Source organism: Arthrobacter sp. Soil_C_49 (genome assembly GCF_057656635.1).
The window spans coordinates 1,951-114,813 of the sequence record NZ_JBDGJZ010000002.1 but is presented as its reverse complement, the minus strand read 5'-3'; the positions used below and the strand labels follow the sequence as shown (position 1 = coordinate 114,813).

The 112,863-nt window shown below is 64.2% G+C and carries 104 protein-coding genes (1 of these 104 only partly in view); 46 read left to right on the top strand and 58 right to left on the bottom strand.

The annotated features are described in order from the left end of the window. Window positions 1-128, bottom strand: the beginning of a protein-coding gene (locus AC3A4Z_RS03850; protein WP_498710216.1) for a magnesium and cobalt transport protein CorA. It extends 889 nt beyond the left edge of the window; the window shows 128 of its 1,017 coding nt (coding positions 1-128); its start codon is at window positions 126-128; its stop codon lies beyond the left edge, outside the window. 190 nt (window positions 129-318) lie between these two features. Here AC3A4Z_RS03850 and AC3A4Z_RS03845 point away from each other — a divergent pair, with 190 nt between their 5' ends. The 3 genes from AC3A4Z_RS03845 to AC3A4Z_RS03835 are packed head-to-tail and all read left to right on the top strand — an operon-like array spanning window position 319 to window position 2,134. After that, window positions 319-660 carry an ArsR/SmtB family transcription factor gene (locus AC3A4Z_RS03845; RefSeq protein ID WP_498710214.1) on the top strand — a complete coding sequence of 114 codons (342 nt, stop codon included), beginning with the start codon at window positions 319-321 and terminating at the stop codon, window positions 658-660. Between the two features lie 11 nt (window positions 661-671). Continuing rightward, the gene (locus AC3A4Z_RS03840; protein ID WP_498710212.1) at window positions 672-1,172 is read left to right on the top strand and encodes an SRPBCC family protein; all 501 of its coding nucleotides are present in this window, start codon (window positions 672-674) and stop codon (window positions 1,170-1,172) included. Between the two features lie 56 nt (window positions 1,173-1,228). Then, window positions 1,229-2,134, top strand: a complete 906-nt coding sequence (locus AC3A4Z_RS03835) for a phosphatase PAP2 family protein (protein ID WP_498710210.1) — start codon at window positions 1,229-1,231, stop codon at window positions 2,132-2,134. A 19-nt stretch (window positions 2,135-2,153) separates the two neighbouring features. Here AC3A4Z_RS03835 and AC3A4Z_RS03830 read toward each other — a convergent pair whose 3' ends face one another. Further along, complete coding sequence (locus AC3A4Z_RS03830; protein ID WP_498710209.1) at window positions 2,154-2,954, bottom strand: carbon-nitrogen hydrolase family protein; 801 nt, start codon at window positions 2,952-2,954, stop codon at window positions 2,154-2,156. A gap of 251 nt (window positions 2,955-3,205) precedes the next feature. On the opposite strand from AC3A4Z_RS03830, the gene AC3A4Z_RS03825 reads away from it, so the two are divergent. The 3 genes from AC3A4Z_RS03825 to AC3A4Z_RS03815 all read left to right on the top strand — a co-directional run bounded on the left by AC3A4Z_RS03825 (window position 3,206) and on the right by AC3A4Z_RS03815 (window position 5,681). Next, the gene (locus AC3A4Z_RS03825; protein WP_498710208.1) at window positions 3,206-3,676 is read left to right on the top strand and encodes a hypothetical protein; all 471 of its coding nucleotides are present in this window, start codon (window positions 3,206-3,208) and stop codon (window positions 3,674-3,676) included. Between the two features lie 104 nt (window positions 3,677-3,780). Next, window positions 3,781-5,199, top strand: a complete 1,419-nt coding sequence (locus AC3A4Z_RS03820; RefSeq protein ID WP_498710206.1) for a hypothetical protein — start codon at window positions 3,781-3,783, stop codon at window positions 5,197-5,199. 23 nt (window positions 5,200-5,222) lie between these two features. Next, a complete protein-coding gene (locus AC3A4Z_RS03815; protein WP_498710778.1) occupies window positions 5,223-5,681 on the top strand; it encodes a class I SAM-dependent methyltransferase in 459 nt (152 codons plus the stop codon). Between the two features lie 21 nt (window positions 5,682-5,702). On the opposite strand, the gene AC3A4Z_RS03810 is transcribed toward AC3A4Z_RS03815, so the two are convergent. The 3 genes from AC3A4Z_RS03810 to AC3A4Z_RS03800 are packed head-to-tail and all read right to left on the bottom strand — an operon-like array spanning window position 5,703 to window position 8,530. Further along, window positions 5,703-6,593, bottom strand: a complete 891-nt coding sequence (locus AC3A4Z_RS03810) for an LssY C-terminal domain-containing protein (protein ID WP_498710205.1) — start codon at window positions 6,591-6,593, stop codon at window positions 5,703-5,705. Continuing rightward, window positions 6,590-7,291: an esterase/lipase family protein gene (locus AC3A4Z_RS03805; protein ID WP_493970750.1), complete on the bottom strand. Its 702-nt coding sequence runs from the start codon at window positions 7,289-7,291 to the stop codon at window positions 6,590-6,592. Before AC3A4Z_RS03805 ends, AC3A4Z_RS03810 begins: the two co-directional genes overlap by 4 nt. Window positions 7,292-7,312: 21 nt before the next feature. Continuing rightward, on the bottom strand, window positions 7,313-8,530 hold the full coding sequence (locus AC3A4Z_RS03800) for an MFS transporter (protein WP_498710203.1): 1,218 nt from the start codon (window positions 8,528-8,530) through the stop codon (window positions 7,313-7,315). 134 nt (window positions 8,531-8,664) lie between these two features. Between AC3A4Z_RS03800 and AC3A4Z_RS03795 the strand changes: the two genes are divergently transcribed. Further along, window positions 8,665-9,006, top strand: a complete 342-nt coding sequence (locus tag AC3A4Z_RS03795; RefSeq protein WP_050054150.1) for a thioredoxin domain-containing protein — start codon at window positions 8,665-8,667, stop codon at window positions 9,004-9,006. 262 nt (window positions 9,007-9,268) lie between these two features. Then, the gene (locus tag AC3A4Z_RS03790) at window positions 9,269-9,595 is read left to right on the top strand and encodes a hypothetical protein (RefSeq protein ID WP_493970752.1); all 327 of its coding nucleotides are present in this window, start codon (window positions 9,269-9,271) and stop codon (window positions 9,593-9,595) included. A 146-nt stretch (window positions 9,596-9,741) separates the two neighbouring features. Here AC3A4Z_RS03790 and AC3A4Z_RS03785 read toward each other — a convergent pair whose 3' ends face one another. The 4 genes from AC3A4Z_RS03785 to AC3A4Z_RS03770 all read right to left on the bottom strand — a co-directional run bounded on the left by AC3A4Z_RS03785 (window position 9,742) and on the right by AC3A4Z_RS03770 (window position 15,894). After that, entirely contained in the window at window positions 9,742-11,517 is a 1,776-nt protein-coding gene (locus AC3A4Z_RS03785; protein ID WP_498710201.1) for a sensor domain-containing protein, read from the bottom strand. Next, window positions 11,514-12,350 (bottom strand): alpha/beta fold hydrolase, encoded by an 837-nt coding sequence (locus AC3A4Z_RS03780; RefSeq protein ID WP_498710199.1) that lies wholly within the window; start codon window positions 12,348-12,350, stop codon window positions 11,514-11,516. Before AC3A4Z_RS03780 ends, AC3A4Z_RS03785 begins: the two co-directional genes overlap by 4 nt. 104 nt (window positions 12,351-12,454) lie before the next feature. Then, on the bottom strand, window positions 12,455-13,852 hold the full coding sequence (locus AC3A4Z_RS03775; protein ID WP_498710197.1) for a TrkH family potassium uptake protein: 1,398 nt from the start codon (window positions 13,850-13,852) through the stop codon (window positions 12,455-12,457). Window positions 13,853-13,911: 59 nt separating this feature from the next. Next, window positions 13,912-15,894: an APC family permease gene (locus tag AC3A4Z_RS03770; protein WP_498710195.1), complete on the bottom strand. Its 1,983-nt coding sequence runs from the start codon at window positions 15,892-15,894 to the stop codon at window positions 13,912-13,914. Window positions 15,895-16,178: 284 nt separating this feature from the next. Here AC3A4Z_RS03770 and AC3A4Z_RS03765 point away from each other — a divergent pair, with 284 nt between their 5' ends. Next, on the top strand, window positions 16,179-16,652 hold the full coding sequence (locus AC3A4Z_RS03765; protein WP_498710193.1) for an Hpt domain-containing protein: 474 nt from the start codon (window positions 16,179-16,181) through the stop codon (window positions 16,650-16,652). Window positions 16,653-16,669: 17 nt separating this feature from the next. On the opposite strand, the gene AC3A4Z_RS03760 is transcribed toward AC3A4Z_RS03765, so the two are convergent. Continuing rightward, the gene (locus tag AC3A4Z_RS03760; RefSeq protein ID WP_050054145.1) at window positions 16,670-16,876 is read right to left on the bottom strand and encodes a helix-turn-helix domain-containing protein; all 207 of its coding nucleotides are present in this window, start codon (window positions 16,874-16,876) and stop codon (window positions 16,670-16,672) included. Further along, window positions 16,876-17,355 (bottom strand): DUF2975 domain-containing protein, encoded by a 480-nt coding sequence (locus tag AC3A4Z_RS03755; protein WP_498710190.1) that lies wholly within the window; start codon window positions 17,353-17,355, stop codon window positions 16,876-16,878. The genes AC3A4Z_RS03760 and AC3A4Z_RS03755 overlap by 1 nt, the downstream gene beginning before the upstream one ends. Before the next feature lie 202 nt (window positions 17,356-17,557). Between AC3A4Z_RS03755 and AC3A4Z_RS03750 the strand changes: the two genes are divergently transcribed. Beyond that, on the top strand, window positions 17,558-18,388 hold the full coding sequence (locus tag AC3A4Z_RS03750; protein WP_498710188.1) for an oxidoreductase: 831 nt from the start codon (window positions 17,558-17,560) through the stop codon (window positions 18,386-18,388). 77 nt (window positions 18,389-18,465) lie between these two features. On the opposite strand, the gene AC3A4Z_RS03745 is transcribed toward AC3A4Z_RS03750, so the two are convergent. From AC3A4Z_RS03745 to AC3A4Z_RS03730, 4 genes are all read right to left on the bottom strand, one after another. Continuing rightward, window positions 18,466-19,140, bottom strand: a complete 675-nt coding sequence (locus AC3A4Z_RS03745; protein ID WP_498710187.1) for a DUF6766 family protein — start codon at window positions 19,138-19,140, stop codon at window positions 18,466-18,468. Between the two features lie 95 nt (window positions 19,141-19,235). Then, window positions 19,236-19,670: a hypothetical protein gene (locus AC3A4Z_RS03740; protein ID WP_498710185.1), complete on the bottom strand. Its 435-nt coding sequence runs from the start codon at window positions 19,668-19,670 to the stop codon at window positions 19,236-19,238. 12 nt (window positions 19,671-19,682) lie between these two features. Continuing rightward, window positions 19,683-20,144 (bottom strand): hypothetical protein, encoded by a 462-nt coding sequence (locus AC3A4Z_RS03735; RefSeq protein ID WP_498710183.1) that lies wholly within the window; start codon window positions 20,142-20,144, stop codon window positions 19,683-19,685. After that, window positions 20,141-22,630: a molybdopterin oxidoreductase family protein gene (locus AC3A4Z_RS03730; protein WP_498710777.1), complete on the bottom strand. Its 2,490-nt coding sequence runs from the start codon at window positions 22,628-22,630 to the stop codon at window positions 20,141-20,143. The genes AC3A4Z_RS03735 and AC3A4Z_RS03730 overlap by 4 nt, the downstream gene beginning before the upstream one ends. A gap of 312 nt (window positions 22,631-22,942) precedes the next feature. Here AC3A4Z_RS03730 and AC3A4Z_RS03725 point away from each other — a divergent pair, with 312 nt between their 5' ends. Continuing rightward, window positions 22,943-24,544, top strand: a complete 1,602-nt coding sequence (locus tag AC3A4Z_RS03725; RefSeq protein WP_498710182.1) for a sensor histidine kinase — start codon at window positions 22,943-22,945, stop codon at window positions 24,542-24,544. Between the two features lie 372 nt (window positions 24,545-24,916). Then, entirely contained in the window at window positions 24,917-25,714 is a 798-nt protein-coding gene (locus AC3A4Z_RS03720) for an ANTAR domain-containing protein (RefSeq protein WP_498710181.1), read from the top strand. Window positions 25,715-25,731: 17 nt separating this feature from the next. On the opposite strand, the gene AC3A4Z_RS03715 is transcribed toward AC3A4Z_RS03720, so the two are convergent. Then, a complete protein-coding gene (locus tag AC3A4Z_RS03715; protein ID WP_498710179.1) occupies window positions 25,732-27,006 on the bottom strand; it encodes a glycoside hydrolase family 26 protein in 1,275 nt (424 codons plus the stop codon). 226 nt (window positions 27,007-27,232) lie between these two features. On the opposite strand from AC3A4Z_RS03715, the gene AC3A4Z_RS03710 reads away from it, so the two are divergent. Next, window positions 27,233-27,982 carry an ANTAR domain-containing protein gene (locus AC3A4Z_RS03710; protein ID WP_498710178.1) on the top strand — a complete coding sequence of 250 codons (750 nt, stop codon included), beginning with the start codon at window positions 27,233-27,235 and terminating at the stop codon, window positions 27,980-27,982. A 301-nt stretch (window positions 27,983-28,283) separates the two neighbouring features. Next, on the top strand, window positions 28,284-30,581 hold the full coding sequence (locus AC3A4Z_RS03705; RefSeq protein WP_498710177.1) for a chitobiase/beta-hexosaminidase C-terminal domain-containing protein: 2,298 nt from the start codon (window positions 28,284-28,286) through the stop codon (window positions 30,579-30,581). A gap of 378 nt (window positions 30,582-30,959) precedes the next feature. Here the strand turns inward: AC3A4Z_RS03705 and AC3A4Z_RS03700 are convergent, their stop codons facing one another. After that, window positions 30,960-32,393: a sensor histidine kinase gene (locus tag AC3A4Z_RS03700; RefSeq protein WP_498710175.1), complete on the bottom strand. Its 1,434-nt coding sequence runs from the start codon at window positions 32,391-32,393 to the stop codon at window positions 30,960-30,962. 16 nt (window positions 32,394-32,409) lie between these two features. Beyond that, entirely contained in the window at window positions 32,410-33,753 is a 1,344-nt protein-coding gene (locus AC3A4Z_RS03695) for a BTAD domain-containing putative transcriptional regulator (RefSeq protein WP_498710174.1), read from the bottom strand. A 363-nt stretch (window positions 33,754-34,116) separates the two neighbouring features. On the opposite strand from AC3A4Z_RS03695, the gene AC3A4Z_RS03690 reads away from it, so the two are divergent. From AC3A4Z_RS03690 to AC3A4Z_RS03680, 3 genes are all read left to right on the top strand, one after another. After that, the gene (locus tag AC3A4Z_RS03690; RefSeq protein ID WP_498710173.1) at window positions 34,117-34,482 is read left to right on the top strand and encodes a hypothetical protein; all 366 of its coding nucleotides are present in this window, start codon (window positions 34,117-34,119) and stop codon (window positions 34,480-34,482) included. A gap of 105 nt (window positions 34,483-34,587) precedes the next feature. Further along, on the top strand, window positions 34,588-39,735 hold the full coding sequence (locus tag AC3A4Z_RS03685; RefSeq protein WP_498710171.1) for a peroxidase family protein: 5,148 nt from the start codon (window positions 34,588-34,590) through the stop codon (window positions 39,733-39,735). A 154-nt stretch (window positions 39,736-39,889) separates the two neighbouring features. After that, window positions 39,890-40,207: a hypothetical protein gene (locus AC3A4Z_RS03680; protein WP_493970772.1), complete on the top strand. Its 318-nt coding sequence runs from the start codon at window positions 39,890-39,892 to the stop codon at window positions 40,205-40,207. A 238-nt stretch (window positions 40,208-40,445) separates the two neighbouring features. Here AC3A4Z_RS03680 and AC3A4Z_RS03675 read toward each other — a convergent pair whose 3' ends face one another. Together AC3A4Z_RS03675 and AC3A4Z_RS03670 are read right to left on the bottom strand one after the other, a co-directional pair. Next, the gene (locus tag AC3A4Z_RS03675; protein ID WP_498710169.1) at window positions 40,446-41,744 is read right to left on the bottom strand and encodes an Nramp family divalent metal transporter; all 1,299 of its coding nucleotides are present in this window, start codon (window positions 41,742-41,744) and stop codon (window positions 40,446-40,448) included. Between the two features lie 122 nt (window positions 41,745-41,866). Continuing rightward, complete coding sequence (locus AC3A4Z_RS03670; protein WP_498710167.1) at window positions 41,867-42,802, bottom strand: dihydrodipicolinate synthase family protein; 936 nt, start codon at window positions 42,800-42,802, stop codon at window positions 41,867-41,869. A 166-nt stretch (window positions 42,803-42,968) separates the two neighbouring features. Here AC3A4Z_RS03670 and AC3A4Z_RS03665 point away from each other — a divergent pair, with 166 nt between their 5' ends. After that, window positions 42,969-43,997, top strand: coding sequence for a LacI family DNA-binding transcriptional regulator (locus tag AC3A4Z_RS03665; protein ID WP_498710166.1), 1,029 nt, complete (start codon window positions 42,969-42,971; stop codon window positions 43,995-43,997). Window positions 43,998-44,033: 36 nt separating this feature from the next. Here the strand turns inward: AC3A4Z_RS03665 and lepB are convergent, their stop codons facing one another. Next, window positions 44,034-44,636, bottom strand: a complete 603-nt coding sequence (gene lepB / locus AC3A4Z_RS03660) for a signal peptidase I (RefSeq protein WP_498710165.1) — start codon at window positions 44,634-44,636, stop codon at window positions 44,034-44,036. A 512-nt stretch (window positions 44,637-45,148) separates the two neighbouring features. On the opposite strand from lepB, the gene AC3A4Z_RS03655 reads away from it, so the two are divergent. Beyond that, on the top strand, window positions 45,149-45,547 hold the full coding sequence (locus AC3A4Z_RS03655) for an Hpt domain-containing protein (protein ID WP_493970777.1): 399 nt from the start codon (window positions 45,149-45,151) through the stop codon (window positions 45,545-45,547). Here AC3A4Z_RS03655 and AC3A4Z_RS03650 read toward each other — a convergent pair. Further along, window positions 45,544-46,206: a TetR/AcrR family transcriptional regulator C-terminal domain-containing protein gene (locus AC3A4Z_RS03650; protein ID WP_493970778.1), complete on the bottom strand. Its 663-nt coding sequence runs from the start codon at window positions 46,204-46,206 to the stop codon at window positions 45,544-45,546. The genes AC3A4Z_RS03655 and AC3A4Z_RS03650 overlap by 4 nt on opposite strands. 226 nt (window positions 46,207-46,432) lie before the next feature. On the opposite strand from AC3A4Z_RS03650, the gene AC3A4Z_RS03645 reads away from it, so the two are divergent. The 6 genes from AC3A4Z_RS03645 to AC3A4Z_RS03620 all read left to right on the top strand — a co-directional run bounded on the left by AC3A4Z_RS03645 (window position 46,433) and on the right by AC3A4Z_RS03620 (window position 50,786). Further along, entirely contained in the window at window positions 46,433-46,708 is a 276-nt protein-coding gene (locus AC3A4Z_RS03645) for a hypothetical protein (protein ID WP_498710164.1), read from the top strand. A gap of 217 nt (window positions 46,709-46,925) precedes the next feature. Then, window positions 46,926-47,177 (top strand): hypothetical protein, encoded by a 252-nt coding sequence (locus AC3A4Z_RS03640; RefSeq protein ID WP_493970780.1) that lies wholly within the window; start codon window positions 46,926-46,928, stop codon window positions 47,175-47,177. A gap of 281 nt (window positions 47,178-47,458) precedes the next feature. After that, entirely contained in the window at window positions 47,459-47,611 is a 153-nt protein-coding gene (locus AC3A4Z_RS03635; RefSeq protein WP_493970781.1) for a hypothetical protein, read from the top strand. A gap of 15 nt (window positions 47,612-47,626) precedes the next feature. Next, window positions 47,627-48,526: a diacylglycerol/lipid kinase family protein gene (locus AC3A4Z_RS03630; protein WP_498710163.1), complete on the top strand. Its 900-nt coding sequence runs from the start codon at window positions 47,627-47,629 to the stop codon at window positions 48,524-48,526. Window positions 48,527-48,562: 36 nt separating this feature from the next. Continuing rightward, window positions 48,563-49,384 carry an alpha/beta fold hydrolase gene (locus tag AC3A4Z_RS03625; protein ID WP_498710161.1) on the top strand — a complete coding sequence of 274 codons (822 nt, stop codon included), beginning with the start codon at window positions 48,563-48,565 and terminating at the stop codon, window positions 49,382-49,384. Window positions 49,385-49,571: 187 nt separating this feature from the next. Continuing rightward, the gene (locus tag AC3A4Z_RS03620; protein ID WP_498710159.1) at window positions 49,572-50,786 is read left to right on the top strand and encodes a glycosyl hydrolase; all 1,215 of its coding nucleotides are present in this window, start codon (window positions 49,572-49,574) and stop codon (window positions 50,784-50,786) included. A 13-nt stretch (window positions 50,787-50,799) separates the two neighbouring features. Here the strand turns inward: AC3A4Z_RS03620 and AC3A4Z_RS03615 are convergent, their stop codons facing one another. The 3 genes from AC3A4Z_RS03615 to AC3A4Z_RS03605 all read right to left on the bottom strand — a co-directional run bounded on the left by AC3A4Z_RS03615 (window position 50,800) and on the right by AC3A4Z_RS03605 (window position 52,744). After that, window positions 50,800-50,946, bottom strand: a complete 147-nt coding sequence (locus AC3A4Z_RS03615) for a hypothetical protein (RefSeq protein WP_493970785.1) — start codon at window positions 50,944-50,946, stop codon at window positions 50,800-50,802. Between the two features lie 11 nt (window positions 50,947-50,957). After that, complete coding sequence (locus AC3A4Z_RS03610) at window positions 50,958-52,148, bottom strand: glycosyltransferase family 2 protein (protein ID WP_498710157.1); 1,191 nt, start codon at window positions 52,146-52,148, stop codon at window positions 50,958-50,960. A 278-nt stretch (window positions 52,149-52,426) separates the two neighbouring features. After that, window positions 52,427-52,744, bottom strand: coding sequence for a hypothetical protein (locus AC3A4Z_RS03605; protein ID WP_498710156.1), 318 nt, complete (start codon window positions 52,742-52,744; stop codon window positions 52,427-52,429). Between the two features lie 35 nt (window positions 52,745-52,779). Between AC3A4Z_RS03605 and AC3A4Z_RS03600 the strand changes: the two genes are divergently transcribed. Together AC3A4Z_RS03600 and AC3A4Z_RS03595 are read left to right on the top strand one after the other, a co-directional pair. Beyond that, window positions 52,780-53,526 (top strand): SDR family oxidoreductase, encoded by a 747-nt coding sequence (locus tag AC3A4Z_RS03600; protein ID WP_498710154.1) that lies wholly within the window; start codon window positions 52,780-52,782, stop codon window positions 53,524-53,526. A gap of 333 nt (window positions 53,527-53,859) precedes the next feature. Beyond that, the gene (locus AC3A4Z_RS03595; protein ID WP_498710152.1) at window positions 53,860-54,669 is read left to right on the top strand and encodes an ANTAR domain-containing protein; all 810 of its coding nucleotides are present in this window, start codon (window positions 53,860-53,862) and stop codon (window positions 54,667-54,669) included. 66 nt (window positions 54,670-54,735) lie between these two features. On the opposite strand, the gene AC3A4Z_RS03590 is transcribed toward AC3A4Z_RS03595, so the two are convergent. The 3 genes from AC3A4Z_RS03590 to AC3A4Z_RS03580 all read right to left on the bottom strand — a co-directional run bounded on the left by AC3A4Z_RS03590 (window position 54,736) and on the right by AC3A4Z_RS03580 (window position 57,658). Beyond that, the gene (locus AC3A4Z_RS03590) at window positions 54,736-55,566 is read right to left on the bottom strand and encodes an endonuclease/exonuclease/phosphatase family protein (protein ID WP_498710151.1); all 831 of its coding nucleotides are present in this window, start codon (window positions 55,564-55,566) and stop codon (window positions 54,736-54,738) included. 318 nt (window positions 55,567-55,884) lie between these two features. Next, the gene (locus AC3A4Z_RS03585) at window positions 55,885-56,109 is read right to left on the bottom strand and encodes a hypothetical protein (RefSeq protein WP_498710149.1); all 225 of its coding nucleotides are present in this window, start codon (window positions 56,107-56,109) and stop codon (window positions 55,885-55,887) included. Between the two features lie 355 nt (window positions 56,110-56,464). After that, window positions 56,465-57,658 carry an acyltransferase family protein gene (locus tag AC3A4Z_RS03580; RefSeq protein ID WP_498710148.1) on the bottom strand — a complete coding sequence of 398 codons (1,194 nt, stop codon included), beginning with the start codon at window positions 57,656-57,658 and terminating at the stop codon, window positions 56,465-56,467. Window positions 57,659-57,826: 168 nt separating this feature from the next. Here AC3A4Z_RS03580 and AC3A4Z_RS03575 point away from each other — a divergent pair, with 168 nt between their 5' ends. Beyond that, on the top strand, window positions 57,827-58,297 hold the full coding sequence (locus tag AC3A4Z_RS03575; protein WP_498710147.1) for an Hpt domain-containing protein: 471 nt from the start codon (window positions 57,827-57,829) through the stop codon (window positions 58,295-58,297). Between the two features lie 373 nt (window positions 58,298-58,670). On the opposite strand, the gene AC3A4Z_RS03570 is transcribed toward AC3A4Z_RS03575, so the two are convergent. Next, on the bottom strand, window positions 58,671-60,701 hold the full coding sequence (locus AC3A4Z_RS03570) for a multicopper oxidase family protein (protein WP_498710146.1): 2,031 nt from the start codon (window positions 60,699-60,701) through the stop codon (window positions 58,671-58,673). A 341-nt stretch (window positions 60,702-61,042) separates the two neighbouring features. Between AC3A4Z_RS03570 and AC3A4Z_RS03565 the strand changes: the two genes are divergently transcribed. From AC3A4Z_RS03565 to AC3A4Z_RS03555, 3 genes are all read left to right on the top strand, one after another. Continuing rightward, window positions 61,043-62,959: a bifunctional copper resistance protein CopD/cytochrome c oxidase assembly protein gene (locus AC3A4Z_RS03565; protein WP_498710144.1), complete on the top strand. Its 1,917-nt coding sequence runs from the start codon at window positions 61,043-61,045 to the stop codon at window positions 62,957-62,959. Between the two features lie 80 nt (window positions 62,960-63,039). After that, a complete protein-coding gene (locus AC3A4Z_RS03560; protein WP_498710142.1) occupies window positions 63,040-63,765 on the top strand; it encodes a YcnI family copper-binding membrane protein in 726 nt (241 codons plus the stop codon). Between the two features lie 65 nt (window positions 63,766-63,830). Next, complete coding sequence (locus tag AC3A4Z_RS03555) at window positions 63,831-64,235, top strand: nuclear transport factor 2 family protein (protein ID WP_498710140.1); 405 nt, start codon at window positions 63,831-63,833, stop codon at window positions 64,233-64,235. 18 nt (window positions 64,236-64,253) lie between these two features. Here AC3A4Z_RS03555 and AC3A4Z_RS03550 read toward each other — a convergent pair whose 3' ends face one another. After that, window positions 64,254-64,730, bottom strand: coding sequence for a hypothetical protein (locus tag AC3A4Z_RS03550; RefSeq protein ID WP_498710138.1), 477 nt, complete (start codon window positions 64,728-64,730; stop codon window positions 64,254-64,256). 713 nt (window positions 64,731-65,443) lie between these two features. On the opposite strand from AC3A4Z_RS03550, the gene AC3A4Z_RS03545 reads away from it, so the two are divergent. From AC3A4Z_RS03545 to AC3A4Z_RS03535, 3 genes are all read left to right on the top strand, one after another. Next, on the top strand, window positions 65,444-66,295 hold the full coding sequence (locus AC3A4Z_RS03545) for a CAP domain-containing protein (RefSeq protein WP_498710137.1): 852 nt from the start codon (window positions 65,444-65,446) through the stop codon (window positions 66,293-66,295). A 639-nt stretch (window positions 66,296-66,934) separates the two neighbouring features. Beyond that, entirely contained in the window at window positions 66,935-67,069 is a 135-nt protein-coding gene (locus AC3A4Z_RS03540) for a hypothetical protein (RefSeq protein WP_498710135.1), read from the top strand. Between the two features lie 91 nt (window positions 67,070-67,160). Then, window positions 67,161-69,842, top strand: a complete 2,682-nt coding sequence (locus AC3A4Z_RS03535) for an AMP-binding protein (RefSeq protein WP_498710134.1) — start codon at window positions 67,161-67,163, stop codon at window positions 69,840-69,842. Here the strand turns inward: AC3A4Z_RS03535 and AC3A4Z_RS03530 are convergent. The 7 genes from AC3A4Z_RS03530 to AC3A4Z_RS03500 all read right to left on the bottom strand — a co-directional run bounded on the left by AC3A4Z_RS03530 (window position 69,755) and on the right by AC3A4Z_RS03500 (window position 74,550). Next, a complete protein-coding gene (locus AC3A4Z_RS03530) occupies window positions 69,755-70,384 on the bottom strand; it encodes an MBL fold metallo-hydrolase (protein WP_498710133.1) in 630 nt (209 codons plus the stop codon). The two genes, AC3A4Z_RS03535 and AC3A4Z_RS03530, sit on opposite strands and share 88 nt — an antisense overlap. Before the next feature lie 167 nt (window positions 70,385-70,551). Continuing rightward, window positions 70,552-71,049, bottom strand: a complete 498-nt coding sequence (locus tag AC3A4Z_RS03525) for a hypothetical protein (protein WP_498710132.1) — start codon at window positions 71,047-71,049, stop codon at window positions 70,552-70,554. A gap of 20 nt (window positions 71,050-71,069) precedes the next feature. Further along, complete coding sequence (locus tag AC3A4Z_RS03520; protein WP_498710130.1) at window positions 71,070-71,759, bottom strand: hypothetical protein; 690 nt, start codon at window positions 71,757-71,759, stop codon at window positions 71,070-71,072. Continuing rightward, window positions 71,746-72,258: a signal peptidase I gene (locus tag AC3A4Z_RS03515; protein WP_498710129.1), complete on the bottom strand. Its 513-nt coding sequence runs from the start codon at window positions 72,256-72,258 to the stop codon at window positions 71,746-71,748. Before AC3A4Z_RS03515 ends, AC3A4Z_RS03520 begins: the two co-directional genes overlap by 14 nt. Further along, on the bottom strand, window positions 72,255-72,872 hold the full coding sequence (locus tag AC3A4Z_RS03510) for a SipW-dependent-type signal peptide-containing protein (RefSeq protein ID WP_498710128.1): 618 nt from the start codon (window positions 72,870-72,872) through the stop codon (window positions 72,255-72,257). The genes AC3A4Z_RS03515 and AC3A4Z_RS03510 overlap by 4 nt, the downstream gene beginning before the upstream one ends. 45 nt (window positions 72,873-72,917) lie before the next feature. Continuing rightward, window positions 72,918-73,535: a SipW-dependent-type signal peptide-containing protein gene (locus tag AC3A4Z_RS03505; protein ID WP_498710127.1), complete on the bottom strand. Its 618-nt coding sequence runs from the start codon at window positions 73,533-73,535 to the stop codon at window positions 72,918-72,920. 166 nt (window positions 73,536-73,701) lie between these two features. Further along, window positions 73,702-74,550: an SGNH/GDSL hydrolase family protein gene (locus AC3A4Z_RS03500; RefSeq protein WP_498710776.1), complete on the bottom strand. Its 849-nt coding sequence runs from the start codon at window positions 74,548-74,550 to the stop codon at window positions 73,702-73,704. A gap of 108 nt (window positions 74,551-74,658) precedes the next feature. Between AC3A4Z_RS03500 and AC3A4Z_RS03495 the strand changes: the two genes are divergently transcribed. After that, the gene (locus AC3A4Z_RS03495) at window positions 74,659-75,159 is read left to right on the top strand and encodes a hypothetical protein (RefSeq protein WP_498710774.1); all 501 of its coding nucleotides are present in this window, start codon (window positions 74,659-74,661) and stop codon (window positions 75,157-75,159) included. A gap of 467 nt (window positions 75,160-75,626) precedes the next feature. Here the strand turns inward: AC3A4Z_RS03495 and AC3A4Z_RS03490 are convergent, their stop codons facing one another. Further along, window positions 75,627-76,499, bottom strand: coding sequence for an AraC family transcriptional regulator (locus AC3A4Z_RS03490; RefSeq protein WP_498710125.1), 873 nt, complete (start codon window positions 76,497-76,499; stop codon window positions 75,627-75,629). Between the two features lie 317 nt (window positions 76,500-76,816). Between AC3A4Z_RS03490 and AC3A4Z_RS03485 the strand changes: the two genes are divergently transcribed. Further along, window positions 76,817-80,209 (top strand): galactose oxidase family protein, encoded by a 3,393-nt coding sequence (locus AC3A4Z_RS03485; RefSeq protein ID WP_498710123.1) that lies wholly within the window; start codon window positions 76,817-76,819, stop codon window positions 80,207-80,209. A gap of 26 nt (window positions 80,210-80,235) precedes the next feature. Here the strand turns inward: AC3A4Z_RS03485 and AC3A4Z_RS03480 are convergent, their stop codons facing one another. The 3 genes from AC3A4Z_RS03480 to AC3A4Z_RS03470 all read right to left on the bottom strand — a co-directional run bounded on the left by AC3A4Z_RS03480 (window position 80,236) and on the right by AC3A4Z_RS03470 (window position 82,769). Then, window positions 80,236-81,051 (bottom strand): MBL fold metallo-hydrolase, encoded by an 816-nt coding sequence (locus AC3A4Z_RS03480; protein ID WP_498710120.1) that lies wholly within the window; start codon window positions 81,049-81,051, stop codon window positions 80,236-80,238. Window positions 81,052-81,566: 515 nt separating this feature from the next. After that, entirely contained in the window at window positions 81,567-82,082 is a 516-nt protein-coding gene (locus AC3A4Z_RS03475) for a hypothetical protein (protein ID WP_498710119.1), read from the bottom strand. Window positions 82,083-82,514: 432 nt separating this feature from the next. Next, on the bottom strand, window positions 82,515-82,769 hold the full coding sequence (locus tag AC3A4Z_RS03470) for a carboxypeptidase-like regulatory domain-containing protein (protein ID WP_498710117.1): 255 nt from the start codon (window positions 82,767-82,769) through the stop codon (window positions 82,515-82,517). 274 nt (window positions 82,770-83,043) lie between these two features. Between AC3A4Z_RS03470 and AC3A4Z_RS03465 the strand changes: the two genes are divergently transcribed. The 4 genes from AC3A4Z_RS03465 to AC3A4Z_RS03450 all read left to right on the top strand — a co-directional run bounded on the left by AC3A4Z_RS03465 (window position 83,044) and on the right by AC3A4Z_RS03450 (window position 85,484). After that, a complete protein-coding gene (locus AC3A4Z_RS03465) occupies window positions 83,044-83,286 on the top strand; it encodes a hypothetical protein (protein ID WP_498710115.1) in 243 nt (80 codons plus the stop codon). 59 nt (window positions 83,287-83,345) lie between these two features. Continuing rightward, window positions 83,346-83,618 carry a hypothetical protein gene (locus tag AC3A4Z_RS03460; RefSeq protein WP_498710113.1) on the top strand — a complete coding sequence of 91 codons (273 nt, stop codon included), beginning with the start codon at window positions 83,346-83,348 and terminating at the stop codon, window positions 83,616-83,618. Between the two features lie 2 nt (window positions 83,619-83,620). Continuing rightward, complete coding sequence (locus AC3A4Z_RS03455; RefSeq protein WP_498710111.1) at window positions 83,621-84,850, top strand: glycoside hydrolase family 183 protein; 1,230 nt, start codon at window positions 83,621-83,623, stop codon at window positions 84,848-84,850. 286 nt (window positions 84,851-85,136) lie between these two features. Next, entirely contained in the window at window positions 85,137-85,484 is a 348-nt protein-coding gene (locus tag AC3A4Z_RS03450; protein ID WP_498710773.1) for a DUF1036 domain-containing protein, read from the top strand. 213 nt (window positions 85,485-85,697) lie between these two features. On the opposite strand, the gene AC3A4Z_RS03445 is transcribed toward AC3A4Z_RS03450, so the two are convergent. The 11 genes from AC3A4Z_RS03445 to AC3A4Z_RS03395 form a co-directional block, all read right to left on the bottom strand. Further along, complete coding sequence (locus AC3A4Z_RS03445) at window positions 85,698-89,171, bottom strand: P-loop NTPase fold protein (protein ID WP_498710109.1); 3,474 nt, start codon at window positions 89,169-89,171, stop codon at window positions 85,698-85,700. Window positions 89,172-89,791: 620 nt separating this feature from the next. Continuing rightward, window positions 89,792-90,166, bottom strand: coding sequence for a hypothetical protein (locus AC3A4Z_RS03440; protein ID WP_498710107.1), 375 nt, complete (start codon window positions 90,164-90,166; stop codon window positions 89,792-89,794). After that, window positions 90,163-91,011 carry a M35 family metalloendopeptidase gene (locus tag AC3A4Z_RS03435; RefSeq protein WP_498710105.1) on the bottom strand — a complete coding sequence of 283 codons (849 nt, stop codon included), beginning with the start codon at window positions 91,009-91,011 and terminating at the stop codon, window positions 90,163-90,165. Before AC3A4Z_RS03435 ends, AC3A4Z_RS03440 begins: the two co-directional genes overlap by 4 nt. A 35-nt stretch (window positions 91,012-91,046) precedes the next feature. Beyond that, window positions 91,047-91,307 carry a hypothetical protein gene (locus tag AC3A4Z_RS03430; protein WP_498710104.1) on the bottom strand — a complete coding sequence of 87 codons (261 nt, stop codon included), beginning with the start codon at window positions 91,305-91,307 and terminating at the stop codon, window positions 91,047-91,049. A gap of 16 nt (window positions 91,308-91,323) precedes the next feature. Continuing rightward, complete coding sequence (locus AC3A4Z_RS03425) at window positions 91,324-91,932, bottom strand: hypothetical protein (protein ID WP_498710103.1); 609 nt, start codon at window positions 91,930-91,932, stop codon at window positions 91,324-91,326. Further along, window positions 91,929-94,685, bottom strand: coding sequence for an FtsK/SpoIIIE domain-containing protein (locus AC3A4Z_RS03420; protein ID WP_498710101.1), 2,757 nt, complete (start codon window positions 94,683-94,685; stop codon window positions 91,929-91,931). The genes AC3A4Z_RS03425 and AC3A4Z_RS03420 overlap by 4 nt, the downstream gene beginning before the upstream one ends. Next, entirely contained in the window at window positions 94,678-95,163 is a 486-nt protein-coding gene (locus AC3A4Z_RS03415; protein ID WP_498710100.1) for a nucleotide exchange factor GrpE, read from the bottom strand. The genes AC3A4Z_RS03420 and AC3A4Z_RS03415 overlap by 8 nt, the downstream gene beginning before the upstream one ends. A gap of 14 nt (window positions 95,164-95,177) precedes the next feature. Next, a complete protein-coding gene (locus tag AC3A4Z_RS03410; RefSeq protein ID WP_498710099.1) occupies window positions 95,178-96,308 on the bottom strand; it encodes a J domain-containing protein in 1,131 nt (376 codons plus the stop codon). Between the two features lie 27 nt (window positions 96,309-96,335). Next, a complete protein-coding gene (locus AC3A4Z_RS03405; RefSeq protein WP_498710097.1) occupies window positions 96,336-97,865 on the bottom strand; it encodes an Hsp70 family protein in 1,530 nt (509 codons plus the stop codon). A gap of 3 nt (window positions 97,866-97,868) precedes the next feature. Further along, on the bottom strand, window positions 97,869-98,252 hold the full coding sequence (locus tag AC3A4Z_RS03400; RefSeq protein WP_498710095.1) for a hypothetical protein: 384 nt from the start codon (window positions 98,250-98,252) through the stop codon (window positions 97,869-97,871). A gap of 127 nt (window positions 98,253-98,379) precedes the next feature. Beyond that, window positions 98,380-99,360: a site-specific integrase gene (locus AC3A4Z_RS03395; protein ID WP_498710093.1), complete on the bottom strand. Its 981-nt coding sequence runs from the start codon at window positions 99,358-99,360 to the stop codon at window positions 98,380-98,382. 606 nt (window positions 99,361-99,966) lie between these two features. On the opposite strand from AC3A4Z_RS03395, the gene AC3A4Z_RS03390 reads away from it, so the two are divergent. Next, window positions 99,967-100,182: a DUF29 family protein gene (locus AC3A4Z_RS03390; protein WP_498710092.1), complete on the top strand. Its 216-nt coding sequence runs from the start codon at window positions 99,967-99,969 to the stop codon at window positions 100,180-100,182. A 66-nt stretch (window positions 100,183-100,248) separates the two neighbouring features. Beyond that, window positions 100,249-100,440 (top strand): hypothetical protein, encoded by a 192-nt coding sequence (locus AC3A4Z_RS03385; RefSeq protein ID WP_498710090.1) that lies wholly within the window; start codon window positions 100,249-100,251, stop codon window positions 100,438-100,440. A 665-nt stretch (window positions 100,441-101,105) separates the two neighbouring features. Here AC3A4Z_RS03385 and AC3A4Z_RS03380 read toward each other — a convergent pair. Genes AC3A4Z_RS03380 through pdhA form a run of 3 tightly spaced genes read right to left on the bottom strand, consistent with a single transcriptional unit; the run spans window position 101,106 to window position 104,949 of the window. After that, a complete protein-coding gene (locus tag AC3A4Z_RS03380; protein ID WP_498710089.1) occupies window positions 101,106-102,617 on the bottom strand; it encodes a dihydrolipoamide acetyltransferase family protein in 1,512 nt (503 codons plus the stop codon). 2 nt (window positions 102,618-102,619) lie between these two features. Further along, window positions 102,620-103,732 (bottom strand): alpha-ketoacid dehydrogenase subunit beta, encoded by a 1,113-nt coding sequence (locus AC3A4Z_RS03375; protein WP_498710088.1) that lies wholly within the window; start codon window positions 103,730-103,732, stop codon window positions 102,620-102,622. Beyond that, window positions 103,729-104,949 (bottom strand): pyruvate dehydrogenase (acetyl-transferring) E1 component subunit alpha, encoded by a 1,221-nt coding sequence (pdhA, locus tag AC3A4Z_RS03370; protein ID WP_498710086.1) that lies wholly within the window; start codon window positions 104,947-104,949, stop codon window positions 103,729-103,731. Before pdhA ends, AC3A4Z_RS03375 begins: the two co-directional genes overlap by 4 nt. A gap of 553 nt (window positions 104,950-105,502) precedes the next feature. Here pdhA and AC3A4Z_RS03365 point away from each other — a divergent pair. Both AC3A4Z_RS03365 and AC3A4Z_RS03360 read left to right on the top strand, forming a co-directional pair. Then, window positions 105,503-105,664: a hypothetical protein gene (locus AC3A4Z_RS03365; protein WP_498710084.1), complete on the top strand. Its 162-nt coding sequence runs from the start codon at window positions 105,503-105,505 to the stop codon at window positions 105,662-105,664. Window positions 105,665-105,979: 315 nt separating this feature from the next. Beyond that, window positions 105,980-106,444, top strand: a complete 465-nt coding sequence (locus AC3A4Z_RS03360; protein WP_498710083.1) for an Lrp/AsnC family transcriptional regulator — start codon at window positions 105,980-105,982, stop codon at window positions 106,442-106,444. A 229-nt stretch (window positions 106,445-106,673) separates the two neighbouring features. Here the strand turns inward: AC3A4Z_RS03360 and AC3A4Z_RS03355 are convergent, their stop codons facing one another. The 3 genes from AC3A4Z_RS03355 to AC3A4Z_RS03345 form a co-directional block, all read right to left on the bottom strand. Then, on the bottom strand, window positions 106,674-106,841 hold the full coding sequence (locus tag AC3A4Z_RS03355) for a hypothetical protein (RefSeq protein ID WP_498710081.1): 168 nt from the start codon (window positions 106,839-106,841) through the stop codon (window positions 106,674-106,676). A gap of 172 nt (window positions 106,842-107,013) precedes the next feature. After that, window positions 107,014-108,261: a MinD/ParA family ATP-binding protein gene (locus AC3A4Z_RS03350; RefSeq protein WP_498710080.1), complete on the bottom strand. Its 1,248-nt coding sequence runs from the start codon at window positions 108,259-108,261 to the stop codon at window positions 107,014-107,016. Window positions 108,262-108,592: 331 nt separating this feature from the next. Further along, complete coding sequence (locus AC3A4Z_RS03345) at window positions 108,593-108,742, bottom strand: hypothetical protein (protein ID WP_498710078.1); 150 nt, start codon at window positions 108,740-108,742, stop codon at window positions 108,593-108,595. A 1,396-nt stretch (window positions 108,743-110,138) separates the two neighbouring features. Here AC3A4Z_RS03345 and AC3A4Z_RS03340 point away from each other — a divergent pair. Both AC3A4Z_RS03340 and AC3A4Z_RS03335 read left to right on the top strand, forming a co-directional pair. Further along, window positions 110,139-111,578, top strand: a complete 1,440-nt coding sequence (locus AC3A4Z_RS03340; RefSeq protein ID WP_498710077.1) for an IS1380 family transposase — start codon at window positions 110,139-110,141, stop codon at window positions 111,576-111,578. Between the two features lie 500 nt (window positions 111,579-112,078). Further along, a partial coding sequence (locus tag AC3A4Z_RS03335; RefSeq protein WP_498710076.1) for a hypothetical protein occupies window positions 112,079-112,863 on the top strand: 785 nt, incomplete at its 3' end.

Below are 112,863 nucleotides of genomic sequence, written 5' to 3'. Positions count from 1 at the left end.
TCCGGCCGGTACAGCCCGATCCAGGCCATCCCCTCGCGTTGCCGGAGCGCGAAGTAGGTTTCGTCCAGGCTCCCGGGGTCCTGCGTGCGCAGCCCGTCCACGTACACGGCGTTGTCGATGATGGTCACGGCGCACCTCCTGCCTTGAACACGACTTCTCCTTAGTGGGAGGAATCGGTGCCCCTCAAGCCGCGCGCAGGCCCATGGTTCCCCCCTGATCCGCACACTACTCAGCTTCACGGTTTTGGGAAGACTGACGAGCAATTCGCGCGGCCCCAAACACTGACATTCATATCCATATCGATATATAATTAGGACCATGGCACGGGCAGCAACAACGGCAGATGCATTCAACGCGGTGGCCGAGCCCCGGCGTCGGGAAATCCTGGACGCCCTCACCGGAGGCGAGCGGCCGGTCAACGAACTGGTGGACCTGCTGAACCTGGCACAACCGCACGTGTCACGCCACTTGCGGGTCCTGCGCGAGGTGGGTGCCGTGGTCGTCCGTGACGAGGGCAGGCAGCGCGTCTACCGGCTGAATCCCCAAGCCCTCAAGCCCATCCACGACTGGATTTCCAGCTACCAGCACCTCTGGGAGGAACGCTTCGAACTACTGGAGGATGTCCTGGCGGACCTCAAGGACGAAGACACACAAGGCTAAGGAGCAAGGCAATGGCACAAACCAGCACCATGGACGTCAGCTTCCCCAGCGACGAGGAAATCCTGATCACCCGCACCGTCAACGCGCCGCCGCATCTGGTCTACAAAGCCTGGACCACGCCGGACCTCGTCAGGAGATGGTGGCCCGGAAGGCGCGGCGAAATGACCGTGGCGGAGATGGACTTCCGGGTGGGCGGTTCCTGGCGCTACGTGATGGTGGCGCACGGGGAATTCGAGGTTGCCTTTCACGGGACATACCGGGAGATCGTGCCGAACGAGCGGATCGTCCACACCGAAATCATGGAGATGCCGGACACCCCACCCAACAGCGAGGAGGGCGCCGTGATCAACACCGTTACCTTTGAACCGGCCGACGGCGGCGCCACCCTGGTGAGCATCCGCACCAATGCGGGCAGCAAGGAAGTGCGCGACATGATTGCCCAGTCCGGCATGGAAGGCGGGGTCCGCGAGCAGTTCGAGATCATCGAGGAACTGGCGGCTTCACTCTCCTGAGCCTGCACCGTTGTGCTGTGCGGCGGGCTCCCAGCTTTCTGTGACACCCTTAACCGGTGACACTCTCGCGGCATACATCCAGCAGGACTCCCAGCAGGCCCGCTCCGGGCTCAGGCTTCCTGTTCGTGATTGCCACGCTCGCCTGCATCGCCGGCTTGATTGCCACGTACCACTACTTCGTCCAGACCACCACGGGCCAGTTCATCGATGAGTCCGCATTGGTGGAGGCCGTGCAGATCCACGGGCCGGCAGGCAAGGCGAGCACCAAGTTCCTGGACCTGCTGCCCACCATCTCACTGGTGATGGCCGCCGTCGTGGTCCTGTTTGTCACGGTGATCCGCAAACACTGGACCGAAGCCGGCATCGCGGTGGCAGCCTGCGTGAGTGCCAATGTTGCCACGCAGGTACTCAAGGATCTGTTGCCCGCGCGGCCGGACAAGGGAGTGGTGACGCTGGAGCTGAACTCGCTGCCGTCCGGGCACACCACCCTGGCGGCATCGGCGGCGGCAGCAGTGTTCCTGATGGCCTCGCCCCGCTGGCGTCCCATGGCCGGCTTCGTGGGGGGAACCTTCGCCATCGCCTCCGGGGTGTCCACGCTGATCAACCAGTGGCACCGGCCGGCCGACGTGGTGGCGGCGTTCCTGCTGGTGGGCGCGTTCATGATTCCCGCGGGGTGGCTGATCATCCGGCGCGGGACGTGGATCGCTTGGGAGGGTTTCGGCGCGCACCTGGGTTCGGCCAGGATCTGGCTGACGCTGCCGGTGCTGATCGGCCTGGCGTCGGCCGCGGTGGCAGTGTATTCGCTGGTCCGGATCGCGCCGGGTCCCTGGCAGGAAGCCAGCACCACCAACTACTTCTGGGCCGGGATCTCGCTGATCGTCATTGCCGGGTACCTGGCCACCGTCGCCACCACGGCCCTCTTCGCCTTCACTGCCCAACGGCGGGACTCAGCAAGGCGCTGACAGGACACCCGCGGCAGGCTCATTCCTGATCCGCCGGGACCACCTTGAAGCGGCGGTTCCGGAGGGACGGGACGCGCGTCCGGACGGCCGCGATCCTCTCGGGTTCGAGCTGGGCAAAAACGACGCCGGGCGCCTCACCGGCGTTGGCGATCACCACGCCGAAGGGATCCACCGCCATGGAGTAGGCCGTGGCCAGCGGTCCGCACTGGTTGGCCGTGACCACGTATGAGGTGTTCTCGATGGCCCGGGCACGCACCAGGGTGTTGAAATGGTCCTCCTTGCCCGGACCCACGATCCACATGGCTGGGAGCAACAGGACGTTTGCTCCGGCGTCCACCAGGTAGCGTGCGCTCTCGGGGAACCTCGCGTCGTAGCAGGTAAGCATGCCCAGGCGCAGCTGGCCATAGGAGAGCAGGTCCGGCTCCCCGATGGTGCCCTGGCTGATGCCGTCGCTTTCGCGGTAGCCAAAGGCGTCATAGAGGTGGACTTTGCGGTAGGTTCCCTGGATGTCGCCGTCGCCGTCGAGGGCCACCAAGGTGTTGAACGGAAGGCCGCCGGGGTTGGCCTCGGTGGTTCCTACAACCACCGGCAGCCTAAGGGACTTTGCCAGCTCGACGATGCCGCTGATAAAAGGGCCGTCCAGGGGCTCCGCCACGTCCGCGAGGACGATGGAGGGTTCACTGCTCGCGTAGAGGCTGGACTCCGGAAGCACCAGCAGGTCCGCGTTGCCCAACGCTGCTGCCTGCATCAGCTGGGCGATCTGCTGCAGGTTCTTCCGGGGTTCCCGGCCCGCACTGAACTGACCTGAGGCGATCCTCACTACAGTCCTCCTGCCACCGGGAAACGTCCCCTCCAACAAAGACTGGCACACCCGTGTCCGCGGGGACAGTCCCTTCCCGCGGACCCGGGGAAGAACGGCCCTGACCTGCGCAAACGTCGATCAACTTTTGACCCAACCTTGAGTGATTACCCGTGTGTAATTTGAGGCAGCTCCACGAAGCTATTCCTATCGGAGCCGCTAAGGCTCACAAGGTCTCAGCGGAACACCGCACAAACTTTAAAGGGCACATCATGGGCAAGGTTGCAGGACGTAAAAAGCGCATCATCGGCACCACCGTTGCACTGGTAGCTATCGGCGGTGGCGCTGCTTTCGCTTACTGGAGCGCCACCGGTACGCACGACACCACCACCGCAGCAGGCACCGCCACGAACTTCACCATCACCAGCACCATCGCCGGGGATCCCCTCTCCCCGAACGGCCCGGTTAAGACCGCCACCTTCACGGTGACCAACCCGGGCACCGGCGTCCAGAAGCTCAGCAACGTGGCCGTTACTGTGGCTGGCACCAACGGACCCTGGACCGCCGTCACCGGATGCTCCGCAGCCGATTTCGCTGTAGGCGCACCGTCCTTCACCGTCACCGAAATCGAAGCCGGAAAGTCAGTAACCGGCACTGTAACGCTTCAGATGATCGACCGCCCGGGTGTGAACCAGGACGGGTGCAAGGGTGCGGCGGTACCCCTGCACTTCGCGGCCAGCTGAAGAGGGCCCGGGTTCACCTTCCTCCAACAGTCAATCAGCTTCATAGCCCGATGGTGATGAAGTCCGCCTAACTGCTGCAAGCTCGATTTCTTTGGAAGGTCCCCGTGCCCACAGACGCCAGCTCCCCCGAAGCCTCCCCCCGGCTTCGGCGGGAGCTGGTTTCGTTTTCTCCGCTGGACCGTTCAGTGGCCCTGGCCGTTATCGTCATCGTCGTGGCGGCTCTTGTGGGTGCCGCGCCGGCCGCGGCCTACTGGCGCGCCGGCGGAACAGGAAGTACGACGGCGTCAGTCGCCACACTGCTTCCGCCCACCGACGTGCAGGTGCCGGCAAGCAGCAACTCCAGCGTTGCCGTCAGCTGGGCTGCTTCCCTGGGAGCGATCGTTCCCACCGGCTACTACGTCACCCGCCTGACCGGCACCACGGCCATGGCAGCCTGCGGTTCGGGCCCGTCGGCACTTGTCGCATCCACCTCGTGCACGGACACCTCCGTGCCGGAGGGGACACACCGGTACGTGGTCACCGCGGTCTACCGCTCATGGACAGCCGCCGGCACCGCAAGCGGCAGCGTGACGGTGACCAGCCTGCGCGATCTCTCCTACACGTCCCAGCCAGGCGTCACCGTAACTGCCGGCTCGGCCATCACGTCATTCCAGGTCCAGTTGCGCACCCTTTGGGGGCTTGAAGTGTGGGAACAGGGCGTGCCCATCACCGTCAGCATCGGGGCAAACCCCGGCGGCGGAACACTCTCCGGGACAGCAACTGCCTACACCAACTGGTCCGGCACAGCCACGTTCACCGGGCTGTCGATCGACAAAGCCGGCACCGGCTACACGCTCATCGCTGCCAGCCCTGGCTACGCCGGTATCGCCAGCCGCAGCTTCACGGTCACCCCAGCGGCCGCGAACAAGCTGGTCCTCATTGCCGGCAGCACCCTGACCGGCCCCGCTTCCAGCGGAGCCCTGCTCGGCCCGGTGACAGTCCAGCGCCAGGATGCATACGGAAACCCGGTCACCACAGGAGCCACCACCCTCACACTGGCAACGTCAACAGCCACGGGCTTCTTCGCCGCGGCATCAAACGGAGTAAGGACCACCACGGTGGGCATCCCCGCGGCCTCGTCGTCGGCGTCGTTCTTCTACGGCGATACCAAAGCCGGCACGGCAACCATCACCACAGCAGCGCCGGGTCTGGCGGCTCCGGCGGCAGTCACCGCAACCATCTCGGCGGCACCGCCAGGAAAGCTCCTTTTCGACGCCATCAGCACTGAAATCGAGAAGAACAAACTGATCCTCCCTGCGGTAACCGTCCGGATCGTGGATGCCTTCGGCAACCCCACAGACGCCACCGTGCCGGTAACCCTGCAGTCCAACTGCAGCCTCAAAAACAACGTCCCCAAAACCTCCACCGGAGGCGTGGCTTCCTTCCCCGAGCTTGAGGTTCCGGGAAAGGCCACCGGCTGTGTGTTGACTGCCACGAGCGGGACGCTGCCCGCGGCTACCAGCAACACATTCAACGTGAACTGAAGTCCTGATGCCCGCCGTGCGCCATCGAACCCGACGACTACCTCCGGAACCTGGCCATAACGAGTGCGGCGTCGGCACCAGTGGCCGTTACTGTCAGGGCCGCGGCCGCAGGTCGGATTCCCGCCGAGGATGCGGTTGCGGACGCCGTGGTTACCAGCCTTGTCCTGTGCAGTGTCCCTGACCAGGCAGCGGCACTGCGCGAAATCCGGCGCGTCCTGCGCCCCGGCGGAACGCTCGCCTTTTACGAACATGTCCGTTCAGCAAACCCAGTGCTCGCGGCCGCAGAAGACCTCATAACCCCGGCCTGGCGGCGGCTGGCCGGGGGCTGCCATCTGAACCGGGACGCGCCCGCGGCCATTACGGCAGCAGGATTCACCATCCAGTCCTGCCGGCGCTTCGGCTTCTCCCCCGGGCCGCTGGCCCCGGCCCTCACCCACATCCTCGGCACAGCCACCAGCCCCGAGGATCCGGGCAACGGCTGACCCATTCCCCCAGAAGCTGTTCTAGGAAGGCGAGCCCGACCGCCGGAGCCGCTCCGGAGGGTGCAGGTCGATGATGGGGAGGTGCCCGTCCGTACGGATGGCATCGCCGCCGCCGTTGCGGTGGTGGTAGCCGCTGGAGTAGTTGAGGACGATGTGGATCGACTCCACGGCGTTGGCCGAGCGGAGCGTCTCGATGATGAAGTCCCGCTCCTCATCCGTCCGGTCGGCGATCTTATGGGTGATCTGGAACGTGAACAGGGACAGCCCCACGCTGCGGTCGTAGGTGCCGGCGCCCACCCAGTCCACGGCCAGGCCGCCCGGCAGCCGCCACCCGGCCGGGCATTTCCAGAACCGGACGTGGTGCCGCTTCCGCGGGTTCCCGTCGATCTCGCGCTGGAAGGCGAGGTCCTGCCTGTTGCCGAACACGTAGAGCGAACTCACCGGCGCCGCCGGGTAGCTGCGGCCCATGACAGTGGATGTGAGGGTGCGCCAGGCGGAAGCAGGCGTGATGGGATCAGCCTCCACCCAGCCGGACGTCAGCATGGCCTGCCGCAGCTCCTCCCTGGGCCCCACCACGGCGAGGTTCACGGGATCGCCCAGGACGCCGTCGCCCGTCCTGGTCCGGCCGATGAAGTAGTCCGGGATGTACAGGCTGCTGAGGATTTTGTGGACGCGCGGCAGCAGGGCGTAGGCCAGGATCAGCCAGACCGGCAGGAAAACCCATGCCTGCTCCGGACCGCGTGAAAGCCGGGCGAGCAGGAAGTAATAGACGGCCCAGCCCACGGCGATGGTCACCGCCAGGTACAGGAGCCGCTGCAGGACCGCCAGGACCGTGGCCCACCTGCTTTGCCTTCGCACCACCGGGCTGCTTGACGGTGAGTGGTCCGGCTCTTCCACAACAGCGCCCGTCATGCCGGAAGGTTCAGCTGCTCCACGATGATCCGGGCGGTCTCCGGGTCACCCAGGATCCGGAAGTGCCCGGCCGTGGGCAGCTCGATATTAGTGGCGCCGGGCAGGACGCTGCCCTCGGGGATGTGCGGATCGAACGGGCCGTAAACGGAGGTGATCCGGCTGTTGATGGTCTCCTCGCGGGCCAGCTGGAGCGTCAGGGCGTTGTTCGGTGAGAAGATCCGCAGGCTGGGCAGCAGCATGTACCGGGCGTAGCGGGACCCGGAAAACGGCGTGCACACCGCGATCATGCGCTCGATCCGGTGCTCGGGGTCCAGGTTCAGCATGGCGTACTTTCCGATCAGCCCGCCCTTGCTGTGCGCAACGATGGCAGCATCACGCAGCCCTGCTTCCTCCAAATGCTGCGCCACCATCCGCGCGGCGGCGGGAACGTCCAGCTTGTTGCGCTGCAGCACGGTGACCACGTGGACGGGATGTCCGGCGTCGTGGATGGACCGGATGAGCGGCATCATAAACTGCCAGTTTTCGTACACGCCCGGAATAATCAGCACGGGGTTGAGGTGGCCCTTGTGGAAGGAACCTGGCTGCACCCGGGACACCGCGCCCTGGACCTGGCAGCTGGCGGCATAGACGTAGTCCTGCAGCCACCATATGCCCTTCTGCAGCGGACTGATAAGAGCGGGGGTACCCGTTTCACTCATCTGTTGAGGATAACGCCTGCGTCAGTAGTTCCGGCGGTGCTTCATGCGGGGAATCACGACGGCGAACACGGCAGCCGCCGCGAACCCCAGGACGCCCGTGGCTGATATTCCCGCGCCCAGGGAGGCGAGGGCCGTCACCCCGGAGAGGAGTACCGGCCCGCCGGTGGACCCGGCGTCGGCCATGAACCGCCACAGCCCCAGGAACTGGCCGCGGCCTCGGTCCGGCGAGAAGTCCGCCCCCAGCGTCATCACCAGCCCGGAACTGATCCCGTTGCCAAACCCGATCAGCAGCGCCGCCAGCAGCAGCCCGGCGAAGGACCCGGTCAGCGGAATCAGCAGCAGCGCAGCACCCATCAGCAGCGTGGACGGGACGGCCACAAACTGCCGGCCTTTCCGGTCCATCAGCTTCCCGGCGGGGTAGAACACCAGCATGTCGATGGCGCCGGACAACCCGTAAATCAATGACGCGGAGCTGGCGTCCATGCCCAGGTGGTCCGCCCACAGCGGGATGACCACCTGGCGCGAGGACCGCAGCGCGCTCAGCAGCAGGATCCCCACGCCCACACTCAGGAAGACCTTCGCGTGGGACACCGCAACGCTGCGGAGGGTGGGCTCCGGACCCTTGTGGCCGCCGTCGGCCCCGCCCGCAACTTCCAGGTCAGGGATGGTGAGGGACAGCAGTGCGGCCGCGGCCATGGCCACCACGCCCACCCAGTACGCGCCGCCGATGCCGGAGAACTGCATCACCGCCGCGCCCAGGAACGGCCCGATAAACACCCCGATCCGGTTCACGCCGCCCAGCGTGGACAGCGCCCTGGCCCGGAACTCCACCGGCACCGCTTCCGTGAGGTATTTCTGCCGTGCGAGCCCGAAGACCGCCCCGGACATTCCGACGACGGCCATCGCCACCGCGAGCAGCCACAGCCCGGTGGGGATCAGGGAGGACAGCCCCGCCGCGGCAAGCGCCAGGCCGGCGGCCACCGCCGCGCCCACGATGGCCCAGCGTTCACCGAATTTCAACGTCACGAGGGATGCGGGCAGGTTGAAAAACCACGAGCCCAGCCCGATCAGCGTGACGATCAGCGCCGCGAGGGCCACGGAGGCGCCGAGGTCGCGCGCGGTCAGTGCCACTACCGGAAGGATGGCGCCCTGCCCGATCCCAAAAAGCAACGTGGGGCCGAAAGCGGCCACGGCGATACCGCGCAGGGTGAAGGGCTCTGGGGCATCCGGGGAAGTCATCAGATTTATTTTAGGTTGGCCGGCAGCAGCGGCGAGAAAGGCACCTGTTTGGGGGTCACAAAACCCTTGCAAAGGACTAGCGTTTGCCTTATGGGTGCTGATCCGCGCCCACAACCAAAGGGGAGGTTCATTTCATGGGTGAAGTGTGGATCCGTACGCTCGGCAACGGGTTGGTCCGGGCAGACAATGTCACCGAGATTTCATCCACCCGCGGGTCCCTCCATGAGGACCAGGGGTATTCGCTGAAGGTCATCGTGGACGGCAAGGGCCATGTCCTGATTGATGACAGCGACCTGCAGGGCGGGCTGGCCGAGCGGCTCGAATACGCCCGGCACGTTGAAGACGCCCTGCTGCTGGCCATGGACGAAGCGCGTGACATCGACGCCGCCGTGGTGATCTCCTACGAACCAGAGCGTGAGCGCTGGTCTGCGGCCCCGGTCTCAGTATTAACAGGAAGGCTTCCCGAGTCGGTGTGAGCCCGGCGCGGAAACGCTGCGGGAGCGGACGACGGCGGCCGGCGGCTCAGGAGCCGACGGCCGCCGTTGCCAGTGCTTCAGGCAGGGCCCGCGGGAAACAGGGGCGGCCTGCGGCGTCACAACATCAGCATCTCCAAACGGTGTAATAAATCCGTAACTGTTGCGTGGATCACATTCACCCCCTACTCTGATTGAGGCTTAAGAAACAGGCCAATGCAAGAAGCTGCAGCGTCGCAGCCAATGCCGGGGAAGGCTTTACAACGTGAATTCAAAGCTCAACATTGTTGTCCGTGTAGATCTCGACCATGCGAAAGCTCTGGTGATTGCAAAGGGGCATGTCACCGTGCACAGCGTGAATGCGCTTTACGTAGTGGTCAAGCGCGCCAATTCCATCAAGCAGGGACTGGACCTGAAGTTGGACATCTCCCATGCCGTGGTGGATGACGAGGCACTGGAGCAGCTGCAGGCGTGCTCCGATACCCATCAGCTGCCGGCCATGATCGATCCGTCGCAGAGGCCGTGCACTATCAGTGTCCTGGCGCCACGGCGGCAACATACCACCTCGCGGCCGGCTCTGCTCGCCGCATAAAGCATTCAGGCCAAGGCATCCGCAGCGTCCACTGACCGGGCCAGGGTGCCGGCCGCACACTTCTTAGGTTTCAGGCTTTCCACCGACTGGAAGTGCAGTTGTATCCGAATAGACGGGTAGCTGCACTCCCAGTCCGGTGGAAACTTTTATGCGCCGACGGGATCGCCGTCGGCATGGGCGTCCAGCCACTCCCTCAGGTCCGGGGCAGGCAGCGGACGGGCGAAGTGGTAACCCTGGGCGAGGTCGCAACCCATCGCTTTGAGGGTCTGCACCTGTCCGGACGTTTCCACTCCCTCGGCGACTGCCCGGATTCCCACCGCATGGGCCAGGTCAATACAGCTGCCCACGATGGCAGAGTCGCCGGAATCCGATCCGAGGCCGTTGATGAATGACCGGTCGATCTTCAGTTCGTCGATGGGGAACTTCTTCAGGTACGTCAGGCTTGAGTAGCCCGTGCCGAAGTCGTCCACGGCGAGCCCCACACCAAGCTTCTTGAGGGCCGTCAGCGAAACAAGCGCACCATTCGGGTCTGCCATCAGGGCGGTTTCGGTGATTTCCAGCAGCAGGTGCGAAGGCTCGATGTCCCGCAGCCGGAGGGCACCTTCCACCATCGCCACCAGGTCCGGGTCGCTGAGCTGGCGGGCGGACAGGTTGACGGCGAATTCGAGGCCCGCGCCGCGGCGGCCTTCCCGGCGCCAGCTGTCCGCCTGTCGAAGCGTTTCGCCCAGGACCCAGGCCCCGAGCGGACGCACCAGCCCGGATTCTTCGGCCATGGTGATGAATTCCGACGGCGGCAGCAGTCCCCGTGTGGGGTGCATCCACCGCACCAGAGCCTCCACGCCGATGGTGCGCCCGGAACGCAGGTCCACGCGGGGCTGGTAGTGCACCCGGAGGGCGCCTTCGTTGATTCCCCGGCGGAGCTCGCCCAGGGCGCGGAGCCGGTCCACGGTGGGATCGGAGGCGGCAGGCTCATGCAGTTCCCAGCGGCTGCGCCCCAGTTCCTTCGCCCGGTACATAGCGATATCGGCCCGCCGGATCAGGTCTTCAAGGCCTTCCCTTTCGTCCCCTGAAACTGCAACTCCGATGCTGGCGGAGGTGACTATTTCCAGTCCTTCGATCCGGACCGGCGTCTTGATGACCTCCAGCAGTTCCGCGGCAAGGGCAGTGGCTTCCCGGGCACCGGCGGAGGCGGCCACCACAACGAACTCGTCCCCGGACAGCCGGGCAACGGAGCCGCGATCCGGAGCGGCCCTTCCCAGGCGCTCCGCGACGGAGACCAGCAGTTCGTCCCCTGCCGCGTGCCCCAGGCTGTCGTTGACGGCTTTGAAGTGGTCCAGGTCAATGAAGAGGACGGCCAGCCGGTCCCCGCCCGCCGTGCTGTGGTCCGGTACGGCGTCCAGCTTCGCTTTGAGTCCCGCCCTGTTGGGCAGGCCGGTCAGGGCGTCATGGAGGGCGAGGTGCTGCAGTTCCTTTTCAGCCTCGGCGCGGCGGGCTTCAGCTTCCTCTGCAGCCCGGAGTGCCGATACCAGCTCGCGTTCATACATCCGGCGTTCGTGCGCGCTGAAGATGATGACGCGGACGGTGGCAGGCTCCCCTTCTGATCCAGGCGACCGCGACGCGGAGAGCAGCGCCGCGCGGCGTCCGCCGTCCGCGTCAATGATCTCAACGGCAATTTCAGAGATGGCGCCGTTGATGCCCAGCTGCGGAATGCAGTGGGTGGAGTAGAGGATCTGGTCCCCCACCGGCATCAGGGACTGCAGGGTGGACCCCACCAGCCGGGGGCGGCCGTAGCCTGACCAGCGCACAAAGGTATCGTTGACCGCCGTGATGCGGCCGTCGTCGTCCGTTACCAGGTACCCGCACGGGGCCTGCTGGAACAGCGCCTCGAAATGGGCCGGGTCCGGCCCCCCGGGATCTGTCACGGACTGGCCGAAAGGTATTCCAGGATGGCCCGGGCAGTGTCCTCCGGTGCGCTGACATGCGGGCAGTGGCCGGTGGCCTGGAGCTGGACCAGGGTGCTGCGCTCAAGGTGCTGGTGCACATAGGAACCCACTTCCTGCGGCGCAAGCAGGTCATCGGAGCACTGAAGGATCAGGCTGTCATTGTCCACCTTTTCCAGCATGGGCCGGGTATCCGAGAGGAAGGTCACCCGGGCGAAATGCCGGGCGATGGACGGATTGGTCCGGCAGAAGCTGCTCCGGAGTTCCTCGGAAAGCTCCGGCGCCTCCAGGTGGCCCATGGCCATCGGCGCCAGTGCTTCGGCCCAGGCGAAGTAGTTGCTGTCCAGGGAAGCGAGCAGGCCTTCTATGTCCTCCTGCGAGAACCCGCCAAAGTAGCCGTCGGCCGAGTCGTTGATGTAGCGCGGGGACGGAGCCACCAGGACCAGCCGGGAGAACCGCTCCGGTTCCCGGGCAGCGGCGATGACGGCCACCATCGCGCTGACGCTGTGCGCCACCAGGATGACGTCTTCCAGGTCCAGTGCTTCGCAGATTTCCAGCAGGTCCGCCGCGTAGCCGTCCAGCGATCCGTACTTGTCGCGGTCGTAGGCGTTCACGTCGGAGCGGCCCGCGCCGACGTTGTCAAAGAGCACCAGGCGGTACGTGTCGGAGAAGTAGGGCAGGAGCCGCCGCCACATGTCCTGGTCACAGCCGTAACCGTGGGCGAACATCATCACCGGCCCGTCCGCCCGCCCGGACACCGTGACGTTGTTCCGCTTGATGACCGGCGAAACTGCAGAAGTGACTGTCTCAACCATGCCGCACTGGCCCCCGGGTAATAAGTAGGGATACTTGCCTCAGATATTAGCGGCGGGCGCACGGGGAATCCTAGGACCGGCCACCGCTTGATCCAATCTTGCCCCTACCCGATGATGGGGCGTTCCTCCGGGAGGCGGTACAGGCGCGGCCGGGCCGAGAGGGCAAGGGCGGAAGCTACCGTCACCGTGCCGATCCGGCCCGTGAACATCAGTGCCATCAGCACCCACTCGGCGGACGGGGGCAGGTTGTAGGTGATGCCGGTGCTCATCCCCACAGTGCCGAAGGCGGAGATGCATTCGAACAGGACCTTCTCCAGGCTGTAGTCGGTGAAGATGAGTAGCAGCATGGTCCCGATGACGACTGCGGCGACCCCCAGCAATGCCACGGACAGGGCCTGGCGCTGGGAGGAGGAGCTGACAGAGCGGTGGGCGATGGTCACCTGGTCGCGGCCGCGGACTTCGTTCCAGATGGCGAAGCCCAGCACCAGGAATGTGGTGATTTTGATGCCGCCGGCGGTGCCGGCGCTGCCGCCGCCGATGAACATCAGGATGTTGGTGACCATCAGCGTTTCCGGGGCTGCGGCGCCGTAGTCGATACTGTTGAACCCGGCGGTGCGGGGGAAAACACTGCCGGCGAAGGAGCCCAGGATCTTGCCGGTGAAGGAGAGCTGGCCCAGCGTTTCGTTCCGGTTCCACTCAAACGCCGCGAACAGCGCCATCCCTGCGACCAGGAGGACCAGCGTGCCGTAGATGGTCAGGCGCAGGTGGACCGTCCAGTTCCGGGGTCTGGTCTCGCCCCGGCTGAGCTGGATGATCACCGGGAAGCCGAGCCCGCCGGCGATGATGGCCAGGCAGATCGGGGTGATGATCCACGGGTCCTCGGCGAAGCCGATGAGGTTGTTGCTGTAGACCGAGAAGCCGGCATTGTTGAAGGCCGAGATGGCGTGGAAGATCCCGTGCCAGAGGGCGGTTCCGGGGTTCTGGTCGTAGGCGATCCAGAACCGCGCGGTGAGGATCGCGGCCGTGGCGGCCTCGAAGGTCAGCATGATTTTCGCAACCCGCAGCAGCACTGCCCTGACGTCGCCGAGGTTCAGGGTGTGGGTTTCCGTCTGGGCCACGAGCTGGCCGCGCAGGCCGATGCTTTTGCGGACCAGCAGTGCCAGCAGGGTGGCAAGGGTCATGATGCCGAAGCCGCCCACCTGGATGAGCGCCAGGATGACCACGTGCCCGAACGGGGTCCAGAAGGTTGCCGTATCCACGGTGATCAGGCCCGTTACGCAGACCGCCGAGACCGAGGTGAACAAGGCATCCATAAGGGCACCGGCGTCCGGGTCTGTGCGTGAGACGGGGAGCATCAGCAGGGCCGCGCCAAGGATGATGACCATCAGGAAGGCGACCGGAACAGCCCTGACCGGGTGGGTCAGGATCCGGCGGACAATGTTTGCCTTCCTGCCTTCCTTTTCGTTCCGGACGTCCCGCAGCATCTTCTGCACGGCGGCCACACTGGAAGCGTCCGGCCCTGCTGTGGCAGGGCCAGACGGTGGGAGGCTCCTTCGGAGGCTCATCCCACGTGGATGCCCGGGCGCCGCGCCGGGTCCGGTTCGTTTTCGCGGATGATTTCCCGGACCACCGGGGCGGTGTCGCCGCGCCCGAGGAGCAGGTAGCGCATAAGGTGCGCCAAGGGGTTCCCTTCGGACCATTCGAAGTAGGCGTGCGGCTTCACGCCCGTACCGTCCCTCAGCGCCAGCAGGATGGCGGCGATCGCATTGGGTGCGGCCGGGCTCTGCGCGCGCAGGACCCGGTGGCCGTCCACTTCAACTCCGCGGACGTGCAGCGTGTCGCTGAACTCCGAGGGATCCGTGATGTCTATTTCCAGGAAGATGACATCGGCCGAGCCGGGCACGGGATTGCTCTCCCGCTGTTCTGCTTCCTTGTCCGCGTATTTTGCCCCGGTGCGCGCCTGGGGCCGTATGGCGATCAGGTTGATCCGGCCGTCGTAGTCGAGGGTGTCGCTGATGAAGCGGCGGGCGCCGTCGTCGAACTCTATTCTGTCCACGCGCAGCTCCGTGGTGCGGCTGATGCGGGAGACGAGCGAGACCGCCACGATGCCCAGGATGAAGAATCCGGAGATGGCCAGGCCGTCAGGCTTTTCGATGACGTTGGCGGCCAGGGCGTACAGCATCACCAGGGTGAGCACCGTGAAGCCGACGGCGGCGGCCCGCTGTTTGCGCCGGATGGCGGAGATGGTGACGGCGATGGCGCCGGAGACCATCATGGCCAGGATCCCGGTCGCGTAGGCGCCGGCCTGCGCGTTGACGTCGGCATTGAAGCCGATGGTGATCAGGATGCTGATGGCGGTGTAGACGAGCACCACCGGACGGACCGCGCGGGACCAGTCCGGGGCCATGCCGTAGGAAGGCAGGTACCGCGGGACGATGTTGATCAGGCCTGCCATGGCGGAGGCGCCGGCGAACCACAGGATGAGGATGCTGCTCACGTCATAGACGGACCCGAACCCGTTGCCCAGGTGTTCGTGGGCCAGGTAGGCAAGGGCGCGGCCGTTGGCCTCTCCCCCGGTTTGGAATTCTCCGGCTGGGATCAGCACAGTGGTGACGAAGCTGCTGCCCAGCAGGTACACGCTCATGATGAGTGCCGCCGTCGTGAGCAGCTTGCGGGTGTTGCGCACCCGGCTGGCCAGCTTTTCCTCGGCGGTGGCACCCTGCGAGGCAACCAGGGGCATCATGCTGACGCCGGTCTCGAAGCCGGAGAGCCCCAGGACCAGCAGCGGGAAGGCCATCAGGGCGGGACCCACGATTCCCCCCGGCCCACCGCCGGCGGAGGCCAGGGCGCCGGTCCATGTGCTGAGTGCGCCGGGCATTGCGAGGATTTCCGCCACGCCGGCCACGATGATGACGGCGTTCAGCACCAGGAACACGGCCACCAGGGGAATGGCGACGGCGACGGCTTCGGAAAAGCCCATCAGGAACACGGCGCCAAGCACCAGCAGGAAGAAGACGGTGATGCCTACCGCCTGGCCTTCCAGGAACGGCGGCAGGTACGGGTTCTCAAGCAGGTGCACGGTGGCGTCTGCGGCAGAAAGGGTGATGGTGATGATCCAGGAGGTGGCCACGAAGCCCAGCAGGACCAGCACAAAAACCTTGCCCCGCCAGAAGGGCAGGAGCCGTTCCAGCATCGCCACGGATCCCTGCCCGTGCGGGCTTTCCCTGGCCACCCGCCGATACATGGGCAGCATGCCCAGGAGCGTCAAGGCCACGATGAGCAGGGTGGCCAGCGGGGAGAGGGCGCCGGCGGCGAGCGCCGCGATGCCAGGCAGGTAGGAGAGGGTGGAGAAGTAGTCCACGCCGGTCAGGCACATGACCTTCCACCAGCTTTGCTGCCCGCCATGGGTCTCGTTGGCTTCGGGGCCGACGGGCTGGCTGACCCGGTGTTCCAGCAGCCACTTGGCCAGCGCGCTGCGCGGTTCGGTGTCAAGTTCCGGATTGGGAACGGTGGCGGGAAGGGAAGACCGGGCGGGAGCCGTCAAGGACGTGTCTTTCGTTGGTGCCCGTCACGGGCAGCATTTCCCCGTTCCAGGCGCGACGCTGAGCTGATAACCAACGGAGCCTAGCACCGGGCGAACCACCTCCCGCCGGGAATTCCGGGGATCTTAACGCTTTCTTAACGCCTCTGTGCGGGCAGGCACGTGCGGGCCGAACGGAAGTTCGAGTACTGGCTACTCGTGCCTGCCGGCGGGCTGGGAGGTAACGTTCAATGAGGTTCTTCTGGCGGCACAAGCAGCGTCCAATTGGTGGAAGTAATGCGGGGACAATGATGACTCACGGCGACAGTTCCATCCTGCCCTTCCTCGACCGGACGGTGCTGGACAGGCTCCGCGCGGATCTGGAGGACGATGAGGGCGTCTGGAAAGCGCTGGTCCAGAGCTTCATCGAACGCCTCCCCTACCGGGTGGAACGGCTGCGCCTGGCCCTGGCCACGGGTGACTTTGCCGGCGCCGTGGACGCTGTGCGCAGTCTTAAGATCTCCAGCCAGCGGCTCGGCGGGGAACGCCTGGCGGACCTCGCCCATGGCCTGCAAGTGGATCTGCACAACAGCCCGGGCGCCGACCCGGCCCAGGTCCTGCCACGGCTGGCCGAAGCCCATCTGGAGCAGCTGAGCATGTGCGGCCGCCACACCGCCTACCTCCTGCAGGCCCACCTTGAAGGCCGCCGCGCGTCCACTCCCGAGCTTTCGTCTGCCCTTCACCTGTTGGGTTTCCCTACCCAGGGGTACTCCCCCGAGTAGGTTGGCGGGAAGTCCGCTCAGTCCTCCACAAACTCCAGCAGGTCACCCGGCTGGCAGTTCAGGACGCGGCACATCGCTTCGAGGGTGCTGAAGCGGACGGCTTTCGCGCGCCCGTTCTTGAGCACTGCCACGTTGGCAGGCGTGAGGCCAACCCGGTCGGCGAACTCCCCCACGCTCATCTTCTGCTTCGCCAGTTCGACGTCGATGCGCACCACGATGGGCATCAGATCACCGCTTCCATGTCGGAGCGGAGGTCCGCGGCCTGCCGGAGCAGGGCGCGCAGCACCACCACCACCAGGCCGACGGCGGCACCGGCCGCCAGCATCAGGATCAGCAGGAGCGGCACGCCGGGGTCATCGGCGTTGAGGACCACGATGGCCGAGAACACGGCCAGCATGGTCCAGGCTGCCGCGATGGCCCACATGATCGCGTCCACCCACACAAAAGCCCGCCTGCTGAAGATCTGGTCCTGCTTGACCATGGTCAGCAGCTTCCACGTGCTGACGATCACCACCTGCACGCAGGCCACCTCGAGGATGCCAAAGATGGTGAGCGGCCACTGGAGGTAGGCCTGCTCCGGGTTTTCAGCTGCCATGTGGGCAAACTGGCCCGGCAAGGACATGACCTGCAATAGGACCAGGAGGAGGAACGCGCCCACAAGGACGATCCGGAGGGCAATGACAGCCAGGCGATTGATCTTCATGCATCGAGTTTCAATTATTAACTATCGAAAGTCAATCGACGACGAGTTTTGGCAACCCCAGCACCGGTGGGACCAAAACTGATAGGGGAACCTGCGGGTTGTACTGGCAGCACCTGTTTACGGCCCGCATTCTGCGGTTACCTAGTCCTTGGGTCCCGATCTCTTGGGAAGCAACAGAAACAAGCGAAGTGAGGAACGAACCATGGCTACCTGGCTCATCACAGGATGCTCCACCGGACTCGGCCGGGCACTTGCCCGGGCCGTGCTCGCCCACGGGCACAACGCCGTCGTCACTGCCCGGAACCCGGCCACCGTACAGGATGTGGCTGACGCTTTCCCGGATACGGCGCTGGCCCTGCCCCTCGATGTCACGGACCGGACCCAGATCGGCGCGGTGCTGGACCAGGCGAAGGCGCGCTTCGGCGGCGTCGACGTGCTGGTCAACAACGCCGGTTACGGCTACCGGGCTGCTGTGGAGGAAGCGGACGACGCCGATGTGCGGCAGTTGTTCGACACCAACGTTTTCGGCGCTGTGGACATGATCAAGGCAGTCCTTCCGGACATGCGCGCCCGAAGGTCCGGGTCCATCGTGAATATCTCCTCGATCGGAGCGCGCATCACGCCGGCAGGGTCCGGCTACTACGCTGCGACGAAGGCAGCACTGGAAGGCATTTCAGGCTCGCTCCGCCGGGAGGTTGAGCCGTTGGGCATCAACGTCACCGCCATTGAACCGGGCGCGTTCCGCACCGACTTCGCCGGCCGCTCGCTGACCCAGTCGGCCGTGCCGATCGGTGACTATGCGGAGACGGCCGGGAAGCGGCGCAAGGAGAACGACACGATGGACGGCAACCAGCCGGGCGACCCGGCGAAGGCTGCAGAAGCAATCCTGGCCATCGTGGAGAGCCCCAACCCGCCGTCGCTCGCTGTCCTTGGCGAGGACGCTTTCGGCGCCTTTGCCGCAGTGGCCGACGCGCAGCGCGCGGAACTGGAGCAGTGGCGGGACCTCAGCCTCAGCACGGGCCTGGACCAGTAAGACCAAAAATCATAAAAGATTCCGCTCGGGCACAGGGTGGACTGATTCCCCTGCCTACATCTGCGGGCCTGTCCAGGCTAGCCCGTCGAGGCAGTATCGTCGTGGGCAGCCCCGACAGGCTTCGATTCGGGTGAGCCGCGCTGGCGGAGGTAGATGGACAGGACCACCATGGAGCCGACGGCCAGGAACTCTGACTGCCAGTTCTGCAGCGTCCGGTTCCAGAACTCTGCAGACACGATGTACTCCGTCCAGGAAACGGGCTGCTGGAAGTTCTGGATCTGCTCTTCGTTGTATGCGCTGGTACCGGCGAAGGACTGCACCAGCCAGCACAGGACGAAGATCAGTCCCATGGTCATCCCGAGCGAATTCGAGAAGACCGTAAGGCGCCAGCCGGAGGCTTTGGCCCAGGCCGGCGATTTCTGGTTGCTGTATTCGCCGACCAGCTGGTCCTTGTCGGATTCGATTCCGGGCTGGTCCAGTTCCTTTGATTCGGGTGACCCTTTTTGGACCAGCCAGATGGTGGCCATGATGTAGAGCAGGAACTGGAGGTATTCGGACTGCCAGTTCTCCGAGACGTCCACCGCGAAGTGGGAGGAGGTGAGGTACTGGGCCAGGCTGATTTCCTCAAGCCCGTTGGCGAGCTGTTCCTCGTTGAACAGGGCATGGCCGGTCAGCCCCTGCCCCAGCAGGGCCAGGAGGAAGATCAGCCCGAAGAAGAGGCTCAGTCCGTTGTTCCGGATCGCTGTTTTCACGGCGTCCTCCTATCCGTGGACGAGTCCGACAACAGCCATATAGGCCAGTCCGCCGAAAATCAGGATCAGGTACAGGGCAAAGCTCCACCGCATGACTACTTGCCTCCCACTTCGCAGGTGTAGGGCGCATCACCGTTCGGCGTGCAGCCGGCCGCCGTGATCTTCCAGCCGCCCTCGGCGGCGGCCAGGAAGACTGCGTCGTTCTCAAATTCCACGAGGGCGCCGCGGCCGTATATTTCGGTGCGCGTCACTGTTCCGGGTTCCGGGATCCGCAGGTTCCTCAGGTGGTCCTCGCAGCTGCCCTCCTGCTCCCGGGCGGTCTTATCACGGGTATCGGACTGCAGCAGTGCACAGGCTGCGGACCATTCGGACCCGGATAGGGCCTGGTGGAACTCCCGGGCGGCATCAGCAGCCGCCATTCCTTCCGGGGCACAGCCGGTTAGGACCATCAGGGCCGCGATGGCCGCGGCCATAAGGTACGTGCCAGGCTTCACGGGGGGCCCGACGGCGGATCTGGTTCTGGTTCGCATGCCTCTCCTTCCTCACTCCGCGACAATCAGGGCCTGCGGCGCGGCTTGTTTCATCCGCGTGGACAGCCACTCGAGCTGGGTCTTTGTCTCGCCGTCGCAGCGTGTGACCACGGCCAGCAGCTCGGCGTCACGTAAACCCTGGGCGGCCTGTTTGACTGCCGTCCACGTGATATCCACCAGGGATCCCAGCAGGTAGAGGTCCTGCAGGTCGCGGAGCAGTCCCACGGCCCCTGAACGTGTGCTGGAAAGTCCTTCGGCATGCAGCCGCTCCGGCTCGTCGTCCTTCTCCACCTCGCCGTAGCGCTCCACGATGGGCAGCAGGGCCTGCTCATGTTTTTCGCACTGGTCCGCCAGGGAGCGGCAGAGGAAGTACACGTCCGGTTCATCGCCGTGCCCGTCGGCCACCTGCCGGTAGGACTCCGCCAGGGTGTGTTCGGAGCGGTGCAGCAGCCCCAGGTAGATGGGAAGCTTCATGACCTCACCTCGTCTCCGGGCGCCGCCGGCGGTTCTGTCGGCGCGATGGTCTCGGTCACCTCACCGGCCGCCCCGCCCACCGTCGCCATGATGCGGCCGCCACGGGCGGGACGGGATGCGGTGGTGGTGGGCGCGGGGGCGGGACCGGTGGCGTCGGCGACTTTGGTAACCCGCACGGCGGCGGTCTTATAGACGGGCTGCTTGGATACCGGGTCCCACTCAGTCAGGGTCAGCTCGTTGGCCGCCCTCGGGCGCTGGTGCGGATCGGCGTCGTTTGGGTCCGCGGCATCCCAGTAACCGTAATGAAAGGGAGCGAAGACAGTTCCGGTACGGATGTTGGCGATCCGCACCGGGGCGAAGAGGTGCCCGCGGCGGGACTGGACGCGGACCACGTCCCCCTCGCCCAGACCCAGCGCTTCGGCGTCACTCTCCGCCATCTCCACCCACATGGCCGGGGCGGCATCGTGCAGCTGCGGGGAGCGGCCCGTCTTGGTGCGGGTGTGGAAGTGGTAGGCCGTCCTGCCGGTGGTGTAGCGGAAGGGGTAGTCCCCGTCGGGCGTTTCGTGTGCCCCCTGGTATGGCGCCGTTTTGAAGATGGCACGCCCGTTCGGTGCCATCGCCTTGTAGGCCTGCTCCCCCACGGTGGCTCCGGTGGCCAGGTCGTGGCCGTAGTCTTCAGCGGTGTCAGCGTGGGTGGGAAAGACCCCGTCCCCGTACAACCGGTCTGTCCCGTCCGGGTGTTCCCCGTTGACCGGCCAGGGGATGCCGCTTCCGCCCCGCAGCCGCTCGTAACTGAGGCCGGTATAGTCGCACAGGCGCCCCCTGCTGCACTCCCGCCAGGCGTTAAAGCCGTCCTCCGGGCCCTCCCAGTCCAGCAGCGGACGGCCCGAGTTGGTGCGGAAGTCCATCCGCCGGGAGTAGTCCAGGAAAATCTGAAGGTCGCTCCGGGCCTGGCCGGGCGGTTCCACCGCCTGTTCGGACAGGTGGACCGTGCGGTTGACGTTGGTGAACGTCCCGGTCTTTTCGCCCCAGGCAGCGGCCGGCAGGACGACGTCGGCATACTGGGCGGTCTCGGTCAGGTAGAGGTCCTGCACCACCAGGAACAGTCCGGGCTTGGCCAGGATCTCGCGGATGCGGGGCAGCTGCGGCATGGACACCGCGGGGTTGGTGGCCGAGACCCAGAGGAATTTGATGGAACCCTGCTCGGCGTAGCGGAAGATCTGTGCCGCGTGGGTGGGCGGGGCCCAGTGCGGGATGACCAGCTCGTCCACGTCCCACAGTTCGGCAAGCTGCTTTATGTGGTTGGGGTTCTCCCAATTGCGGAAGCCCGGCAGGTCGCCGTCGGCCCCTGCCTCGCGCGTGTTCTGTGCGGTGGGTTGGCCGTTCATCTGCAGGATCCCGCAGCCGGGCCTGCCGATCATGCCGCGCAGCAGGTGCAGGTTGTTGACCTGGCAGGACGAGGTGGTGGCCTGGGCGGACTGGTAGAAACCCTGCAGCACCGTGGACAGCACCCGCCGGGAGGTCCCGAAGATCCGGGCTGCCTCCACCACCGCAGCCGCTTCCACCCCGCATTCGGCCGCCACGGCCTCCGGTGTCCAGGGCGCAATCTTGTCCGCCAGGTCCTCGAAGCGAAGGGTGTGCGCGGCGATGTAGTCCGGGTCGATCCATCCGTTGCGGATCACCTCGCGGACCAGGCCGTGCATGAGTGCCAGGTTGGTGCCCGGCCGCACGGGCAGGTGAACGTCAGCATGCCGGGCCACTTCGGTGGAGCGCGGGTCCACGCACACCACCATCGGCTTGTTGGGCCCGGAGAGACGGTCCAGGACCCGGGCCCACAGCACGGTCTGGGTCTCGGCCATGTTGTGGCCGTAGAGGAAAATTGCATCGCACTCGTCGATGTCCGTGTAGCTGCCGGGCTGCCCGTCCGAGCCGAAGGACTCCTTCATCGCTGCCGCGGCCGTGGCCGTGCACAGCCTGGTGTTGCCGTCCATGTGCGGGGTGCCGAGCCCGGCCTTGCCGATGATGCCCAGGGCGTAGTACTCCTCCAGGAACAGCTGGCCAGAGGTGTAGAAGCCGTGGCTCAGCGGGCCCTTTTCTTTCAAGAGGGCTTTGCTGCGCGCGACGATCCGGTCCATCGCGGTGTCCCAGTCAGTCTCCACCAGTTCGCCGTTTTCGCGGATCAGGGGCTGGGTCAGCCGGTCCTTGTTGCTCACACCCTGCCAGGAGGCGAAAAGACCTTTGGGACCGAGCCGGCCGTGGTTGACGATGTCCATCGCCCGGCCGCGGACGCCCACCATGGCGCCGTCTTTGACGGCAATGTCGACGCCGCAGCCGTTGCTGCACAGCACACATGCAGACTGGACCCACCGGTCCACGTCCTGCGCGGTCAGGCCCCTGGCGAGGACCTGGTCCACCCGGACCGGCCACCGCTCCCCCTGGCCGAATGGCGTTCGGGTCCCCCAGATGTCGGCAATCCGGTCCACCATGGCCGTATTCCTTTCGTCCGGGACAGCCCTGTCCTCAGTTCCGCCGTACTGCTGGATGACGGGTTGAAAGTACTGTTTACGCAGGTCAGCCAAGAGGTCATCCTGAAATAGACAGTAGCCTTACTAATCGGGGGAGTAAAGTGCCGTCATGACTGGCCGCGCAGGAAGGTTACGTCCGCAATCTGTTCCCGGGCGCAGTGCACGCAGTAGGCTTCGGATACTGACCTGATAGGGCGGGGCCGGGGGGAAACGATGTTCTTTGAGTGGGTAGCGCGCTATTTTCGGAGGCTGGGGCCGAGGGGCCGGACGGTTATGTTCCAGCTCCCACTGTCCATCACCATGCTGCTGGTCGTCGTCCTGGCTGCGGTCCTGCATCCGCAGTTCCAGTGGTCCGGTCCGTTCCCTTACACCTTGCTGGGCCATCTCGCCCTGCTGGCCGCCTGCGGCCTGGTGCCGTGGGCACGGCTTCCGGAACGGGCACCGCTTATCATCCCGGTCCTGGATTGCCTTGCCATTGGCCTGTCCCGCGAAGCAGGCGACCAGTACTTGTCCGCGCTGAGCTTCCTGCTGGTGTTTCCGGTGGTCTGGCTGTCTTACGGCCCGGCGCGCAGCGGGGTAACCATCGCGGCACTGGCCGCCACCCTCAGCGTCGCGCTGGCGCCGGCAATCCTCGGCACCGGCTACACCAGCGCCTCGTTCATCCGTATAGTGCTCCTGGCGGTCATCCTGGCAGCCATGGCACTCACCACCTACGGGGTTGCCAATGCCCTCCGTCAGCAGCGGCTCCGGCTCGAAAACCGGGAAGCCGAAGTCCGGCGGCTGCTGGCTGCCAGCGAGGACCGGGAGCAGTTGCTGGGCACCGTAATGGACACCGTCAGCGTCGCAGTGTGCGCCCTCGACCACGAGGGCCGCACCGTTCTCACCAACCAGCATCAAAGCAGCCACTCCGCGGGAGCGATCTGCGCGGAGCCCCGTGCCGGTGACGGTGCAGGCCTTCCGGTCTACGGCATGGACAGGAAACAGCCCCTTCCCCCGGAGCGGCATCCACGCACCCGTGCGGCCCGGGGCGAGGCTTTCACCGATGAACTGGTATGGGTCGGCAGCGGAACCATGCAGCGTGCTTACTCGGCCACCTGCAGGCTGATCAGGACTCCGGACGGCCGGCATTCCGGCGCGGTCCTGTCCCTTACCGATGTCACTGCCCTCGTCGAGGCACTCTCCGCGAAGGACCAGTTTGTGGCAAGCGTCTCCCACGAACTCCGGACGCCGCTGACGTCGATCCTGGGTTACCTCGCCCTGGCGCTGGATGAAAACGGCCTTGATCCCGACGTCGAACATTCCCTCAACGTTGCCAAGCGCAACGCCGAACGCCTGCTGACCCTGGTGGGCGACCTGCTCACCACCGCATCCGGCACAGTGACCGTGGCTCCCCGCCCGGCTGACCTTGCCGAAGTCGCCGCGAGCAGTGTCGAAGCCGCGCAGCCCAGGGCCAAGGCCGGCGGCGTCACGCTGGACCTGCAGGCGGCCGGCCCGGCCACCGGGTGCTTCGACCCGGAACGGATCGGGCAGGCCATCGACAACCTGGTATCCAACGCCATCAAATACACACCGGCCGGCGGTACCGTCACAGTCCGCGTCGGCTCCAGCGGCGAAAACCTCACCTGCGAAGTGTCAGACACCGGCGTCGGGATGACCGAGGAGGACCTGGCCCAGGCCTTCACCCGCTTCTTCCGCACGGCCAAAGCCCACTCCTCCGCCATTCCGGGTGCCGGCCTGGGACTCGCCATCACCAGGGCCATCATCGAAAACCACCGGGGAAGCATCACCCTCACCAGCACCCACGGAAAGGGAACCACCGCGACGGTCACCCTGCCGGATGCTGATGCAGTGGCCCGGCCCCTGGTTTCAGCCTGAACCAGCACCGGGTTTTGAGCCATTCTTGAGCAAGCCTTGATCGTTTCCTCCCCGTCCCTTGAGCATCGCCGGGCACAGTATTCGGTGTAAGGCCTGAAGCGCGAAGCAACTGCAACCGGGATCTGGGCCCGGTAGCGCCAAGGACTTGATTCGGGAACAACCGAAGGTCTTAGCGCTTGGCGGTGTCGAGAAGCCGGCACCGCCAAGCGGATCTTCCACACAGATTTCCCCGCCCGGACTGAGTAGTTCCAGTAGCCGCTTGCCCTAAAACCGAGTAGTCACCACTCGTGTACGCCTCAATAACCCCCCGTAAGGTCTTGACGAGCGCGGCACGTGGTGCCTCCAGTGGTTCTACTGTCAGGGGGACAGGTTATGGGTACGAACCGTCAGCAGACGAGATACCAGGCTGAAGCCGGCGACGAAGGCAGCGGGACGACGGGGTTCAACGGTCAGGCACCGGTCCCGAAAACGCCGGGGAGGCTCCTGAACTTGAGGTCCAACAGCGATCAGGAATCACTGCGGCTGCTGGCCCTCGCAGCAGCATCGGAATTGCCTGAGCCTGGCTGTTCCATGGACTGCGTGGTGTCCCTCCCCCGGCCCGGCAAATCGTTCCTGACGGCCGGAACACATGACCACGCCGTGGACATTGCCCGGGCAGATCAGGAAAACGGCCGAGGGCCGGTGTCCCATGCCCTGGCAGGGCGGCGCTCGAGCGTCGTCAACAGCTCCTCAACAGATTTCCGGTGGCCTGACTCCTCGGGCCACGAGGGCGGGCCTGGCTACCGGTCCCTGCTGTCAGCGCCCCTTGGGCTGGTACCCGGCGGCTTTGCGGCACTGACCATCCTCGCGGACACGGACCAGGCTTTCCCGCCCGCAGTACTCACCAGGCTCACGGCATTCAGCGCTGTGGCAGCCACCAGCTACGCGATGGCGGCCCAGTTCCGCGAGGCAGGGGTGGCGGTCAACAAGTTGCAAGCATCCATGCAGGACCGCACCTCCATCGAGGTGGCGTGCGGGGTCATCATGGGGCGGAACCGTTGTTCCTACGACGAGGCCCTTCAACTCCTCGCGGACGCTTCAAACCACAGGAACGTCCAGGCGCGGGTGGTGGCAGACCGGCTCCTCAATCAAATGCCGGGCGGAGCCCCGGCCCCACACTTCGGCCGGTAACCGACCGGAGCCTGCGTTCAGCCGCGCGGGCTGCAGGACTGGGCGGGGCCGTAACGCAGCCAGTCGGGAAGTGCGGCTTTGAAAGCCTCGCGGATGGCCGGGGTCTTGTTTACGGTCCAGTCCACCCTGGCGCCCACTTCAGTTTCTTCCCTGTCCCACTCGAACCAGTTGATCATCTTCAATTGCGGGAACTGTGCGGCCGTGGCGGGGTCGAATACCTGGCTCCACCAGGCCTGCTTGATCGCCAGCTCCCCTTCACCAGCGGCGTTGGGAGCGAACATCGCCGCGGTTTCCGGAACCGCCACCGGCTTGCCGTGGGCCACGCCGTAGACGTGGTAGAAGTCCGGAACCGGGCTGTCATCACCGTTAATGCCGATGTAGTTACCTGTCAGCTGGGCTGCGAACTTGCCTGCCTCCGGGACCTCGTTTTCACCCCACGGAATGGCGTTGCCCCAGTGGAAGATGGCCAATCCCACCCAATCCACTACATCGTCACCCGGGTAGTAGGGAGCGTAGGAGTCATCGTTCTCAGTAAGCGCGCCATCGGCGTTGGTGTCCAACACTGAGAAATCGGGCGTCCCGGGCTTGGCCTCGAAATTTCCGCCGGTGTACGGGTATCCGCCGCCGTAGCTGGGCGCCCACATCATGGCAGAGCCGGGGGCATGCTCGCGAATGGCGGCGGCGATGGTACGGAAGGCGGCGATGTAGCTCGTGGGCTGCTGCCCCCAGGAATACCAGGATCCGTTCATGTCCGGGGCAAAGCGGACAATGACGGGTACGCCGTCGTCATTGAATTTGGCAAGATCGAACGCCAGAGCATTGGCGGCCTCAGGAGTAACTCCGGCGAGGCCGGCGTCGGGATTCAGTGTCAGCAGCATCATCTGACCGTGGGTGCGGATTTGTATCACCTCCCGCTCCAGATCCCTTTCGTCCTCCTCGCCATAGGGGAAGGGTGCGAATGAGACGCTGACCGCGGGCTTACGCCCCAGGTCGAATGCATAGCCCTCCAGCGACCTGGCACGCGAATCCAGGTTCACACCGAAGAGAACCCCCGACGCCGGGGCCAGCGATGCCCTGTCCGTCACTTGGCAGACCGGGGCGTCCGGTGCGGACTCGGTTGCCGGGCTTTGGGCCACAATCTGGCCCTGGCGTCCTCCGCCGCCGAAGTAGTCAACGCCGGCAATCACGACGGCCACAACAGCGAAGACCGCCAGGATGCCCAAAACCTGGCGCATCACCGAAAAGCCAAAAGAGGCATAACGGCCGTTCTTTTTCGGCGTCGGTTCAGACATGCGCATACCCCCACTTGAATTGCGGTTGGACCCATCCTAGGACCGGTGCCGGAAGGCGGGAAGGCCTGGGCCTACTGATATTGCAGCCCCTAAGGGGCCGTCGCCTACCGCAGTAATGCCCTGCACGAAAGTCGAGTACCGGTTACTCGGGTACTCCCGCTCCCCCGCCCCGTAACGTTCAGGAGGAGGTGTCGGCGAGGACGCCCGCTGGCGACGGGAGCAGTTTGTGGGAATTGAGCTGCGCCTGGAGCGGGCGCCCTACCCGGCCCTGCACACCTTCGGGGTTCTTTTGGACCTGCGTGCGTCCAGCGATGAAGCTTCCCTCCAACTCCTCGCACAGGCTGCCACGTCAGCCCTCTCCGAACTGGCCGGATGCACCCTGGACTGCGCCGTGTCCCTTGTCGGCCCCCGGGCGGCGCTGACTGCAGGTACCAGCAGCGGCGCCACCGCCGTCGCCCAATGGGATCAGGACAGCGGGGACGGTCCGGTGTCCCATGCACTCGCCGGGCACTTGGCGCATCTTCCCAACAGCTACTCCGCGGCGGCGCAGTGGCCCTCCTGCTGGCAGGCACTCAGCGGGGCCGGCTACAGGTCGCTTCTGTCCGTGCCCCTGCATCTTCACGCGGGCAGCACGTCGGCACTGACGCTGGTGGCCCGGCAGGACGACGCCTTCACTCCCAGCGTTGTTGTTGCTGCCAGCGCCTTCAGCAAACTGGCGGCCAACAGTTATGTTTCGGCAGCAGACCTGCGCGCCGCGCAAGCCACGGCGCAACACCTCCAGGCCGCGCTGCAGGGCCGTACCACCATCGATGTGGCCTGCGGATTGATCATGGGACAAAACCGGTGCTCCTACGAGGCCGCCTTCCACATCCTCGCCCAGGCCTCCAGCCACCGGAACGTCAAAGCCCGCGTCGTGGCGGAAACCATGCTGCGGGAACTTCCGGGCGGCGCCCCTTCCACGTACTTTGTGGAATGAAGCCGGCGCTGTCCTAAGGGACTGCCACTAATGACGACGGCGGCACTGCGCCACTTCCGGCTGTCTCCCTCCTGTCGAGGTACTTCGCACTCGCGCCGGGACCGGGATGGCCGCGCGCCCATCCTTGGGATTCCCTAGGAGCCGTTGAAACCGGGTTGTTCCCCCATGGCGTTTCGCACGCTTGGAAACTCCCTGAAGGGGTGCCGGTCCAAGACCGGCCAGCATTTCCCCAAGGTGGCGCTCCTAGGTTGTGACCGTGCGTGAAGCCCTTACGCAAGCACCCAGGATCTGTGAGGTTGTCATGAAAACAGCACCAAACCAACCAAGGGAGCCGAGGTTCCGCCTCCAAAGCTATGGACGGGCTGGCATTGTTGGCTCTGTCTCGGCGGTACTCTGCGCCACGTCCCTGCTGGCGCTCCCGACGGCGAACGCGGCCGTCCCCGCGTTCCCCGACAACCTGGTGGTCTTCCCCGACCGCGACTTCGTCACGATTGAGGGCTACCAGGACAAGATCGGCCAGACCGCCACGGTGGAGGTCCACCGCCCGGGAGTCGGAATAGTCGGTTCTGCGAAGAGCGTCGTGGCCGCGGGGGACGTCGCCTTTGAAATCAACCATCCCGGCGGAGTCTGCTGGGGTGAGGGTACAGACGTGAAAGTCACCCCGGACATCCGGCCCGGCGACGCCGTGACCATCAAGTTCGATGGCAAGGAAGCTGGCACCACCACCGTCCAGGACACCTATGTCACTGGGGGCTCCGTCCTGACGGACGGCACCACCGTGACTGTAAAGGGCCGCGTCGCGGCAGGCGTTAATAAAGACCAGATGGAACAGCGCATCATTGACCCCGCGCTTAAGGACACGGCTGTCGGTCGGCGCGACGTCCGTGCAGTCGCCGGCCCGCTGACAGCCGACGACGGCTATCGGTCCAGCCTTGAATTTGGCCTCGACGGTCCGGAAACCTTCACCGCCACGTATATCTTCGATGAACCAGCCGCCGCCGAGATTGTAGCCAACGCCGGTGGCGCGCGCTCCATGGCGTGGCAGGAAGAGGATGCGGACGCCAACCGCCAGGGCCTGACAATCGCCGAGTACGGCGAGCTGGGCGGCCCCGGAATGGGCGGTTGCCCGAATGGCCCTCTGGGCTCCGGCCCTGCCGGACCCACCAAGATTTCGGCGGCCAAAGCCAATGGCGACATCAAGGTCAACTGGACCCCTGCCGTTGCAGTCCCCGGAACGCCGGCCATCACCGGCTACCGCGTCACCGCTGTTGCCAAGACTGCCACCGGGAACGAACGGGTGGAATCCGGCGTGCGGATCAGCGACCAGAAGGCCTCGAGCACCACTCTTAAGGGCCTGTCATCAGACGAGGAATATGACGTCTACGTGGTGTCCGTGAGCAGCGTCGGGGAGACATTCCCGGCCACGCATGCCATCCCGGAAACGGATACCACCGCCCCCACGGTAAAGGCCTCGCCCAATGGCGGAACCTTCTCCACCGCCCAGGAACTGACGCTGGAAGCCAGCGAACAGGGCAGCGACATCTACTACACCCTCGATGGAACAGACCCTGTCTCCGGCGGCGTTGGCGTCCAGGGCGCAACCCTTTACAAGGAGCCCATCAAGGTTACCGAAAACACCACGATCACCTACGCAGCCATTGATCCGTCCGGCAACGCGTCCGATCAGGCCACCATCGAGTTCAAGATCACCAACGATCCTGTACCGGCCGCTCCGGTCATCACCGGCGCCCCCACGGCAGGGCTGGGAACGGCGGAAGTCTCGTGGACAGCGCCGGATGCCGGGGCGGAAGGACTGACTATTAGCAGCTACACGGTCCAGGCCTACACCACCGACGGCACCCCCTTCGGTGATCCCAAGAAGGTGGCCGGGGATGTCACCACGCTGGTATACGACGGACTGAACGGTGACACCAGCTACCAGTTCACGGTCCGGGCCGGAAACACCAACGGCGACGGACCCGAATCGGCCAAGAGCGCACCGGTCACCGTACAGGGCGCTGTTGTGGCAATGGCCGGCCCCGACCAGAACGTCACCCGGCGTACGACGGCCACTCCCGTAACCCTGGACGGCACGGGTTCCACCACCGCCGGCGCAACCTACGAGTGGGAGCAGATCCTGACCGGAACCGACGATCCGGACAAGGTCACTCTGACGCCAAACACCAGCAACCCACTGAAGCCAACCTTCAGCCTGCCGGTTTACAAGGCGCCGATGACCAACAATCCGCTGACGTTCAAGCTGACAGTCACCGTTGGCTCCACAGTGCGGACGGACGAGGTCAAGGTAACCCCCGTTCCGGACCGGGTCACCATCAGCCAGGCCCAATGGAAGAGCGGCGATATGAGGATCGGCGGCACCAGCAGCGCGGTTGGCGGCATCATCACCGTCCACGTTGGTGGTCCTACCGGCAGGGTACTGGGACAGGTCAACATCACAGCGGCAGCCGCTCCGGCAACCGGTGGCGAATGGTCCCTGCGGCTGCGGAACGCCGCAGCAGGCACCACCAACCCCGGCACAGTCTGGATTGAATCCACCCTGGGCGGTACTGCCGGCCCCGTGGCTGTGACGAACAAGTAAAGGATAAATCCAGCACAAAAAGGCCCGGTGGCTTCCGGAGATGTTCCGGAAGCCACCGGGCCTCAGTGTGTCCTCTGCAGAGTTTTTGGCCAGATGTGCAGGGTTCCGAGGCGTAGAGTCCGCATATCTGGACAAAAACTCCAGCCTTGGAGAGAACCCTTCAGCATCGGGTCCCTCCATATGCAGCTGTTCACACTGACGTCTCCGTCGTGGGGGCTGACTATCCCGGATGGGCATCCGGTTGCTCCCGCCCTGCCCGGGCTGCTTAGCTGCTGGTTCCTGGTTTGCGGCAACTGACTGCTGTCTTTGGACCCACAGCAGAAGGCCCACGAGGCAGGGAATGCCTTGCGGGCCATCGCAAGAGTCAAATCGCAACAGTCACAGAGTACTGGTACCCCGCAGCGCCGGTACCGCCGCTAATTCCTGTCCGGAAGCGGCACCAGGATGCCGCAGGCCGGCGAAGCGGAAGGAAGGCCCGGCCACGCCGAACGTTGCGGTGACGGTGGTGCCTGCGCCGGGAGTGGAGCGGACTTCAAGCGCTCCCCCGGCCTGCCGGACTGTGTCGCCGAGGATTCGAAGGCCGAAGTGGCCTTCCGGGCAGCGCTGCGCCGGATCGAAGCCCAGGCCATCATCCGCCACCAGGATGTGGGTGATCTCGCCGGCCTGCCGGATGCGGACCATAACCGCAGCAGCCGCTGCGTGTTTCGCGGCGTTGACCAGTGCCTCGCGCACCACGCGGTAGATGAGGACCGCCCGGTCGCGGTCCAGTTCCAGCTTGTCCGGGATCTCCACCGTCAGCCGGATGCCGCGCTCCACGAGGGGTGCCTCCAGCCTGGTAAGGGATGCCTTCAGCCCGAGTTCATCGAGGTCAGGAGGATAGAGCTCACTGGTCATGGCCCGGAGGGTCCTGATGTTGTCCTGCAGCATGGTCCGCGCCTTGCAAAACACCGGCCCCTGCTCAGCCGGGCCGCGGCGCTCCACGGATTCCAGGGCATAGGCCAGCCCGGACAGGTCCTGGATCACCTCGTCATGGAGTTCACTGGCGATCTGCCGGCGCTCGTGGTCCGATGCTTCGATGGCCAGGTGCAGCATGGCGTTGCGTGCGGCCTGGTGAACCTGGATCCTGCGGGCCAGCCGGACGGCCGGAATCAACTGCGCCAACTGCAGGACCGCCAAGGACAGCAGCATCGGCGGGATCATCCCCATCAGGACTGCGGCCTGCTCGCGGCGGACCCCGTCGCCCGGAGAGTACGTTTCGAAGATCATCGGCGCACCGCTTTGGGAAGACGAGCGGGCGTAAACTTCCACGAGTTCGCCTGATCCTGCCTCGTAAGTGTTCTCTTCGGCATCCTGCGGCTCCAGGGTGGCCGTCGCCGGTGCGCCTGCGAGGAGCTCGCGTGCCCATTCTTCCTGTTCGAACTCCAGCCCTATGAGGGATTCGACGTCCGAGTACACCACGCGGCCGTGCTCATCCCACACTTTGATCCTCGTCACGCCGCTTTCCGCCAGCCACGGCTCCAGCCGTTGGTCCAGCAGTTCCAGGGCGGCAGGATCACCGGCCAGGAGCTGGTCGGTGATCAGGGGCCCCACTACGTTGTCGGCCAGGCGCTGGGTGATGTCCCGGGCGTTGTCCAAGGCGTGCTGTTCGGCAGCGGCCCGGATCCAAAAGGCCACCGGAGTAGCCACCAGGACCAGGGCTGCGAAACCCACGCTAAGAAAACGTGCAACAGCTGCCCTGACCTCGCGCCGCTCGGCGACGCCGCGCGCACTGGCGGTGGCCGGAGATGCCTCTCCGGGATGTTGTCCTTCCATGACCAGCCTGCTGCGGCTAAGCCGAGAGTCCCGGTGCGAGCGCCGCGGTGCTGCCCAACCGGGCCACCAGCGACGGATGCACAATCAAGTTGCCGGGGTGGGCGTGCCTCAGGGTGTCCAGCATGACTCCCAGGGCGCCGTCCTTTGGCAGGAAGGCGCACACTCCCATGCCGGCGGCCGCACGCAGCGCTTCCTGCGACGGGTTGCCGGTCAGCATCACGATCCGGGCTTCCGGGGCTTCCGCGAGAATGCGCTCTGAAGCTGTCAGGCCGGAACCGTCAGAAAGGTGGAGATCCATAATGACGACGTCGGGCCGGAGGTCCTGGAACATCGTTACGGCGGATGCCACTGATTGGGCCGCTCCCACGCTTTTCAGGTCGGGTTCCCGGTCCAGCGCTCCGGCGAGCAGGTCGGAAAAGGTGGTGTGGTCATCAACGATCAGGATCCGCAGCCGTTCTGTTTCCTGCCGGGCTGCTCCGGTAGCCGAGTGGCGGCTTTCCTTGACCACCTGGATGGGGCCACGGATTTCCGCCGGTCCGGATGCTGCCGCCGTGCTGGTCAGGAGCCTGGCCTGGGCCTCCTTCAGCACCGGCCCGGGGGCGCAGCCCAGTTCCTCGTCCATGACCCTGCGGCAGCGGTCGAAGGCCCGGAGGGCCTCGGTGTTCTCCCCGTTGCGCTCCAGCCCAAGTACCAGGGCCGCCCATCCCCGCTCGTTGAGGGGATCCTCCTTCACGGCCGCGCCGCCGAGGGCGATGGCCTTGCGGGGTTCCCCGACTGTCAGCGCGGTTTCCGCGGCCAGTACGCGGGCAAGGTTGACCTGCGCCGCATGCAGGGCCCGCTCTTCCTCGGCCCAGGCGGGCAGCAGCTCGTCGCCGAGCAGCGGCGCCGAAGCCAGTTCGAGAGCTTCCGTGAAGAAGGCGAGCGCCTCGCGCGGTTCGGCCTGGGTTGCGGCTTTTGTCAGTGTTCCGAAGCGGTCCAGATCCAGTTCCACCAGTGACCGGTCAATGGCATAGCCCCCCGTAACCGTGCGGAGAGGGCCCGTCCGGCCTGCGCCGGGCTGGAGATGGCGCCGAAGGACGCTGACGTAGCTTTCAAGGGTGGGCAGGGCAACGGCCGGGTGGCTGCCGTCCCACAGCAGATCCATGATGCGGGTCTTGGACACTGCCGAGCCGAAGCTCAGCAGGAGAATCTCAAGCACCTGGCGGGGTTTGGGGCCGCCGAGGTCTTTGGCAGTCAGTTCCTTGCCGCCGCGGCGAATGGTCAGCGGGCCGAAAACAGAAATCTGAAGTGCCGGCGGCTGCGGCGCGCCAGGAACGGTACCTGCATCGGCTGTTTTCTTCGCCAGTTCCAGAGTAATCACGAAGGTTCCCCCCATTTAGTTCAGTGCGTGAGTCTCATTGAAATGGCGGGAAAAAATGCGAACAACAGTGCTTGGTACTCAGAAACTGAGGGCACCGGTACCTAGGCGTTGTGGTTCCTACGCAGCGCGTGCTCAGCGGAAACCGGCTGGGAACCGGCTGACGAATACCTTGCCCGGAAGTGTTTCCGCTGGTTAAACCAACCACTTGAGGACTGATGGGGGAACGTTGGGAAAAGCCTAGGTAGCCCGTGGCGGCAGTGAGTGGCAGCGCCAAAGCTTTCCCCAAGTGGACCCCCCTAATTTTGCGGAAAGAGGCTCACAGCAGCAGTTTGTGACACGGCAACCACCAGGAAAGGCGAGCAGATGAAGAGGTTCTGGTATCTCCCCATTCCAGCTGTAGCAGCTGCAACGAGTCTGACAGTCTGGGGCCAGGCCAACGCCGGCCCGCCCCCTGAGGACTCTCCCGGCGTTGTGGTTACAGCAGACGTGACGTCCGGCCGTGATGCCGACCCGACAGACTCGGCCTCACTGCTTCCCACCCCAACCCCTACGGCCAGCATCACCGCCATCCCTGACCATTCGGCACCTGAAACCCACATGTACCCACCGCTGCCAACCGACAGCCTCACCCACGACCAGTTCGACGACAAGGGCGGCCTGCGCGAAGACGGGGTCTCCGACGACGGCCCCACCCACGACCTCAACGACGATAAAGGCGGAGACCGCTAGCACCTGATCACCCAATCCAAGGTTTTCCCTAGGCGGCCATCACACCATGGCCTTGTTTCGCCGGCTCTACTGGGGAGCCGGCCCTACGGGGGGAACCGATTGAGGATGCAGGCTTTATCACGCACGTCGCCGTCCACGCCACACCGTAAAGCTGCAAGCTCGCGCCTGCGGTTCCTGGCCGCCTCCGGAGCGCTGATTTTGGCCGCCTCCATGGGCCTGCCGCCGGTAGCGGCCAACGCCATACAAGCCCCCGTAGGCGCGGGCTTTACACTTACGCCCGCCGATTTGTCCTTCATCCTGAAGCAGATCAAGATCGCCGAGGCCCACGTGGCCAACACCACGTCCGAAACCGGGCCGTGCGGCGCCCTCGTGGGTACGGGCCCCAACCAGCTGGCCAGCCCGCTGCTGTCCCACGGCCTGCGCACCGTAGACGGAAGCTGCAACAACCTCCAGCCCGGCCAGGAAACCTTCGGCGCGTCGGATCAGGTGTTCCCCCGGCTGGGGTCCAAGTCCTTCGGTCCCGCAGAGAGCGGATCCTTCGGCGGACCCCCCAAAGCAACGAGCTACGCACAGAAATCCGGCAGTGTTTTCGATTCCCGGCCGCGCACCATCAGCAACCTCATCGCCGACCAGACCTCCACCAACCCGGCAGCTGTCGCCGCGGCCGGCTTCCCGGCCAGGACGCAGGGCAACGAGGGCGTGGTGCCCTGCACCACGGACCCCGATCCCGAGGCGACTCCGCCGGTCGCAGCTGCACCTGACGGTTGCGTCCCCTCACACAACACGCTGTTCATTCCCAACGTGACCACCGACGTCGGACTCTCACCGCCCTACAACTCCCTGTTCACCCTCTTCGGGCAGTTCTTCGACCACGGCATCGACCAGACGGTCAAGGGCGGAGGCACCGTCTATGTTCCGCTCAAGGCTGATGACCCGCTGATCGCCGGCCCGGACCATGTGTTCGGCAACGTCGATGACCTCAACCCGCACATGCGCTTTATGGTCCTGACCCGGGGCCAGAACCAGCCGGGCCAGGACGGCATCCTCGGGACCGCCGATGATGTCCAGGATGCCCTGAACACCAACTCGCCGTGGGTGGACCAGAGCCAGACCTACTCGTCGCATGCCTCGCACCATGTCTTCCTGCGCGAGTACGTCAACAACCCGTCGGGCCGGCCCGTGGCAACCGGGAACATGCTGGGCGGCCCCGCCGGCACTCCGGCTGAAGGCGGCATGGCCACCTGGGCTGACACCAAAAAGCAGGCCCGGGAGCTGCTCGGCATCCAGCTGCTGGACAACGACGCCCTCAACGTCCCCATGCTCGCCGCCGATCCCTACGGAAAGTTCATCCCCGGGCCGAAAAACGGGCTCCCGCAGTTCGTGACCAGGTCCGGCCTGGTGGAGGCAGACCGGACGGCCGACGGCGGGCGCGGCACCCTTGTGCCGCAGGACGTGCTGTACTTCAACACGCCGTTCCTGACGGACATTGCCCACAACGCGGACCCGTCACCCCAGGACACGGACCACAACCCCGCCACCCCGCCGGCGGCCCCGGCACCTGACGCGGACACCAACGCTTCCGCCGACTTCCTGAGCCAGGCCCCGGGCACCTACGACGACGAGATGTTGAACGCCCACTTCATCGCCGGCGACGGAAGGGTCAACGAGAACATCGGGCTCACCGCGATCCACCAGGTGTTCCACTCGGAGCACGACCGTGTGGCCGCTGACATCAAGCGGGTCCTGAGCAACGACACCTCGGCCAAGGGAGTTGCCGCCCTGGCCGAGTGGAAGCTGGCCGAAGGCGCCGCGGGATGGAACGGCGAACGGCTCTTCCAGGCCGCCCGCTTCGTCACGGAAATGGAGTACCAGCACCTGGTGTTCGAGGAGTTCGCCCGGAAAATCCAGCCTGCCCTTAACATCTTTGAGCCCTTCGCCTTCGCCCAGACGGACATCAATCCGGCAGTCAGCGCCGAATTCGCGCACGCCGTCTACCGCTTCGGCCACTCGATGCTCACCGAAACCATTTCCCGCCGCAACGAGGACAGCCCGGGCGCGGACAACGTGTTCGGGACTCCCGACGACGTCAGGGGCTCCCAGAATGACATCTCCCTTCTCGAGGGCTTCCTGAATCCGCCCGAATACACCGACGGCGGCCCGGCCGGCGCACTCACCTCCGAGGAAGCCGCAGGCAGCATCATCATGGGCATGTCGGACCAGGTGGGCAGCGAGCTGGACGAGTTCGTCACCGATACGCTCCGCAACAAGCTGCTGGGACTGCCGATGGACCTCGCGGCGATCAACCTCACGCGTGCAAGGTCCGAGGGATTACCCACCCTGAACAACCTGCGCCGGGAAATCCACGGCGCCACCAATGACGGCCAGCTCAAGCCGTACACCAACTGGATCGACTTCGGCGAAAACATCAAGCATCCCAAGTCCCTGGTCAACTTCGTGGCCGCGTACGGAACACACCCGTCGATCGTGGCAGCCACCACGCTGGAGGCCAAACGCACGGCCGCCCGGCTGATCGTCAGCCCGGACGCCCTGGCCGGCGAGGTTGCGCCGGAGGATGCCGTGGCGTTTATGAACAGCACGGACGCCTGGGCCAACAACGGAAGCTCCTCAATCACCGGACTGGACGATGTGGACCTGTGGATCGGCGGCCTGGCCGAGCGGACCAACCTGTTCGGTGGACTGCTGGGCAGCACCTTCAACTACGTTTTCGAGAGCCAGATGACCGACCTGCAGAACGGTGACCGGCTGTACTACCTGGCCCGCACACCCGGCATGAACCTCATGGCGCAGCTCGAAGGGAACTCCTTCGCGGAGATGATGATGCGCAACACCAACGCCCAGGCGCTCAAGGCCGATGCGTTCGCCACTGCCGACTGCAAGTTCGAGCTGAAGAACCTCAACGGAACGGCCCAGGGCTTCGCATCCGCCGGCAACACTGTGGCGGACGATCCCTCGTCAGAATGCAACGAGTCTGCACTGCTGATCCGGATGCCCGACGGCACCATCAAGTACCGGGCTTCGAACTCAGTGGACCCGGCCGGCATCAACGGCCAGGCCGTGTATAACGGATCCGTCAATGCAGACCGCATCCATGGCGGCGTGGACAACGACACCATGTGGGGCGGCCCGGGCAACGACGTCATCGAAGGCAATGACGGCGCCGACACCGTCCTGGGCGGCGACGGCAACGACATCATCACCGACTCGGCCGGGGACGACATCCTGAAGGGCGGTCCGGATAACGACGCGATCGACGGCGGCCCGGGCCTGGACCTCCTCCTCGGCGGGGACGGACGGGACTTCATCAACGGCGGCGCGAACTCCAACGAGACCTTTGCCGGTGAAGACGACGACTTCGTGATCGCCGGTGAAGGCCTGGACGCCGTGTTCGGCGGCGGCGGAAACGACTGGGCGGAAGGCGGCGACGGCCCCGACCTGCTGATCGGCGACTCCAGCAACCTCTTCTTCCAGGACGATTCCCAGAAGCCCGGCAGCGACGTCCTGGTGGGCCAGGGCGGCGACGACGACTACGACATGGAAGGCGGGGACGACATCGGCCTCGCCGGCCCCGGCGTCGAAAAGGTGGCCGGCGCGTCCGGCTACGACTGGGAGACCGGCGAATACGATCCCCTGCCGCAGGACGCCGACCTTGGCCTCCCGATCGCGCCGCTGGACATCCTCCAGGTGGGTGTCCGCGACAGGTACAACGAGGTGGAAGCGCTCTCCGGCGGTCCTTTCGACGACAAGCTCCGGGGCGACAGCATCATCCCGAAGACTCGGGGCGGGGGCGGCTTCATCGGCTGCGACGTACTGGACCAGGCCGGTGTGGACCGCATCAAGGGACTCAGCGAACTGATCCCCTCCCTGCCTACTCCCCTTGCTGACGTCGTCAACGCCTCCGCTTCCAAGGAATGCCCCGTACTGACCGGCCCCTCGGTCTGGGGCGAAGGCAACATTCTCCTGGGCGGCGCAGGCAGCGACCTCATCGAAGGCCGCGGCGGAGACGACATCATCGACGGCGACCGTTACCTCAGCGTCCGGCTCAGCGTCCGCACGGATCCTAACAACGCGGCCACTGAAATCGGCAGCGCCACGGGAATGAACGCCCAGTACCAGCGCACTTCCGACGGCGCGCTCACCGGCCCCACACTCCAGCAGGCCGTGTTCGCCGGGACGGTGGACCCCGCCAACATCATCGTTGTCCGCGAAATCCTCACCTCCACCGGAGGAACCGACAGCGCGGTCTTCTCGGACTTTGAGTCCAACTACACCATCACCACCACCGGCGGCGACGGCACCCTGGGATCCCCCGGCTCCATCACCACCGTCCGGCACAACAGCGGCGAGGACGGCACCGACACCCTCCGCAACATCGAACTGCTCGTCTTTGGCGACGGAACCGACGGGCCCGGTGACGACGTCGGCGAGGTGGAGGACGACGTCGACGAAGGTGAGGACGGAGTGGACGAGGGCGAAGACGAGGTGGACGAGGGCGAAGACGAGGTGGACGAAGGGGAAGCCGAGGACGGCGCCGATGACGGCGTCGACGAGGTCATTCCCGGCGACGGCGAGGTGGTTGTGATCGTCACGCCGACGCCGGACACGCAGCCCGTTCCGGGCCCCGCACCCCTGGATCCGGCACCAGTTGACCAAGCCCCGGCAGGCCCTGCACCGGTGAACCCTGCACCGGCCGATCAGGCCCCCGTTGAACCGGCTCCGGCTGACCCGGCACCAGTGGTACCCGTGACCGGAGGCTTCTCCGTCCGCACAGTGGATTCCACCGGAGCCCAGGTGGGAGAAATCCTGACGGCTGAACCGGGTGCCACGAGGATGGTGGTTCGCGGCCTGGAGAACGGGGCCGCGTACAGGTTCCAGGTTGCACCCCCGAGCGCCAACGGCCCGGTATTTTCTGACCTCAGCGAACCGGTTGTCCCCGGCGCCAACGAGGGCGGGCGCCGCGCCTTCAAGCAGGGAGCAAAACTGGCAGAAGCAGGGACGGATCAGCCACTGGCACCGGCAGCTGCACCTCTCGGCGGCGCCTTCGGAACCGCACCGGTGGTCACGCTGGCGGCACTGGCACACTACCTGTCCACCAGTCCCGGCACGGCGGCGCTTGCCATCACCACGGGAGGCCTGTTGGCTGCCTGCGCCTTGCTGGCCTTCAAGCTGTACCGTTCCCGGGCTAACGCCCGGAAGGTGCCGTCCAAGGAACCGTCAGGCCCCACGAAAGCCTGACCTGGTGGGAGCCCGCTGGTATCAGGCGGGCTCCCACCCGGCCTGATACCAGCGGACCTTGGAAAACAGGGAAACAACAAGGTAGGCGCACAGGGTTCCCCCAGCGTCCGGTCATTACTCTCGCAGCATGTTCACTTGCTCAGTCCTTCGGTGCATGAATCCCGGCTCTGCCTTCACGGCAGGCAGCCAAAGCCTCGTTGCGGGTTATCGCGAGGCGTACGTCTGTGCGGAGCATAAGGCGGTGATCGACGCCGGCGCCCCCTGGGACATGGAAGGACCTACAGTCCTGATGGGCCAGGACCTTGCACCCATCCTCGAGAACTGGCATGCACGCCCCAGTGTGGGGTCTGAGGGTTTCACCCTCACCCTTGAAATCGCCGGTCAGATAAAACCAGTAGAGGTTTTCCTGATGCCCACCGAGGCCATGACCCTTTCAAGTTTCATCGACGCAGCAAATAGCGACGCCGGGTGACGACGTAGCTCCTGGGCTCCCCGTACAGCGGCGGACATCCACCAACGGAACGCCGGCTCCTCGCTGAGGGGCCGGCGTCGTCCTGTCCACCCTGCGCCTACACGGTACTTCAAGCTTTACCCAAGGTGAGCGGAAGCACCGCTTCCCGCCGGCCGCACCACGTCAATAGTTGAGGGTCCTGCCCGCTTGGCGGTCAGGACCCTCAACTGTGTGCCGGCAGGGGTGAAGGGCTTGGCTGCTAGCCGAGCAGGGTGGTGATGAGCCTGATGGAGGAGGCGATGATGGCGATGAGTCCGATGGCGGCGAAGAGGTTGTGCCACCACTTGTTGCGGAGGTCTCCCATGACGGTGGTTTTGTTGGCCATGATGACGATCAGGACGCCGAGCAGGGGTGCGATGAGCACCGTGAGGGATTGGGCGATGACGATCAGTCCCACCGGTGAGGATTGGAAGGACAGCGTGATGATCAGGCCAAAGGCCAGGATCATGCCGGTGACGATGCGGGCCATGGGTGACCCGGCCTGGGCGCCGCGTCCGAGGGCGTCTGAGAGCATGGTGCCGCCGGCTGTGGCGTTGGCGATCATGGATGAGAAGGCGGCACCGGAGAGTCCGAGGGCGAACAGCATCGCTCCGACCGGGCCGGCCAGGGGCGTGAAAACGGACGCCAGGGCGTTGATGGTTGCGGCCTCGGCCCCGGTTTTGCCGAGCACGGCGGCTGCGACCATGATGACGAGGGCAGTCATGATGCCGGGGGCCACGATCCCGGGGATAGTGTCCACCAGGGTGATGTCGCGGTAGTCGTCGCGGGTCCGGCGGTTTTCCTTGATGCCGTATGAGGTGTAGAAGGCGGCGTTGATGGAGAAGTTGGTGCCCACGAGCGCGACGATCAGGATCTCGCTTCCGGCGGGCAGTTGCGGGACCATGCCTTCCATGGACCGGTACCAGTCGGGCTGGGCCACGACTGTGCTGGCGATGAAGGCGATGCCCATGAGGACGACGATGACCAGCAGGGCTTTTTCGACGATGCCGTAGACGTTTTTGAAGGCCAGGACGATACCGACGGCGATGGTGCAGACCACGGTCCATAGGACCGGGGAGCCGCCGAAGATCAGGGACAGGCCGAGTCCTGATCCGACTGCGTTGCCGACGGAGAACATCAGGGTGATGCCAAAGACGCCGAAGCCGGCGAGGATGCCGATCGGTTTGCCGAGGTGTTCCTTGATGGACGTGATCAGGGAGGTGGGTGTCGCGATGCCGAGCCGGACGCTCATGTCGGTGAAGAAGATCATCAGGACCGTGGAGACGGCGATGACCCAGACGAGGCTGTAGTCGAAGCGGCTGCCGGCCTGGACGGCGGTGGTCAGGTTGCCTGGACCGAACTGCCAGGCTCCGACCACGAAGGCCGGGCCCATGAGGGCAAGGTAGCCAAGGAAGGTACGGTGCTTCTTGGTGGTGCCTTGGGCCGGTTTTCCTTGCTGGGTGGCCATCTGTTCTTCCGTGGTTCCGGGATGGATGATGGTCTTATTCTGCTCGCGCATGGGCGAGTCCTCCTTATGCAGCGACATTGCTGGGGGCATCGTTGGCCCGGGGTGGAGAGTAAAAAGCTGGGGTACGGGCGGCGGGCCGGGGAGCCCGCCACCCGTGAGGACCAGGGCAGGGGTTAGACGGTGGCGGTGACCTTGCCGATGTTTGCGGCGGCGAAGGCTTCCGCAATCTCGGTTTCGGCGCCTTCCGGCAGGGGCAGGAGCGGGGTGCGCACTGTGGCGTGGTCCAGAATGCCGCGGTTCACGAGCCCCCACTTCAAGGCGACGGTGCCCTCCATGTGGGACCCGCGGTGGTAAACGTTCTTGGTCACCGGCAGCAGCCGCTCATGAATTGCGTGGGCACGCTTGTAATCCTGCGCCTTGCCGGCCTCGATCAGTTCGACGAGCAGTTCGGGGGCGATGTTGCCGTAGCCGACGAGCAGACCGTCCACATCGAACATTGTCGGCAGCAGGTATTCGTCATGGCAGGACAGCACCTGCAGTTCGGGGTACGCGGCGCGCAGCGCGGGGATCTCGGTGTACCACCGGCGCATGTTCCGGACACCGTTCTTCGTGGCAAAGACGCCTTCCTGGCCGGCGATCTCGAGCTGGGTGTCGAGGTCGTAGGTTGCCTTGGTGTTGTCTGGGTACTGGAAGAGGATCAGCGGCAGGCCGGACTCGTCATAGATCTCCTGGTAGCGCGTCTGCGGGGCGCCCTTCTGGTATCCAAAACGCAGCCACCCGTGCGAGGGGTAGACCAGACCGGCTGACGCACCGGCCTCTACGGCCTTCTTGGCCTCCAGGGCCGCGGTCTTGTTGCCCTCCTTCGTAATGCCCGCCACCACCGGTACACGGCCGTCGGTCGATGCCACGAACGCCCGGATAACGTCCAGCTGCTCCTCTTCGGTAAGGAACGTGCCTTCTCCTGCGTGCCCCAAAACGACGACGCTCTTCACGCCCTCAATCGATCCGAGCCACGAACCCAGACGCTGGATCGCAGCGAAGTCGACAGCGCCATCTTCGGTGAACGGGGTGACAGGTGCGGGGCTGAGTCCGCGGAGATCGAGTGTCATTACAGCTACCTTCTTGTCTTCTTTGATGGTCGGCAGTCCCGCGATGGTGAGAACGTTTGCGGGAACGTTTTCAAGTTTGCACGTGTCCCAGCTCACTGTCAAGAGAACGTTTGCAAAAAGGTGGAATAGAGTGTCTCTTACGCCCCTTCTGAAGAGGAGAACCGCCATGGAACCGGCCGCCCCCGGAACGATCGTCACCCTCAAGGACGTCGCCGCGGCCAGTGGCGTCAGCATCTCCACGGCCAGTCGGGCCCTGGATGAACGCACGACGTCCCGCTCCGCTTCTGCCGCCCGGGTCAGGAAAATTGCCGAGGAACTGGGCTACCGCCGCAACTCGTTCGCCTCCAACCTCCGAAGGGGTGAGACACGGACGCTCGGAGTGCTGGTGCCCCGGCTCAGCGACACCGTCATGGCTTTGATGTTTGAGGAACTGGAGCGGGCGGCGTCGGACCGCGGATACTTTGCCATGGTCGCCACCAGCGGCGATGATCCGGAGGATGAACGCCGGGCAGCCGAAACGCTCCTTGACCGGAACGTGGACGGCCTGATCCTCGCCACTGCCCGGATCGACGACGAACTGCCCAAGCACCTGCGGGAACGGGGCGTGGCGCACGCGCTGGTGCTGCGTACCGACGGGGTCAGCCCGTCGGCTCTTGGCGACGACGAGGTAGGCGGGTACCTGGCGGTCCGGCATCTGATCGACCTCGGGCACCGTGACATCGGGATAGTGACCGGCCCGTCATTTACCTCCACAGGACGGGGCCGCCTTGCCGGCGCCCGCAGAGCCTTGGAAGGAGCGGGCATCGAAGCCCGGGAAGACTGGCTGATTGCTGAAGGCTATGGCATCGAAAGCGGGTTCTCCGCCGCGGAGAAACTCCTGGCCGGCAATTCCGGACCACGCCCCAGCGCCGTGTTCGCCGCCAACGACAACCTGGCCATGGGGGTCATCGCGGCCGCCCACCGCCGCGGTATCACCGTGGGAGAGGACCTGGCACTGGTTGGCTACAACGACATACCCCTCTCGTCCCGCCTTTCAACCCCGCTCAGTTCTGTCCGGGTGCCCTTGGACCAGATTGCCGGCAACGCCATCGACCTCATCGTCAACCCCGGCAAGGAACCAAAAATCCGCACATCCATGCCCACCCTTATCCCCCGCCAGTCCAGCGGCATTCCCCGATCCCAGCAGAGTCGCTAGGGGCTGGAGCGGCACCAACATATCGCACAGGCGCACCTACTTCTGGCCCGTCAGCAAGGTGCCTTGGATCGCCGTCATCGGCACGGCACCGTAGTCCCTGGAATCGATGGACACCCCGCGGTTGTCCCCCAGGACAAAAACACTGCCGGCCGGAACTTTCTCCGGGCCGAAGTAGGTGGCATCGATGCGGCTGTGGTCGATGAACGGCTCTGGCACCGCTACGTCATCGACGTAGAGTTCCGAATCGCGGATGGCCACGGTCTGGCCCTCCCGTGCGATGACCCGCTTGATGGCTGTATTGCCGTCGACGGGGCTGGTAAATGCGACCACCACGCCGTTCTGGATCCAGCCAACACCGGCCCCCGGCTTGAACAGGAGCACCACAGCGCCTTCACGAATGGTGGGTTCCATGCTGTCCGAGGAGACGGTGAACGGCTCCACGAACCAGAGGCGCAAGGCCACAATGGCCAGGGCAGGGATCAGCGCCCTCGCCAGGAGGCGGGAGCGCTGTCCCCTCAGGACATGGGCTTTTGTCCGCGGCAGGCGGTGGCGCGGACGCCGCCTGCCGGAAAGCTGAAGAACTCCGGCCCGGAGCCTGGCAGGCAGCGTCCGCGGGGAGGTCAATGCTGATGAAGCCATGCAGGCAGTCTCCCCGGGACTCCTAGGGAATGCCTTGGAGCCGTGAAAGTCCTCAAAAGCCGGCAAAAACCTGAGCAAGTCCTGCGCAATCCTTGACCCGCTGCTCGGCGGTCCTTGAGCGAGGACGGGCACAGTAGTGCGTGCCAGGCCTGAACAACCGGAGGGAAAATCCGGGTCGCGGAGGCTGGCGGTGTCATGAAGCCGGCACCGAAAACGAGCGCAGTAGGCAGTCGCTGAATAGTTGAGTAGCAACTACTCGTGTGCTCCGGATACCCGCCCCGTAACGTGCAGCACAGAGTGCCGCAGTGGTCACTCGTACATGTTTCGGATGGTCAGGCGGGGCAGGTTATGCGGACGAATCTTCGGGTGCAGGCAGCGCACCTCCAGGCCGGGGCCGATGGCGGAGGCGGCGGAACAGCATGGTTCCGCAATAAGCCATCGGTCCCTGCACTGTCCGGGCCTGGCGTGGATGTGCGGGCAGCCGCCGCTGGCTTTGCCCTGCGGGACCCGCAATGAGCGTCGCAGAGTACGACGACGACCGCGCGCCGTTGCTGGACAGTTCAGTCCTGCTCCGCTTGCGTGAGGAGTTGGACGGCGACGAAGGCGTCTGGAAGGTGTTCATCCAAAACTTTGTCGCCCACCTGCCCTCCAGGACGGAGAAGCTGCGCCTTGCACTGACCACAGGGGACAGCGCCGGGGCCATGGTGGCAGTACTGAGCCTCAAGACCTCGAGCCAGATGGTGGGCGCCCAACGACTGTCGGGCCTGATGCTTGAACTGGAATACCTGCTCCGCGTGGAATGCTCGGACCGCGATCCTGCTGTTGCCCTCCCCCGGCTGGCCGCCGGCCGCCTGGTGCCCATCAAGCAATGCGCTCAACAGACACGGTATTTCCTGGAGAAGCATCTCTAATCCCTTGGCCCGTGGCCTGGAGGGAGTTGGGCTGCGAGACCGGTGAGCAGGATGCTGAGCCCCTGGTCCAGTTCGGCGGCGCCGTCGTATTCCGTCAGGACCGGACCCAGCTTCCGAAGGTGCGGGAAGTCCTTTACCGGCAGGCGGTGCAGGCCCAGCCGCAGGATGGCTTCGTTTTCGTCTGGATCCACAATGTACTCCTGAAGTTCGTTCAGGATATGGCCGTAGAGGAACCCGTAGTACGCGCGGTAAACGTGCAGGGCATCGGTGGGAGTGAATCCGGCCTCTATCAGCAGCGCAAGGATCTGCTCCAGTGGCCGGAGCGTCCCCAAGGGCCTCAGCCCGAGGGGCGTGGAGAGGGGCCTGGTGACAAGCAACGGCACCACGTTGGGGTGCCGCAGGGCCAGGAGCCGGAGTTCATGGGCGATCTTGCGCAGCTGCGCCTGCCAGTCCGGGTCGTCCGGAAAGATGGCCAGTTCGTCGAAGACCATCTCGGCGACCCCGTCCAGCAAGGCCGCCCGGTTCGCCGCGTAGCGGTAAAGGCTCATGGGATCCCGGCGCAGTTCCTGCCCTAAACGGCGCATGGACAGAGCCTCCAGCCCCTCGGCGTCCACCAGTGCCAGCGCGGTGGAAAGCACGAGTTCCCTGCTCAGGCGCATTTTCCGTGTCTCGGCCGGGCTGGTGGGTTCTTGAGGTAAAGCGATGACGTATCCGTCCAGTGGGAGGAACCAGGTTCACCCATTCGGACGATACCTAAGCTTGCTTATTAATCAGTCTACGCGTAAAGTCTACAGCGTAGAGAAGTTGTCGACATGGTTTCAGTAAAGGGATCAGAGTTTGCATGGCCGCCACGGCTGCTCACGTCTAAATCCCAGGAGAAACCCCATGACTACACACACTCAGAATGAGCGCTCCGGCGCTGTCCGCAACGAGAACGACATCAAGATCTCCACCCGGACTCTTGAGTTCGCGGTCTATGTTGCCGCAGTCCTCGCCACCATCATCACCGCAGCAGTCGTCGGGGACGACGCCAGCGAAAACGGTGTTGACGTGTTCAACGCCAACGACGCAATGCAGTACATCACTTTCCTTACGGTGGGCCTGATGGTAGCCCGCGGCCTGGCGAAGGCCGGCAACCGCGTCAGCAACAACCACGCCTAACACGCATCTTCCGGCACCAGTGCCGGAACAGGGTTGGTTCCGGCGCAGCACCTCAATGGTGCCGCGCCGGAGTCTTCCCCGCTTCACCTTGTTCAGCCTGCCGCGGCCCACCACCAGGGAACCCGGCAGTATCCGCTCATTGCTGTGTGCAAAGTACTGAGTGAGGCCGCTGTAGCCGAACGGCGGGCAACTGCACCTTGTTGAAAAGAGCCCTCTGATGGCCAATTCACAGTTCGACCAGTTCCTCGAGGAAGCTACCCACCTCGACCAGGACGCCGAAGGGACTCTTGACGGAGACTCCCTTTACGGCCTCTACACCAGCTGGTGCCACGTCTCCCACAACACCATACGGACAGAACCCACTTTCTGGGCCGCGATGAAGCAACGCGTCCAACCTGGCCAGTGCCTCCGTATGAAGGGCCCCGCCGCGGCAGACTACATTCTCTCCAGCTACCCGGCCGTGGTTTGATCCACACCATCACCGCAACCTCGAACAGCTACGTCCCAAGGCACGCCTACCAGCCACGCGGCAAGCGCCCCTGGTGCTCAGCCTGCGACACCGACCTGCATATGACGGTCGACTCGCCGGCCGTCCTGGACCGCTGCACCGGAACTTTGGCGGTTGCCGTCCGCTGTTCACAGTGCCACCAATCCCGGGTGGTGGAGACTACCGCAGAGCACATGGCAGCCCTCCGATCCAAACTTCCGCCCGCCCTGCGCACCCGGCCAGACCAAAGGAATACCCCGAACATGACAAACACCAGGCTCATTACTGCTGCTCCCGCCGTCGGACAGGAAAACCCTGCCGCCCTCGAGGCGCTTGACCTCACCCCCGACGGCCTCGCCGACGCCCCGGCCCACGAACTGGACCTCCACAGCCTTGTCCATACCGGAAACAGCTAGGAACCGGGCAAGATAATGAGCACCCCACGAATTTTCGATGCAATCGTCATCATCTTCAACCCCAACAGCACCGGGGACGCCCCCACCCTCGCAGAACACCTTCGATCACGGCTCACAGCGGTCCTCCCCTACCCGGCGGACATCAGGCTCCAGCCCACAGCTCATGCCGGCCATGCCATAGAGCTGGCCCGTGAGGCCGCCGGCCGCGGCGGGGACGTGCTGGTTGTCTCGGTCAGCGGGGATGGGGGCTACAACGAAGTGGTCAACGGTGTGATGCAGGCCAGGAACCCGAAGGCAGTGTGCGCGGTTATGGCCGCCGGGAACGCCAATGACCACCGCCGCAGCACCGGCACGGAGCCGCTCGAGGACGCTATCGCCGGCGGCGTCGTCCGGCACATTGACCTCCTCCACATCAGCAAGGGCACCCCAGCGGAAGCACCTGGCGAGTACGCCCACTCTTACATCGGGTTCGGCCTGACGCCGGTTATGGCCATCGACTTGGAGAAGGGCAGCAAAGGGGCGATCAAGGAAATGTTCTCCGTGATGCGAACGTTCTCAAAATTCAAGCCGTTCGAAATCCGCCCAAGCAAGGGCAGGCGCCGGAAGTTCGACAGTCTGGTCCTGGCCAACATCGCCCAGATGGCAAAGTACGCAACCCTCAGCGAAGCTGACCACAAGCTGTCGGACGGAAAGTTCGAAGTGGTGATATTCCCCCACCGCTCGAAGGTGCGGGTGCTGCTTACGGCTTTGCGGGCGGCCACCCGGGGGCTGGGAGACCAACCCAGCGTCAGCCACTACAGCTTCACCACTCTCAAACCCATCCCGTACCAGATCGACGGAGAAGTAAAGTCCGTTGAGGCGAACACACTCGTCAAGGTCAAATGTGCGCCGGCCGCCCTCGCCACCCTCGGGTGATGGACCGCGCAGAGCCCACAGGAAAAGGAAAAACCGGTGCACGCTTCAGCCGACCCACTGCCCGATACTGAATCAACACCGCACCGCGGACTCCTGCCCCGAAGGGGACCCCGGCTGACGCCCAGGATTGTCACCACCAAGTCCCTGACCTCCCATGTGCACACCCTTTCCGGTCCTCCAGAGTCCGGCGGCCCGGTCTTTGTGCTGCTGCACGGCATCGGCATGTCCCATCGCTACTACCGGCGGCTCCAACTGCTCCTTGCCCGGCACGGGGACACCCACGCCATCGATTTGCCGGGTTTTGGCAGTACGCCCCATCCGGACGGGCAGCTTTCCGTTGCCGACTACGCCGGCCACGTCGCCGTGACACTTGAAAAAATGGGAGCTTCCCGCGTCGTGCTGATCGGGCACTCAATGGGAGCTCAATTCGCCACCGAACTCGCGGTCCAGCACCCGGACCTGGTCTCCCACGTTGTGCTCCTGGGCCCGGTAGTGGACCCGGCCCGGCGAACCGTCCTCCAGCAGTCCCTGGCCCTGGGTCTTGACGGGATGAGGGAGGGCCCGTTGGGGAATGCCATCGTCCTTACCGACTACGTCCGCTCGGGGCTGCGCTGGTACCTCACCGAACTCCCGGTCATGATGGCCTACGACCTGGACGCCAGCATCGCTCTGGTGAGCCAACCGGTCCTGGTCATCCGCGGCTCACGGGATCCGGTGGCTCCCAGGCACTGGTGTGAAAAGCTTGCCGTCACCGCACCGCTCGGTAGTTTCCTGGAAATCCCGGGTAAACCCCACATCGTGCAGCACGGCGGTGCTGCCGGTACCGCAAACGCAATCCTCGGGTTCACCAACCCTTAGCCCGGTAACACCACTGGGAATCGTATGCTGACTTCTGGAACAAAACACGATCAAGAAACTTGAGCAGATCTTGAGGCATTCGGGCCACCGGGACTTTAGGATCAGGGCAGTGCCTGGTGGCACCAGACTGTGGCTGCCGGAAGCGCAGCCCCGACGATTGCGGGGACCGATCGCTGTGTTCAAGTTTGTGAAAGTACTTACTGCTGCCCTTGCCGTCAGCGCCGGTGTAACCCTGGCAGGGGTACAACCCGTCCAGGCGGCACCGGCCGCGGCCCAGATCACGCTCAGCCCGGCCACCGGCCCGGCCGGATCTGCCGTCACGGTCAGCGGGACCGGGTTCAAGGTCTCCACTTCCGGCACTGTCATCGCCGGCTCCACCACGTTTGCCTTCCGGACGGCATCCACCGGGGCGTTCAGCACAGCGATCACCATCCCGGCGGCGGCAACGGGCAAACTGACCATTACGGCAAAGACCTCCTCCATCCAGGCGTCTTCCGTGTTCACGGTGGCCCAGCCGGCGCAGACGCCCCCGCCGGTGAGCACGGCCCGCCTGCGCTTCGGCGTGGCAACCGCCAGTGGGCCGCTGGCAAACACTGAGCTGGATGAGGTGGCGCAGCTGGCAGGGGAAAGCCCGTCCAGCGTCCTCTTCTACAAGGACTTCCTCCAGGCACCGCCTCTCAGCGAAATGAACGCCGCGCGGGCCCGCGGGGCAGTGCCGTTGGTGACGTGGGAGCCGTGGGCCTGGGGAGGCGGACTGGAACAGCCCTCCTATTCCCTGGACCGGATCGCTGCGGGTGATTTCGATGCCCGGATTATCCAGTGGGGCCAGGCTCTGGCCGCGTGGGGTTACCCGGTGCAGCTGAGGTTCGCCCACGAGATGAACGGGAACTGGTATCCCTGGGCGGAAGGCGTCAACGGCAACGAAGCCGGCGACTATGTCCAGGCCTGGCGCCACGTGCATGACGTTGTTGCTGCCACGGGTGCATCCAACGTCTCATGGGTCTGGAGCCCCAACGTTCCGTACTGGGGTTCCACGGACTTGGCCGGATTGTTCCCCGGTGCTGACTATGTGGACGTGGTGGCGCTGGACGGATACAACTGGGGCACGTCCGCTTCCTGGAGCGGGTGGATCTCACCGCAGGATCTTTTTGCTCCCGGCATCGCCGAGTTGCGGGCCCTTGCCCCGGGGCTGCCGATTCTTATCGCTGAAACGGCTTCGAGTGAGGCCGGCGGGTCAAAGGCTGCATGGAACACCGAGCTGGTGTCCTACCTGGCGGCCCAGCCGGATGTGATGGGTTTTGTCTGGTTCCATATCCAAAAAGAAGCCGACTGGCGCATTAACAGCAGCGACGCCTCGGCGGCCGCCTTCAAATCTGCTTTGGCGGCGCGCCGGGCGTCATAGCGCTCGGGGCGGGTTAGGGCCGGGTTGCGGGGCTGCGGCGTACCAGGGCGATCAGTGCCACCCCAATCAGCAAGATGCCCAATGCGGTGAGTATGCCGGCTCCAACGTTGAGTCCGGTGTAGGCCAACGCGGCGCCGGAAGCGGGGATGGAGGCGTTCATTCCGTACATTGTTAGTTAATTTCCTCTGCTGTGTATTGCGCTTCCCAGCGGTCGATGCGCCGCCGGGTGATCTTGGTGGTCAGGACTGCGCACCAGGAGGCCAGGAACCAGCCGGAGCGCAGCCACATGAACAATTCCTGCGGGAAGAAGGTGGCCGCTATCAGGATGTCCTTCCAGTCCCGGTGCGGGATCCGGAGGGCCCGTTTGATGTCCAGCGCCACGAACAGGACGGGTAACAGCCACCAGAACAGGACCACGTGGAACACGTTGAGGGTCACTGCCAGGACGATGACGGCGATCCAGAGGACCTTGAGGACGACGCCCAGCAGCCCCATGGCCTGCTGGGCCCAGTCCCGCAGCGTCAGCCTGTTGACACCCAGGTCCAGCAGGTCCTCAACCGTGCCCACCTGCCATGTCATCCGCTGGCCCCAGAGGGCTTTGACGGACTTCATGGAATCGGTGTAGGCGCGCACGTCCGGTGAGACCTGGCAGACGTACCCGAGTTCCCGGATCCGGTACGTCAATTCGAAGTCCTCAACCTGGGAGGTGTACACCCAGGGCCCTTCCCTGTCATCCCGGGCAGCGATGTGACGCAGGACCGCATTGTTGATGGCGCACCCGGTTCCGGCCAGCACGCTGGTTTGCCCGCGGCGCAGGGCGGTGTCGGTCCAGGTGGCGAACTCGGCCTTTTGCAGCCGGCTCAGCAGCCCGGGGTCCTGCATGGTGAACTTTGAGGAAGACCCGCCGAGGCGGGCACCTGCTTCATCGGCGAATTCGCGCTCCCAGGCTGCCAGCGCGTTCGGCGGCAGCACGGTGTCAGCATCGAGGCAGACCACCACGTCCGCGTCGTAGGCGTGTTGTGCCCAGGCCCGGTTGAGCGCCTCGGATTTGCGGTGCTCCAGTCGGGGCAGCTCCATCACCGTGACGGGGTACTTCCGGGCCTCCCAGGCGGTGGCGTCCGTGCAGCCGTTCGGGACCACCACGATCAGGTCTGCCGGCCGTTCCTGGCCCATCAGCCCGTCCAGGGTGGCCCCGATGGACCCTGCCTCGTTATAGGCCGGCACCAGCACCACCACCCGCAGGCCAAGGCCTGGACCGGCCGCTGCAGCGCTTGGGTCCGCCGCCGTGCGCACGCGCTCCCGCAGGGCAGGGGCGCGGGAAGGCACCGCTTCTTCGGCTGCCTGGGGCAAGGCGATGGACACGGGAGGTCTCCTTCTGGAATTCGAAATCACGGCGGGATGTGAAATCCAGCTAATAGCCCCTGACTCAGAATTTGCCCCCACACCGCATCAAGTTTCCGTCAATTACCCTCAATTCTGGATCAACACATAAAGGGTGCACCCTAACCTGAAAGATGCAACCAACGAAATTGGCCCTCTTACGCAATATAAGAGTTGCCGCAGGTCAAACGGACCTGCGCACGCTCCCTTGCAGGCAGCACATCTCGCTGCAGTTCCCACCGGCTTGTGCTGCATATAATTCACCTGGCATACCGGAACAATTTCCAGAAACCCGCAAACGCGCGGCCGTGAAAGATGTAATCCTGCTCACATAATTCGCAGGGAATACCAAATTCGCCTAATTCTTGACCGGTCATGATGGTTTGCTTGAGGTTTTTCCTGAAATGTATTCGATGCCACAGGCAAGGCTTTTGTTTTCGAACGCAACACAGGGCACGCCAGGTAAGGACAGCTTCTTGGGCAGCAGCATGGCCGCAAGCCCGGGTACCGGCGCGCAGTTGTCGAGAGCCCAGGGATTTCTGCCGCACGAAACGTCCGCCGCAGGTGGTGCTGCTCACAGTGGGCAGGCCCCAACAGGCATAGGATTTCTTCCATGAGGATTGCCGTTGCAGGGGGAACCGGTACAGCAGGCCGCCACGTGGTGGCCGTCGCCAGGGAGCGCGGCCACGACGTCGTGAGCCTCAGCCGCGCGGAAGGCGTGGACCTGGTCAACGGCCGCGGCCTGGCCCAGGCCCTCGAGGGCGCGGACGCCGTCATCGACGTCTCGGGCATCCAGACCGCTTCCACCAAGAAGGCCGTGGACTTCTTCACCAACGCAACGCAGAACCTGCTGGCAGCGGAGAAGAAGGCGGGCGTGAAGCACCACGTCGCGCTGTCCATCGTGGGCATCGACCAAGCCAACTCGGGCCTCTATGCCGGAAAACTGGTACAGGAGGACGAAGTCAGGCACGGCGGCATCCCCTGGACCCTCTTGCGGTCCACCCAGTTCCACGAGTTTGTGCCTATGGCCGTCAACACAGCCTCCGCTGGCCCGCTGGTATTTTTACCCACCATGTTCACGCAGCCGGTGGCGGCACGGGAGGTGGCCATGGCCCTGGTGGACGCAGCCGAGGCCGGGCCGAAGGGACGCGTTCCGGACCTGGGCGGGCCCAAGGCCGAACAGCTGAAAAGCCTGGTCAAGGCCTACCTCACCAAAACCGGGCGGAAGAAGCGGATCGTCCCGCTGCACGTCCCCGGCCCCATGGGCAGGGCCATGCGCAAAGGCGGGCTGATCCCGGCGGCGGGTGCCGCCGTCGGACGCCAGACATTCGCGGAATGGCTGGAAGCCAGCAATACCTAAGACTGCGGGCACGTGCTGCACGTATCCGCTCCGGCATATGCTGGCCCGATGGCGCGCACGGCAAGGGAACGTATCGACGGCGACCCCGTTTCATCCTGAAGGACCCGTCGGAGCTCGACGGCGAACTGCTGGCCTGGGTCCAGGAAGGCTACGCCCTCACCTCTTGACCCTGCGCTTTCACTTCAACGCCGGAACCGCGTGAAACAGGTACTTCCCACAAACCCGCAAAAATTCGAGTACTCACTACTCGTGCCTCCCCCCGCCGGCGCGCCATATGTTCGAAGGGCAGCCCGCGAACAACTCCGGGCAGGTGGGTTCGAACGGGGGGCTCGGGTGACGATACACGTGACAGGCACCGGCAGGCAGGTGCTGAAAGACGACGGCGGGCGGCAGGTTGGGGCGGGCTCAGCCGCTTCACGGCCGTGGCCGGCGCCGTCCGGGTTCCTTCTGGACCTCAGCACGGATGCGGACTCGGACGCGGCGTCACTGCGGCGGCTGGCCGAGGCAGCCTCGGTGGCCCTGACCGATTTCGCCGGGGTGCAGGTTGACTGCGCGGCCATGCTGGCCCCGGCCCAGCGGGCTCCCATCCGGGCAGCCAACAACGGCCGCGCCGCAGGGCTCGGTTACCTCGAGCAGGAACTCGACGGCGGGCCGCTGGCCCACGCGGTAGCCGCCGATGGTCCCGTTGTGGTGGAGGCAGCCGGAACCGCAGCTCGCTGGGACGCTTACCGGCGGCGGTTCCTCGAAGCCGGCTATGGTGAGGTGCTGGCCGTCCCGCTCCGGCTGGAGCCCGGCAGCACCGCCGCTCTGGCATTCTTCGCACCCCCGGACGTGCGGTTCGGCGCGGACGTGGTCAGCCGTGCCAGCTGGTTCGCCGGGGTTGCATCCCAGAGCCTGAAACTGGCGCTGGAGGTCCGGAGCGTCCGCTCCGCCGGGGACAACCTGAAGCGCCTGCTGGAAAGCCGGACGTCCATCGACGTTGCCTGCGGCGTGATTATGGGCCGGAACCGGTGTTCGTACACGGAGGCCTTCGGCTTGCTGGCCAACGCGTCGAGCCAGCGGAACAAGCAGGTCCGCGAGGTGGCCGAAGGCATCCTGAAGACGATGCCCAGCGGCCCGCCCGGCACCCGGTTCCAGGTCTGAGCCCCTCCGCCAACTCGTCAGGGTTTTAGGCAGATACCCGGATTTCGGGGGCTCGTAAAACCTGTCTCAGTACCGCAGGGCCGCCTGCAGAGCGAAGTGGTCCGACGGAAACATTCCCTCCACCGGCCCGGTGCCCAGCAGTTCCGCGGCAAGAGGGTGCCCGGCCCCGCCGCGCCGTGGCGCCGCACTGAAGATGTAGTCGATCCGGCGGTCCGGCCACAGCAGCTGGGTAGCCCAGGAGTTGGCAGTGGACCAGGTGGAGCCACGCGCCTCTCCGCCGGCCACTTCCCACGCGTCGTAGAAGGACAGTCCGGGAGCCGGCGCGGCGGTCCGGCCCGTGATCATCCGGATCTCGTCGCTGTCCGGATCCGCGTTGAAGTCGCCGCACACAACCAACGGAGTGCTGTCATCCTGAGACGCGTGCAGGTGTTCGAGCATGCCCCGCACGGAGTCCTGGCGCTCCCGGCTTTGGTCCAGCCACCAGGCGTCCATCACCACGCCGCACACCTGAAGGGGGCCGCGCGGGCCGGCGATTTCCGCCTGCTGGACGCGCAGTGCGCCGAAAGTCCTGCTGGCCTGTGAAGTGATCGGCCACCGTGACATCACCGCGACCCCGGACAGCGCGGCCTCGTCTTCCTGCGCTTGGACGCCACTGAACGCGTGGTGCGGCAGTCCGAGCGGTCCCGCCAGCCTGGCGCCCTGGCTGTCATTGCCTTTGGCCCAGGCTTCAGCCAGTACGACGACGTCGGGCCGGGCAGCTGCCAGGGTGGCAGTAATTGCCGCCTCACGTTCCTCCCACGGACCATAGAGTCCCCAGACATTCCAGGTGACAACCCGTACGCTGGTCTCGATCAGCTGGCCGTAGAACGTGGGCGGGATGTCAAGGTCACGAGCCATGCGTCCTCCTTTGGACCCGCGTCTCCATGCCGGGAAGTCTAGTACCGCCCCTACAGCCGCCCGGCCGGCTGCCTACACTTGCTGCATGGAGGTCAGGGTGGGCGGTGTGCCTGTGCACTGCGCGGAGTACGGCAACGGCGTGCCGGTCCTCGCCCTGCATGGCGCCGGCGTGGACCACCGCGAGGTGGCCGGCGCCCTCGAACCCGGTCTTGGACCGCGCCGGCCACGCCCTGCTCCACGAGCAGCCGGAACTCGTCCAGGCCCATATTGCCGAATGGCTCCAGCGGATCCGCGAGCGCTGAACCCGTGAGGGACAGCTCAGCCCTCGCCGTTGGCTGCAGTGATGAAGGCTGCGAGCGCCCTGGCCTGGTCACCCCGCACGAAGACATGCATGGCCTCGGACTGCCCGGCGATCTCCAGGGACAGCGCAAAACCGTCGGCCCCGGCGCTGGGGCGCGCCCGCCATCCGGTCGCCGCCGGCGGCATGTCCTGGCCGATCACCACGGCGCGTCCCTCCAAGTCCCAGGGGGCGCCGGAATCCATGAGCGCCTTGTGCTCGGCGCAGACAGGAAGCTCCTGACCGGCGGCCTGGTCCTGACCGAAGTCAACAATTGCAGAGCCGGGGTTCGGACACCGGAGCACTGCACAGGCCTTAGGGGCACTTACGCCGTTAGGGGCCGGGTCCGGCGCAGCCGGATGCGGGCTCCGGACCTTTCTCGAAGCCTGCACGTCCATCACTCGTCCCCCTGCCACGCTGCAACGCTCACGGCAGTACCGTGGCGTAGTCCCAGCGTCCTCCCCCACGGCACGGGTGTCGATCCCTAACTTGCCTTGGCGCGGAAGGTTAGGGAGTTGCTGGCGTTAGGGGCAGCCAACTGGGTAGCCGGGTACGCGCCGCTTACGAAGCCCGCTCCGCGGAAACGAGTTCCGGCTCCCGTTCCAGCGCGGGTACGGGAGAGGGGCGGACGACGGCGGCGTCCAGCCTTTTGTTCGCCCAGCGCCGCAGGGGCGTTTCCACCACCCGGAAGGACACGTAGGCGAGCGCTACTGTCAGTGCTGCCGCGAGCGGAACGCGGAGCCACAGTGACGGGACCAGCGGCATCAGCAGCAGGTAGACGGGCAGGTGCCAGAGGTACATGGCGTAGGACAGGTCGCGGCCGGGGCCGGCGAGCCAGGGGTGGCTCAAGATCCGTGCGGTGAAGTTGGCCGGGCGAAGGACCAGCCAGCCGATGGCCACTGCCGCCAGCAGCGCCAGCACGGTGGGCCCGGCTGTCCAGAAGGCGCTGAACCACAGGCCTGGAGTGTTCGGCTCCTGCAGCAGGAACACGGCGGCCAGCAGGATGAGCGCTGCCGGCGGGCCCGCCCAGCGGACAGCGCCAAGGAGGGAGGCGTGGAACCGGGAGCCGGGCCGGACCAGCGCGAAAACGAGCGCCAGGGTGCAGCCGATCAGCAGTTCATCGGCCCTGGTGTCGGGCCCGTTGTAGAGGCGGTTCAGCGGCGCCCCGGCCAGGACCAGGGCGAACCGCTCCAGCAGGAACGCCGCGGCCAGGCCGGCGGTGATCCAGGCGACCGTCCGGAGCTTCCAGAACCGCAGCAGGACCAGGAGCAACAGCGGCCACACCAGGTAGAACTGTTCCTCCACGGCAAGAGTCCACGTGGGGCCGAGGGTCTCACCGGTGATCGAGCCGCCGAACATGCCGAAGTGCGCCAGGTTCATCACGTAACCGGCGGCGGGCAGGACGAAGCCTTCCTGACCGGCCCACTTCGACGCGGGAAACACCAGGCCCACCGCGACGATCACTCCGCACAGTGCCAGGAGCGCGGGCCACAGCCGTGCGAGCCGCTTGGCGTAGAAGATGCCCAGGCGGAGCCCGCCGGTGGCGAGGTATTCCTTCATGATCAGGAGGGTGATCACAAAGCCGCTGAGGGTGAAGAAGACGTCCACTCCGATAGATCCGCCGGGGACGAGTCCGGTGGCGGCATGAAAGAGAAAGACGAACGCCACGGCAACGGTCCGGAGGCCGTCCAGGGCGTGCTTGCGCCCGGAAATGAGCCCGGACTGGGGCACTTCCGGGCGTTCCAAAGCTGACACATTTCCACTGCTTGACCTAAAAACCACTAAGCAAGCATATATAACGTTTCCATAACTGCGCTGGGCAAAAGCTGGGTGAACGCTCGGAAAGCGGCACCTTGGGAAAGGCTAGGACCGTCCACGGGAGCATGCAGGGTTCCCCCAACATCCACCTCGTACCGTTCCAGCATGAGAGCAACCACTGCACCGCTGCACACCCTGGTCAGCACCTATCCGGGCGGCCATTCGCCGTCGACGGGCGCCCATGGCTCCTCCAGCCTGCCCCTCCTGGACCACGCGGTGCTGGACAAGCTGCGGGCGGACCTCGATGACTATGAAGAAGTCTGGCGGGTGTTCGTCAAGAACTTCATTGCGGCCCTCCCCCTGAAAACGGACAGGCTGCGCCTTGCCATGACCACCGGGGATCTCGCCGGCGCCATCGACGCGCTCCTCAGTATCAAAACCGCGAGCCAGCAGGTGGGCGCGGAACGCCTCGCCGCCCTCGTCGGGGACCTTGAGGTGGCTGTGCGCGAGGCCACCCGTGACCGTGATCCCTCCGGAGTCCTGCCCTGGCTGGCAGCGGAGCATCTGCCGCGGATCCTTCAGCGCGCGGGACAGACCTGCTACATCCTCGAGTCACACCTGAAGAGGACGCCCTAGCGCGTACCTCCGTTGGGTCAGCGGCGCCGGATTTCCGAAGCTGTCGGGCGTGATCCCAGGCTCCATCTGCGCCAGAGCGCCGGGCCTGGGGCCCACCATTCCGCTGGTTGCCGCGGGATCCCCACTTTCGGGGTCAACCTTTTCGGCGTTAATCTCTTCGCACCCAGCCCGGCGCCGATCGACAAGGACGCCTTCGTCGAAGACGGCCGCAGCAAGGCTGCTATTCGCCAAATCGTCCGCTGGCATCCCGACCGTTGACGCGTTCCGCGACCAGAAATGCGAAGCACTCCACGTCCGGGGCACAGCAGGACGGATCCCGCATGGGCAACACCAACGGTCCCGTTGGTGTTGCCCATGCGGGCGAGTCCGCCTGTCAGTTCGTATCCACCCTGCGGGTGGCACTTCCGCCCCGGGAGGATTCGGCCTTCACGGACGTGACCTGCTGGGCAGGGCCAGGCTTAGCTGACAGGGACCAGCCCCCCAAGGAATTGATGACGGCGGTTCCCAGCGTGGTGATGGTACGTCCGGGCGAGACGTCGTAGAGCGTGACCGAGCCGGAACCGGCAGGAACCGTCCCGTCGATCCTGGAGGTGCCTGCGAAGTCCATGTCCTTGTTGAGGCGGTGCCGGGCGGTGGTGATGGTGACAACGTCCTTCTGCACCGCGGGCGTTGCTGCCGCCGGCTCCGTCGCTGCCGGGGAGGTGGTTGGCACCGCAGCCTCCGACGCTTCGGTAGTCCCGGTTGAGCCGCCCGTTGCCGGTTCGGTGGCTGCCGATGCGGGGGCCTCTGCCGTTGCCCCCGCTGGTGCGGTTGGCTCGATCGGGTGCGGCCGCGCGGCCTCGATGGGATGGTTGGGGTCCGGATCGTTGGTGTCGATGCCCACGCTGAACTGGGCCATCATGTCGTGGTCCTCGTGCGGGAGGTTGTGGCAGTGGATCATGTACCTGCCGCGCTGGTGCTCGAACTTCATCAGCAGCCTGACCGTTTCGCCTTCGCCGACGTAAACGACGTCTTTGGGTCCGCGTTCGTAGCTGAAGGGTGCCCGGCCGTTGCGGCTCAGGATCTGGAAGTCCACCAGGTGGACGTGCACCGGATGGAACCATCCGCCCGAGCTGTTTTCAATTTCCCAGATTTCCACATCATCCAGGTCCGGATCTGCGAGGACCTTCCGGTAGCCGCTTTCGACCACCTCGTCCCACGTCATGCCGCCGATGGTCCAGATATCGTTGTCCCGCTTCACGCGCATCTGCCGCGTCTTCACCGATTGGGATGTTGTCAGGCTCATGGCGGTGCTCGAGGCGAGCAGTGTCGGCATGACTTTTGCTGCCGGCCCGGAGGTATCCACCGGGTCACCCGTCACATCAAAGGCCATGACTTTGCCGGTGTAGTCGTAGTCCACGTTGTTGTCGTTGGACAGGTTGCGCAGCTCCACCCGCTTTCCGGCCGGGTACTTGGAAAAATCGATGAGAATCTCGTAGCGTTCCGCGCCGGCGTGCCGCCAGGAGGACACTTGCTGCGCCGCGGGCATCAGCCCGCCGTCCGTGGCCACCATGGTGACGGGATCCCCTGTGCTGAGGGAGAAACGGTAGGAGCGGGAGATGGAAGCGTTGAGGATCCGGAACCGGTAGATCCTGCGCTGGACCTTCATCACGGGCCACGGGGTCCCGTTGACCAGGATGACGTCTCCCCAGAGGCCGGAGTGGGTGTTGTCGTCATAAGCCAGGGAGCCGTTGGCGGCGAACATGGCGTCGGAGATAGTGAGCGGCACATCGAACTGGCCTTGGGGCAGGAGGTTCCGTTCGACGTCGTCATGCAGGTGGTACTGACCGGCCAGCCCCGAATAGACACTCTGCGCCGTGTTGTGGACGGCGTGGTCGTGGTACCAGAGCGTCCGCGCCGGCTGGAAGTTGGGGTACTCGTAGTCTTTGCAGTAACCCAGCCCGGTCACATCGTTCGCGTACCCGTCGAACTGCGGCAGCGACGCCGAACCATGCAGGTGCGTGGACGTATCAAGCCGGTACCCCCATTGCGGGTGGAGCAGCGGCAGCACGTTGTCCATCATCAAAGTGATACGTTCGCCCTGGTTCACCTTGATCGTCGGGCCCGGGAACGTCCCGTTGTACCCAAGGATGGGCGTACTCAGCCCCGGCACTATGTTGGCCAACCCGAGCTTTTGCTGGATGCGGTAGTGGCGCCGGACGTGGCCGTCGGCGTCCATCGTGGTCCGGGAGTAGGGAAGCACCGACGGAATGGTCAAAGTTCCCTGGTAGGGCTTGGGCATGTTGCGGGAAGCGAGCTGGCTCGCGGACTTGGCATCGACGGACCGTAATGGCACCGCAAGCCCAAAGGCGCCGATGATTCCGATCCCACCTATTTGCATTGCCTGACGGCGTGTAATGGTCATGAACAAAGAGTGGGGGAACCACAGTGCGAAAACGTTGGGGAAATCTGGGACCGCCTCGGGGAGCGAGCGGGACCCGGACAAATAAGTAGCCGGCCCGGGGACCGCATTCTGGGGTGCGATACCCGGGCCGGCTCCGGCCGGAACGGGGCTGGGGGCTGACGTCGTTTCCGGATAGGGACACCTTCACACCGACGGCTTGCGGAAAACCTAGGGAGCCCTGCCCTGTGGTTCCGACGCCATGCCAAGGATTTCCCAAGTGGCGCACGCAAAGCTTGCAGGCAGTCAGGGGCCACGTTGGTGCGCAGCGAAATCAAGGCCTGGCAGGACGCGGGAGGGGCACGATGTCGCCGAGAATACAGATGCGGGCATGGATGGCCCTCCTGGGCGCCGGGGTACTGGCACTCGCGTGGGCGTACAGCTATGGCGGCGGCTCGGTTCCGGGCCTGTTGGACAGGGCAGGCCCGCTAGTCATTTGGGGCCTGCCGGCAGCGAAGCTGGTGTTCAACGTTGCGAGCGCCGGGACCATTGGGGCTCTCACACTGGCGGTTTTCGCTCTCCCCCGCGGCGGAACCGCTGACGCAGCGGCACTTCGGTTTGCCGGTTGGTCAGCAGTTGCCTGGGCCGGCAGTGCCGCGCTGCACACCTACGCAAGCTTCTTATTCATTGCCAACACTGCACCTTCTGAGGGCCTCGGTGAGGCATTCCTGACCTATGTCACCAGGATCGATGCCGGCCGCGCCGGCGCTTTGACCACCCTGATTGCCGCAGCGGTGGCAGCATCATGTTTCCGGCCGCGCAGCCCCCGCTTTCTGGCCGGCACCGCCGTTGCCGCTTTCGCCGGCCTGCTGCCGCTTGTAATGAAGTCCCATGCCGCTGGAGGCACCGATCATGCGGACAGCACCACCGCGATCTTCCTGCACGCGGCTGCCGCCGCGGTCTGGGTGGGCGGCCTGCTGGTGCTGCTGGCGCTGCGGCGCGTGCTGCCTCATGACCAGTTGGTGGTGACTGTACGGCGGTACTCGACGCTGGCGTTGATCTGCTTCATCTCCCTCGCTGCCACCGGAGTCCTGGGCGCCCTGGTGAGAGTAAGTACCGTTGAAGCACTGCTCAGCCCCTACGGCATCATCGTCATGGCCAAGGCCGGAATATTCGTCATTCTCGGTGTACTCGGCGCTGTGCACCGGCGTTGGTCGATCAATCGGATGGAGAGCAACCCGGGCCGCGGCGGCAGGCAGTTCGCCTTCCTCGCGGTTGCCGAGCTGGCGGTTATGGGGGCGGCTTCCGGAATGGCCGCGGCCCTTGCGCGAACAGAGCCGCCGGCCAGCACAGGTGCCCTTGCTGTCCGGAAAGTGGGCGCACAGGAATTTGTTTCAGTGCTGCCGGAGCCGGGCCTCTGGGAATTCACCACCGGGTGGGCTCCTGATCCGTTGTGGAGCCTGGCCTGCGGTTTCGCTGTCTTTGCCTATCTGGCTGGCGTGAGTCGGCTCCACGCAGCCGGCAGAGGCTGGCCGCTGTACCGGACCGTGTTGTGGCTGGCGGGGGTGGCCGTCCTGTTTATGGTCACGAACGGCGGCGTGCACCTCTACCAGGGCTACCTGTTCAACGCCCACGTATTGACCCAGATGCTGCTCACCGCCGTCGTACCGCTGTTACTGGTTTCAGCCGCCCCACTGACCCTTGCCCAACTCGCAATCCGGGCCAGGACAGACGGCAGCACGGGGATCAAAGAGTTCGTGGACCGTTCGGCGCAACCGGCACTGGCAATGCTGCGCAAAGACCCGGTCCTGACCATCTTCATCCTCGCTGCCTCCCTCTTCGCCATCTACTACTCCCCGCTCCTGGAATGGGCAGCCGTAGGACAAGTCGGCTACAGCGCCATGACCCTGCTCGCCCTCCTGAGCGGCTGCCTCACTACCGCCGCACTGACCGGAATGCGGGACCCCGGCACCAGCACCACCTACGGGCGGCTGCTTGCCTTGGCCGGAACAGCAGCACTCTACGCCTTCGGTGGCTGGAAACTCACGGAGCAGGCACCGTCGATGGAAGTGCCCTGGTTTACCGCCGTCGGCAAACCGTGGGGGCTCTCGCCCGCTGCAGCCGCGGACTTGGGCGGCACCATAATGTGGTCCGTCGCGGCAGCGTCGCTGGCTATTACCGCCGCGATGATCGTCAGCACCCGGCGTAACGGAAATCGCTGGCCTCTCGATCCAGAACGCCCGGAAACCGCCCAGGACCTGCAGCTGGATTTGGCGAACTGAGCCACTCCCAAAGCTTGCCCCTTCCCCATCCCATCACCCGGCCCGGCGTCTTCCGGCCAGCATCAGCAGAGGAAATCCCCATGAACTCAGCAACCCGTTCCATGAAAGTCGCTGCCGTAGGGGCAGCCACTGCAGCTCTCATGGCCTTTGGACTCGGGCCCGCCTCCGCCCACGTCTCGGTGACTCCGGACAGCACGAGCGAAAGCGGCTACACTCAGCTGGCATTCAAAGTCCCCAGTGAATCCAAGACCGCCACAACCAGCAAAATCACAGTGGACCTGCCTACCGCTACCCCGTTCACCTCGGTGCGGGTGAAGCCTGTCCCGGGATGGACGGCTGAAATCGTCCGCGGAGCGTTGCCCCAGCCGGTGACGGTTGAGGGGGCCACCATCACCGAAGCCGCACTCTCCGTAACCTGGACTGCCAACCGCGTGGAAGACCAGTTAAGCAATGACCAGTACCAGGTGTTCTCGTTGTCCGTCGGCAGGCTTCCAAAGTCCGGCACCACCGTGACGCTGCCCGTGGCCCAGTCCTACTCCGACGGCAGCGTCCGGAACTGGGATGATCCCGTGGTCGAGGGCCAAGGCGAACCAGAGGAGCCCGCCCCCTCCTTCGTCACTACCGCGGCCCACGACGGACACGGCACCGCAGCCCCCGCTGCAGAAACGGCAGAACTCTCGGCAACTGCAGCGGTGACGCCGGCGGCAGACAACACCCTGGGTTTTGCCGGCTTGGGCACGGGAATCCTGGGCCTGGCGCTGGGAACCGCAGCCCTCGTCCGGACGCGTTCACCGCGGAAGCCATAGCCAAGAACCCCAGCTACGGCCCAGGGACCTCGCCGTAGTTGCAGGTCCGGGATCATACTGGTGGCATGAGCGATCGTGCCGATTTCCTGGCCTGGGTGCGGACGGAGCTGCACAATGCTGAGCTGGCCATCCACAACGGTGATGCCGCACCGCGCAGGGCACTCTGGTCCCGCAACGAACCAGTAAGCGTCCTGGGCGCATGGCGCAACGCCTTCGGGCAGCAGGAACTGAACGACCTGTTCACCGGCCTTGCCAAGCAGTTCTCCGACTGCACGTCATACAGGTTCGAGCTGCTCGCCTACGACGTGGTGGGCGACATGGCATACACCGCGGGACTGGAACACACGTCAGCCTCAGTGGACGGCGAACCCCGCAGCTACGTGCTCCGGGCAACCCAGATTTACCGCCGCGAGGACGGTGCGTGGAAAGTGGCCCACCGGCACGGCGACACCATCACCGGCTCTCCCTGAGGACCCCAGCACGCAGCTCTACATCCGGCCCGACGCGAGGTCCGGGTCGTCGTCGGACGTTTTGCTGCCCGTCTCCTGCACGGTCAGCGAGGGAGCAGGTTCTTCCCTGGATGCCTGCATGGAGCGCCATGCGGCCACACCGGCCGCGACGACAAGCAGCAGCCCGCCGGCCCACCACAGCTTCCTGCCCGCTGAAGGCCCCGTTTCAGCCGGAACGGGAGCAGCAGCTTTGGGTCCAACCCGCTTCAACTGTTCCTGAACCCGCGGAGTCAGCGTCTCCACCCCGCCCGCCAGCTCGTCCGCCAGCCGGCGCAAAAGCGTTTGCAGGCGCGGGGACGCGGTTTCGATGCCGGTGTCCAGCCCTGCTACCGCCCGTTGCAGGGCAGCCTGTACGCCGGGGGTGGCCCATTCCTTGCCCCTGGCCCAGCGGGTTGCAACGTTCTCCAAGAGATGGTGGAGCTGCTCGGCTTCGGTCATCGGTTCTGCAGTGCGCATGGGTGCCTCCTGGTTGCGATGGATGCCCATAGCTTAGGGTGGGCGGCACCAGAGGAACAGGCCACAGCCCAAACGATTTCAAAGCTATGGACGGACCTGCCTATGAAACGGATGGACGACGGTTGGCCGCAAGGGCAGCGAGGTCGCGGATCAGGCGCTGCACCTCATGCTCACGGCCCCTGGAAGACCTGGATTGTGGTGCTGCGCAGGGCCTTACCAGGCGGGTCTTGGGTGGAGCGGGCACAGGAGCCGGCGTTCGCGGCTCCATGGACTGCGCTTCTGTTGGCGTGAGCGGACTATTGGTGGCCATACGTACGTCCCCCTTGACGTCGATGTTCTGATGCCGTGTAGGGACACTCTAGGAAGCCCGCGGATCAGGCGGAAGGGCGTTCGTCCATCTTCGGGGTTTATTGTGTCGATCTTGAGCCTCGCGAGGCCACGGAATCTGCCGCGCATGAGAGGGTGCGGAGCCGGCGGCGGCTGGGGGGAGGCGGTCGTGGTCTCAGTCCGAACGCCGATCGCCGCCGGCTCCGCTCATCACCCTATGGCGGTGGCGTCGGTTTCCGCTCGAGTAGTCGGTACGCGTTTCATAAAGCCGGGGTTACCTGCCAGCGGGACTATCCAGCAGAATTAGATGCCACGAAAGTCCTTTAAGAAGTGAGCAGAATCACTGGATATGAGGTGTGGCGCGGGCAGTAGGTACTGTTCTCCGGGTGTTAAAGGACAAGAGATACATCGCTGCCCCTCTGATCACCCTGGTTCTGGCCGGCGGGCTGCTGATCGGAGCTTCCGCTCCTGCCGGCGCCGACTCCTGGCCTTTCGGCTGGTGGAACTGGATCACCGCCGGCGCCCAGTCCCCCGCTTCGGCGGCGCCCGCCGCTACTGACTCGCCCACACCGGCCCCCTCAACGTCTTCCCCTGCTGCCGCTCCGGCCACGTCCCCTCCGGCGGCGGTTCCCGAATCGCCGAGCGCCGCCCCGGCTGAGGAGCCGGCTCCTGCTCCAGATCCGGCCCAGGTCCAGGTTCCCGCGGTGCAAGCTCCCGCTCCTGCAGCGGCCGCTCCCGCGCCGGCACCCGCAGCTCCCGCGGCTCCGGCGCCTCAAGCCCCCGCTCCGGCTGCACCGGCTCCGGCCCCCGCAGCTCCGGCAGGCGGCGGCACACCGTCCAACGCGGTGGCACAGCGGTCCTTCGAGCTCATCAACGGCTACCGGGTGGCCAACGGCCTCGCCCCGCTGCGGTACAACGCCGGACTCGAATCCGTGGCGCAGAACTGGTCGAACACCATGATGACTGACATCAATGCCCAGGGCAGCACCGGGTTCCGGCACAACCCGGATGCAGCCGCCCAGATCCCCTCCGGCTGGACCCGTTCCGCCGAGAACATCGCGGTCAACGCCGATGCCGATGCGCTCTTCGCTGCCTGGAAGGCCTCCCCCGGCCACAACGCCAACATGCTCAACGCCGCACTGACGGACTTCGGTTTCGGCTGGGCCCGGCTCTCGGCCGGAAGCCCGTACGGGGCGCAGTTGGTGGCCACGCAGAACTTCGCCACCTACGGGAAGTAAGAAGGCACGACGGCGACCTGCCGCCGTCGTGCCTTGTCTGCGGGCAGGAGCCCGGACGGGCAAAGGGAAAGCCCCTCCTAGGAGGGGCTTCCAACGTTAAGGTCAATGGTCTTCTGGTATCGGTCAGCGGTGATGCACTCCCCCTTCCCGGACGCCTCCCAGCGCCCCTCCGGACTATGACAAGAACTGACTGTAATAACGGGCCGGGCGCCAGTAAAGGGGTGGCGCAAAGGAAAGTTGATGGAAATTATCCGCCCAGTTCAGGCGGGTACCGGGCAGGCGTGCGACGACGGGACGTACCCTAGGGCGCGACGGTCTTCAAGGCCGACAAGGAGAAGGCCCCTCCTAGGAGGGGCTTTCAACGTAGTGGTCATGTGTCTTCTGGTTTAGGTCAGCCTTGATGCATTCCCCCTCTCCAGACGCCCCCCGGCGTCCATCCGGATTATGAACTCTAGTGACGGGTCCGGTGCGCGTAAAGGGGTTGTGCTGAAGAATTTTCCCCCCGCAGGCGATCAGGTGCGGGATTCCGCACGTTTCCGGAGATTTACTTCCGCGAAACAGCCGTGGCCGTATTATTCAGGGATGTGGACTAAACAGCACCAGGCTCTGTGCGGCACGTGTGGAAGGAACACCAACCACGTGACGCACTATCACAAGGACGACGGCGGCGGTGCGCTGATTGCCGAAGTCCGGTGCGCGGAGCACAAGGATCTGCCGGTCGGCACCGAGGCCTCCCCGGCCGCCTGGATGGCGTCGGAGGAACCGGCCGCCTGACCCCCCGCAGCGGAAGCTAATTTTTGCAAAGGTTTCGTGAGCTAATTATCTCCAGTTGAGTTAGGTAAGGGTTACCTTTACTGTCCGTGTGGTGACTGTACAGCCAGAGCTGGCCGGAGTCTCGTTCGCCGCCACGCTGGCAGGCTTCGGAGATTGCACCGCCATCAGGACAAAAGACCGCACGGTGAGCTACCGCGAACTGGCGGGCCTCGTGGACGACATGACCCATTCGCTTGGGCCTGCCCGGCGGCTGGTTGCGCTTGAGGCCGAGAACTCATTGCCGGCCCTGGTGGTCTACCTCGCGGCGCTGTCCTCCGGCCATCCACTGCTCGTCCTCCCCACGGGCGGCGGACGAGCCACCGAAACGCTCATTGCCGCGTACGATCCCGACATTGTGGCCCGCGCCGTGGACGGTGAGGCGGTACTGGACATCCGGCGGGACGAGACCCGGCATGAGCTCCACCCTGATTTGGCGCTGCTGGTGAGCACCTCCGGATCCACGGGCAGCCCGAAACTTGTTCGCCTGTCAGCTGAGTCAGTTCAGGCCAACGCCGCAGCGATCGCCCAGTACCTGCACCTGCGGCCCAGCGATACCGCAGCCACCACGCTCCCCCTCTCCTACTGCTACGGGATGAGTGTGGTGAACAGCCACCTCCTGGTGGGTGCGTCCCTGGCGTTGACGGACCTCTCGGTGGTGGACCCATGCTTCTGGGAACTTGTCCGTGAGGAAAAGGTGACGTCCTTCGCCGCGGTGCCCTATACCTTCGATCTCCTCGAACGGGTGGGCTTTGAGCACCTGGACGTGCCCAGCCTGCGCTATATCACCCAGGCAGGCGGACGGCTCGCGCCGGACCGGGTGCGTTCCTATGCGGAACTGGGCCGGCGTAAGGGCTGGGACCTGTTTGTGATGTACGGCCAGACCGAGGCTACGGCCCGCATGGCCTACCTGCCTCCTGACCTGGCCGCAGAACATCCCCACTCGATTGGCGTTCCAGTGCCGGGCGGGTCCTTCAGGCTCGAGCCCGTCCCGGAGCTGGACGCCCACGAACTCGTCTACTCGGGGCCCAACGTCATGCTGGGCTACGCCGAGAAGCCGGAAGACCTCGCCTTAGGCCGGGTCATCACAGAGCTTCACACCGGCGACCTCGCCAGACTCGGGTCGCAGGGCCTCTACGACATCGTCGGCAGACGCAGCCGGTTCGTGAAGATCGTCGGTCTCCGTGTGGATCTGGGCCAGGTTGAACGGCTGCTGGGTGATCTTGGTTTGACCGCTGCCGCTGCAGGCTCCGATGACATGGTGATCGCCGCCGTGGAGGGCGGCCAGGACCTTGGCCTGGTGGCGAAAACCCTTGCCCAGGACCTGGGCGTGCCGCGTACAGCCGTCCGGCTGCATGCCGTGGAATCCCTTCCACGCCTCGCGAATGGAAAGCCGGATTACGCGGCGGTCCTGGCCTTGGATGTCGCGGCCGAAGACCACGGCAGCGCGTTACTGGAACCGCGCGAAGACGGGGTGGACGTCCGGAGGATTTTTGCTGAGGTCCTTGAGGTGGAGGACATCGCCGACACCGACACGTTTGTTTCCCTGGGCGGCGACTCATTGTCCTACGTCGCAGCGTCGGTCCGGCTCGAACGTGCCTTGGGGGAGATTCCGCAGGGCTGGCACCTGATGCCGGTCGGTGAACTTACATCCGCCCCACAGCTTACGGCGCCCTCAGCACGAGGCAGGTCCGCAGACCAGCCCGCAGGCCGGGCAACGCCATCCTTCCGCGGCCGGTTCCGGAAGATGTTCGCTCCCATGGAATCAGGGATCGTACTCCGCGCCGTCGCCATCATCTTCATCGTCTCCACCCACATCGGGTTCTTCCACTGGGAAGGCACCGCCCACGTACTGCTCGCCGTCGCCGGCTACAACTTTGCCCGGTTCCAGCTCAGCGGCACCCGCCGCAACCGCTTCCGGCGCCAGCTGCGGAGCATTGGCCGGATCGTGGTGCCCAGCGTTGCCGTTATCGGATTGGCCTTGGCGGTGACGGAAACCTACACCTGGGCCAACGTCTTCCTGCTTAATACCCTGCTGGGACCGGAGGGATGGACCGACTACTCCCGGTTCTGGTTTATCGAGATCCTCGTCCACATCCTGATCGGGCTCGCCGCGCTGTTGGCGGTCCCCGCCGTCCACCGCGCCCAGCGCAGGTGGCCGTGGGCCTTCCCCCTGGCAATCATTGCCGCTGACCTGCCGTTTCTCTTCAACCTGATTGACAGCCGCTACCCGGGCCAGGGACCGGTGCTGTGGCTGTTCGGGCTCGGCTGGGCCGCCGCCGCGTCGCGGACGATGATGCAGCGGGCCTTCGTGACGGGCATTGCGCTGTTCACCGTCCCGGCGTCGTTCGAGGACCAGTACCGCTGCGCAACCATTCTGGCCGGATTCCTCATCCTGCTCTGGGTGCCCACCATCAGGGTTCCCCGGGGGCTGCACCGGCTCACAGCGCTGCTGGCCAGCGCCTCCCTGTACATCTATGTGACGCACTGGCTCGTGTACCCGCTCATCGACCCGGACCGGAAAGGCCTGGCCGTCGCGGCTTCCCTTGCGGCAGGGGTCCTCTATTGGGCGGCAGCCACGAAGGCCATGGGATGGGTTGAGCGCCAACTCCGACGGCGACCCGCACCGATGCGTCCAAAGGCGATAGCTCAGGCAGAGACGGAACCAGGTTTCCATGGCGTGTGCCCGTGCGAGAACCAAACCGCTGCCGGGTTCAGGGAGCGAATCAGTAGCTGACCCTCCGTGCGGGGGTTATCCAGTTCGTCGAACCACACTGCCGAGTCACCGGCGATGACCGTGAGGCCTGCGGCTCCGTCTATGACGACAATCTGTGAGCCCCGGGTGTGGCCTGGTGCCGGAAGGAGCCGCAGGCCGGGAAGCAGTTCGAGCTCGCCGTCCACCTCGATGTAGTTCATCCCGGGCGGGTCCACCCATTCGGGGATGGTGTAGTCGTCCTGGTTGCGGGCGTCGTCGAGTTCCTGGCGCTGGACATAGGTGGGCTTGCCCGCGAAAAGGTGGTTGCCTCCGCAGTGGTCGAAGTGCAGGTGGGTGTTGACCACGATGTCCACACTGCCGATATCGAAGTCCTGCCCGTTCAAGGGGTAGACGCGGGGGTCCATGTCGGCGACCGCCGAATGAACCTGGGTCATTCCGGTGTCCACCAGCACGCGCGCCTCCGGGTGGTCGATGACATGCACATAGACCGGCATCGGTTCGCCTTCGGCCAGCAGCTCGGCCACACGAACGGCAGTTACACGGATTTCAGCGGGGGAATCCATTTCTTCACCTCAGTCCCACATCAAGGCCGTGATGTGTCCCGGAATCACCAGCCAGTTCAGCCGAAGGGCTGCGCTGCCTGGTGCAATGATCCAGAATCCCATCCGTCGGAGCGTCCGTCGAGCAGGAGGTGATGCAGCGCAATGGTCTGGTGCACGGCGTCCAGTTTTCACCCTGCCGGCGTCTCGTTGTCGCAGTCTGCTGCGACACCCAGAACGAGGCCGGCGTTGGCCCTGACCGAGGCAGCCTTGGACGTCCACCCGTAGCGCTTCATAACAATCGCAAGCCGGAAATCAGACAGCAATCCAACTAGGCCGTCAACCACGCTGACCCGCACGTCGGTGACGTAACCCCCCACTGCAGAACCGGTGGTGTTGGCCGTCACCGAGTACCCCGTGACAGGGGCCAGGACCGAGCCCAATCCCGCAGAGGCAACCTGCAACTCCGCGTCATTCACCGAGTAACCAGCAGGTGCCTTCCAATAGATCCGCACGTATGGGTTGAGTACGCCGTTGTAGCTGCATTGTCCATTGAGGGTCGGTGCGGGGATGGTTGCGGCCGTAAAAGTGCCTGTCGAAAGGCCAGGATCTTGCCACGCGGCATCGGTGATCGCCGGAGGAGCCGACGCCGAGAGCAGCACTGCGAGCGCCCCGGCCAATACGGGCAACAGCGCCTTCCTGGCCATCCTCATGTCCACCCAGCCCGGAGTCGTGCCACACCAAATCCGACGGCCACAGCAAGCAGCCCGAGAAGTGCGAAACCACCCAGCCTCGCTCCGGTATCAGCCAAACTGCCGGACGGCGGTCCGGCGGACTGTCCCGGGGCGCTCCCAGTCCCAGCGTCCTCAGCGAGTCCTGTTCCGGCGTCGTCCCCGGAACCGCGGACCTGTACCGCAATCTGCGTGGCGCTGCCCTGCACCTCCACGGGAACGTCTTCGGCCAGGGAAGCAGTCAGCAGCAGATAGGCGCCGAAGGTTTCGGAAGACCCAGGGCCCAAAAGGCTCGCCTGCAAACCCTCGGCAGCACGCAGCGGTGTTCGCGGCATCAGCAGTCTCTCCCCCGGTCCGCACTGCCCCTGCACCCATGGCTGGGAACACGCCCGGAGCTCCACGCTCAGGTAGTTCCGCAGCAGGTCCGAAGCCTCGCGCTCCGTCTTCAGAGCCACCTCCAGTTCGGTGGCCGGTTCGCCCCAAACATGCACGTTCAGAGGCCACTGCGCACTGCCTCCGGGTGTGAGTCTTTGCATCGCGGTGCCCGGACCTGCGGTGAGTTCCAGCCAGCCGGCGGGTTCCTCTGAAGCAGCAGACGCGGGCGCAGCCAGGCCGATCAGGCCGGAAGCAATCAGCCTTTGCAGCCAAGTCCTGCTAAGCCGCAGCATGCGCGCCGGTCTTCCCCCGCGGCCACAACACCCACGTCACCAGCGCGGACACGGCCACCGTTGTGCCGCCCAGGACCAGCGGGTTGGCAGCCGCAGCCAAAGGGTAAGCGAGCCCGGGCGCGGACCAGAGGACCAGCCGTACCCGGTCCACCACATAAGGCGCCGGGTCCGCTTCCCGGTTCGCGTCGCCCTTCATGGTGATGACGCGCGACGCACCCCCGGCCGGTTCCACGGTCTGGACCCTGTGCGTGATGGGTAGTTTGCCGGGCCTGTCCACGGTCACCACATCCCCGGTGCTGATCTCGGCGGCCGGGATCTCACGGACTACGGCCAACGACCCGGCCGGAATGCCTGGCGCCATCGATCCGGTCTTAAACAGGATCAGGGTGATGTCGAACAGCAGAGCGCAGATCACCGCCGCGATACAGACAGCACCTCCTGCTGCTGCGGTGTTCAGCAGGATTTCCCGGACATGCCCGGCGGGCGATCGCCGGCTCATGGGCTCGACGTGGCAGTTAACTGCCAGGTTGCCGTTGCCGTCTGGCCCTGCAGCGCGTTGCTCGCCCCCGCAGGGAGAGTCACTTCGAAGCAGAAGTGCGTGGGCTCCCCGGGCAGAGCCGCTGTTGCAGCCTGCAGGGAATTTACGACGCCGGCCGCCTGGCCCACCGCGAACGGTTTGGCACCGTCCGCGCCCACCACAAAGGCTGGTGATCCCGTGAAGGACGAGGCCTCGCATGTTGCGGAACGGATCACCCTGTAGCGTAGGGCGGCCCCCAGTTCGGCGTCGCCCATTGCGCTGCTGGCGACTGAGGGAGCCCCAAGAACCACCTCTCCTGCTACAGAGTTTGGCCGGGTCCTGATGGCGAAGGGTGCGTAGACCGTAGTGCCCGGACTCATCGAGTCAGCGTTGAACACCAAGGCCGCTCCCGGCGGTACGTCGTTGGCGCTCCATGCTCCGGAGGCGTCGTACGGCTTCGTCACATTGGATTCGGTCTGGAAAACACTCGCCCCGAAGGAACTTGTGGCAAAGTCACTGTCCGTCCACGAGGCAAGCGTTACGGATCCGCCCAGTCCCAAAACCAGTGCCCCGGCAAGGAGGGCCCGGACTCGCAAGATGATGCCTTGACGCCCGGTTACAGCTTGTCGGCGGCCCATGGATTATCGTGATTCAGCAGCGAATTCCCAGGTAGTGCTACCGGTCTGGGCCTGTACCAGGGTAGGCCCGGCTGTGACCCGGAAGCAGAGGTTGGCAGGTGCGCCTGCTTCGTCGTCTTCTGCGCCCTGGCTAAGAGTGAAGGCAACTTCAGCGGGAGTCGAGCCCAACGGTTGAGCCGACACCAGGGTGGACGTGATCGGCTCAGTGCATCCGAAGTTGGTGGACCGCGTCAGCGAGTAGGTGAGTCCGGTCAGGTTACCGTCAGACGTCTCAGTGGACACTGTGACACTCGCATCGTTGGTGGACGTGCCGTCCAGCCTGACAGCGAAGGGCGCCGCCACCGTGTCCCCTGGTGCGAGGTTTGCCGGGTCGAGGGTGAAGTCGAGTGTCGCCGGCGTCCCCGCTGGGTTGTCATTGAAGACCGCCCCATCCGCACTGCCCTCAAGGTTGAAAACTCCGGCGGCGAAGGTTCCCTTGGCGAAGTCCGAGTCGTTCCATGCGGCCAGCGTAACTGCCGCACCGATTCCGAGGACCAGGCCGCCGGCTAGGATTGCCCGGACTTTTGGTGCTTTTGAGGTCCGGGGCGTTGATTCCGGAGACGCTTCTTTTACTGCAACCATGATTTCCCCCAAAGTAGATGTGGCTTCCGGCCGAAATGGCCAAAGATGCGGGGGCTGCAGCTGACGCTCCCCCAAGCATCACTGCCTTAAAACCATCATTGACCTGCGGAAATGTCAATATGGGACCGCCGGGCCGCGACGGCACGCGTGCCCAAAGCAGCACCGCTTACTGGGTCAAGCCCTCCCAGGACTCCATGAACTTCTCAGCGATAAAAGCGTGGCCGGCAGTGTTGGGGTGGATGCCGTCGGCGTCGAACTCCGGGCTGTTGGCAGCGGTGAACCAGCCGGCCTGGAGGGCGTCGATGTAGGGGGCGTTGGCAGCCGCCGCACCGGCACGGACCGCACTGTTCACGTCCTCCAGTTCCGCGGCCAGCGGCTGGGGCGCCGACGGCCCGAAAACCAGCACCTGCACGCCGGGCCACAACCTGCGGGCCGTCTCGATGGTCTGTGCAGTGGCGGCCCGGACCTCGTCCGGGTTGCCGATCTCGGCGTCGTTCTGGCCGCCCTGGAGAATGAGGAGGTTGGGCACAAAGGCGGGGTTGGCTGCAATGTTCCGCAAGCGGACTTCGTACTCTTCACCCTGCTCGTCCCGCGTTCCCCCGCCCCAGGCGAAGCCGGTCCCGCCGATCCCGTCGATGTTGGTGGGGTATCCGAGCTCGCCGGCAACGAGGTATGCCCACCCCTCGTCCGGCAGGTCGGCACCATCACCGGCAGTGTAGGAATCACCAAGAATAAGCAGCACAGGATCGGCAGGCAGCTCAAGCTTGAGCGATGAAGCCGTTGGACTAGCCGTCGGCGTGGCTGTCGGAGTCGGCGTCAGGGAGGCGGTGGCGGAAGGCGTTGCTGCCAGCGGGCTTACCGGCAGAGGGACAGCCTCGCCCACGTTGCGTGGACCCATCAGGGCAAGAGCAGCCACGCCGAAAGCGGCCACTGCCAGCACAAAAAGTGCAGCGTACTTGATCCACTCCTGCTTGGTAATACTGGGGCGCCCGCCGTTCCTCGTCACCCGGCACATCCTACCGGGGCGGAGCCCGGAGGAGGGCAACCCGGCGTCCTCTTGACAAGCCCCACGTCACGGCTTCTCATTCACGTACCTGCATGAATAGGAAAGGCCGTGGTGGCTATGCCTGCCATCCCATCAAACTCGCTGGCGAAGCAGTCCAGGCTCCGGACAGGGGCCGCCCTCATGGCGCTGGCCGGGCTGGCCTTCGTGGCGTACGGCGCCGTCTTCCTGGTGCTCAACTTCGCCGGCACGTTCCTGGAGCTGGGCATTGGGCCCGATGAAGTGGACAAGACCAAGGCGGACGTGGAGGCGTTCAGCCCGCAGCTGTACCACTACATCAGCCACCTTCACATCGCCCTCAGTGGCTTCATCACGGCCACCGGACTTGCCATCGCAGGCCTGTCCTGGTTCGGGGTGCGGCGCGGAGTACGGTGGGCCTTCACTGTGGCCGTTGCCGTCCCGGCAGTTGGACTGGCCGTTGCCGTCCCCGCCCATTACCCGTGGGGCCTGGCCACGCTTGGGCATCTCGGTCCGGTCTACCTCGCCGTCCTCATTTTCGTAGCTGGGGCCGGGATAGCGTTCAGCGAGCTGCGGATGCCGTCCGCGTCACTTCCGCGGTAACAGCACGTCGCTCCGGCATGGCCGGCTGAGCGGGCGCCTTGGAGACTGGAGGCGTACGACGGCGGCGCGCGCCCGCCGTCGTACGCCCACCTTGCGCGCTCACTAGTGACTCGTGCGCACTCAGCCGGTATGTTGAAGGCTTGGACCAGCGGGCGAAACTGGCCCGCATTAAAACTGGACGCTGGGGGCAGCAAAGGTTATGCAAACAGGAGCGCGTAAAACTGCAGGGGCAGGTTCGGCAAACAGCGCCGGGCCGCAACGGTCAAACTCAAGGCGGGCATCCGCCGGTTACAGCCCGTCCCGGTTCAAAGTCACGGACTGGCCCGAGGTGCCCGATGCCCCGGCAAAGGATCCGGAAACCCCACACGGCACTCCCGCAAAACCAAACCCTGACGGTTCCAGCCCCGCCCTGGGGTTCAAGGACTTCGTGTGGCCCGAAAGCAGCACCAGCCTGGAGCCCGATGACGCTAAGCGGACGGGGCGTTGATTTTCGCTTCGATGGGGATCCACAGCTGGCCGCGGCCTCTCGAGCCGTCCGGTTCCGGCTGGACGCTAAGCAGCTGCGGCCCGGGCGCCCACAGGTAGGGGTTGGCAGGGAACCACTCGGCGGCGGCGTCGGCCCACAGCTTTTGCAGGGCTTCGGGGAACTTCCCCTCGGTCTCGAAGACCACCCACAGCCCGGCGGGGACCTCCTTGGAGTCGTATCCTTCCGGCGCCGGGCGCGACGACGCCACTGCCCGCCAGTAATCCAGTTCGCTGCCCTCGGTTCCCGGCTCCTCGATGTTCTCGGTGACCGCCACCAGGCCCCGCGGCTCCGTGTCTGAAAGCCCGGCCAGGCGCGGCCGCACCGCTGAATCCAGGCCACGCTCGAACTCCTCTATTCCTGGGTTGGGACCTTCATAGATAAGCCGGATTCGTGTCTTCAGGCCGATCAGGCGGAAGCCGTCCTTTTTGACGATCTGGTGTTTCATGCCTGTGCTCCCTTCGATTCGTAGATGGAATTTCAACCGGGGTTGGGAATGGAGCACGGCGCCGGGGCGTCGCGCCTCTATGGGCGTCAGGCCGTGCATCGCTTTGAATGCCCGGGTGAACGCCTCGGCGGACCCGTACCCGTAGCGCACGGCGACCTCCAGGACACCCTGCCCGGCAACGATTTCCGCCGTCGCCGCCGTGAGTTTCCGGCGCCGGATGTACTCGGAGACGGGCATACCAGCCAGGGACGCGAACATCCGCCGGAAGTGGTACTCCGAGGTCCGCGCCACGCGTGCGAGCCTGGCGACGTCGACTGGCGCGGCCAGATCCGCTTCTATGAGCTCAACGGCCCGGTTCCATTCCTGCATGGCATCCTCCCCTTTCCTCCTACGGTATGGGGAACGGATCCCAGGCGACCCCACTATCCCTGCCGGAAAGGATCAGGAGCCGTAGCCGCAGGCACTTGCCGCAGTTCTCCTGGCAGGTCTCCCTCAAGCCGGCTGATGAACCAGCGCGCGAATCGCCCGGGACGCAGGTACTACCTGCCGCTGCGCGGCTTCCGGCTGCCTCAAATCCGAGTAGTTCGTACTCGTGCGGCAGTCCACTCTCATTTCTACACTCGAAGCTTCGAGGGCCGGACGCACCCGGGCAACCGGCGGCGCGCCAGAAGACGACGGGGGTTTTAATGACCAGGGCGAAACGGAGGACGTTGCGCCAAACGTCCCTGCTTGTGGTCGGTCTGCTGCTCGTGACGGGGTACCTGACGTACTTTGTCCCCAAGTCCTTGAGCAGTACAGGATCCCACAACTCCCACGCCCACGCCTCGGTGCTGCCTGCGGCCGCCCTCGCCGCTGCGCCGGCCGCCCTGCCCCGGGCCGGATGGACGGCCTCGGCAAGCGATGAGGAAACCGCCGGTGAGAACGGGATCGCCGCCAACGTGCTGGACGGAAATGCCGCTACCATCTGGCACAGCCGGTATTCTCCGGCGCCGGCGGCACCGCTGCCGCACACCATCACCATCGACACCAAGGTGAGCCAGATATTCTCGGGGCTGCGCTATCTCCCCCGCGCCGACCACATGAACGGCCGGATCGGCACGTACTCCGTCCATGCCAGCTCCAACGGCAACACCTGGAGCCTCATCGCCCGGGGTACGTGGGCGGACAGCGCTGACGAGAAAACCGTCACCTTCGCGCCGGCCACCGCGCGCTACATCCGCCTCACAGCAAATACCGAAGCCGGCAACCGCGGCCCCTGGAGCAGCGCAGCGGAAATAAACCTGCTCGGCGAGCCAACACCGCCTCCACCCGCAACGGGTCCGCTGCCACGCGACGGGTGGGTGGCCACCGCCAGCGATGAGGAAGTGGACGGCGAAAACGGCCGGGCCGCCAACGTGCTCGACGGCAGCGCCGCCACCATCTGGCACAGCAGGTATTCCCCGGCCCCGGCGGCACCGCTGCCGCACACCCTCACCATCGACATGGGTGTCACCAAAGACGTCCTGGGATTGCGCTACCTCCCCCGGGCAGACCACATGAACGGCCGGGTGGGTGCGTACTCAATCCACGTGAGCACCAACGGCACCACCTGGAGCGCAATCGCCAGCGGCACCTGGGCGGACAACGCTGACGAGAAAACTGTCATGTTCACGAAGGCCTCGGCGCGTTACATCCGGCTGACGGCGACCAGCGAGGCGGGCAACCGCGGCCCGTGGAGCAGCATCGCCGAAATCAATCTCCTTGGCGAGCAGCCCACGCCCCCGCCCATCACGGCTCCGCTGCCGCGCGACGGGTGGGTGGCCACCGCGAGCGACGAGGAAACAGCAGGCGAAAACGGCCGCGCCGCGAACGTCCTCGACGGCAATGCCGCCACCATCTGGCACAGCCGGTATTCCCCGGCGCCGGCGGCACCGTTGCCGCATACCCTCACCATCGACATGGGTGTTTCAAACCAGGTCTCGGGGTTGAGCTACCTGCCCCGCACCGACCATAAGAACGGCCGGGTAGGCGCCTACGCCATCCACGCCAGCAGCGACGGAACCATTTGGAGCGCAGTCGCCAGCGGCACCTGGGCGGACAACGCTGACGAGAAAACCGCGGCCTTCACGCCAACCACGGCGCGCTACATCCGGCTGACAGCGAGTACCGAGGCAGGCAACCGCGGACCGTGGACCAGCGCCGCGGAAATCAACCTGCTCGGCGTCCAGCCAAAGCCCGAGTCCGCATCCGGTCCCCTGCCCCGTGACGGCTGGCTGGCCTCCGCGAGCGATCAAGAGACAGCCAATGAAAACGGCCGCGCCGCAAACGTGCTCGACGGCGACGCCGCCACCCTCTGGCACAGCAGGTATACGCCCGCTCCTGCTGCCCCGCTGCCGCACACCCTGACCATCGACATGGGTGTTGTCAACCAGGTCGCGGGGCTGCGCTACCTCCCCCGCTTCGACCACATGAACGCGAGGGTGGGCGGGTACTCAATCCACGCCAGCTCGAACGGAACCTCCTGGAGCCTGCTGGCGCGCGGCACCTGGGCGGACAACATGGACGAGAAAACCGTCACCTTCGCGGCGGCTTCAGCGCGCTACATCCGGCTGACGGCGAGCACCGAAGCCGGCAACCGCGGCCCCTGGAGCAGCGCGGCTGAAATCAACCTGCTCGGAACACCGCCGAAGGGGCCCGGATCCTGGAGTCCCACGGTCAACTTCCCCCTTGTCCCGGCCGCCGCGGCGCTGCTGCCCGGCAACAGGCTGCTCGCGTGGTCTGCCTTCTCCCCCACGAGTTTCGGCGGTGAGAGCGGCATGACCCAGACGTCCATCATGGACCTGAACACCGGGGCAGTCAGCCAAGTAGAAGTGGTCAACACCGGTCATGACATGTTCTGCCCCGGCACATCGCTGCTGCCGGACGGACGGATCCTGGTCAGCGGCGGCAGCGACAGCGCGAAAACCTCGCTTTTTGACCCCAGGACGGAAACCTGGGCCCCGGGGCCGGACATGAATGTTGGCCGCGGCTACCAGTCCAACGTGACCACGTCCACGGGGGAAGTGTTCACCATCGGCGGTTCGTGGTCGGGCGGGCTGGGCAGCAAGCACGGCGAGATCTGGAGCAACAGCGGCGGCTGGCGGCCGCTGCCTGATGTTCCGGTGGACAGCATCCTGACGGACGATCCCGGCGGCGAGTACCGGTCCGACAACCACGCCTGGCTGTTTTCCGCGGCCGGCGGACGGATTTTCCATGCCGGCCCCAGCCGCGAGATGAACTGGATCTCCACCGCCGGCACCGGCAGCATCACGTCGGCGGGCACCCGGGCGGACAGCGCAGACGCGATGAACGGCAACGCGGTCATGTACGACGTCGGCAAGATCCTCACCATGGGCGGGGCGCCCGGCTACGGCGACTCCGATGCCACGGCGAGGGCCTACACCATCGACATCAATGACGGGGTCGATGTTGCCCGGACCTCGGATATGGCCGTCAGCCGGTCCTTCGCCAACGGCGTTGCGCTGCCGGACGGCCAGGTGCTGGCGGTGGGGGGCCAGGCCCACGCCGTCCCGTTTACGGACACAGGCGCCAGGATGGCCCCGGAACTCTGGAATCCGGCCACCGGGGAGTGGACCGCGATGGCACCGATGGCGGTCCCCCGGACGTACCACAGCGTGGCCTTGCTCCTCGCCGACGGCCGGGTGTTCGTGGGCGGCGGCGGACTGTGCGGCACCTGCACCACCAACCATCTTGACGGCGAGATCTTCACGCCGCCGTATCTGCTGAACGCGGACGGCAGCGCGCGGACCCGGCCCACGATCATTGACGCCCCGGCCGCCGCTTCGGCCGGCAGCAAGATCTCGGTGACCACCGGATCGAAGATCAGCAAGTTTTCCCTGATGCGGATGTCCTCGGTCACCCACACCGTGAACACCGACCAGCGGAGAATTCCGCTGACCGCAACGGGGACCTACGGCAACAACACCGCAGCACTGACGCTGCCGGCAGACCGCGGCGTGCTGGTGCCGGGCAGCTACCTGCTGTTCGCCATGGACAGCAACGGGGTGCCGAGCGTCGCGACGACGATCCAGATCACGTGACAGCCGGGGCGGGCCGGCAACGGGAACTAGTTTTCCCGGCGGGTCTCCTGGAGGCGCTTGATGAACCAGCGCGACTGCTCCGGCCCGTAGGGCAGCACCGGGATGGCCTTGGTGGCATCATCCGGGGTGTCCCGGATAGACCCGCGGGCCTGGCGGACGGCGGTGGTCATGGTGTTGGCCATGGTCTTGATGAACTGGTCGCTGCACGGCTTTCCGTGCCCCGGGATCAGGAACTCGTAGCGGTGGCGCAGCGCTGATATGTGGCGGAGCGCGTCCGCCCATTCCTCCGGGTATGAGTCTTCGAAGGACGGGTGCGCGCCCTGCTCCACGAGATCGCCCACGTACAGGGTGGTGGAGGTGCCCACCAGCAGGTCGCCGTCGGTGTGGCCGCGGCCCAGGTAGAACAGGGTGGCGGTCAGTCCGCCGAGGTCAACCAGTACGGGTTGGTCCTTCACGATGGCGTTCGGGACCACGAGCTCCACGTTCTGGCCCTCGCCGGTGGACATCTCCGGTTCCAGCGTCCCCACGAACCGGCGCTGAAGGTCCCCGCGTTCATCTATCTCCCGGGCGCAGTTCTGGTGCGCCCAGAATTCTGTGGCGCCGGCTTCGGCGAACACAGCGTTGCCGAAGAAGTGGTCGTAGTGCGCGTGGGTGTTGACGACGACCAGCGGCAGCTTTGTCTTTTCCCGCACCGCGTCCAGGATCTCCCGGCCCTGCCGAGGCCCGCAGCCGGTATCGATCACCATGGCCCGCTCGGATCCCACGATCAGTCCGGTGTTAAGCAGCGATCCTTCGGTGACCAGCACATAGTTGTCCGCGCCGACTTCGACCCATTCCGACATTGTTTCTCCGTACCTCCGGCAAAGCAGTGTTCGTTCTCGTCTAGGCGTCGATTGTACCCACCGGTGCTGGGTTGACTCTGGGGCCACGCCCGCAGGGTTCCCTGGCTGAGCATGCGAGGCTAGGGAGCGGCAGGGAGCAACACCCCCGGAAAGCCCTTTACCGGTTGGGCCTGGGCACACGTGTTCCTTGACCGGGCTCAAGGACGGAGGGCCGGGCTGCCGCTGCTCGCCCTGGCAGAGAAAAGTAAATGGCTCACGATCCGACGACTTTTAGGCCAGGCGATGCAAGGCACTGAAACTGCGGAGCGGGTGTTGCTACTGCTGAATCTGAGACAGGCCTTGGAGCCACTCTTGTACGTCACCGAGGACGGTGGCGGCACTCAGCCGCCGTAGCACGCTCACTCCGAGGAAGCAGTTTGGGCGGGTGTGGCGGCGCGGTGGTTGAGTCTGTCGAAACCAGTGCGCCGGCGGCACGCGGCCGCCGGCGCACCGTTCCTGAGACAAATCCAGTTCTCCTATGCAATAGCTGCGCACACATCCACGGCGGTACCGGCGGTGGCGTCGACAGACTCCACCTTGAAAGTGTCCATGGATTCCAATGTAAGGACGAGCGTCCCTGTGTATTGGGTTATCCCCGCACCGGGGGCATCGTCACCGAAATAAGCAAACCCGTTGTGGCCCGTGTAAGTTGCCGTGGCTGATCCGTCTGGGTTCACCTCATACTTAGCGACTGAACCGGAGGTGTTGACCGAGTAAGTGTGGCCGTTTTTGACGTTTGTCCACGTCAGCAGCACTCCCTTTCCTGCAGTGAAAATGCGCCCGTTTCGAAGTTCTATGAGCGTAATTTTCCCACCCGTGCCCGTCACCTTGACGTCGAAGGAACACCCCTGCTTCTTTTTCGCATACAAGGTGAATGAGAAATCCTGCAACTCTGGAGGACGGCTGACCGCCGCCCCTGCGGAGGGGGCTACCAAAAGCACCGCTGCCAACCCGGCGAGCGGCACAAGCCAACGATGGGATTTTCCGAACATAGGAGTCTCCAAATCAACTGCGAGGGAAACGTATCACTCCCCTTGGCGGCGGAGTCCAATACGTTTGTTGAAAGGTATCGGGCGAGCCCTGACGGCGGCGTTCCGACCACGCCGCATAGGGCCATGGTCAGGGGCCCGAAACGCGTTGCCCCTTTTAGTTGAAGCGCAGTAAGGGTAGCTACGAGAGTGCCGACAACGTGCAATATGCGTCAAGAAATTAGACTCCCCGAACTAGAAATGCGGAGAGCGCACTCTCCTTTTTCCCTCCCCATGACATCCAAGAACACAACTAAGCTGGCCGTGCGGTTCAAGACCGTCGGCGGGCTCAACACTTTCCTGCAGACTGCTTTGAAGTGAGGGCAATCGCCGCGGCGGCCCTCGCAGCCTAGCCTTTCCTGCGTTCGAATTCGGAAAGACTGTTAGTGACTGGCATCAGCGGACGCCGGAGTCGAACGCCACTTTTACGTCCGTAAAGGACCCGGCCTCGACGATCACATTCTGCGGCGGAGCGGATGGCATTGGAGCCCCAGAGAGGTTTTCGGCGTGAAGCTCATAGGTGCCGGGCTGCATCTCGAGTTGGAAATACCCCTGGTCATTAGTAGTGGTTTCACGCACCGTTGTTCCGGCGGCATCCCTAAGAGTGATGCGGGCCTTCAGAGGCATCACGGTGCAGGGGGTGGCGTTCATGATTTCGGGGCATCCGGCATCGACCGTGGCATGCCCTTTGATTCCTGAATCAGACGGGCCTGTTGCGCAGGACGCCAACATCCCAGCCAGGAACAGCGCGATGAATGCCGACTTCACCACGCGGAGCAAGAGGCGCATACCACAACAACGTCTCTGCAGAGGCACTGGTTCCTGTATCCGGCACCAGTTGCTGGCCGCTTCAGTAACGCATCAGTAACGCCAGTGCGCTTCTAATGAGGTGCGAAGCCGTTCTTCGTTGAGAAAGGGGCAGGACATGAAAAGGAAGCTTAGGACGATCTTCTGGTGGGAAGCGGTCGGGGCGGTAGCAAGCGGGGTGCTCTTCATCGTCACGCTATTTAACCGCGAATGGATCGAGGTCCTGTTCGGAGTGGAACCGGACGGGGGAAACGGAACCATGGAATGGGCCGTCGTCATTATCCTGGCGGCGCTCACTTTGCTGTCAGGGATACTCGTCCGCCGTGAGTGGCGGCATTCAGTCATCCGCGAGGCAACCTGAGCCAGCGTCCAACCACCCATCACCTAAACATTGCCAATTTCTAGGAGGAATTAGCCGCGATGAGCGAGCCAGCAGAGTCCCCAGCTCCGCAGGGGTCAGAGCAATCCACACAGGTTGAGCTCTCCGGCCCAACCTTCCAGCCGGAGGAGAATGCTCCTCGCGAGGAACAGCGCATACCCGACCTGGACCAGCGGCAGGAAGCGATCCGTACAGAACGGCGCCCGGCAGGTCCGGAGTCAACAAACCAGGACGGAGAGGAAGCCCTCGAGAACGAGCTTCCCCAAAACGATGACGAGCCTGAAACTGATCCAGCAGAAAGTTCCCAGGAGTAGCCATGTCTCCCGTGTCAATCTTGTCCAACATTTCATTGGGTGACGGGCCCACAGGCAACAACACCTCCACCGTGGGGGAACCCACCGCGGCAGTGGCCGGCAACCACATGTTCATGACCGGAAACTGGTACGCCAGTCAAAGCACGGACGGCGGCACGAACTGGAAGCACGTGGACCCCTTCACTGCCCTGCCATCCGCTGCAGGGGGGTTCTGCTGTGACCAGGTGGTGCTGTATGACCCGCGGCGAAAACTATGGATCTGGATTCTGCAGTACATCCGCAGGAACGGGTCCAATGTTTTCCGGCTTGCCGCCGTCCACGACGGCGACTTCGGCAACCCCGGTGCGTGGTACTGGTGGGATATAGCGCCGACAACAGTGGACGGATCATGGACACAGCTCTGGTTCGATTACCCGGATGCAGCAGTTACCGCCGACAACCTCTTCGTCACGTTCAACGTTTTCAACAATGTCGGCGTCGGGCAGTGGCAGCGGGCCGTCGTCATGCGCTTTCCCCTGGCAACCATTGACAACCGGGGAACGCTGATTTTCAACTCCTGGTCAACCACCCGAAATGGTTCCATCAGGCTCACGCAGGGCGCAGGCCGGACAATGTATTTCGCCAGCCACAATTCGAACCAACAGGTGCGCCTGTTCTCGTGGGCAGACGGGCAAAACAGCGTCACTTGGTGGGACATCAACGTCGCGGCATCCAGCGATGCCATCTCATCCAACGCTCCCAACAACGTGAACTGGCTGTCCCGGACCGACAGGAGGATCACCGGTGCATGCGTGGGCAATGGCACCGTGACCCTCATGTGGACCTCCGGCAGCGGAACGAACCGGCCCCACCCTTACTGCAGGGTGGTGCAGATCGCGGAGGCTTCCAAACAGGTCACGGCCCAGCCGGATATCTGGAGTTCCACCCGTTCTTGGGCCTACCCGGCCGCTTCCACCAACAGTGCCGGAGTAGTAGGGTTCACGGCGTTCTATGGCGGGGAAGACCGCAACCCGGGCCACATAGTGGGCGTCCGGGATGCAAACGGAACGTGGAGCACCGCGTACAGCAAATTGGGAAGCCACTCCCCGAATGAACCTAAGTGGGGAGACTATCTGTCCTGCCGTCAGCACACGCCATCGGCCGAGAGCTGGATCGCCTCTGGATATACCCTCGAAGGCGGCGGGACCCGCACCGATATCCTCCCCCGTCTCGTCCGGTTCTCAAGGGTGTAATCGATGGTTGAGTTTGAAGCCTTTACAGGAAAGGCGAAACCGTGAATGGGCTTCGGAGCGAATGGAAACAGGAACAAATTCAGGAGAATCTCGGCGAGGCAAACGAGAACTTACCTGTAGCGTCGGCCACAGACAGGTTTCCGGTAGCGGGCACAGCAAGTGGCATGGACCTACGGGCTGGTGAGGAAATGTACGCCGAGGATGCCGACGGAACCATGGATTCAGCCATCGACCCACGGATGCCCGCGGACCCGCCCCTGCGGCCCACGAATCAGGCCGGTGCGTGATGGGCCTCTACTTCCGCAACGGCACGGGGGATGTCCTCTTCGTGGCCTACGCGTACCACGCTCCCGGCTGCGAGGGCGGCACGGACTGGTCAAAGAAGGGCTGGTACCGCATCGCTCCCGGGGGCACCGTGAAGGTCTTCAGCGGATGGGCGGGCCCGGGGAAGTACTTCGTTTTCGCTGAAAACGAGTCCCGCAGCAGAGCATGGTCAGGCCCATTTTTCACACAGCTGCCATCAAGGGCCTTCGACTGGTGCTGGCAGACGGGGAGTACGGACAGCCGCATGCTCGGTCTCACCAAATTCGAGGTCGGGTGGGGGATCCTGGATCACACGGTCCGCTTGACGTGATATCCAGCGCGAGGTCCTGAAAGTGGCATGTACAGATGCCCGCTCCACCGGGAGCGGGCATCTCGTTTTGGTACCCAACTTTTCACACCTGGACGCCGAAGTCTGGACCCATGGCCCAAGCCGGGCCTCTGGCCTCTAACTACGGTGCGCTCTAGCTAAACTCCCGACGGGCAAACGGAGAGGAGCACATGTTGCCTCTCCGTTTCGCCGCTTTCACGCGACGCCGGACATGGATGGGTGCTGCACAGCGAGGGGAGAAAGGATAAACGAGAATCGCGTCACCCTGGGTCCCCAAATCTGAAAGGCAGTGAGGTCAGGCAGCGTGACCAAAGCAGTTGCGGGGCCTACGCGTTGGACAAGTTCGTCCCATTCGCGCCGATCGGCGTCGGACAGCTTTTCGCTGACGTCATTGGACCATTGTCCATCGGACGGGCGTGGACGGAGACCTTCCACAACATCACTCCATCGCTGGTTGGAGCCTGAACCGGGTTCTACCGAGGGGTCTTGGTCCGGGAGGGCGGCGATCAGCTGACCAAGCAACCGGGGATGAGAGGTCAGCAGTCCGAGCAGTACGGCCACAGCCTGGAACTGGCCGGGCGCCGACGTGTTGCCTAGGAAGGTTGCGGCCGGACTGAGGTCTCGCGTGCTGCGGACCAGTCGGTATAAGTTGAGCAAGCGCTTCGCTTGCCGGGGGCTACGCACCAGCGGACCGAGTGCAGCCAACAGCTTGAGCTCCTCCTCGGTTAACCGCCGCGGTGGAACCTTGGGGAGCGGGTTATCGGGTCCGGCCTCGAGGACGGCGGCTGCCTCGGATCCTTCTTCTGCGTTGAAGCCTCCCGAAGCGTCAACAACCGGGGTCACCTTCGAGGTTCCGGACCCGCCAGGCTCTGTGGCATCGCCGGCGCCTGCTCCTGCCAGTTCCGGTGTTTTGTTGGGGGTGGTGGGATTACCCGGCACATCCGGGACGGCGTCGCCGAGCGACAGCTCGCGGATCAAACGCTCGAAGGTGGCGCCCGTCATGCCCGGCAGCACGAACGGGATGTTGAAAATCTTTTCCAGGTAGTCCTGCGGCGTCGTACGCCAGTCCCCCTCCCCGCCGGACCGTTCCGATGAGTCCAGGCTGCCGTCCACCCGGCCCGGAAACACCGACGCGTATTGCTCGCGCAAGGAATGCAGCAGCCATCGCGGGTCCACCCCGACTACTACCACGAACAAGTCCAGTGCGAGCAGCAAGTGCACCGCTTGGAGGACGTCCACAACTTGCCGGGGCGAGCAGCGGTCCAAGTCATCGATGTAGAGGACAATCCTGTCTATGGGCTTGTGCTGGTCGGGTTGATTGAGCTTCCGCCATTCCTTCATAAGCCCAATCAAGCGCTCAAAGTCTTTTCGAATCGTTGAAATCATCCCCAGATTTGCACTGTACTCCTCGCTGCTCGCACGTTCAGAGACGAAGTCGTACCAGCGCTGGGCGGGATTCAGGGCAGCCAGTTCCGAGCCAAGTTGTCCCGCCCGCTGCAACACCTCGGCGAGCTGCGACTGTAGAACTGCCTGGCGGGCCTCCGCTTCCCGAAGCTGTTGCAGTTCCTTGGCAACCTGTTCGTCCTTCGCAGCTGCGGACCCCTGGCGAATTTCCTCGGCCACTGAGTGGAGCGAACGCAGCCCCTCGCGTGCCCGTTGCACTGCGAAACTCGTCCTTGTGAAGGCACCGGCCAGCGCGATGACACCACCACCGGCCACCCAGTTGGTTAAGTCACCGCGGAAGAAGGCCGATGCGGCGATCAGGACGAGGGCTGTTGCCGCCACTGCCGTGGCGCGCGCGCCATTCCGTCCTGAGGTCGCCACTTTCAGCGCGCTCAATTCTGTGGCTGCCCCGCGAATCTCGCCGGTAAGGAGCTGGACCTGGTCCACTTCCTTGCGTATACCCAGCTTGTTCCAGATGTTCTCCAGCTCCTTTCCCAGAGTTGGCGATTTGGCGACGGCGCCCACCAACCCAGAAGCGGACCCGGCAGCATCCCGTTGTGCCTTCGCAAGCTTTTGACCGAGCTGGACAGTCTCCTGGGTCGCCTGTTCATTCGCGATTTTGAGCGCTTGGGTACGCCGCAGCGTGTCGGCCAGCTCCTCGCGAAGGGCCTCACGATTCTTGGAGGGTGCGGCCTGAGGCCCGGCCAGCTGTTCAAAAATCTCGTTGCCCAAGCTTGCCCAGAGGTTGGTGTCGGAGTAATGCCATGCGTTGAAGGTGATGGGCACGATCTCCCTAAGGTAGGCCTCGTCACCGTCACCGGCCAGCTCGTGGATCTTGCCGCGCAACAGTCCCATGAAGTAGCTCTTCCCGGAGCCCCACTCACCGAACAGGCCAATCGACAGGGGCAGGGGTGTGTCCCGTCCTGCGATGAGGGTGGCCAGCATGGCGACGTACGTATCGAGTCCGAGGTGGTCTTCCGTCAAGGGAATCCGCTCGTCGCCGTCCACGAGGTCGGGTGACATACCACCGGCAAGCAGGGTCGCATCGGTAATTTGCTCGCCGTCGTCCCTATTTGAATCGGGTGGCTCCTCGCGGCCGTCCACCATAACAGCGTCTTCAGAAGCTATTGCAGTCCACGCCATCTGAATCGCACTTATCGTTGGCCGATCCAGCCCAACGAACGTGACCCGCTGGAGAGGAGAAGACAGCATTTTGCTCAACGTTGTGCGAACCGCGCGGACATTCGCTTCCGCCACATCCTGAAGTGGAAGTCCCATGGCTCCTGCCCCCAACAGAGGGATAGCGAGGGACCTAACACCTACTTGCATGGCTGCCTGCACGGCAGAGGCCGTGCCGCGGCCTGCCGCATCGGGTGTTCCCTGTCCGCCGTCGCGTGCGGAAGCGACGATCACCTGCTTCAACTGGGGCGCGTCTGGCGACAAGGAAACGGGTAATACTTGGGGTTCGTCCGGAGACAGAAGGTAGAACTCGTCGTCGGGCCACGCCACGCCTCGGACGCCTTTGCGCACTGCTCGGCCGAGGTTGCCGAGCCCGCCGCTTGGCGCGGCCGAGACGACCAAGGCGTCGGCGTCAAGCCGCCACGGACTGGACGTGACAACGGCGAAGCACGTCACGTCGTTGACGGTACCGAGCTCGAGTGGTGACACTGTCTCTACGTGCGAGCTTGTAAGAGTTTCGGGCACCGCAGTCGGCAATACGTCAGTTGGGACGCGGGCACCTAACTTCTTCAGAGCAGCAAAGGCCGCCGGATAATCGATTCCTAGTCTCCGGAGGCGTTTCGCGATCTGGCTATCTGGTTCCCTTTCAGCTGAGATAAGAATCGCCACCGCCAGGTCCGCCGCCCCTACTTCGTCACCCGCAGGCAGGGACTCAAGAAAGTCAGTTACAGCGTCGGCGAGCTCGGGTTCAGCATGATCTTCGCCGCGTTCTTCAGGTTTCGGATCGCCCGCCAAGTTGAGCAGGGATGCGAGCTTATATCGTTCAATGCCAACGATTGAAAAGGCGTCATTGAGTTCAGTGTCGACGTACATGAGCGCAAAGAGCAGAACTGACCGCGTGATGCCTTCTCGGTTGCCTACTCCGTCGATAAGTCGTCGGCGCTGGATGGCAGCTGCAACTCGGGTTGCATCTTCGACAACCGCCGACACCCGATGACCGGATTCCATGCACAGTTCAACAAGAGGTAGCAGCCGGGGCGATGACATCTTGTGCTCCCTGTAGGTTCGGACGAGGCTTCAGTCGCCGGCGTCAATCCTGTAGCCACGACAGATTATCGATCGAAAACCCGGTGCTTCGGCTACCTGGATCAGTCTGCCCAGATGGTGTTACTCCAGCGTTACTGGACTAGGGCCTGTTTCCGAAAGCTGTCCGCCAGATAACGGACCGTTTGGAGGATCGTTTAGAGCCATCAGGACGCGGCATCATCGCAGTCGTCCCGCGACCATCCGCTATGTTCGGTCGTCCAATACGACGTGGATCCACCGAGGCAGCCCCCTGGCCTTAGACCAGGAAGATCACCTCCGCTTGCGCACGACAGTTCGACGTTCACCTTCCACGTCTGCCGCGGTCCGGCCGGCCTGCGACACATAGGGAAAACTTTTTAGCCTATTCCGACCAAGGTGAAATCCGATCCGCTGGCCGAATTGCCTCCCGGATCGTCCGTACCGATCCATGCTGCCGACGACGAAAACCGATCGAGTGGAGAATCGAAGTGCTGCTGCAGACTTTGTATAAGCTGCCACTGTGCCGACTGCGGCCAGCACCGAGCCAGGTTCGACCTGCGTACTGCGGATGCCCGGAAGCCGTATCGATCGCTCCACTGCGATTAGTCGTGGCGGAGCGCGAGCCAATGCGACTCGAGAAGAGCGGGTTTGCCAAGGCCTGAGGTCGGGTGCGTGGCACGGTATCTGACGCTGGTCGGAGCAACGGAGGTCAGATCATAGAGGGTACCGAGGTTATAGGTGCGGCTCAGGCTCTCACCCGGTGAAAGTTCCAGAAGTTCCTCTGCGGCATAGGGGCGACGCTTGACCTGAATTCCCAGGAAGGGAACGGCGGGCGGCAGGAACTCGAAATAGCTCCCGTCCATATTGTCCGGTTCAATCCGCGGAAGGGCCAGGTACTGATGTTCCTCCGCCTCGTTGACGAAGGTGACTTCCACCAGAGGGCCGGAAGTGTTCGCTAACTCAAGGGTCACGTTCATCGGTTTATTAGCTCCTCGAAGTAGTACTCGATGTTGTCAGCGTTCTCCAGTGCGAGTGACGGATTCACCGCCGAGAGGTGTTCGGCGCCGTCGGTGCCATAAACGTGATCCGCGGTACCTGCGACGTCCCTGAAGTGGCTCAGCTCGTGCAGGATGACCCCGGCCTGGGAATCGGGCGGCGAAGCGTCTGTCGACCAAAACAAGTCTCCAACGAAGACGTGGCGCCGAGGATCATCCGGATAAACGTAGGCAAACGTGTCCGGACCGCCCTTGCCGTCTTCAAACGGTACAAGTTTTACTTCGCCTGCGTGCTGCTGCATGCGCTGCACGATACCCACTAATTGATCCCTAGTCGCTTCGTGGTTGTTACCGAACCATTTGCTGCAGAGTCGTTGGTCCTCGACATCCCATCGCGCCAGGGACGTAGATGCGGCAGAGAGTGCTCCTGTGACCGCAGCGTCAAGGACCGGCAACGAGGCCAGATCGGTGGAGGGCTTTGCAGCGAGCCGCAAGGCCAGTGTGCCTAGGCTTGGGGCCACCCCTGGACCTCGTACCGGGGTGGTCGCCCCTGTTGCTCCTCCGGGGGAATGGCGGTTGATGAAGCCCTTGCCCGTTATTGCAACCAAATGAAGGTGCCGTGCCGCCTGGGAAACCGCCTTGCTGGCCGCCTGAAGAGCAGCGGCGGCACCTCCGATATCGCCCCTGGAAGTGCCCCTCGTAACCATGGAGGCGCGGGCGGCGGCCGCCGACAGCCGCTGGGCTTGCGCCGCAAGTTCAGCGGCATGGCGTTCCGCGTCTCGGTTGACAGCGTCCAAGGTGACCAGGAGTTCTTGAAGGGCACTCATGTGACCACCGTTACTGTCTTCACTGCTTTGCCGGGTTACAGGGATGCAGCGAACTTAGTTGCGGACTGGGACGCTTGCTGCAGTGCGTTGATGGCTGAGTCGAGCTGCTTCTCGGCAGCTTGGAGTGTCTGGATCATCTCCTTGTCTGCACCCGATGCTGTGCCGCCGATCGTTGCCGACACCTGATTGATGGCCTGCGAAAATTTCGACTTGAATCCGGTGAGTCCGGAGGCTGTGGATTTGGCATCGGTGGAGATGCTGGTGAGTTGCTGCTTGACGGAACCGAGCTGAGACATGGTGTTTTCCTTGCTGCTAGTTGAGATTGAACATAATGAGGACGAGGCTGAGAATGACGATTGCTACTCCCCCAAGGCAAATGCCGAGGAGCAGGCGGTGCTTTCGATCTGCGGCTTGCGCGGCTGACCGCGCTGCCTCTGCTGCTGTTTCCCGCTCACGGCGCAGCTTCTCCTGGCGTGCGTGCAGCGCTTCGGCCGCTTCCTGCGCTGCCCCGTTACGAGCACCAAGCTCATCGGCCCTGCGCGCAGTGGCTGCTTCACGCAGCCGCAAGTCGACGGAATGGACCGCTGCGACGTGGTCCTCGATTGCCTGCTTCAGAGCCCCGTCATCGCCTGCCGCGCCGTTCTCGGCACGGACCTGGAGTGGAAGGAGTACGCTGTGCTCCTTCAGCGAGGCCACTGCACCGCTGTAACGGGACTGCGCGTTGGTCAGGAGCGAGGCCAGGCGCGCGGTCTGTTGCTGGAAAGACGCGTCGGAAGCTTTGCAGGCCTCGTCAAGGGCCCGCTGGGCATCCGCAAGACCATGTGCCAGTTTGATTTCGACTTCCATGAGGGCTTCCAGCGCTAACTCGTAGTCGGCGTAAAGAGTGCTTGTGGCTTCTTTCTGCGTGTCCCGCATGGTCACGTTTCCCAGTCTGTCTTGCGGAACTCCATCAGGTCAGGTGCCGTCAGTGGGGAGAAAGGGATCACCGTGGTGGGCTCGGAAATTTGGGTGCGGTCTGAGAACAGGGCGCGGTTATCCCGGACAGACCACGTGACGAAGGGCGAAGACAGGAGCTCCTGGACCGTGCTTTGATCCAAACGGAGCATGAGCATCGCGTCAATGAAGCCTTCGCCTCCGAACCCTATCTGCGATTTGAAGGTTGCCACGTTGGCCCACCAGCCAAGCAGGTGGATCCGCTTGGCGGGACCAGTCCGGAGAATCTGTTGCAGATCCTCCGACGGCCTACGTGAAAACATGTCAGGCACATCAAGCGTCGTGGCCCGGTCAAGCCCGAACCCTAGGAGGTACTTCGGAGGCGCGTCGTTGCCCCTGTCCTCGATGCAAGATGCGACTTCTTGAAGGCAACTCGCAATTTCGGCGCGGCCGATACGTTCCACTGGGTATCCAATCGAGGCCATCGCCTCGAGCCAGCGGTGGTGGTTATTCCGCTCGAATGTTAGGTCGTCGAGAGCTTCGAAGCTGAAAAACTCGGCATCTCCATCCGGATGTTGCAGTGCCAGTGAAAGCGCTGCGGCCTGAAGCACCCCTACAGCGTTGTTCCGCGGGTCATCCCCGGGTGAGTGGGCCGCTGCGTCCTCACCCGCGCCCAGGATAGCGAAGTTGCGTCCCGGTTCAGCGCCGAGGGGAACAGAAAGTGCGCTGCTGACGACGTCGATCGGGTAACCGATCAGCGCGGCGGGCGTTCCCCCCGCTGCTACCGCGTCACGTCGAAGTCCCAGCAGTGCCGGTATAGCCTCGGCCGGCCGGATCCGGCGGCCGCCGTCGAACACCACTGGGGGCTGTAAACGTGAGCGCGCTGTCTCCCACCACCCAAAGCGCAAGCGGGACAGTTCGTCATCGTCAGCGCTGGCCACAAGGACATGGCGGTTGGAGTCGAGGTGTCCGTAGTCGAGATTGAGCACGGCCTCGCCGCGAATTCGAAGACGTGCAGCTGCGTCATTTCCCGCACCGAGGGTAGCGAAAGACTCCTGAATAGCGTTCTTCAGTGCCAGCCGTATGGGGAACTGCGCGAAGATGCCGCCCTCCCGCGCCATCAAAGCCGCAATGCCCGAGATGGTTTGCGAGGCGAGGATCAGATGGACGCCATAGGATCGGCCGCGACGTGCAATGGTCTCCAGCAGCTGGGCCGCAGCCTCGGCAGTCTTGTCATTGGGTTCGAACAGCATGTGGAATTCGTCTATCACCAGGACGATCCGCGGCATATGGGCGTCCGGGACAGCGGCCCTGTACCGGCTGATGCTTTCGCCGTGCGGACGAAACAGCTTCGCGCGGCGCAGGAATTCGCCCTCTATGTGCCGGAGCACTGCCAGCCCAAAATCGCGGTCACTCTCCAGCCCCAGGACCCGGGCGTGCGGGAGGAAGTCCGGCGACGCCGACGTGGGGGCCATAGGGTACAGCGTGACGCCCTCCTTGAAGTCAAGAAGGAATAGTTCCAGCTCCTCGGGAGAATACCTTTGCGCCAGACTGTGGATGACAACCTTGAGCAGGTTCGATTTACCCTGCCCAACAGCGCCGGTGATGAGCAGGTTGTGGCGCTGGTCCCTCTCGTCTCCGAGGGTAATCGAGGCAGGAGAATGCCCCGCGAGCCCGAACGCAAACTCAAGGCCGGCGGCGCTTGACCCCGCCCAGGTGGAGTCCATGGGTTGGATTTGTGTGAAGGGGATCCGGGGCGCCGCTGCGCTGCTGGCTAGGTTGGCAAGATCATCGACACGCCGGACCAGGGCATCGGCGCTCTCACCGGAAATCCGCACGTCGAATTCGGGGTGGGCTGTCCACCGGAGACCTTGAGCATCTTGACGAAATACGGTGCCGAGCGTGTTCAGGTCTTCCTGGCGCCACCAGTCTGGCATGGCGTCGCCCGGTGCCGGGAGCACGAAGATAAAGCTTGTTCCAGCGTCAGCGCCGGCTTTAGCGAGTGACAGCACCTGACGGTGCAATTGCTCATCCACCTCCGATGGATAATCAAAAAGCACCACGAGGCGGTAGCGTTCTACGGGGTGCCCCGCAGAACGTCGAAGATCGACCAGCGAACGGCTGACCCCGCGCAGAGTTTCGTTGACCCGCTGGACGTCTGCCACCAGTTGCTGCACAGTGCGCTCCAGTTCCGCGGGGCGGTTGAGCACTTGGAGGCTTTCTTCAGAGACCCTGCGAAGAGCGCTGAAGGGGGCAAGCGTTGACCGCAGCTTGGGGTCATAGGCGATGATGTCCAGCTGACCAGGCGCGGTGCCCCGCAAGGCTTCCCAAACGAGTTGCTCCACGAGCCGCCGGGTGTCGGCCGGCTGGGCTTCAACCACAACATTGCCATGGCCGAGCAGGGGCACGATAAGGGGAGCCTCCACCTCTTTGTTCACGCCCATCGGAGCACCGGAGACTGCGAGCGTTCCGATGGTGACGTATTCGGCCACGTCGAGCGCCGCCGTGCCGGCTGACCGAAGGGAATCCGCGATGTCGCGGGCTCGAAGACTGTGTTCGATTACAGCTTGGGACGCGTGGTTACGAGCTATTGCCTGTTGCCGTTCCTGCTCTTTTCGGGCCGCCGCATATGCCCCGTCCCGCGTTTGCGCCGCCGCGTCTTTTGCTGCGCTCAGCGAGCCGAGGAGACGGCCGTGAGCGCCTCGGAGCGCTTCCGCGCTGGCATCCAACCGGTTAATCATTCGCACTCACGGCCACGGTCACCTGTGCAGGGCGCAGAAGGCGATCACCGAGCCGATAGCCCTTGCGCTGGATTGCTGCAATCGTGTTCGGCAACAGTTCGCCCGCGGCATTCACGGTTCCGACGACTTCGTGGACGCGCGGATCGAAATCGCCCGAGTCGTCAACCTCAACCAGCTCCCGGCGCCGAAAAACCTCCAGCAGTTCATCAACAGCTGACTCGACCAGCTCAGGCGTTGCTGGCTCTGCCTGGAGCCGATCGATCGCAAGCAGGGCTTCCCTGATCAGGGCCTCGAGGTCGCGGTACCTGATGAGGTCGTTGGCTGTGCGAAGCTGTTCCTGGACGGTCTCGATGAGTGCGTTTTTCCCCCGGTCCTCAAGCAGTCGGCGTTTGAACAAATCGCTGAGTTGACTTACCTCGGCCTGGAGCGCGGTCAGGGCATCAGAGCCCGCTCCAATTGTGTTTTCTTCCCTGGACATATGCGCGGCGCCCTTTACTGCAGGCCGGTAGCGCGGGCATAGGCTGGGGCTTGCTTGCGGTTCCACTGCCAGCCGGGCATCCGGTGGGAACGCACGAAGAGCACGGGCCAGAGAACCAAGAGACCGAGAAAAATAACACCCAGAAACGCGCCGCCGCCCCCGGAGCTGAAGGCGATCATCATAGCTATGAAGGTGGCTATCTCAGCCGCCGCGAGGCCAGGGAAACCGCCGAAGGACTGGAATTTGACGGTTTCGGCCTGCTCGGCGAATACGCGCACCTCGTCGAGGTCGTTCTGGAACTCCTGGTCATCAATCTTCAGGCGGCTGATCTGGCCAAGTTTCTCCTTGGTGGCATTCAGCTGAGCTTCAGAAAGAATGTTTTTTGAGTCGTCATGGAACCTCGACCAGGAGGAGGTCGACTGCTCCAGAAGGCCCAGGCCGTAGTAGTACGTCACGAGTTCATCCTCGGGGAGCTGCTCGTGCGCGTCCTTCAGAAGCGCTGTGCCCCGGTCTACTTCGCCCAGCGCGCCGAAGGATAAGCCGACGCCGGCCTTGTAGTAGGCGTTCCCGGGCTCCAGGCTGAGCGCGCGCTGGTACGCGCCGAGGGCCTCGCGCCAGCCGTCGTTTTTCTTGTGCAGATCACCGAGCTCAGCGTGGTAGGCGGCCTGGTTTGGATCCAACCGGACCGCCTCGTTCAGCTCGAACAGGGCGTCCTGGTCCTGATCCAGAAGTCCTGATGAGACGCCGCGGAAGTACCAAGCCTCAGGGTTTTCCGGCTGCTGCCCCGTTGCTTCGCGCGCTGCATAGTTGGCTTGCGCGGCGTTGCCCTGAGAGAGGTATTCGAGGGCGATCTTGGACCAATCCCTTCCGGCGCCTGGCGTCGCCGACGGGGCTTCGCTGGGTACGTCGACCTGGGCGGCGAGCTTGCGGTTGTATTCACCGCGCTTGGGCGGATCGTGCAACAACGTCTCCGCGTCAGAGATATCCTTCATCAGCTTCTCGGCAGTCTGACGGGTTTCAAGCTTCGGATGGCTGGTCTTCGGCTGCCAAAACCGGCGCTTCTCGCTGATTGCCTTCGAGATAGTTTCGATATCCGCCTCGGGATCAACTTCGAGGATGGCGTAATAGTTAGCAAGGGGGGCCATGCTGCTCTTTCCTTTTCGTAAAGCTGTCTACTGGACGGCCAGTGACGAGACTTTGTGGGCTGCTTCGCGGACCTGGTCGTCGGTCAGATTGGCGAGACGGTCGATTTCGAAGGTTCCAAGCGACTGGTTGGTCGTAAGGTCCGTAAGTTCGACGAAGACGGTTTGGTCAATGTCGTAGGCGTATGTCACCCGCACCGGAGCCCCCTTGGGATAAGGCGGGACGGGAAGCTCTTTGGATCCGATCTCCACGACATAGTCCGGGTTCGTGTCGTCGCCCTGCGTTACGCGGACGTTGATCGAAGCCTGGTTGTCAACGACTGTAAAACCATCGGCACTGAGCTTGGTCGGGATCTTGCTGTTCCTAGGGATCACGATGGTGTTGACATCACGGGTAGTGAGTGCATCAACCTGGATCACGCCTAGCGACTGCGAAGTGACATCAGCAATGACAGGCAAAGCCCCGTCGAAGAGGGCTACGTCCGTAGCTGAGGCGGAATCTTCCATGGCTGCCTGAATTGCAGCACCGAGTGCGACGGCCTCATCCGGGTGGACAGATTTGTCGGCAGGCTGGCCCGCAAGCCTCTCGACAACCGCACGCACCATCGGCATCCTTGTTGAGCCGCCCACCAGCAGCACGTGGTCGACTTGGGCCCACGAGATGCCAGCTTCCTCGAGCACATGCTCCGTGAGGTCTTGCGTTCGGCGAAGCAGGTCGATGGTGATGCGTTCGAATTCGACCCTTTCAACCTTCACCCGGTAGGGGCGGCCTCCGGCTGAGACATGGACAGTCGTGACAGCGACTGTCGTCAGGCTCCGCTTGGCCATTTCAGCCTTCTCCCGGAGTGCGGCGAGCTGAGCAGGATCATCCAAGATGTCAGGACCGCCCTGTTCCTCCACCTGGGCGGCGATGTACTCGATAAGACGGTTGTCGAAATCGAAGCCACCAAGGTTCCGGTCCCCGTCGGTGCCGAGAACGTCGAACTCGCCTTCGCCAATTCGCATGAGAGTCACATCGAAGGTGCCACCGCCCAGGTCATAGACCAGAACAAGCCCCTGGGCGGAAGTGTCAAGGCCGAAAGACAGGGCAGCAGCAGTTGGCTCATTCAAAACTCGCAGAACATTGAGCCCGGCGATCCTGCCTGCGTGTTTGGTAGCGGTGCGCCGCGCGTCATCGAAATAAGCCGGTACGGTTATGACGGCATCCGTGACAGGCTCCCCCAATGCCAGCTCGGCGTCTTCCTTTAGCCTGCGCAGGATGACCGCGGATATTTCCTCGGCGCTGTAGCTTGTGCCGCCGGTGGAGGTGAACCTCCAGGCAGGATCGCCAATGTTGCGCTTGACGAACTGCACCACATCTTCGGGAGCGCTGGCGGCCGAATGCTTCGCCATCGTCCCGACAAGGGGCTCGTCACGTCCGTCAAATGCCTGGAAGAGGGCCACGGAGGGCGTTATGTTCTCTCCGTCACGGTTGAGAAGCACCTCGGGTTCCCCTGTATTACGAAGAATCGCGACGGCCGAATAGGTCGTTCCCAGGTCGATACCAATCGCCCGCGCCATCAGTTAAGCCTGGCTCTGGTCAAGTTTTGCAATGACCTTCTTTGCAAGGCCCCAACCGCCGCTGGTCACCATGCCGTACTGCGTTTTCCATGCCGACATCCACGCCGTCACGTGCGTTTTTCCGTCAACAAGCGGTTCAATATCAACGGAAACCGTCGCACCGGTGTTATTGAATGTGCGCCTGCGCTTGTTGATGTGGCCTGGTCCAGACACGTCCGCCCACAGCATCTTTCCGAAACTGTCTTCCACAATTTGGCGGGCACGGGCCGGGCTCAGCGTAACGACAGTTTCGTGCTGTTGCTTCGCGCGCCCGCTGCTCCAGATGCCCAGGGCAAATACCGCTGCGATGAGGAGCACGAGGATAAGGATGAAGCCACTACCGTCCATGAGGGGAGCCTTTCTAGGTCAAAACCGCCAATTGGGCCCGGAGTGAATGCCCGGACCGTCCAATGCCAACAACTTTAGGAATTCACTGTGAGCAGGGTTTAGTGCTTGTTCTGAGTGTTTAGTTGTGCTACTCGCTTAGGCCGAACGCCTGACGGACGAGCTCACGTAAGCGAGGCCATTCAGGGGTCTCCGGAGGACGCCGCAACGAGCTGGCGTACTTGCTGAAATGAGGCGCGGGGACACCTGCTTGTTCAAGGGCTATCCGGCGAAGGCGAGTAATCTCCGAGCGCGCCACAGGAAGGTGTGACTGAGGAAGATGACCGTTCCACAGCTTGTCCGGTGCAAGTGCGGCGGCCTCGAGCAGTGCCTCGATCTCCCCGCTAAGGTGCAGGCCAATACTCTGTCGAAGGGCAATCGGCGTATCCAGATGGAAACTCAGCGGGACTTCTGCTGCTGACAGCAGGTCCGCCAAGGCCGGCAGATGATCGGAGAGCCACCCATGGGGCATGGCGTATCTGACACCGGCCTCGGCAAGCCGAAGTTGCACGATCGGATTCGGAGCTTCCGAGTACACTGCCACAACAGGAATGCGGGTGGTGATTTTCGTCCCGAGTGCTTTGATCCGCGAAATCGGGCCGAAGTTATCGATACCGCGAGGTGAACTCATCCACACAAGCATGTAATCCCAGGATGCAACCGTTGCGAGGTCCAGGTGTGCAGTCTCGTCGGCCCAGCACACAGCCCCGGAGTCCGTGAGAACTGCTTGCAACCCAGCCCGGATGATGGGGTCGTCAGACACAACGAGGACGCTTGCTTGATCCTGCCGGGCGTCCAAGAATCGCTTCTCCAAGCGCGTGAGCTCCGATACCGGCAAGTCAAGTAAATGGGAAGAAGCTATCTTGCGGAGCGCGGTGACCCGGCGGCGAATAGTCGAGGTCGATCGGCCGTGCTTACGGACATCGACTAAATAGGCGAAGATGTGCCGCGCTGTCAGGTGTCGGGCACCGTTTATCCCGCGGTGCGCGCACCAGGAATTCAAGTCGGCAAGATCGCTGGCATAAGCACGGCGAGTCGACGCCGATAAGCCTTCCAAAATTTTTTCCACCACACCCCCACTGGTTCAGGGATCAATATAGCTACGAAGCAGGACATTGCAGCCATATTGCTGGAGTATGACTTTTGTTTGATAGCAGCTTGTGCTATCGGCCGAACGAAATGGGGATCCGGTGCTTGCTATCGATTGCCTGGCAGGGGTGGCGGGAAACCTGTACGCGGCCAAGCCAAGAACGTTCTCCCGTGGTGAACAACTGTGGCCTCGCGTATGTCTTTCAATAACGGGACGGCCGGCGCAATACCACATGAAAGGGCGGAAAAGCCATCCTCGATCATTCCATGAACAGCGATTTCTTGCGGCATGCTATCGAAAAAGCTGAAAGCTTTAACGCAGTTTTTCATCAAGATTTGAGCGGACATTGGAGCGGCCGTAACAATAAAAATTATTGCCCACTATGGACCGGTCAACCGTCGCTTCATAGGATGATGCTTCGGTAGGACCGCTACACGCGAGCAGCCCAAGGAAAGGTCGCAGGAGAACGTCAAAGGAGCATAGGGATAGTGCGCACCTCGCGCCAGCTTCATTTGCGCATTCCCAACAGTGCTCGCGTTGAATGACCAAAATTTCGCTGCCCCTCGCCCGAGAGCCTAGGAGTAAACGATGGCCGACAACACAGCCAGTGCAAAGATCAAGCTCAAATCCCAGCGAAAGACAGTGGCTGAGCACATCATAAAGTGGCGTGAACATAAAGAGCCCTATGAGAAAACGTTTGCCCTCAAGACCATTGCTAACGCGCAGGGACATATCAAGAAACTCAAGGACGACCATCCCAGCCTGAGGAATGACAACCAGCCTGAGGACAATTGGTCTCCTTAAACGCGAAACGCTAGGCCGCAGTGAACGACACATCATCACGGGACACAACCTTCAGAGGTGAATTTAATGGGTCGCTATGACGCCAACATCGCGCATGCCAAAGAAATGCTCGCAACGGCTGAAACTGAGTTGGAGGAGGCTGCACGGTCAATGGCTGGCGCTGCTCCCCATGTTCGGGACTTTGTCCTAGGGGTGAAACTGCAAGCGGTCGAAGAGGCGAAAGACATGATCGCTACTTTCGAAAGCGCAAATAATTAACCAGTGCAGCAGCGGTTTCTGGCCTGCTGGCCTATCTTCAACAGATCAGTAGCCGCGCCGTAGACACATTGTACGGACAGCTACTCCTCACAAGCCGGGGGAGGTGATATTTATGTGCAACTGTACCTGTGCCTGGTGTGCGGAAGCGAAAAAGAACAACTATTCGAATCATCGATGCTCGCAAATTCCGAAGTGCCCCAAAACCAAGTGACAGGTGTCGCCGACTGACCCGTAAGCGGGCTGGCTGGCGACACAACGACTTCATCAAAGGCCGCCCTCCTACCTAGCAATAAGAGGAATACAGGGGCCTTTACTTCCCTCGCACTCACAGATTTCAACGCGCCCACCAGCGATACTTTTTAGGCCTGTATTGGTATCGGCGTCGTCGCCGTAACCCCATTCACCTCCGCCACCGCAGCTACTGGTGCCGTCGTCGGGCTGGACGTTGGCACTCGCATCCCAGTGCCCGGGGTCCCGGCAATTAGAGGGCGCAGGATTCCCATCCGATGCGTGCGACGGCGGCCGGTGCCGCCGTCGCATGTCACCGTCTCCAGGGGAGCCACGTCAGCTGAGAATGGATTCGCGTTAGGCCGCCTACATCGAGTGAGAGAGCGTTTGGATTAAGCCGACGTTAAGTGAGAGAGCGTCCGTGGGGGGGGCTTGGGTTAGAGGTCCGCGAGGAGGGTCTTCGGGTTTTCGATAGCGTCTGCTACGAAGCGGAGGAAGCCTGCTGCGGTGCCGCCGTCGCAGACTCGGTGGTCGAACGTGAGGGTCAGCTCGGTGACCTTGCGGACTGCGAGCTCGCCGTTCACCACCCAAGGCTTGTCGATGATCCGGCCGACGCCGAGGATGGCCACCTCCGGGTGGTTGATGATCGCCGCGGAACCGTCCACGCCGAACACCCCGTAGTTGTTGAGCGTGAATGTTCCGCTGCCCAGCTCGGTGGGCGTCGCTTTACCCTGGCGTGCGACGTCGGTCAGCCGGCGGATCTCCGCGTCCAGCTCGCGAGCGCTGAGCTTCTCCGCCGACCGGACCGACGGGACAACGAGTCCACGATCGGTCTGGGCGGCGATGCCGAGGTTGATCCCGTCGAACGACACGATCTCCTGCGACCCGTCGGACGCGGTTTCGATCCGGGTGTTCAGCTCCGGGTACTTCTTGAGCCCGGCCGTGACGAAGCGGGCGATGAACGCCAGCAGTCCAGGGACTTCTGAGCCGCCGGCCTTGAGTTCCTTACGGAGCTCCACGAGTGCGGTGGCGTCGACGTCCACCCACACGGTGGCCTCGGGGATCTCCGACCGGCTGCGCGTCATGTTGGCGGCAACGGCTTTGCGCACTCCCCTGACCGGTGTCCGGGAGGAAATCGCCAGGCCGGTACGGGCGTCCTGGCCCTGGGTTCCGGCCCGCATAGCTTCGATGGGCTTGGTCTGGGCAGGCTCCGTCTCCGGGGCTTCAAACGGCTTAGCCGCGGGCGCAGGCTCAACCGCCGGCGCACTGATCGCCTTTTCAACGTCCTTGCGCATGATGAGCCCGCCCTCCCCGGAGCCCGGGAGCTCGCCGAGGTCCACGCCGTGCTCCCTGGCCATACGACGGACCAGCGGCGAGATCACCGCTCCGAGTTTGCCGGGAACGCGGGTCCGCAGCAGGGAGAGGTCGTCGAGGCCCTGGGATTCAGCCGCCGAGGCAGGCTCAGCCACGGCAACGGATGACTTGCGAGCGCGGGTGCGCCGGGCAACGCCATGGCCGCCGGGAGTGCCGTACCCGATCAGCACATTCCCAGACCCCGCCTTTTCCTCCTCGCGGGACGCCTCAGCCTCAGGGTGTGTGTCGGCAGCAGAATCCGTCGAATCCCCAAGCTCGGTTTCGTCAGGCTTAACCACCGGCTCGGCAGGCTCCGGAGCTGCGGCATCATCCGCGGCGGCCCCGTCCACCGAAACAGGCGTCACCGAGATCAGCGGCTTCCCCACGTCCAGCGTCTCCCCCGGCTGACCGTGCAGCTCCGCCACAATCCCGGCATAGGGAGAAGGCACCTCAACCGTGGACTTAGCGGTCTCCACCTCGGCGATCGGCTGGTCCACGGCAATGGTGTCCCCCACCGAAACGTGCCAGGACACCAGCTCCGCCTCGGTCAGCCCCTCGCCCAGGTCCGGCAACAAAAACACACGCGCTTCACTCATAATCAGTTCTCCCACTGAAGGTCGTCGACGGCGTCGAGGATGCGGTCCACGCCGGGCAGGTAGTACTTCTCAAGCTTGGGCGCCGGGTACGGGATGTCGAACCCCGTGACGCGGCGGATGGGGGCGGCCAGGTAGTGGAAGCAGCGCTCCTGCACCCGGGCCACAATCTCCGAGGACACGGACGCGAACCCGTGCGCCTCGGCGATCACCACGGCCCGGCCGGTCTTCCGCACCGACTCGCACACCGTCTCGTCGTCGAACGGCACAATCGTCCGCACGTCAATCACTTCCAGCGAGCGCCCCTCCAGCGCAGCCGCCTCGGCGGCGGCGAGCGCGGTGGGCACGGACGGGCCGTAGGCGATCAGCGTCGCGTCAGTGCCGGGACGCGCGACGGCGGCACGCCCCTCAGTGGCCAGGCCCGCCGTCGTGCCTTCCTCGTAAGAGGACCGCAGCGCCGGCAAGTCCACCAGGTCCTTGGACCAGTACAGCTTCTTCGGCTCCATAAACACCACGGGATCGTCCGAGTCGATCGCCTCACGGAGCATGCGGTACCCGTCCGCCACGGTGGCCGGGGTGTACACCTTCAGCCCGGCGGTGTGGGCGTAGTAGGACTCGGAGGAATCGCAGTGGTGCTCCACTCCCCCAATGCCGCCGCCGTACGGCACCCGGATCACCATGGGCAGCTTCACGGCGCCGCGGGTCCGGTTGTGCATCTTGGCCACGTGGCTGACGATCTGCTCGAACGCGGGGTAGGCGAACGCGTCGAACTGCATCTCCACCACCGGGCGCATCCCGTTGATGGCCATGCCCACGGCCATGCCCACAATGCCGGACTCGGCCAGCGGTGTGTCGAAGCAGCGCTGCTCCCCGAACGTGGCGGTGAGCCCGTCGGTAATCCGGAACACCCCGCCCAGCGTCCCCACGTCCTCGCCGAACACCAGGACAGAGGAATCAGCCTGCATCGCGTCAACCAAGGCAGTGTTCAACGCCTTGGCCATGGTGACCGGCTGCGGGCCTGCAGCCTCGGCAGACGCAGCGGCGGAGGCGGCTGCCCGGGCGGTGGCCGCGGAAACGTTGCCGTTGGCCTCGGATGAGGTGGTGATGGTGGGGCTCATTTGCCGGCCTCCTCGGTAGATGCTGCGTCGCGGGCGAGTTCGTCGGCGAGCAGGGCGGACTGTTCCTTCAACTGCGGTGTGGGCTTGGCGAAGACGTGGCGGAACAGCTCCTGCGGGTCCACCGGCACGTCCTCGCTGAGGCCCTCGCGCAGCTGGGTTGCCACCGCTTCGGCGTGTGCAGCAATCCGCGACTCAACGGAATCGTCCAGCAGGCCGCGGTCCGTCAGGTAGGCACGCATCCGGTTCACCGGGTCCTTCGCCCGCCACTCGGCAACTTCAGCGCTCTCCCGGTAGCGGGTGTCGTCGTCGGCATTCGTGTGGGCCTGCATGCGGTACGTGTTGGCCTCCACCAGCAGCGGACCGGAACCCTCCCGGGCCAGCTTCACGGCCCGGTCCAGGACTGCGAGGAGCGCCACGACGTCGTTGCCGTCCACGCGTTCGCCGGCCATGCCGTAGCCCACGGCCTTGTGCGCGAGCGACGGCGCCACGGACTGGTGTGCCAACGGCACCGAGATGGCGTACTTGTTGTTCTGGACGAAGAAAATGACGGGCAGGTGGAAGACGGCGGCGAAGTTCAGGGCCTCGTGGAAGTCGCCTTCGCTGGTGGCGCCGTCGCCGCACATGGCCAGCACCACGGTGTCCTCGCCGCGGAGCTTGGCTGCGTGGGCCACCCCGACGGCGTGCAACAGCTGGGTGGTCAGCGGCGTGCACTGGATGCCCACCTTGTGCTTGAGGGGATCGAACCCGCCGTGCCAGTCGCCGCGGAAGATGGTCATCACCTGCACGGGGTCCACGCCGCGGGTCATCACGGCCACGGCGTCGCGGTAGGTGGGGAACATCCAGTCGCCCTCGGACAGGCACAGGGCGGCGGCGACCTGGCAGGCTTCCTGGCCGTGGCTGGACGGGTACACGGCCATGCGGCCCTGTCGGACCAGTGCCGAGTTCTGGTCGTTGACGCGGCGGCCGACGACGAGCTGTTCGTACGCTGCCAACAGTTCCTCATCGCCGGGCAACGGGTACTCGTGGCCGGGTTCGGTGCCCTGCTCACCTTGAGGCTTGAGCCGGCCGTCCGGGTCCACCATCTCGATCTGGTGCCGGGCCGGCAGCATGTAATCCTCGGCCGTGATGCCGAACTTCTTGGCAGCCTCGGCGAGGGCGTCCTCTGCCGGCAGCGGGCTGGCATGCTCGCGTGCGGTGTGGTCTGCGGAGATCGTCATTGTTCCGTCCTTCTGTTGCCACTATTCCTTCCCAGTATCTGCCCGCGGCAGGTTTCGTATCCAGCATCTGGAGGAATCGTGGAGAAGCTGCTTGATTCGGGCTGTACGGAGAGACGAATTGCAACTGTGAGCCAGCTTACTGCGGCGGCTGTGGACAAATTGCCGGGCAGGGCTGCGGGAGCCTTGTCGGCCGAGGGGATCTTTGAACACTCCCTCCTGTTCCGCACTGCTTCAACTTTATGAAAAATTGCGTTGACCTCTGCCTGGCGGGGGACCAAACTCTAATGGCATGCAATTGAGGGAAGCGTCAATTCATTAATCTTCAAAAGTTTCTTTTCCGCTATCAAAGGAAAGAATCCGCACCTGGCGTCAGGGATCTTCCCCCTGGGGACTCGTGGTGCGGGATGGACGCGGTGGGGACAGCGTGGTCCCCTCCGCCTTGCCATGATGTCTGCGGTTATGGTCCCGCGGGCAAGGGCGAGGCGCAGGCAGGTGTCCCAGGGTATCGGGGGCTTTACATATTCGGGAATAACAATGGATGGGGGTTGCCGTCATGGAAATAGAGAAGCTGTGGGACCGGCTGGATGCGGCAACACGGCAATGGTTTATCGATAATCCCGGGTGCATGATCCTTCCCCGGACGGTGGTGGCAGCAATTACCAAGGCCACCGGAGCCGAGTTCGCGCAGGACCGGCACGGTGAAACCGTCCTCTAGCCCAGCGACTGCGACTTCATCCGCAGGGCAGCGGAACGGCACGATGCCCTGCGCAGCGAGTCCTCGTCGGCGCAACGCTGACTGGTTAGTCAGCAAGCCTTCATCCAGAATTTTATCTTCCTGCCCTGGTGAAGTGTGCTTCCTGGGACCTACCTGCGAACCAAACGCCTTCGAAGCCACTCTGCGCGCCCTGCGTCGAGCTGCGTGAGCATTCGTATCTAGCTTCACCTGATCGCGTGGACGCCTGAACAGTTTCATCTACACTGAAAGACGATTTGTAGATGTGGGCTCGCTGACTGACAGGCGTTGTGAACAATGGCAAGCAGGGATGCCGGGACAGAACCCGTTCCGCTGGATGACATCGACCGGAAAATCATTTCCGAGCTGACCCGGGACGGCCGGATGTCTGTGACTCAGGTGGCCGAGAACGTCCACATCTCCCGGGCGCACGCCTACACCCGGATCGGCCGGCTCACCAGCGAAGGGGTGCTGTCCAAGTTCACAGCGTTGGTTGACCCGATCAAGGCGGGGCTCCGCTCCTCCGCCTACGTGACGCTGAAGCTGAAGCAGGACGCCTGGCGGGAACTGCGCGACCAGCTCGGCGCCATCCCGGAGGTGCACCACGTGGCCCTGGTGGGCGGCGACTTCGACGTGATCCTGCTGGTCCGGGCCGTGGACAACATCGACCTGCGGCGGGTCATCTTCGACCAGCTGCAGTCCATGCCCGGCGTGCTCGATACACAAACGTTCCTGGTGTTTGAGGACTTGGATACGCGGTAGTCAGTGGCGTGCTTTTGCCTTGATAACGCCCGCGGCTAGAAGTCCCACGCCCGCAAGTGATGCCAGCATCCCGCCCAGTGCCGCAGCGTATTCGGTGATAGTCATTTCGCCACTCCTTCGTGATGTCCTGCCGTGATGAATCAAAGCTAAGCCCGGAAGCTCAGGATCGGGAGAAGGCGTGGCCGAGGATTTGGTCAAGATTCTGGCAGACAATCAGGCGGGACAGAACTTAGATGATGAGGTAGTGCCCGGCAGGTTCCTGCTGGCTGCCGGTCTTCTTCGCCACTGGGAGTGCAGTAGCCAGGGCAATAAGGCCGATGACGGGCCGCAGGATGAGCGCGCCCGTTACGGACAAAACCGTGAGGCCTGCTAACTCCAGACTGTCCCGCTTTGGCATATGGCGACGCCTTGGCCCACCGTCCCACAAGGGTTCGTTATCGTCCGAGGTTACGGTTTCACGGCTGCCTCCCGCCGCAATGAGAGTACTCGTCTATGGATGAAAGAACACTCGCCACCTGTGAACTTGAGGGTCGTTCCGACCGAGGGGCACATAAGCGGTCTAAGGATGCCTACCGGTACCCATCCACGATCGCAGCGGCGATTTCCTTGTAGGCGCGGCGGGTTTCGGACTTCAGCACGTCCAAAGTGACCAAGTCGCCGTCGGCCACACCGCGGTCATGCGGGACGGCGATGAGCTGGCGGCAGATGCCGGAGAGGTGTTCCTCAATAGCGTCTTTGTCCACGCGGGAGGAGACCTCATCCTTGTCCGTGATCACCACAACGGCATTTCGTGCCAGGTCCTCGTAGCCGTGGCTGGCCAGCCAGTGCAGGGTGCTGCGGGCACGCTTAGCGCCGCTCACTGCGTAACCTGCGGCGATGACCAGGTTGTCAGCTGACTGGAGGATCCCGCTCATGGCGTTGTGAGTGACGCCAGTGCCGCAATCGGTCAGGGCCACGGAGTAGTAGCTGGAAATCAGCTTGCGGATCCGCAGGTACTCTGTGGCCGTAAGTGAGTCCGAAACCTCAGGGTCCTGCTCGCCGGCGATCAGGTGCAGCCGGCCGGCATGGTGCATGTACCGGGCCAGGGCCGTGAGCGAATCAACACTGTCGATGTTCCGGAGCAGGTCGGTGATGGTGCGGGGGCTTGCCTGCTGGTAAATGCCCTCCCCCAGCGCACGCTCCACCAGGTCGCCGGAATCCGGGTTGGCGTCGATGGCGCACGGCGCGTCACCTCGGAACTCGGCCAAGGTTAGGCCAACTCCCACGGTGGTGGAGGTTTTGCCGATGCCGCCCTTGAGGCTAAGGATGGCGGTGTTATAGCTGCCCTGGAGCTGACGGGAGATGCGGCGGCCCAGTTCGTCCTCCTCGCGCTGCTTCGCGCCGGGGCCCAGGTTCCAGGCTCCCCCGGTCAGCGAGTACAGGGCGCCGCGGAAGCCGCCCACGGGACGGGGCTTCTGCTCTTTGACAAACAGGCCTGGAGAGCTGATGAAGTCCGGCATTGGGGTGTCAGCGATGACGTCTGCCGTGGTGGGCCGGGCGCGGCGGAAGGACGGGCCCTCTTTCGGGGCTGCCGGCAGCGCCTGCTCGACGGCGGGACTCGCCGGAGCAGCGGCGCCTGGCTCCGTAGAACCATCCTCTTGGCGGGTCGGCGGCTGGGAGGTCGCCGGCGGCCTGGCGGGACGGCGGGTGGGTGCAGGGGCGTGGGTTACAGGACTCGCGGCGTCGGCCGCGGCTGCCGCCGCGGCCCAGGAGGTCCGCCGGGTGACGGGTTGGTCGGCGTCGATCTGGCTGGAAGCGTTCGGTGTTACAGCTGGCATGGTTCCTGTCCGGGCATCTGTCAGGTCTCCCTCGGCGCGACGGAGGTCACGGCGTCGGCGTCGCTGCTGCCCTGCATTCTGTGCATTGGCGCGTTCGGTCTTATCCGCCGGATCGGGCATTTCTGTCCCCCAGGACGTTCGGCAAAATATTCTGCAATTTACTGTTCGGTATAAGCAGCAAGTCTAGGTGCTGGGGCAAAATCCCGGTGTCAGACGCGAGTTAAAGCGGCCGCCACCACACTGGTTGTCAGGACGAGCAATATGGCAAGGACGGTGTAGCCCTGCCATTTCGGACGGCCTTTATGGGGGTTGATGTCAATGTATGGCATGGCTAACGGCGGTTACCTCGGGGTGCGGCGGGCTGAACGGTGACCCGGATGGCACGACGTTTCAGCCGCAGCATCTGGAGCAGGACGACAAAAGGGATCAACAGCGTGCTCAGCAGCGCGCAGAGCGCAAGGGCATAGTCGGCCAGGGCCATACAAAACCTCCATTGGTAAGCGTTGAATCCCTATTGCAAATCAGGGAGGACGTTACTCAGGTTTGACCGCAATTGACAAGTCACGCTAAGCCAGGGCTCCAGACGCGGCGGGTCAGGGCTCAGCGCCAGCGCGACCACTCGCACTGAGTAGCCACAGCACAATGAGTCGGGGTGACCAAATCAAACTGAATGTGACCGGCTACCTACGTGAGCATCGAGGATTTCCCGTAAACGAGCGATACAGCACGTGAGGCTAAGGTTCCAGTCCGCACTTCGCGTATCCCATCCTCTTTTGAACGTGTGGCATCGGCCAGGCGCTAAAGCGGGGGGAGCATGGGCTAATCCAGTTCGCGGCAAACTTTTGCGAGGCTGATTTTCCGTAATCCCGCATGCATTCGTTAGGAGTGAGGGCCACGGGTATTCCCCTCTGCAGTGCACCCACCAGGACCACGTGTCCCGCGGCTCGTTCCGTAGGCCAGGGGAAGGAACAGAACGAAGGCCTTGCTTATCAGGTCACCAACCTCGCACTGACTCACATAGCCCGGGTGGGCCACGGCATTCTCGCCATTGCGGATTTCGCTGGTCGGGCCGCCGGCGGGAAGAGTCAAGCGGACAGGGGTGCTGCTCGCCAGGACCCCTTCCTCTGCGTGCGGATGATCCGGGGACGCTGTTGGAAGTGCCGCCAATAAAGATGTGCAAGTTCGGCGACGTTCTTTCCGGCGGATGTTCAAGCGTATCCCTTACAACACTTTATGGGTACGTCCGCCGGCTTGTAGGGGCTTGAGAACCCCGTCACCGTTTGTCAAAAAACTGACGAGGGCAGCTCCCTGGTTGCCTCGTCCGGTGTTTCCGGCAGCCTGAAAGCGGGCGGCCGCACCCATTCCATCCCACGGTTTCGGGCCACCAATCCTTCAACTTATCGGCGAAACATGTCACGGAGGAAACCCACCGACCGCCCCATAGCAGTAACTAGCGAAGCAAGGACAGCGGCTGGCCCCGGCGAAGTTGGAGCCAGTCGCACTGTGCCCAGCCTTCCGTCCGCGTTAATAACCCCAATCAGCTCCCGAATCTCTCGCTCGCTTGGCTGCTTCGTCCTTCGCCGCCATCCTCGTTTTGATGTCCCTCGTTCCATCTTCCGAGACTACGAGTCCGTTGCAGACAGGTGCACGAGTAGCGACTACCTGCATTTCCAGGCTCCTACTTCGCACATGGAACGTTAGGATCACTTGCCCGTTGCATGAACGGCCCCGAAACAAAACTGGCGATGCAGGTTTAGCCCGGGGTTTTCATGAGGGTGGCGTTCGTCCGGTGTGTTTAAGCTACGAAAGGTGCTTCTGAGCTGGGAAAATAGTGTTGTTGACGCACTTTTCTGCCGGCTGAAAGAAGCACCTTTCTGATGTCCAAGATTACCGGAGTTTTCCCGTCCCTTCCTGTCGCCACGACGGGGCAGTCGCTGGTCTCCCACGGTGGGCTGAATGTGGTGACGTCCTTTGTGGACGCGCTCGGATTCCGGGGCTTGTGCGAGGACCGTTTGGGCCAGTTCGTCCCGTCCGGGGCCCGCCATCGGCCGGGCACGATCCTGGGCTCGTTGGCGGTCATGCTCGCAGGCGGCGGGGACCACGTCTCTGATTTGGACATCCTGCGCGCCGGCGCCGGCGTCTTCGGAAAGGTCGCTTCGAACGCGACGGTCTCGAGGTTCTTTGAACGGACCGTGACCAACCCCGAGTTGTTCAGCTACGGCTTCGCCACGCTGACGCGGGAACTGCGCTCCAGGGTGTGGGAATCGGCCGCGGAACGGAACCCGGCGTTGACGGCCACGGCGCTGGATCCGCTCATTGTGGACCTGGATGCCACGCTCGTCACGTCCCATAGCGACAAAGAACGGGTCGCCGGCACGTACAAGGGCGGTTATGGCTTCGCTCCCTTCATCGCCAGCATCGACTACGGCACAGGCAACGGGACCGGGGAGGTCCTGGCCGCGGTCCTGCGTCCCGGTAACGCCGGGGCCAACAGCGCAGATGACCACATCAAGGTCTTCACCCAGGCGATCGCCCAACTCCCCGATGACTTCTACGACCAGGACGGAAAGCTGATTGGTGAGAAAGTGCTGGTGCGCACGGACAGCGCCGGTGCGTCCCGGAAATTCCTGCACTACGTCTCATCGCTAGGCGTGCAGTTCAGCGTCTCCTACCCGGTCCCAGTGATGAAGGCGAACATGGTCGCGTGGATCAATGACAAGCAGTACTGGCAGCCGGCGCTGGATCAGGACGGCAATGACCGCACCAACGCGTGGATCATTAACGCCACCGACGTCTTCGGGCTCACCGACTACCCGCCAGGGACAAACCTCTACCTGCGTGCCGAGCCCCTGCACCCCGGGGCCCAGGCGACCTTGCTGGACATGGACGGGCACAGAGTCACGGCCTTCCTGACGAACTCGCCGCGTTGGCACGGACCAGCCCTGGATGCCCGACACAGGGCGCGGGGTCGGTGTGAAAACAGGATCAAAACCCTGAAAAACACCGGGCTCGCGAAGCTGCCGTTCTTCGACTTCCACGCCAACCAGGCCTGGGCCAACATCGCCGCCCTGGCCATGAACCTGGTCTCCTGGCTGCAACTAACAGCCCTCCCCACCGGCCACAAAGCCCGGCGCTGGGACATCAAACGCTGGCGCTACCGGCTCTTCGCGACCGCAGGGAAACTCATCACCAGGGCCCGGCAGACCCGGCTGCTGATCGCTGACAAAGCCCCGGAAGCCGGGACAATCACCACGCTTCTGGCCGCCACTACTGAGCTGAAAACCCGCCTCCGACACCGGGCCCCGCACCTGGTCTGAGAACAACCCGGCCAGCCACTTCAACCACCAGCACAACCCACCGGCCATGTGGAAACCGACGCCCAGCCCACGCCATCGGGCCCCGCCAGCGCGCTCAAAACCAAAAAATCAACCCGGGCGAACATCAAATCGGAACCTGGCCGCCAACCCGGCCCTCATGAAAAATCCGGGTTAGTATCGGGTTGAGGTGCGGCCAACGGTCTGTGCAGTCGGGGGATGCCAAGCCAGCGTTCGAAAGCGGAGTGAGCGCCCAAGGCCGGTAGGTGTCCTTATCGGGGATTTCGAAACTGCGGTTCTGCACGCTGACACAATTCCGCATTCGCTCGCCCATGCTCTACGGATATCCTGGCTTCTCAGGTTTTGGACGGCCCTGGTCTCCCATGGCACTTTGCGCCGTTGCTGCCTTTAACCTGCCAAACGGGCAGCTATGATCAGGAGGTTATGGACGAGGTTGCTTCGCCTGTCCAAGTAGGGATCATGTGATTTGGGGGACTGCAAGCATGAGCTTCACCGCGTTGAAGACGAAGTTCACTTCATATGGGGCTTCTGCTCTGTTGGTCCTAGTCGGTTCAATGGCTCCGAACACTGCGCCAGCGGTGGCTGCTGTGGTTACTTCGGCATCTGGGGTTCTTGTGGACTCCAATGGGGCGCCCCTGCCGAGGGCGCAGGCCCATGCGTACGGAGGCATCCAGAACGATGCCTATGTCACCGATGACCAAGGCCGATTCAACATCTCGGCTGGCACGGCGACCACCCCTTTAGTGTTTGCTTACGCGGGCTATGGGCATAATGCAGAGCCCAATATCCGCGTCATCACAAGCCCCGTATCCCTTCAGGGGGCAACCGACATTGGAACCGTCACCATGCCGCCACTGGATTCCGTCACCGTTCGGGTCCTGGACAGTAACGGATTCCCGGTGGCCGGCGCCAAAGTTTCCGGCCCGCAGGGGGCAATGCAACTAACCGCATCAAATTGGCTTGACGCAGGCACCCCACTAAACGGAACTGTCACGGCAGAGACCGGTTTCTGGGAGCCGTACTCCATCACGGAGTCCTCTGGCGAGACAAACCTCAAGACGCCGCGATTCGCCAACGGCCTACCCGATTTAGTGGTGTGGTACACGGATCCGGCCACGGGAACGGACATCCACGCCCCGATTCAACAGGAACCCGACGCATCCAACACCATTACCGCAGTGCTGCCCTCCGTTACTTCGGCATCTGGGGTTCTTGTGGACTCCAATGGGGCGCCCCTGCCGAGGGCGCAGGCCCATGCGTACGGAGG

What these genes read in the sequence shown, in the direction of transcription:
- lepB (WP_498710165.1), bottom strand. Translation starts at nt 44,636, where the DNA reads ATGGCTTCATCAGCATTGACCTCCCCGCGGACGCTGCCTGCCAGGCTC.
- AC3A4Z_RS03360 (WP_498710083.1), top strand. Translation starts at nt 105,980, where the DNA reads ATGGCAAGCAGGGATGCCGGGACAGAACCCGTTCCGCTGGATGACATC.
- AC3A4Z_RS03530 (WP_498710133.1), bottom strand. Translation starts at nt 70,384, where the DNA reads ATGGATTCCCCCGCTGAAATCCGTGTAACTGCCGTTCGTGTGGCCGAG.
- AC3A4Z_RS03340 (WP_498710077.1), top strand. Translation starts at nt 110,139, where the DNA reads ATGTCCAAGATTACCGGAGTTTTCCCGTCCCTTCCTGTCGCCACGACG.
- AC3A4Z_RS03685 (WP_498710171.1), top strand. Translation starts at nt 34,588, where the DNA reads ATGCAGGCTTTATCACGCACGTCGCCGTCCACGCCACACCGTAAAGCT.
- AC3A4Z_RS03675 (WP_498710169.1), bottom strand. Translation starts at nt 41,744, where the DNA reads ATGCGCGAGCAGAATAAGACCATCATCCATCCCGGAACCACGGAAGAA.
- AC3A4Z_RS03800 (WP_498710203.1), bottom strand. Translation starts at nt 8,530, where the DNA reads ATGACTTCCCCGGATGCCCCAGAGCCCTTCACCCTGCGCGGTATCGCC.
- AC3A4Z_RS03825 (WP_498710208.1), top strand. Translation starts at nt 3,206, where the DNA reads ATGGGCAAGGTTGCAGGACGTAAAAAGCGCATCATCGGCACCACCGTT.
- AC3A4Z_RS03560 (WP_498710142.1), top strand. Translation starts at nt 63,040, where the DNA reads ATGAACTCAGCAACCCGTTCCATGAAAGTCGCTGCCGTAGGGGCAGCC.
- AC3A4Z_RS03375 (WP_498710088.1), bottom strand. Translation starts at nt 103,732, where the DNA reads ATGAGCCCCACCATCACCACCTCATCCGAGGCCAACGGCAACGTTTCC.
- AC3A4Z_RS03410 (WP_498710099.1), bottom strand. Translation starts at nt 96,308, where the DNA reads ATGGCCCCCCTTGCTAACTATTACGCCATCCTCGAAGTTGATCCCGAG.
- AC3A4Z_RS03680 (WP_493970772.1), top strand. Translation starts at nt 39,890, where the DNA reads ATGAATCCCGGCTCTGCCTTCACGGCAGGCAGCCAAAGCCTCGTTGCG.
- AC3A4Z_RS03645 (WP_498710164.1), top strand. Translation starts at nt 46,433, where the DNA reads ATGACTACACACACTCAGAATGAGCGCTCCGGCGCTGTCCGCAACGAG.
- AC3A4Z_RS03430 (WP_498710104.1), bottom strand. Translation starts at nt 91,307, where the DNA reads ATGTCTCAGCTCGGTTCCGTCAAGCAGCAACTCACCAGCATCTCCACC.
- AC3A4Z_RS03665 (WP_498710166.1), top strand. Translation starts at nt 42,969, where the DNA reads ATGGAACCGGCCGCCCCCGGAACGATCGTCACCCTCAAGGACGTCGCC.
- AC3A4Z_RS03635 (WP_493970781.1), top strand. Translation starts at nt 47,459, where the DNA reads ATGACAAACACCAGGCTCATTACTGCTGCTCCCGCCGTCGGACAGGAA.
- AC3A4Z_RS03730 (WP_498710777.1), bottom strand. Translation starts at nt 22,630, where the DNA reads ATGGTGGACCGGATTGCCGACATCTGGGGGACCCGAACGCCATTCGGC.
- AC3A4Z_RS03455 (WP_498710111.1), top strand. Translation starts at nt 83,621, where the DNA reads ATGTCTCCCGTGTCAATCTTGTCCAACATTTCATTGGGTGACGGGCCC.
- AC3A4Z_RS03365 (WP_498710084.1), top strand. Translation starts at nt 105,503, where the DNA reads ATGGAAATAGAGAAGCTGTGGGACCGGCTGGATGCGGCAACACGGCAA.
- AC3A4Z_RS03475 (WP_498710119.1), bottom strand. Translation starts at nt 82,082, where the DNA reads ATGTTCGGAAAATCCCATCGTTGGCTTGTGCCGCTCGCCGGGTTGGCA.
- AC3A4Z_RS03615 (WP_493970785.1), bottom strand. Translation starts at nt 50,946, where the DNA reads ATGAACGCCTCCATCCCCGCTTCCGGCGCCGCGTTGGCCTACACCGGA.
- AC3A4Z_RS03740 (WP_498710185.1), bottom strand. Translation starts at nt 19,670, where the DNA reads ATGCGAACCAGAACCAGATCCGCCGTCGGGCCCCCCGTGAAGCCTGGC.
- AC3A4Z_RS03780 (WP_498710199.1), bottom strand. Translation starts at nt 12,350, where the DNA reads ATGGTTGAGACAGTCACTTCTGCAGTTTCGCCGGTCATCAAGCGGAAC.
- AC3A4Z_RS03450 (WP_498710773.1), top strand. Translation starts at nt 85,137, where the DNA reads ATGGGCCTCTACTTCCGCAACGGCACGGGGGATGTCCTCTTCGTGGCC.
- AC3A4Z_RS03400 (WP_498710095.1), bottom strand. Translation starts at nt 98,252, where the DNA reads ATGGACGGTAGTGGCTTCATCCTTATCCTCGTGCTCCTCATCGCAGCG.
- AC3A4Z_RS03600 (WP_498710154.1), top strand. Translation starts at nt 52,780, where the DNA reads ATGAGGATTGCCGTTGCAGGGGGAACCGGTACAGCAGGCCGCCACGTG.
- AC3A4Z_RS03470 (WP_498710117.1), bottom strand. Translation starts at nt 82,769, where the DNA reads ATGAACGCCACCCCCTGCACCGTGATGCCTCTGAAGGCCCGCATCACT.
- AC3A4Z_RS03840 (WP_498710212.1), top strand. Translation starts at nt 672, where the DNA reads ATGGCACAAACCAGCACCATGGACGTCAGCTTCCCCAGCGACGAGGAA.
- AC3A4Z_RS03750 (WP_498710188.1), top strand. Translation starts at nt 17,558, where the DNA reads ATGGCTACCTGGCTCATCACAGGATGCTCCACCGGACTCGGCCGGGCA.
- AC3A4Z_RS03765 (WP_498710193.1), top strand. Translation starts at nt 16,179, where the DNA reads ATGATGACTCACGGCGACAGTTCCATCCTGCCCTTCCTCGACCGGACG.
- AC3A4Z_RS03350 (WP_498710080.1), bottom strand. Translation starts at nt 108,261, where the DNA reads ATGCCAGCTGTAACACCGAACGCTTCCAGCCAGATCGACGCCGACCAA.
- AC3A4Z_RS03550 (WP_498710138.1), bottom strand. Translation starts at nt 64,730, where the DNA reads ATGCGCACTGCAGAACCGATGACCGAAGCCGAGCAGCTCCACCATCTC.
- AC3A4Z_RS03345 (WP_498710078.1), bottom strand. Translation starts at nt 108,742, where the DNA reads ATGGCCCTGGCCGACTATGCCCTTGCGCTCTGCGCGCTGCTGAGCACG.
- AC3A4Z_RS03715 (WP_498710179.1), bottom strand. Translation starts at nt 27,006, where the DNA reads ATGTCTGAACCGACGCCGAAAAAGAACGGCCGTTATGCCTCTTTTGGC.
- AC3A4Z_RS03720 (WP_498710181.1), top strand. Translation starts at nt 24,917, where the DNA reads ATGGGTACGAACCGTCAGCAGACGAGATACCAGGCTGAAGCCGGCGAC.
- AC3A4Z_RS03460 (WP_498710113.1), top strand. Translation starts at nt 83,346, where the DNA reads ATGAGCGAGCCAGCAGAGTCCCCAGCTCCGCAGGGGTCAGAGCAATCC.
- AC3A4Z_RS03555 (WP_498710140.1), top strand. Translation starts at nt 63,831, where the DNA reads ATGAGCGATCGTGCCGATTTCCTGGCCTGGGTGCGGACGGAGCTGCAC.
- AC3A4Z_RS03465 (WP_498710115.1), top strand. Translation starts at nt 83,044, where the DNA reads ATGAAAAGGAAGCTTAGGACGATCTTCTGGTGGGAAGCGGTCGGGGCG.
- AC3A4Z_RS03705 (WP_498710177.1), top strand. Translation starts at nt 28,284, where the DNA reads ATGAAAACAGCACCAAACCAACCAAGGGAGCCGAGGTTCCGCCTCCAA.
- AC3A4Z_RS03355 (WP_498710081.1), bottom strand. Translation starts at nt 106,841, where the DNA reads ATGCCAAAGCGGGACAGTCTGGAGTTAGCAGGCCTCACGGTTTTGTCC.
- AC3A4Z_RS03590 (WP_498710151.1), bottom strand. Translation starts at nt 55,566, where the DNA reads ATGGCTCGTGACCTTGACATCCCGCCCACGTTCTACGGCCAGCTGATC.
- AC3A4Z_RS03440 (WP_498710107.1), bottom strand. Translation starts at nt 90,166, where the DNA reads ATGAACGTGACCCTTGAGTTAGCGAACACTTCCGGCCCTCTGGTGGAA.
- AC3A4Z_RS03810 (WP_498710205.1), bottom strand. Translation starts at nt 6,593, where the DNA reads ATGACGGGCGCTGTTGTGGAAGAGCCGGACCACTCACCGTCAAGCAGC.
- AC3A4Z_RS03515 (WP_498710129.1), bottom strand. Translation starts at nt 72,258, where the DNA reads ATGAGCCGGCGATCGCCCGCCGGGCATGTCCGGGAAATCCTGCTGAAC.
- AC3A4Z_RS03415 (WP_498710100.1), bottom strand. Translation starts at nt 95,163, where the DNA reads ATGTCCAGGGAAGAAAACACAATTGGAGCGGGCTCTGATGCCCTGACC.
- AC3A4Z_RS03640 (WP_493970780.1), top strand. Translation starts at nt 46,926, where the DNA reads ATGGCCAATTCACAGTTCGACCAGTTCCTCGAGGAAGCTACCCACCTC.
- AC3A4Z_RS03380 (WP_498710089.1), bottom strand. Translation starts at nt 102,617, where the DNA reads ATGAGTGAAGCGCGTGTGTTTTTGTTGCCGGACCTGGGCGAGGGGCTG.
- AC3A4Z_RS03735 (WP_498710183.1), bottom strand. Translation starts at nt 20,144, where the DNA reads ATGAAGCTTCCCATCTACCTGGGGCTGCTGCACCGCTCCGAACACACC.
- AC3A4Z_RS03655 (WP_493970777.1), top strand. Translation starts at nt 45,149, where the DNA reads ATGAGCGTCGCAGAGTACGACGACGACCGCGCGCCGTTGCTGGACAGT.
- AC3A4Z_RS03565 (WP_498710144.1), top strand. Translation starts at nt 61,043, where the DNA reads ATGTCGCCGAGAATACAGATGCGGGCATGGATGGCCCTCCTGGGCGCC.
- AC3A4Z_RS03795 (WP_050054150.1), top strand. Translation starts at nt 8,665, where the DNA reads ATGGGTGAAGTGTGGATCCGTACGCTCGGCAACGGGTTGGTCCGGGCA.
- AC3A4Z_RS03670 (WP_498710167.1), bottom strand. Translation starts at nt 42,802, where the DNA reads ATGACACTCGATCTCCGCGGACTCAGCCCCGCACCTGTCACCCCGTTC.
- AC3A4Z_RS03405 (WP_498710097.1), bottom strand. Translation starts at nt 97,865, where the DNA reads ATGGCGCGGGCGATTGGTATCGACCTGGGAACGACCTATTCGGCCGTC.
- AC3A4Z_RS03725 (WP_498710182.1), top strand. Translation starts at nt 22,943, where the DNA reads ATGTTCCAGCTCCCACTGTCCATCACCATGCTGCTGGTCGTCGTCCTG.
- AC3A4Z_RS03630 (WP_498710163.1), top strand. Translation starts at nt 47,627, where the DNA reads ATGAGCACCCCACGAATTTTCGATGCAATCGTCATCATCTTCAACCCC.
- AC3A4Z_RS03390 (WP_498710092.1), top strand. Translation starts at nt 99,967, where the DNA reads ATGGCCGACAACACAGCCAGTGCAAAGATCAAGCTCAAATCCCAGCGA.
- AC3A4Z_RS03805 (WP_493970750.1), bottom strand. Translation starts at nt 7,291, where the DNA reads ATGAGTGAAACGGGTACCCCCGCTCTTATCAGTCCGCTGCAGAAGGGC.
- AC3A4Z_RS03690 (WP_498710173.1), top strand. Translation starts at nt 34,117, where the DNA reads ATGAAGAGGTTCTGGTATCTCCCCATTCCAGCTGTAGCAGCTGCAACG.
- AC3A4Z_RS03385 (WP_498710090.1), top strand. Translation starts at nt 100,249, where the DNA reads ATGGGTCGCTATGACGCCAACATCGCGCATGCCAAAGAAATGCTCGCA.
- AC3A4Z_RS03520 (WP_498710130.1), bottom strand. Translation starts at nt 71,759, where the DNA reads ATGCTGCGGCTTAGCAGGACTTGGCTGCAAAGGCTGATTGCTTCCGGC.
- AC3A4Z_RS03760 (WP_050054145.1), bottom strand. Translation starts at nt 16,876, where the DNA reads ATGCCCATCGTGGTGCGCATCGACGTCGAACTGGCGAAGCAGAAGATG.
- AC3A4Z_RS03435 (WP_498710105.1), bottom strand. Translation starts at nt 91,011, where the DNA reads ATGAGTGCCCTTCAAGAACTCCTGGTCACCTTGGACGCTGTCAACCGA.
- AC3A4Z_RS03490 (WP_498710125.1), bottom strand. Translation starts at nt 76,499, where the DNA reads ATGCAGGAATGGAACCGGGCCGTTGAGCTCATAGAAGCGGATCTGGCC.
- AC3A4Z_RS03500 (WP_498710776.1), bottom strand. Translation starts at nt 74,550, where the DNA reads ATGTGCCGGGTGACGAGGAACGGCGGGCGCCCCAGTATTACCAAGCAG.
- AC3A4Z_RS03495 (WP_498710774.1), top strand. Translation starts at nt 74,659, where the DNA reads ATGCCTGCCATCCCATCAAACTCGCTGGCGAAGCAGTCCAGGCTCCGG.
- AC3A4Z_RS03570 (WP_498710146.1), bottom strand. Translation starts at nt 60,701, where the DNA reads ATGACCATTACACGCCGTCAGGCAATGCAAATAGGTGGGATCGGAATC.
- AC3A4Z_RS03575 (WP_498710147.1), top strand. Translation starts at nt 57,827, where the DNA reads ATGAGAGCAACCACTGCACCGCTGCACACCCTGGTCAGCACCTATCCG.
- AC3A4Z_RS03480 (WP_498710120.1), bottom strand. Translation starts at nt 81,051, where the DNA reads ATGTCGGAATGGGTCGAAGTCGGCGCGGACAACTATGTGCTGGTCACC.
- AC3A4Z_RS03585 (WP_498710149.1), bottom strand. Translation starts at nt 56,109, where the DNA reads ATGGATTCCGGCGCCCCCTGGGACTTGGAGGGACGCGCCGTGGTGATC.
- AC3A4Z_RS03420 (WP_498710101.1), bottom strand. Translation starts at nt 94,685, where the DNA reads ATGATTAACCGGTTGGATGCCAGCGCGGAAGCGCTCCGAGGCGCTCAC.
- AC3A4Z_RS03755 (WP_498710190.1), bottom strand. Translation starts at nt 17,355, where the DNA reads ATGAAGATCAATCGCCTGGCTGTCATTGCCCTCCGGATCGTCCTTGTG.
- AC3A4Z_RS03485 (WP_498710123.1), top strand. Translation starts at nt 76,817, where the DNA reads ATGACCAGGGCGAAACGGAGGACGTTGCGCCAAACGTCCCTGCTTGTG.
- AC3A4Z_RS03650 (WP_493970778.1), bottom strand. Translation starts at nt 46,206, where the DNA reads ATGCGCCTGAGCAGGGAACTCGTGCTTTCCACCGCGCTGGCACTGGTG.
- AC3A4Z_RS03445 (WP_498710109.1), bottom strand. Translation starts at nt 89,171, where the DNA reads ATGTCATCGCCCCGGCTGCTACCTCTTGTTGAACTGTGCATGGAATCC.
- AC3A4Z_RS03700 (WP_498710175.1), bottom strand. Translation starts at nt 32,393, where the DNA reads ATGGAAGGACAACATCCCGGAGAGGCATCTCCGGCCACCGCCAGTGCG.
- AC3A4Z_RS03845 (WP_498710214.1), top strand. Translation starts at nt 319, where the DNA reads ATGGCACGGGCAGCAACAACGGCAGATGCATTCAACGCGGTGGCCGAG.
- pdhA (WP_498710086.1), bottom strand. Translation starts at nt 104,949, where the DNA reads ATGACGATCTCCGCAGACCACACCGCACGCGAGCATGCCAGCCCGCTG.
- AC3A4Z_RS03505 (WP_498710127.1), bottom strand. Translation starts at nt 73,535, where the DNA reads ATGGTTGCAGTAAAAGAAGCGTCTCCGGAATCAACGCCCCGGACCTCA.